General features: G+C 69.7%; 103 protein-coding genes and 4 tRNA genes (1 of these 107 cut by a window edge). 70 read left to right on the top strand and 37 right to left on the bottom strand.

The features are described from left to right. The 3 genes from GY24_RS00540 to GY24_RS00530 all read left to right on the top strand — a co-directional run. Positions 1 to 364, top strand: the end of a protein-coding gene (locus tag GY24_RS00540) for a glutamate synthase subunit beta (RefSeq protein ID WP_104473865.1). The gene continues 1094 nt to the left of window position 1, outside the view; only the last 364 of its 1458 coding nucleotides appear in the window; its start codon lies off the left edge, out of view; the stop codon is at positions 362 to 364. Between the two features lie 87 nt (positions 365 to 451). Further along, positions 452 to 1897 carry a pyruvate kinase gene (pyk, locus tag GY24_RS00535; protein ID WP_104473864.1) on the top strand — a complete coding sequence of 482 codons (1446 nt, stop codon included), beginning with the start codon at positions 452 to 454 and terminating at the stop codon, positions 1895 to 1897. Between the two features lie 112 nt (positions 1898 to 2009). Beyond that, positions 2010 to 3587, top strand: a complete 1578-nt coding sequence (locus GY24_RS00530; protein ID WP_104473904.1) for an AMP-binding protein — start codon at positions 2010 to 2012, stop codon at positions 3585 to 3587. 44 nt (positions 3588 to 3631) lie between these two features. Here the strand turns inward: GY24_RS00530 and GY24_RS00525 are convergent. Beyond that, positions 3632 to 3712 (bottom strand) — tRNA-Leu (locus GY24_RS00525). A gap of 38 nt (positions 3713 to 3750) precedes the next feature. Between GY24_RS00525 and GY24_RS00520 the strand changes: the two genes are divergently transcribed. Further along, positions 3751 to 4356: an ANTAR domain-containing response regulator gene (locus GY24_RS00520; protein ID WP_067227073.1), complete on the top strand. Its 606-nt coding sequence runs from the start codon at positions 3751 to 3753 to the stop codon at positions 4354 to 4356. Between the two features lie 94 nt (positions 4357 to 4450). On the opposite strand, the gene GY24_RS00515 is transcribed toward GY24_RS00520, so the two are convergent. After that, positions 4451 to 4879 (bottom strand): hotdog fold thioesterase, encoded by a 429-nt coding sequence (locus GY24_RS00515; RefSeq protein ID WP_104473863.1) that lies wholly within the window; start codon positions 4877 to 4879, stop codon positions 4451 to 4453. Between the two features lie 68 nt (positions 4880 to 4947). Here GY24_RS00515 and polA point away from each other — a divergent pair, with 68 nt between their 5' ends. Further along, positions 4948 to 7626: a DNA polymerase I gene (polA, locus tag GY24_RS00510; protein ID WP_104473862.1), complete on the top strand. Its 2679-nt coding sequence runs from the start codon at positions 4948 to 4950 to the stop codon at positions 7624 to 7626. A 53-nt stretch (positions 7627 to 7679) separates the two neighbouring features. On the opposite strand, the gene GY24_RS00505 is transcribed toward polA, so the two are convergent. Further along, positions 7680 to 8930, bottom strand: a complete 1251-nt coding sequence (locus GY24_RS00505; RefSeq protein WP_104473861.1) for an amidohydrolase — start codon at positions 8928 to 8930, stop codon at positions 7680 to 7682. A gap of 113 nt (positions 8931 to 9043) precedes the next feature. On the opposite strand from GY24_RS00505, the gene GY24_RS00500 reads away from it, so the two are divergent. The 6 genes from GY24_RS00500 (at position 9044) to GY24_RS00475 (ending at position 15842) form a co-directional block, all read left to right on the top strand. Beyond that, the gene (locus tag GY24_RS00500; protein WP_104473860.1) at positions 9044 to 10720 is read left to right on the top strand and encodes a DUF885 domain-containing protein; all 1677 of its coding nucleotides are present in this window, start codon (positions 9044 to 9046) and stop codon (positions 10718 to 10720) included. Between the two features lie 5 nt (positions 10721 to 10725). Beyond that, a complete protein-coding gene (locus GY24_RS00495) occupies positions 10726 to 11358 on the top strand; it encodes a DUF4166 domain-containing protein (protein ID WP_233279117.1) in 633 nt (210 codons plus the stop codon). Continuing rightward, positions 11355 to 12320 (top strand): epimerase, encoded by a 966-nt coding sequence (locus tag GY24_RS00490; protein WP_104473859.1) that lies wholly within the window; start codon positions 11355 to 11357, stop codon positions 12318 to 12320. Before GY24_RS00495 ends, GY24_RS00490 begins: the two co-directional genes overlap by 4 nt. Then, positions 12317 to 13405 carry a DUF2207 domain-containing protein gene (locus GY24_RS00485; protein ID WP_104473858.1) on the top strand — a complete coding sequence of 363 codons (1089 nt, stop codon included), beginning with the start codon at positions 12317 to 12319 and terminating at the stop codon, positions 13403 to 13405. The genes GY24_RS00490 and GY24_RS00485 overlap by 4 nt, the downstream gene beginning before the upstream one ends. Positions 13406 to 13532: 127 nt before the next feature. Continuing rightward, the gene (gene rpsA / locus GY24_RS00480) at positions 13533 to 14987 is read left to right on the top strand and encodes a 30S ribosomal protein S1 (RefSeq protein ID WP_104473857.1); all 1455 of its coding nucleotides are present in this window, start codon (positions 13533 to 13535) and stop codon (positions 14985 to 14987) included. 102 nt (positions 14988 to 15089) lie between these two features. After that, entirely contained in the window at positions 15090 to 15842 is a 753-nt protein-coding gene (locus GY24_RS00475; RefSeq protein WP_104473856.1) for a class I SAM-dependent methyltransferase, read from the top strand. Here the strand turns inward: GY24_RS00475 and GY24_RS00470 are convergent. After that, on the bottom strand, positions 15796 to 16404 hold the full coding sequence (locus GY24_RS00470) for a DUF4126 domain-containing protein (RefSeq protein ID WP_104473855.1): 609 nt from the start codon (positions 16402 to 16404) through the stop codon (positions 15796 to 15798). The genes GY24_RS00475 and GY24_RS00470 overlap by 47 nt on opposite strands. A 31-nt stretch (positions 16405 to 16435) precedes the next feature. On the opposite strand from GY24_RS00470, the gene coaE reads away from it, so the two are divergent. The 13 genes from coaE to GY24_RS00405 all read left to right on the top strand — a co-directional run bounded on the left by coaE (position 16436) and on the right by GY24_RS00405 (position 31598). Next, positions 16436 to 17059 (top strand): dephospho-CoA kinase, encoded by a 624-nt coding sequence (gene coaE / locus GY24_RS00465; protein WP_104473854.1) that lies wholly within the window; start codon positions 16436 to 16438, stop codon positions 17057 to 17059. A gap of 9 nt (positions 17060 to 17068) precedes the next feature. Then, entirely contained in the window at positions 17069 to 19135 is a 2067-nt protein-coding gene (gene uvrB / locus GY24_RS00460; protein ID WP_083363854.1) for an excinuclease ABC subunit UvrB, read from the top strand. Beyond that, positions 19128 to 19412, top strand: coding sequence for a hypothetical protein (locus GY24_RS00455; protein ID WP_133161073.1), 285 nt, complete (start codon positions 19128 to 19130; stop codon positions 19410 to 19412). Before uvrB ends, GY24_RS00455 begins: the two co-directional genes overlap by 8 nt. A 758-nt stretch (positions 19413 to 20170) precedes the next feature. Next, the gene (uvrA, locus tag GY24_RS00450; protein WP_104473852.1) at positions 20171 to 23080 is read left to right on the top strand and encodes an excinuclease ABC subunit UvrA; all 2910 of its coding nucleotides are present in this window, start codon (positions 20171 to 20173) and stop codon (positions 23078 to 23080) included. 14 nt (positions 23081 to 23094) lie between these two features. Next, positions 23095 to 24954 (top strand): excinuclease ABC subunit UvrC, encoded by a 1860-nt coding sequence (uvrC, locus tag GY24_RS00445; protein WP_104473851.1) that lies wholly within the window; start codon positions 23095 to 23097, stop codon positions 24952 to 24954. A gap of 63 nt (positions 24955 to 25017) precedes the next feature. After that, positions 25018 to 25890 (top strand): RNase adapter RapZ, encoded by an 873-nt coding sequence (rapZ, locus tag GY24_RS00440; RefSeq protein ID WP_104473850.1) that lies wholly within the window; start codon positions 25018 to 25020, stop codon positions 25888 to 25890. Positions 25891 to 25948: 58 nt separating this feature from the next. Continuing rightward, entirely contained in the window at positions 25949 to 26929 is a 981-nt protein-coding gene (whiA, locus tag GY24_RS00435; RefSeq protein WP_104473849.1) for a DNA-binding protein WhiA, read from the top strand. 106 nt (positions 26930 to 27035) lie between these two features. Further along, positions 27036 to 27662: a superoxide dismutase gene (locus GY24_RS00430; protein WP_104473848.1), complete on the top strand. Its 627-nt coding sequence runs from the start codon at positions 27036 to 27038 to the stop codon at positions 27660 to 27662. A 96-nt stretch (positions 27663 to 27758) separates the two neighbouring features. Continuing rightward, entirely contained in the window at positions 27759 to 28766 is a 1008-nt protein-coding gene (gap, locus tag GY24_RS00425; RefSeq protein ID WP_083363861.1) for a type I glyceraldehyde-3-phosphate dehydrogenase, read from the top strand. Between the two features lie 10 nt (positions 28767 to 28776). Continuing rightward, on the top strand, positions 28777 to 29988 hold the full coding sequence (locus GY24_RS00420) for a phosphoglycerate kinase (RefSeq protein ID WP_083363862.1): 1212 nt from the start codon (positions 28777 to 28779) through the stop codon (positions 29986 to 29988). After that, entirely contained in the window at positions 29982 to 30770 is a 789-nt protein-coding gene (gene tpiA / locus GY24_RS00415) for a triose-phosphate isomerase (RefSeq protein WP_083363863.1), read from the top strand. Before GY24_RS00420 ends, tpiA begins: the two co-directional genes overlap by 7 nt. 123 nt (positions 30771 to 30893) lie before the next feature. Beyond that, positions 30894 to 31145, top strand: coding sequence for a preprotein translocase subunit SecG (gene secG, locus GY24_RS00410; RefSeq protein WP_083363864.1), 252 nt, complete (start codon positions 30894 to 30896; stop codon positions 31143 to 31145). Positions 31146 to 31232: 87 nt separating this feature from the next. Continuing rightward, a complete protein-coding gene (locus tag GY24_RS00405) occupies positions 31233 to 31598 on the top strand; it encodes an RNA polymerase-binding protein RbpA (protein WP_104473847.1) in 366 nt (121 codons plus the stop codon). A gap of 60 nt (positions 31599 to 31658) precedes the next feature. Here GY24_RS00405 and pgl read toward each other — a convergent pair whose 3' ends face one another. From pgl to tkt, 6 genes are read right to left on the bottom strand one after another with little or no spacing between them, the layout of a single operon-like run. After that, complete coding sequence (gene pgl, locus GY24_RS00400) at positions 31659 to 32429, bottom strand: 6-phosphogluconolactonase (protein ID WP_104473846.1); 771 nt, start codon at positions 32427 to 32429, stop codon at positions 31659 to 31661. Next, entirely contained in the window at positions 32426 to 33391 is a 966-nt protein-coding gene (locus GY24_RS00395) for a glucose-6-phosphate dehydrogenase assembly protein OpcA (protein WP_104473845.1), read from the bottom strand. The genes pgl and GY24_RS00395 overlap by 4 nt, the downstream gene beginning before the upstream one ends. Further along, on the bottom strand, positions 33388 to 34929 hold the full coding sequence (gene zwf / locus GY24_RS00390) for a glucose-6-phosphate dehydrogenase (RefSeq protein WP_104473844.1): 1542 nt from the start codon (positions 34927 to 34929) through the stop codon (positions 33388 to 33390). The genes GY24_RS00395 and zwf overlap by 4 nt, the downstream gene beginning before the upstream one ends. A 51-nt stretch (positions 34930 to 34980) precedes the next feature. Beyond that, entirely contained in the window at positions 34981 to 36600 is a 1620-nt protein-coding gene (locus GY24_RS00385; protein ID WP_233279116.1) for a glucose-6-phosphate isomerase, read from the bottom strand. Further along, the gene (gene tal, locus GY24_RS00380; protein ID WP_104473843.1) at positions 36597 to 37709 is read right to left on the bottom strand and encodes a transaldolase; all 1113 of its coding nucleotides are present in this window, start codon (positions 37707 to 37709) and stop codon (positions 36597 to 36599) included. The genes GY24_RS00385 and tal overlap by 4 nt, the downstream gene beginning before the upstream one ends. 25 nt (positions 37710 to 37734) lie before the next feature. Beyond that, positions 37735 to 39828, bottom strand: coding sequence for a transketolase (tkt, locus tag GY24_RS00375; RefSeq protein ID WP_104473842.1), 2094 nt, complete (start codon positions 39826 to 39828; stop codon positions 37735 to 37737). Between the two features lie 263 nt (positions 39829 to 40091). Between tkt and GY24_RS00370 the strand changes: the two genes are divergently transcribed. Continuing rightward, positions 40092 to 41012: a heme o synthase gene (locus GY24_RS00370; RefSeq protein ID WP_104473841.1), complete on the top strand. Its 921-nt coding sequence runs from the start codon at positions 40092 to 40094 to the stop codon at positions 41010 to 41012. A gap of 272 nt (positions 41013 to 41284) precedes the next feature. Here the strand turns inward: GY24_RS00370 and GY24_RS00365 are convergent, their stop codons facing one another. Further along, positions 41285 to 42220: a COX15/CtaA family protein gene (locus tag GY24_RS00365; protein WP_104473840.1), complete on the bottom strand. Its 936-nt coding sequence runs from the start codon at positions 42218 to 42220 to the stop codon at positions 41285 to 41287. A gap of 284 nt (positions 42221 to 42504) precedes the next feature. Between GY24_RS00365 and sufB the strand changes: the two genes are divergently transcribed. The 6 genes from sufB (at position 42505) to GY24_RS00335 (ending at position 47610) form a co-directional block, all read left to right on the top strand. Next, a complete protein-coding gene (gene sufB / locus GY24_RS00360; RefSeq protein WP_104473839.1) occupies positions 42505 to 43923 on the top strand; it encodes a Fe-S cluster assembly protein SufB in 1419 nt (472 codons plus the stop codon). A gap of 30 nt (positions 43924 to 43953) precedes the next feature. Next, entirely contained in the window at positions 43954 to 45150 is a 1197-nt protein-coding gene (gene sufD / locus GY24_RS00355; protein ID WP_104473901.1) for a Fe-S cluster assembly protein SufD, read from the top strand. Beyond that, complete coding sequence (locus tag GY24_RS00350; RefSeq protein WP_104473838.1) at positions 45150 to 45476, top strand: non-heme iron oxygenase ferredoxin subunit; 327 nt, start codon at positions 45150 to 45152, stop codon at positions 45474 to 45476. Before sufD ends, GY24_RS00350 begins: the two co-directional genes overlap by 1 nt. A 65-nt stretch (positions 45477 to 45541) precedes the next feature. Beyond that, positions 45542 to 46306 carry a Fe-S cluster assembly ATPase SufC gene (gene sufC / locus GY24_RS00345; protein ID WP_104473837.1) on the top strand — a complete coding sequence of 255 codons (765 nt, stop codon included), beginning with the start codon at positions 45542 to 45544 and terminating at the stop codon, positions 46304 to 46306. Positions 46307 to 46310: 4 nt separating this feature from the next. After that, the gene (locus GY24_RS00340) at positions 46311 to 46640 is read left to right on the top strand and encodes a metal-sulfur cluster assembly factor (protein ID WP_067227102.1); all 330 of its coding nucleotides are present in this window, start codon (positions 46311 to 46313) and stop codon (positions 46638 to 46640) included. A gap of 106 nt (positions 46641 to 46746) precedes the next feature. Beyond that, positions 46747 to 47610: a class I SAM-dependent methyltransferase gene (locus GY24_RS00335; protein ID WP_104473836.1), complete on the top strand. Its 864-nt coding sequence runs from the start codon at positions 46747 to 46749 to the stop codon at positions 47608 to 47610. Between the two features lie 476 nt (positions 47611 to 48086). On the opposite strand, the gene GY24_RS00330 is transcribed toward GY24_RS00335, so the two are convergent. The 7 genes from GY24_RS00330 to GY24_RS00300 form a co-directional block, all read right to left on the bottom strand. Then, the gene (locus GY24_RS00330; RefSeq protein WP_104473835.1) at positions 48087 to 48368 is read right to left on the bottom strand and encodes a hypothetical protein; all 282 of its coding nucleotides are present in this window, start codon (positions 48366 to 48368) and stop codon (positions 48087 to 48089) included. After that, positions 48368 to 48829: a GNAT family N-acetyltransferase gene (locus GY24_RS00325; protein ID WP_104473834.1), complete on the bottom strand. Its 462-nt coding sequence runs from the start codon at positions 48827 to 48829 to the stop codon at positions 48368 to 48370. Before GY24_RS00325 ends, GY24_RS00330 begins: the two co-directional genes overlap by 1 nt. Before the next feature lie 9 nt (positions 48830 to 48838). Next, a complete protein-coding gene (valS, locus tag GY24_RS00320; RefSeq protein ID WP_104473833.1) occupies positions 48839 to 51424 on the bottom strand; it encodes a valine--tRNA ligase in 2586 nt (861 codons plus the stop codon). Positions 51425 to 51491: 67 nt separating this feature from the next. Beyond that, a complete protein-coding gene (locus tag GY24_RS00315) occupies positions 51492 to 53054 on the bottom strand; it encodes a dipeptide ABC transporter ATP-binding protein (protein ID WP_104473832.1) in 1563 nt (520 codons plus the stop codon). Next, positions 53051 to 53914, bottom strand: a complete 864-nt coding sequence (locus GY24_RS00310) for an ABC transporter permease (RefSeq protein WP_104473831.1) — start codon at positions 53912 to 53914, stop codon at positions 53051 to 53053. Before GY24_RS00310 ends, GY24_RS00315 begins: the two co-directional genes overlap by 4 nt. Then, entirely contained in the window at positions 53911 to 54855 is a 945-nt protein-coding gene (locus GY24_RS00305) for an ABC transporter permease (RefSeq protein ID WP_104473830.1), read from the bottom strand. The genes GY24_RS00310 and GY24_RS00305 overlap by 4 nt, the downstream gene beginning before the upstream one ends. Next, a complete protein-coding gene (locus GY24_RS00300) occupies positions 54833 to 56506 on the bottom strand; it encodes an ABC transporter substrate-binding protein (protein ID WP_104473829.1) in 1674 nt (557 codons plus the stop codon). Before GY24_RS00300 ends, GY24_RS00305 begins: the two co-directional genes overlap by 23 nt. A 123-nt stretch (positions 56507 to 56629) precedes the next feature. Between GY24_RS00300 and GY24_RS00295 the strand changes: the two genes are divergently transcribed. From GY24_RS00295 to ndk, 6 genes are all read left to right on the top strand, one after another. Then, positions 56630 to 56980 (top strand): GntR family transcriptional regulator, encoded by a 351-nt coding sequence (locus GY24_RS00295; protein ID WP_083363885.1) that lies wholly within the window; start codon positions 56630 to 56632, stop codon positions 56978 to 56980. After that, positions 56977 to 57981: a hypothetical protein gene (locus GY24_RS00290; protein WP_104473828.1), complete on the top strand. Its 1005-nt coding sequence runs from the start codon at positions 56977 to 56979 to the stop codon at positions 57979 to 57981. Before GY24_RS00295 ends, GY24_RS00290 begins: the two co-directional genes overlap by 4 nt. Before the next feature lie 321 nt (positions 57982 to 58302). Next, positions 58303 to 61653, top strand: coding sequence for an isoleucine--tRNA ligase (gene ileS / locus GY24_RS00285; RefSeq protein ID WP_104473827.1), 3351 nt, complete (start codon positions 58303 to 58305; stop codon positions 61651 to 61653). Continuing rightward, complete coding sequence (locus GY24_RS00280) at positions 61650 to 63038, top strand: bifunctional folylpolyglutamate synthase/dihydrofolate synthase (RefSeq protein WP_104473826.1); 1389 nt, start codon at positions 61650 to 61652, stop codon at positions 63036 to 63038. The genes ileS and GY24_RS00280 overlap by 4 nt, the downstream gene beginning before the upstream one ends. Further along, positions 63035 to 63391 (top strand): DUF4233 domain-containing protein, encoded by a 357-nt coding sequence (locus GY24_RS00275; protein ID WP_161498650.1) that lies wholly within the window; start codon positions 63035 to 63037, stop codon positions 63389 to 63391. Before GY24_RS00280 ends, GY24_RS00275 begins: the two co-directional genes overlap by 4 nt. Positions 63392 to 63430: 39 nt before the next feature. Next, positions 63431 to 63853 carry a nucleoside-diphosphate kinase gene (gene ndk / locus GY24_RS00270; RefSeq protein ID WP_083363891.1) on the top strand — a complete coding sequence of 141 codons (423 nt, stop codon included), beginning with the start codon at positions 63431 to 63433 and terminating at the stop codon, positions 63851 to 63853. An 88-nt stretch (positions 63854 to 63941) separates the two neighbouring features. Here the strand turns inward: ndk and GY24_RS00265 are convergent, their stop codons facing one another. Then, positions 63942 to 64544 (bottom strand): vitamin K epoxide reductase family protein, encoded by a 603-nt coding sequence (locus GY24_RS00265; protein ID WP_104473824.1) that lies wholly within the window; start codon positions 64542 to 64544, stop codon positions 63942 to 63944. A 301-nt stretch (positions 64545 to 64845) separates the two neighbouring features. Here GY24_RS00265 and GY24_RS00260 point away from each other — a divergent pair, with 301 nt between their 5' ends. Continuing rightward, the gene (locus GY24_RS00260) at positions 64846 to 67434 is read left to right on the top strand and encodes an Rne/Rng family ribonuclease (RefSeq protein WP_133161072.1); all 2589 of its coding nucleotides are present in this window, start codon (positions 64846 to 64848) and stop codon (positions 67432 to 67434) included. A gap of 34 nt (positions 67435 to 67468) precedes the next feature. On the opposite strand, the gene GY24_RS00255 is transcribed toward GY24_RS00260, so the two are convergent. Continuing rightward, positions 67469 to 67741 carry a DUF4031 domain-containing protein gene (locus GY24_RS00255; protein WP_104473823.1) on the bottom strand — a complete coding sequence of 91 codons (273 nt, stop codon included), beginning with the start codon at positions 67739 to 67741 and terminating at the stop codon, positions 67469 to 67471. A 317-nt stretch (positions 67742 to 68058) separates the two neighbouring features. Here GY24_RS00255 and rplU point away from each other — a divergent pair, with 317 nt between their 5' ends. The 16 genes from rplU (at position 68059) to GY24_RS00170 (ending at position 79950) form a co-directional block, all read left to right on the top strand. Beyond that, positions 68059 to 68367, top strand: a complete 309-nt coding sequence (gene rplU / locus GY24_RS00250) for a 50S ribosomal protein L21 (protein ID WP_047410686.1) — start codon at positions 68059 to 68061, stop codon at positions 68365 to 68367. 20 nt (positions 68368 to 68387) lie between these two features. Beyond that, positions 68388 to 68645, top strand: a complete 258-nt coding sequence (rpmA, locus tag GY24_RS00245) for a 50S ribosomal protein L27 (protein WP_047410683.1) — start codon at positions 68388 to 68390, stop codon at positions 68643 to 68645. 100 nt (positions 68646 to 68745) lie between these two features. Then, positions 68746 to 70323: a GTPase ObgE gene (obgE, locus tag GY24_RS00240; protein WP_104473822.1), complete on the top strand. Its 1578-nt coding sequence runs from the start codon at positions 68746 to 68748 to the stop codon at positions 70321 to 70323. A 3-nt stretch (positions 70324 to 70326) separates the two neighbouring features. After that, positions 70327 to 71133 (top strand): glutamate 5-kinase, encoded by an 807-nt coding sequence (gene proB / locus GY24_RS00235; protein WP_104473821.1) that lies wholly within the window; start codon positions 70327 to 70329, stop codon positions 71131 to 71133. Between the two features lie 9 nt (positions 71134 to 71142). Beyond that, positions 71143 to 72420, top strand: a complete 1278-nt coding sequence (locus GY24_RS00230; protein ID WP_104473820.1) for a glutamate-5-semialdehyde dehydrogenase — start codon at positions 71143 to 71145, stop codon at positions 72418 to 72420. A 58-nt stretch (positions 72421 to 72478) separates the two neighbouring features. Next, on the top strand, positions 72479 to 72688 hold the full coding sequence (locus GY24_RS00225; protein ID WP_104473819.1) for a hypothetical protein: 210 nt from the start codon (positions 72479 to 72481) through the stop codon (positions 72686 to 72688). Between the two features lie 17 nt (positions 72689 to 72705). After that, the gene (gene nadD, locus GY24_RS00220; RefSeq protein WP_104473818.1) at positions 72706 to 73308 is read left to right on the top strand and encodes a nicotinate-nucleotide adenylyltransferase; all 603 of its coding nucleotides are present in this window, start codon (positions 72706 to 72708) and stop codon (positions 73306 to 73308) included. Then, positions 73305 to 74264 (top strand): hypothetical protein, encoded by a 960-nt coding sequence (locus tag GY24_RS17555; protein WP_161498649.1) that lies wholly within the window; start codon positions 73305 to 73307, stop codon positions 74262 to 74264. Before nadD ends, GY24_RS17555 begins: the two co-directional genes overlap by 4 nt. A gap of 53 nt (positions 74265 to 74317) precedes the next feature. After that, positions 74318 to 74695: a ribosome silencing factor gene (rsfS, locus tag GY24_RS00205; protein ID WP_083363901.1), complete on the top strand. Its 378-nt coding sequence runs from the start codon at positions 74318 to 74320 to the stop codon at positions 74693 to 74695. 76 nt (positions 74696 to 74771) lie between these two features. Continuing rightward, a tRNA-Ala gene (locus tag GY24_RS00200) sits at positions 74772 to 74847 on the top strand. Positions 74848 to 74964: 117 nt separating this feature from the next. Continuing rightward, a tRNA-Ala gene (locus GY24_RS00195) sits at positions 74965 to 75040 on the top strand. A 134-nt stretch (positions 75041 to 75174) separates the two neighbouring features. Beyond that, complete coding sequence (locus GY24_RS00190; protein WP_104473816.1) at positions 75175 to 76836, top strand: SulP family inorganic anion transporter; 1662 nt, start codon at positions 75175 to 75177, stop codon at positions 76834 to 76836. Between the two features lie 6 nt (positions 76837 to 76842). Next, on the top strand, positions 76843 to 77889 hold the full coding sequence (locus GY24_RS00185) for an AI-2E family transporter (protein ID WP_104473815.1): 1047 nt from the start codon (positions 76843 to 76845) through the stop codon (positions 77887 to 77889). Between the two features lie 104 nt (positions 77890 to 77993). Then, complete coding sequence (locus GY24_RS00180; RefSeq protein ID WP_104473814.1) at positions 77994 to 79130, top strand: Ca2+-dependent phosphoinositide-specific phospholipase C; 1137 nt, start codon at positions 77994 to 77996, stop codon at positions 79128 to 79130. 59 nt (positions 79131 to 79189) lie between these two features. Continuing rightward, a tRNA-Ala gene (locus GY24_RS00175) sits at positions 79190 to 79265 on the top strand. A 115-nt stretch (positions 79266 to 79380) separates the two neighbouring features. Further along, positions 79381 to 79950: a DUF305 domain-containing protein gene (locus tag GY24_RS00170; RefSeq protein WP_104473813.1), complete on the top strand. Its 570-nt coding sequence runs from the start codon at positions 79381 to 79383 to the stop codon at positions 79948 to 79950. Between the two features lie 7 nt (positions 79951 to 79957). Here the strand turns inward: GY24_RS00170 and GY24_RS00165 are convergent, their stop codons facing one another. Further along, positions 79958 to 81544: an MFS transporter gene (locus GY24_RS00165; protein WP_104473812.1), complete on the bottom strand. Its 1587-nt coding sequence runs from the start codon at positions 81542 to 81544 to the stop codon at positions 79958 to 79960. Between the two features lie 198 nt (positions 81545 to 81742). On the opposite strand from GY24_RS00165, the gene GY24_RS00160 reads away from it, so the two are divergent. Next, a complete protein-coding gene (locus GY24_RS00160; RefSeq protein WP_104473811.1) occupies positions 81743 to 83479 on the top strand; it encodes an ABC transporter ATP-binding protein in 1737 nt (578 codons plus the stop codon). Then, complete coding sequence (locus tag GY24_RS00155) at positions 83479 to 85467, top strand: ABC transporter ATP-binding protein (protein WP_104473810.1); 1989 nt, start codon at positions 83479 to 83481, stop codon at positions 85465 to 85467. Before GY24_RS00160 ends, GY24_RS00155 begins: the two co-directional genes overlap by 1 nt. On the opposite strand, the gene GY24_RS00150 is transcribed toward GY24_RS00155, so the two are convergent. Continuing rightward, positions 85464 to 86228, bottom strand: coding sequence for a hypothetical protein (locus GY24_RS00150; RefSeq protein WP_104473809.1), 765 nt, complete (start codon positions 86226 to 86228; stop codon positions 85464 to 85466). The genes GY24_RS00155 and GY24_RS00150 overlap by 4 nt on opposite strands. Before the next feature lie 129 nt (positions 86229 to 86357). On the opposite strand from GY24_RS00150, the gene GY24_RS00145 reads away from it, so the two are divergent. Next, complete coding sequence (locus tag GY24_RS00145) at positions 86358 to 86855, top strand: hypothetical protein (RefSeq protein WP_083363910.1); 498 nt, start codon at positions 86358 to 86360, stop codon at positions 86853 to 86855. A gap of 138 nt (positions 86856 to 86993) precedes the next feature. Here GY24_RS00145 and GY24_RS00140 read toward each other — a convergent pair whose 3' ends face one another. Continuing rightward, positions 86994 to 87842, bottom strand: coding sequence for an oxygenase MpaB family protein (locus GY24_RS00140; protein WP_233279115.1), 849 nt, complete (start codon positions 87840 to 87842; stop codon positions 86994 to 86996). A gap of 58 nt (positions 87843 to 87900) precedes the next feature. On the opposite strand from GY24_RS00140, the gene GY24_RS00135 reads away from it, so the two are divergent. From GY24_RS00135 to GY24_RS00125, 3 genes are all read left to right on the top strand, one after another. Continuing rightward, a complete protein-coding gene (locus GY24_RS00135; RefSeq protein ID WP_161498648.1) occupies positions 87901 to 89103 on the top strand; it encodes a glycoside hydrolase family 3 N-terminal domain-containing protein in 1203 nt (400 codons plus the stop codon). Positions 89104 to 89174: 71 nt separating this feature from the next. Then, positions 89175 to 89735 carry a YceI family protein gene (locus tag GY24_RS00130; RefSeq protein ID WP_083363912.1) on the top strand — a complete coding sequence of 187 codons (561 nt, stop codon included), beginning with the start codon at positions 89175 to 89177 and terminating at the stop codon, positions 89733 to 89735. Between the two features lie 104 nt (positions 89736 to 89839). Then, positions 89840 to 90796, top strand: coding sequence for an endonuclease/exonuclease/phosphatase family protein (locus tag GY24_RS00125; RefSeq protein WP_104473807.1), 957 nt, complete (start codon positions 89840 to 89842; stop codon positions 90794 to 90796). Here the strand turns inward: GY24_RS00125 and GY24_RS00120 are convergent. The 3 genes from GY24_RS00120 to GY24_RS00110 are packed head-to-tail and all read right to left on the bottom strand — an operon-like array spanning position 90777 to position 93573. After that, positions 90777 to 91373 (bottom strand): TMEM175 family protein, encoded by a 597-nt coding sequence (locus GY24_RS00120; protein WP_104473806.1) that lies wholly within the window; start codon positions 91371 to 91373, stop codon positions 90777 to 90779. The genes GY24_RS00125 and GY24_RS00120 overlap by 20 nt on opposite strands. Continuing rightward, positions 91366 to 92394: an FUSC family protein gene (locus tag GY24_RS00115; protein ID WP_324778037.1), complete on the bottom strand. Its 1029-nt coding sequence runs from the start codon at positions 92392 to 92394 to the stop codon at positions 91366 to 91368. Before GY24_RS00115 ends, GY24_RS00120 begins: the two co-directional genes overlap by 8 nt. A gap of 15 nt (positions 92395 to 92409) precedes the next feature. Further along, positions 92410 to 93573 (bottom strand): winged helix DNA-binding domain-containing protein, encoded by a 1164-nt coding sequence (locus GY24_RS00110; protein WP_161498647.1) that lies wholly within the window; start codon positions 93571 to 93573, stop codon positions 92410 to 92412. A gap of 138 nt (positions 93574 to 93711) precedes the next feature. Between GY24_RS00110 and GY24_RS00105 the strand changes: the two genes are divergently transcribed. Beyond that, entirely contained in the window at positions 93712 to 95310 is a 1599-nt protein-coding gene (locus GY24_RS00105) for an ABC-F family ATP-binding cassette domain-containing protein (protein ID WP_104473803.1), read from the top strand. 10 nt (positions 95311 to 95320) lie between these two features. Here GY24_RS00105 and GY24_RS00100 read toward each other — a convergent pair whose 3' ends face one another. Next, the gene (locus tag GY24_RS00100; RefSeq protein WP_104473802.1) at positions 95321 to 95833 is read right to left on the bottom strand and encodes a GNAT family N-acetyltransferase; all 513 of its coding nucleotides are present in this window, start codon (positions 95831 to 95833) and stop codon (positions 95321 to 95323) included. 49 nt (positions 95834 to 95882) lie between these two features. On the opposite strand from GY24_RS00100, the gene GY24_RS00095 reads away from it, so the two are divergent. Together GY24_RS00095 and GY24_RS00090 are read left to right on the top strand one after the other, a co-directional pair. Further along, positions 95883 to 96536 (top strand): nitroreductase family protein, encoded by a 654-nt coding sequence (locus GY24_RS00095; RefSeq protein ID WP_104473899.1) that lies wholly within the window; start codon positions 95883 to 95885, stop codon positions 96534 to 96536. Positions 96537 to 96668: 132 nt separating this feature from the next. After that, a complete protein-coding gene (locus GY24_RS00090; protein WP_133161071.1) occupies positions 96669 to 97211 on the top strand; it encodes a response regulator transcription factor in 543 nt (180 codons plus the stop codon). Between the two features lies 1 nt (position 97212). On the opposite strand, the gene GY24_RS00085 is transcribed toward GY24_RS00090, so the two are convergent. The 4 genes from GY24_RS00085 to GY24_RS00070 form a co-directional block, all read right to left on the bottom strand. Beyond that, positions 97213 to 99735 (bottom strand): transglycosylase domain-containing protein, encoded by a 2523-nt coding sequence (locus GY24_RS00085; protein ID WP_104473800.1) that lies wholly within the window; start codon positions 99733 to 99735, stop codon positions 97213 to 97215. Between the two features lie 89 nt (positions 99736 to 99824). Beyond that, on the bottom strand, positions 99825 to 100670 hold the full coding sequence (locus tag GY24_RS00080) for an SURF1 family cytochrome oxidase biogenesis protein (protein ID WP_104473799.1): 846 nt from the start codon (positions 100668 to 100670) through the stop codon (positions 99825 to 99827). Next, a complete protein-coding gene (locus GY24_RS00075; protein ID WP_104473798.1) occupies positions 100667 to 100906 on the bottom strand; it encodes a hypothetical protein in 240 nt (79 codons plus the stop codon). Before GY24_RS00075 ends, GY24_RS00080 begins: the two co-directional genes overlap by 4 nt. Further along, the gene (locus tag GY24_RS00070; protein ID WP_083363924.1) at positions 100899 to 101171 is read right to left on the bottom strand and encodes a DUF3099 domain-containing protein; all 273 of its coding nucleotides are present in this window, start codon (positions 101169 to 101171) and stop codon (positions 100899 to 100901) included. Before GY24_RS00070 ends, GY24_RS00075 begins: the two co-directional genes overlap by 8 nt. Positions 101172 to 101323: 152 nt before the next feature. Here GY24_RS00070 and GY24_RS00065 point away from each other — a divergent pair, with 152 nt between their 5' ends. Then, on the top strand, positions 101324 to 102034 hold the full coding sequence (locus GY24_RS00065) for a beta-ketoacyl-ACP reductase (RefSeq protein ID WP_104473797.1): 711 nt from the start codon (positions 101324 to 101326) through the stop codon (positions 102032 to 102034). A 24-nt stretch (positions 102035 to 102058) separates the two neighbouring features. Here GY24_RS00065 and serB read toward each other — a convergent pair whose 3' ends face one another. Both serB and GY24_RS00055 read right to left on the bottom strand, forming a co-directional pair. After that, positions 102059 to 102730, bottom strand: a complete 672-nt coding sequence (serB, locus tag GY24_RS00060; RefSeq protein WP_104473796.1) for a phosphoserine phosphatase SerB — start codon at positions 102728 to 102730, stop codon at positions 102059 to 102061. Next, complete coding sequence (locus GY24_RS00055) at positions 102727 to 103968, bottom strand: glucose-1-phosphate adenylyltransferase (protein ID WP_104473795.1); 1242 nt, start codon at positions 103966 to 103968, stop codon at positions 102727 to 102729. Before GY24_RS00055 ends, serB begins: the two co-directional genes overlap by 4 nt. Positions 103969 to 104049: 81 nt before the next feature. Between GY24_RS00055 and glgA the strand changes: the two genes are divergently transcribed. The 3 genes from glgA to GY24_RS00040 all read left to right on the top strand — a co-directional run bounded on the left by glgA (position 104050) and on the right by GY24_RS00040 (position 106423). Beyond that, positions 104050 to 105231 carry a glycogen synthase gene (gene glgA / locus GY24_RS00050; protein WP_104473794.1) on the top strand — a complete coding sequence of 394 codons (1182 nt, stop codon included), beginning with the start codon at positions 104050 to 104052 and terminating at the stop codon, positions 105229 to 105231. A 30-nt stretch (positions 105232 to 105261) separates the two neighbouring features. Continuing rightward, a complete protein-coding gene (locus tag GY24_RS00045; protein WP_083363929.1) occupies positions 105262 to 106044 on the top strand; it encodes an ABC transporter ATP-binding protein in 783 nt (260 codons plus the stop codon). 127 nt (positions 106045 to 106171) lie between these two features. After that, complete coding sequence (locus GY24_RS00040) at positions 106172 to 106423, top strand: type B 50S ribosomal protein L31 (protein WP_047410596.1); 252 nt, start codon at positions 106172 to 106174, stop codon at positions 106421 to 106423. Positions 106424 to 106499: 76 nt separating this feature from the next. Here the strand turns inward: GY24_RS00040 and GY24_RS00035 are convergent, their stop codons facing one another. Together GY24_RS00035 and treS are read right to left on the bottom strand one after the other, a co-directional pair. Continuing rightward, a complete protein-coding gene (locus GY24_RS00035; protein WP_104473793.1) occupies positions 106500 to 107192 on the bottom strand; it encodes an exonuclease domain-containing protein in 693 nt (230 codons plus the stop codon). Positions 107193 to 107219: 27 nt separating this feature from the next. Next, positions 107220 to 108929, bottom strand: a complete 1710-nt coding sequence (gene treS / locus GY24_RS00030) for a maltose alpha-D-glucosyltransferase (RefSeq protein ID WP_104473792.1) — start codon at positions 108927 to 108929, stop codon at positions 107220 to 107222. Positions 108930 to 108998: 69 nt separating this feature from the next. Here treS and GY24_RS00025 point away from each other — a divergent pair, with 69 nt between their 5' ends. Together GY24_RS00025 and GY24_RS00020 are read left to right on the top strand one after the other, a co-directional pair. Continuing rightward, complete coding sequence (locus GY24_RS00025) at positions 108999 to 109913, top strand: alpha/beta fold hydrolase (RefSeq protein WP_104473791.1); 915 nt, start codon at positions 108999 to 109001, stop codon at positions 109911 to 109913. Next, positions 109910 to 110983 carry a glycosyltransferase family 4 protein gene (locus GY24_RS00020; RefSeq protein WP_104473790.1) on the top strand — a complete coding sequence of 358 codons (1074 nt, stop codon included), beginning with the start codon at positions 109910 to 109912 and terminating at the stop codon, positions 110981 to 110983. The genes GY24_RS00025 and GY24_RS00020 overlap by 4 nt, the downstream gene beginning before the upstream one ends. 116 nt (positions 110984 to 111099) lie before the next feature. Here the strand turns inward: GY24_RS00020 and GY24_RS00015 are convergent, their stop codons facing one another. After that, positions 111100 to 111672, bottom strand: a complete 573-nt coding sequence (locus GY24_RS00015; protein WP_104473789.1) for a histidine phosphatase family protein — start codon at positions 111670 to 111672, stop codon at positions 111100 to 111102. Between the two features lie 21 nt (positions 111673 to 111693). Next, positions 111694 to 112533 carry an NAD-dependent protein deacetylase gene (locus tag GY24_RS00010; RefSeq protein WP_104473898.1) on the bottom strand — a complete coding sequence of 280 codons (840 nt, stop codon included), beginning with the start codon at positions 112531 to 112533 and terminating at the stop codon, positions 111694 to 111696. 86 nt (positions 112534 to 112619) lie between these two features. On the opposite strand from GY24_RS00010, the gene GY24_RS00005 reads away from it, so the two are divergent. Beyond that, positions 112620 to 113083 (top strand): TrmH family RNA methyltransferase (locus GY24_RS00005; protein WP_407662134.1); only part of this gene is annotated, 464 nt, incomplete at its 3' end.

Raw genomic sequence — 113083 nt, 5'->3', positions numbered from 1 at the left:
CGCGGTGCGCGTGGCCGAGACCGAGTTCGTCGACGGCCGCCGGGTGCCGCGCTCCGGCACGGAGCGCGAGATTCCGGCCGACCTGGTGCTGTTGGCGCTCGGATTCACCGGCCCGGAGCAGGAGCACCTGGCGCCCCAGCTGGAGCTCGGCTTCGACGAGCGCGGCAACGCCGAGCGCGGGTCCGACTACCAAACCAGCCACGAAGGCGTCTTCGTGGCCGGTGACGCGGGCCGCGGCCAATCGCTCATTGTCTGGGCAATTGCCGAGGGTCGTGCTGCGGCATCCGCCGTAGACCGGTACCTTGAAGGGGAGACGCTTCTTCCCTCCCCGGTCAAACCCACCGACAGAGGATTCAGCCTCTAAAACTTCTCGCGGCAGGCACGGCCATCGCCGCCGTCGCGGCAAGAACCCATCCTGAGTCCATTCAGGCAAAAAATACGGAGTACATAAATGAGACGCGCGAAAATAGTCGCAACCCTCGGGCCGGCCACGTCCAGCTACGAACAGATCCGGGCCATCATCGATGCCGGTGTAGACGTCTGCCGCATGAACCTGAGCCACGGCACCTACGACGTGCACGAGGGCGTTTACCAGAACGTCCGCAAGGCCGCCAACGACTCCGGTCGCGCTGTGGCCGTGCTGGTCGACCTGCAGGGGCCGAAGATCCGCCTGGGCAAGTTCTCAGACGGCCCGCACGACCTCGCAGAGGGCGACATCTTCAAGATCACCACCGAGGACATCCTCGGCACCAAGGAGATCTGCGGCACCACGTACAAGGGCCTGCCCGGCGACGTGAAGCCGGGGGACTTCCTGCTGATCGACGACGGCAAGGTGCGCGTCGAGGTCGTCTCGACCGACGGCACCGTCGTGACCACCAAGGTCATCGTCGCCGGCACCGTGTCGAACAACAAGGGCATCAACCTGCCCGGCGTCGCCGTCAACGTGCCGGCGCTCTCCGAGAAGGACGAGGACGACCTGCGTTGGGGCCTCGAGCTCGGCGCCGACCTGATCGCCCTCTCCTTCGTGCGCAACGCCGAGGACATCACCCGGGTGCACGAGATCATGGACGAGGTCGGCCGCCGCGTGCCGGTGATCGCCAAGATCGAGAAGCCGCAGGCCGTCGAAGCCCTCGAGGGCATCGTCGACGCCTTCGACTCCATCATGGTCGCCCGCGGCGACCTGGGCGTCGAGCTGCCGCTGGAGGCCGTGCCGATCGTGCAGAAGCGCGCCGTCGAGCTGGCCCGCCGCATGGCCAAGCCGGTCATCGTCGCCACGCAGATGCTCGAATCGATGATCTCCAGCCCGGTCCCGACCCGTGCAGAGACCTCGGATGTCGCCAACGCCGTCCTCGACGGTGCAGACGCAGTCATGCTCTCCGGCGAGACGAGCGTCGGCGAGTACCCGGTCGTCACGGTGCAGACCATGGCCCGCATCGTCGACTCCACCGAGGAGCACGGCCTGGAGCGCATCCTGCCGCTCACGGTCAAGCCGCGCACCCAGGGCGGGGCGATCACCCTCGCCGCGGCCGACGTCGCCGACTTCGTCGACGCGAAGTACCTCGTCGTCTTCACCGAGTCCGGTGACTCCGCGCGCCGCATGTCGCGCATCCGCTCGAGCATCCCGATGATCGCGCTGACGCCGGAGCCCAGCATCCGCCGCCGTCTGGCCCTGACCTGGGGCATCCAGACCTATCTGGTCGACCGGGTCACCCACACCGACCAGATGATCGGTCAGGTCGACGACGTTCTGCTCGGCCAGGGCCTGGCCGAGATCGGTGACAAGGTCGTTGTCATCTCCGGGTCCCCTCCCGGAATCGTCGGCTCGACCAACGACATCCGCGTGCATGTCGTCGGTGACGTCCACAACGAGGCCGCCCCCGCGTACAAGCGCAGCTAGTTCTCGTTGGCACAGGCCCGGTTCATTCGTGAGCCGGGCCTGTGGCGTTCCCGGGCGGCGCGGATGTAGTGTGTGGGCCAGCCCCACCGACAACGACGTCCAGGAGTCGACGATGCCCGCAAGCGTTCTGCCCGAAGTGCACATCCCCGCCGTCAGCATCTACGAGTCGGTGTTCGGCGCCCTGAGCGAGGAGGACCTCGCCGCGGTCGCCATCATCGACGGCGTCACCGGCGCCGAGACCAGCTTCGGCCAGCTGCGCGGGCAGATCGACGCCCTCGCCGGCGCGCTGGCCGCCCGCGGCGTCGAGCTCGGCACCGTCGTCGGCCTGCTCTGCCCGAACGTGCCAGCCTTCGCCACCGTCTTCCACGGCATCCTGCGCGCCGGCGGCATCGTCACCACGATCAACTCGCTCTACACGGCGGGGGAGATCGAGAACCAGCTGCGGGATTCCGGAGCGCGCTGGCTGTTCACCGTGTCGCCGTTCCTGCCCGCAGCCGAGGCCGCCGCCGCGGCGGCCGGCATCCCGCCGGAGCGGCTCGTCGTCCTCGACGGCGCCGACGGGCACCCCTCGCTGCGGGAGCTGCTCGGCGCGGGGGAGCGGCCGCCGGAGCTGCACTTCGACCCCGCCACCCAGATCGCCGTGCTGCCGTACTCCTCCGGCACGACCGGGCACCCCAAGGGGGTCATGCTCACCCACACCAACCTCGTCGCCAACGTCGCCCAGGGCATCGGCGCGATCGGCGTCGAGCGGGGCGAGCGGGTGCTCGCCGTGCTGCCGTTCTTCCACATCTACGGGCTCACCGTGCTGCTGAACTACGCGCTCACCCTGCGCGCCGTGCTGGTCACCATGCCGCGCTTCGAGCTGCCCGAGTTCCTCCGCATCACGAGCGAGCACCGCTGCAACTGGCTGTTCATCGCACCGCCGATCGCCGTGGCCCTCGCCCAGCACCCCCTCGTCGACGACTACGACCTCTCCAGCGTCAACGTGGTCTTCTCCGGGGCGGCCCCGCTGGCGGGGGCCCTCGCCGACGCCGTCGCCGCGCGGCTCGGCTGCACCGTGGCGCAGGGCTACGGCATGACGGAGGCCAGCCCGGCCACGCACGTGATCCCGAACACCCGCCCAGACATCGACCGCTCCAGCGTCGGGCTGGCCCTGCCGAACACGCAGTCGCGCGTCGTCGACCCGGAGACGGGCGCCGACGTGGACGTGCCGGACGCCGGGCCGAGCCTGCCGGGGGAGCTCTGGGTGCGCGGCCCGCAGGTGATGGCCGGCTACCTCGGCAACGAGGCGGCGACGGCAGAGACGCTCGACGCCGACGGCTGGCTGCACACGGGCGACCTCGCCACCGTCGACGCCACCGGCGTCCACTGGATCGTGGACAGGCTGAAGGAGCTGATCAAGTACAAGGGCTACCAGGTGGCGCCCGCGGTGCTGGAGGCGGTGCTGCTGGAGCACCCGGGCATCGCGGATGCCGCGGTGATCGGCGTCGCCGACGAGGACGGCCAGGAGATCCCGCAGGCCTTCGTCGTGCTGCAGCCGGGGGCGAGCCTCGCCGAGGACGAGGTGATCGCGTTCGTCGCCTCCCGCGTCGCCCCGCACGAGAAAGTGAGGCGAGTTCGTTTTGTCTCCGCGATCCCGAAATCCAGTGCGGGGAAGATCCTCCGACGCGAGCTGCGGGAGCACTCCTGATGGGCGCGTATTCCGCAGCCCACCAGGTCTTTCAGGGGGAGTTGTGCCGGTGGTGGGACTCGAACCCACACGTCTCTCGACAAAGCATTTTGAGTGCTCCGCGTCTGCCATTCCGCCACACCGGCGCACAAGACCTCGATCAGAATACCGTAGGCTTGACGCTGTGACTGACACAGACATCACCCCAGCCCCACCGCGCCGCGTCGTCGTCGCAGAAGATGAGTCTCTGATTCGTCTCGACATCGTCGAGATCCTGCGTGACGCCGGCTTCGAGGTCGTCGGTGAGGCCGGTGACGGTGAGACCGCGGTCGCACTCGCCACCGAGCTGCGCCCCGACCTCGTCATCATGGACGTCAAGATGCCCCAGCTGGACGGCATCTCCGCCGCCGAGCGCCTGAGCAAGGGCCACATCGCGCCCGTCGTCCTGCTGACCGCGTTCAGCCAGAAGGAGCTCGTCGAGCGTGCGACCGAGGCCGGCGCACTGGCCTACGTCGTCAAGCCGTTCACCCCGAACGACCTGCTGCCGGCGATCGAGATCGCCCTGGCCCGCTACGCCCAGATCATCGCCCTCGAGGCCGAGGTCTCCGACCTCGTCGAGCGCTTCGAGACCCGCAAGCTCGTCGACCGGGCCAAGGGCCTGCTCAACGAGAAGATGGGCCTCACCGAGCCCGAGGCGTTCCGCTGGATCCAGAAGGCGTCCATGGACCGCCGTCTGACCATGCACGACGTCGCCCAGGCGATCATCGAGCAGCTCAGCGCCAAGAAGTGATCGCGTAGCGATCGGATCGAGGAGGCCGCCAGGCCGGATCGAGATCGCTTCAATTTTCGAGGAGCGGATGCCGACGGCATCCGCTCCTCGGCGTTTAAGCCGCGCTCGGGCGCAGGTCCTTGATCAGGTTCGTGATGCGGATGGTGCAGCAGCGCCGGCCCTGCTCGTCGCTGATCGCGATCTCGTGCGTCGTGAGGGTGCGGCCGAGGTGGATCGGCGTGCAGACGCCCGTCACCCAGCCCTCCGTCGCCGAGCGCGTGTGGGTGGCGTTGATCTCGATGCCGACGGCGAGGCGGCCGGGGCCTGCCCAGAGGTTCGCCGCCATCGAGCCGAGCGACTCGCCGAGCACCACGAACGCGCCGCCGTGCAGCAGCATGGCCGGCTGCGTGTTGCCCTCCACCGGCATGCGGGCGACGGAGCGCTCGACGGTGAACTCGGTGAACTCGATGCCCATCTTCTCGGCGAGGGCGCCGACTCCACGCTGGACGACCCACTCGAGGGCGTCGGTCTCAGTCTCGCTCATGCTCACCTTTGAAGTCTGTTGCCCACGAAGTCCCGCGCCCTGTCGGTGCTGGCTTGTAGGCTGTGTCTGTGTCGGATTCAGAAAAGCCTACCCTTCTCATCATCGACGGCCATTCGCTGGCGTTCCGGGCGTTCTACGCCCTCCCGGTGGACAGTTTTCAGACCAGGGACGGGCAGCACACCAACGCCATCCATGGCTTCATCTCGATGCTGCTCAACCTGCTGAAGAACGAGAAGCCGACGCACATCGCCGTCGCGTTCGACATCTCCCGCTTCTCCTTCCGCACCCGCGAGTACCCCGAGTACAAGGGCACCCGCGGCGAGACGCCGCCGGAGTTCATCGGCCAGATCCCGCTGCTGCAGGAGGCGCTGGCCGCGATGAACATCGTGACCATCACGAAGGAGGACTTCGAGGCCGACGACATCCTCGCCACCCTCTCGGTGCGCGGCACCGAGGCCGGCTACCGCGTCCTCGTCGTCTCCGGCGACCGCGACAGCATCCAGCTGGTCAACGACAACGTCACGCTGCTCTACCCGAACACGCAGGGCGTCTCCCAGCTGAAGCGCTACGACCCGGCCGCCGTCGAGGAGCGCTACGGCATCCGCCCGGAGCAGTACCCGGACGTCGCCGCCCTCGTCGGCGAGACCAGCGACAACCTGATCGGCATCAGCAAGGTGGGCGAGAAGACCGCCGTCAAGTGGCTCGGCCTCTACGGCAGCCTCGACGGCATCCTCGAGCACGCAGACGAGATCAAGGGCGTCGTCGGCAACAACCTGCGCGAGCAGAAGGAGAACGCCATCCGCAACCGGCGGCTGAACCGCCTGGTCACCGACCTGGAGCTGCCGGTCGCCGTTCCCGAGCTGGAGCGCGGCCCGATCGACGAGCAGGCGGTGCGCGACATCTTCGCCCGCCTCGAGTTCCGCAGCCTGCTCGACCGGGTGCTCAAGCAGGAGATCGCCGAGGGTGCTGAGAGCCCGGCCGGCGGCGAGGCCGCCGCGGCCGCCGCCGACATCCCGCAGACCCCCACCGCGCAGACGCTGCTCGACGAGGAGCTGCGCGGCTGGCTCGACCGCGTCACCGCCACCCACCCGGCCGGCCTCGGCCTGAGCGTCGAGGTGCTGGACGGCCAGGCCATCGGCTTCGGCATCGCCAGCGAGACCGAGACGGTCAGCCTGCCCTGGATCCCCGGCCGCAGCGACTACGCGCCGTTCGAGGAGTGGCTGGCCAGCGACGCCCCCAAGATCATGTGCAACGCGAAGGGCCAGCTGAAGGCCATCCGCCGCTCGGGCCTCGCCTTCGCCGGCCTCGCCACCGACGCGCTCGTCGCCGGTTGGCTGTTGCGCCCGGGCGGCCAGGAGAAGACCCTCGTCGACCTCGTGGCCCGCTACCTGGAGGAGACCGTCCCGCAGCCGGACGCCAACCAACTCGTGCCCGACGACAGCGCGCCCTCCGGCGCCCCCGTCGAGGCCTGGTACGCGCTGCGGGTCACCCCGCAGATCGTCGAGCAGCTCGACGCGGGCTCTCGCAGTGTGCTCGACGACATCGAGATGCCGACCCTGTCCGTGCTGGTCGAGATGGAGCTGCGCGGCGTCGCCGTCAGCCATGACGAGCTCGCCGCCCTCTCCTCCGAGCTCGGCGAGACCGCCGCCGGCATCGCCGCGCAGGCCTTCGCCGAGATCGGCCGCGAGGTCAACCTCGGCTCGCCCAAGCAGCTGCAAGAGGTGCTGTTCGACCAGCTCGGCATGCCCAAGACCCGCGCGACCAAGACCGGGTTCTCCACGGATGCCGGCGCGCTGGCCGACCTGCAGCAGAGCAACCCGCACCCCTTCCTCGGCCTGCTGCTCGAGCACCGCGACGCCACCAAGCTCCGCCAGATCGTCGAGACGCTGGACAAGGCGATCGACACGACCGGCCGCATCCACACCAACTACATCCAGGTCGGCACCGCCACGGGCCGCATCGCCTCCACCGACCCCAACCTGCAGAACATCCCGGTGCGCACGGAGGACGGCCGTCGCATCCGCGCCGCCTTCCACGTCGGCGACGGCTACGAGACCCTGCTCACCGCCGACTACTCGCAGATCGAGATGCGCATCATGGCGCACCTCTCGGAGGACGCCGGGCTGATCGAGGCGTTCAACGCCGGCGAAGACCTGCACCGCTTCGTCGGTTCGCGCATCTTCGGCGTCGACCCGGCCGATGTGACCCCGGCCATGCGCAACAAGGTCAAGGCGATGTCCTACGGCCTCGCCTATGGGCTGAGCGCCTTCGGCCTGTCCAAGCAGCTGCGCATCGACACGGCTGAGGCCAAGCAGCTGATGACCGACTACTTCTCCCGCTTCGGCGCCGTGCGCGACTATCTGCGCCATGTCGTCGAGCAGGCCAAGGTCGACGGCTACACCACCACCCTGTTCGGCCGCCGCCGGCCGTTCCCCGACCTGGCGAGCCCCAACCGGGTGCACCGCGAGGCCGCGGAGCGCCAGGCGCTGAACTCGCCCATCCAGGGCTCGGCCGCCGACATCATGAAGCGCGCCATGATCGCCATCGAGAACGACATCGCCGCCCAGGAGCTGCGCAGCCGCATGCTGCTGCAGGTGCACGATGAGTTGATCTTCGAGGTCGCCCCCGGCGAGGCCGAGGTACTCGAGGGCATCGTCCGTGGCGGCATGGGCGGTGCGGCAGAACTGCTCGTGCCGTTGGACGTGCAGCTCGGCCACGGAACGAACTGGGACAGCGCCGCGCACTAACCGGGTGCGCGCCCGGCGCGGCTGGCCAGGCTGAGGCGGCCAGCAGCGCCGGCTCAGGCGGAAGGCAGCCAGGTCCGCGCGGCCGCCACCAGCGCCGTGACGCCGATGCCCAGCGTGGGATCGATCACCGGGGCGTAGTGCGGGGAATGGTTCGACGGCACGGTGAGCAGGGCCGGGTCGGTCATGTCGCCCGTGGTGAACAAGGACGGGTCGCTCCCGCCGAGCAGCCAGTAGGCGAGCGGGGCGCCGCAGCTCGTCGCCAGCACGCCGACGTCCTCGCTGCCCGAGCCCGCCCCGGGATCCATGACGTTGCCCGCTCCCAACCAGTCGCTGAACACGCTGAGGGTCTTGCTGAGCGCCTGCGCGTCATTGACCACGATGGGAAACCGCTCGATCTCGGTGATCGTCGGCTGCTCCGGAGAGCCCGCCGTCGCGGCCTCGCCGGAGACGATGCGGGACACCCCGCTCAGGATGCGCTCGCGCACGCGGGCGTCGTAGCTGCGGATGTTCAACTGCAGCTCGGCCTCGCCGGGGATGACGTTGGCGGCGTCGCCGGCATGAATCGACCCGACGGTGAGCACCGCGGTGGCCGTGCTCGGAATCTCCCGGGAGATGATGGTCTGCAGCCGCAGCACCGTCTCGGCCGCCAGCACCACCGGGTCAACCGATGCCTCGGGCATCGAGCCGTGGGCGCCCTTGCCGATCAGGCGGACGCGCAGCGAATCCGAGGCCGCGTACGAGGGCCCGGCGTGGCCGGCGATCTTGCCGGCCGGCAGCGGCGCCACGTGCTGGCCGAGAACCACATCGGGCACGGGGAACCGCTGGAACAGGCCGTCGTCGACCATCGCCTGCGCGCCGGCGCCCAGTTCCTCGGCCGGCTGGAACACCAGGAGCAGCGTTCCCGCCCAGCTCGCGCGGTCGGCGGAGAGCACCTCCGCCGCGCCCAGCAGGCAGGTGGTGTGCAGGTCGTGACCGCAGGCATGGTCCACCGGGACGGTCTTGCCGTTGGCATCGGTGGCCGTCACGGTGCTCGCATAGGGGAGCCCGGTGTCCTCCTTGACGGGCAGGGCGTCCATGTCGGCCCGCAGCAGCGCGGTCGGCCCGTCACCGTTCCGGAGCACGCCGACCACGCCGGTCCGGCCGACGCCGGTCGTCACCTCGTAGCCCAGCTCTGACAAGCGGTTCGCCACGATGTTCGCGGTGCGGGTCTCCTGGAACCCGAGCTCCGGGTGACTGTGCAGATCCCGGTAGAGATCGGCGAGAGCCGGGTTGACGGTGACTTCTTCGAACACTTTTGGACACATGAGAATCCCTCGACTTGGTTGGTTTCGCGTCACGCTACGTCAACCGCATCCCACTGTCCAGCGCCCGCACACTGCAGCGGAACGCACACGCGGTCCTGTTCTAGGCTGAACGCATGAGCAACGACATTCAGCGCACGCCCACCGGGATCGACCAGATCGCCGAGAGCTGGGTCGACACCCTGGTCGAGCTGGCACCGACCGTCGGCACCTACATCGGCCGCAACGAGGTGAACGGCCGCTTCGGCGACTACTCGCCGGCCGGGCACGAGGCGATGAGCGCCGCCGCGCGCGGCGTCATCGCCGAGCTGGACGCCGCGGCGCCCGTCGACGCCGTCGACGAGGTCACCCAGACCGACCTGCGGGCGACCCTGGAGCTGCAGCTGCGCAGCGCCGACGCGCAGCTGCACCTGCGCGACCTCAACGTGATCGCGTCGCCCGCGCAGGAGATCCGCGAGGTGTTCGACCTGATGCCGACGGCCACGGTCGAGGACTGGGAGCAGATCAGCTCCCGGCTGGCGGCCGTGCCCGACGCCATCGACGGCTACATCCAGACGCTGCGCGCCGGTATCGCCGCGGGTGTCACGCCCGCCGTCCGGCAGGTGCGCGAGGTCGCGGCCCAGACCGACCGGCTCTGGGCCGACAACGGCTTCTTCACCGAGTTCACCGCCGGCGCCTCCCTGGAGTCGGGCGAGCTGCCGGCGTCGCTGGCGCGCAAGCTGGCGGAGGGCGCCGGTGTCTCCGCCGTCGCCTACCGCAAGCTGAGCGAGTTCCTCACCCAGGAGCTGGCGGCATCCGCGACCGAGGCCGACGGCGTCGGCCGCGACATCTACGCGCTGGCGTCCGAGCACTTCCTCGGCTCGAAGATCGACCTCGACGAGACCTACGAATGGGGTGTCGAGGAGCTGGCCCGGATGGCGGCCGAGCAGGAGAGCATCGCCAGGGAGATCAAGCCCGGCGCCAGCGTGCTGGAGGCCATCGACTTCCTCGACAAGGACCCCAGCCGGAAGCTGCACGGCACCGAGGCGCTGCAGCGCTGGATGCAGGAGACCAGCGACCGGGCCGTCGCCGAGCTCGGCCGGGAGCACTTCGACATCCCCGAGCAGATCCGCGAGCTCGAGTGCATGATCGCCCCCACCCAGGAGGGCGGCATCTACTACACGCCGCCCACCGACGACTTCTCCCGCCCCGGCCGCATGTGGTGGTCGGTGCCGGAGGGCGTCACCGAGTTCGAGACCTGGCGCGAGCTCACCACCGTCTACCACGAGGGCGTCCCCGGCCACCACCTGCAGTTGGCGCAGGCCGTCTACAACCGCTCGACCCTGAACACCTGGCGCAGGCAGCTGGCCGGCACCTCCGGCCACGCGGAGGGCTGGGCGCTCTACGCCGAGCGCCTGATGGAGCAGCTCGGCTACCTGGACGACCCGGCGAACCGGCTCGGGATGCTCGACGGGCAGCGGATGCGGGCCGCTCGCGTCGTGCTCGACATCGGCGTGCACCTCGGCAAGCAGCGGCCGGACGGCAACGGGCCGTGGTCGGCCGAGTACGCCTTCGAGTTCCTCAGCCAGAACGTCAACATGAACGAGGGCTTCGTGCGCTTCGAGGTGAACCGCTACCTCGGCTGGCCCGGCCAGGCGCCCTCCTACAAGGTCGGCCAGCGCATCTGGGAGCAGCTGCGCGACGAGGCCGCCGCCCGCGCCGGCGCGACCTTCGACATCAAGGCGTTCCACAAGCGGGCCCTCGACCTCGGCGGTGTCGGCCTCGACACGCTGAAGTCGGCGCTGCTGCGCTGACGCCGGTGGGGCCGGCCGGGGAGAGCTCGCCGTACGAGGCGGTGCTGGGGGAGCGGATGCAGGAGCTGCATCCGCGCCTGCGCGGCTATTTCGCCGCGATCCCGCCCGGCTGGCACGGCTGGGGCGCCGGCGTCTTCGACACGGCCGGCACGCCGCGCCGCTGGCTGCGGCCCGTCCTCCGGGTTCTGCACCGCCAGGGCATCCTCCTGGCCGGCTGGCAGCGCGATGTGCCGTTCACGGTGCGCAACGAGCCCGGTGAGCGCCACACCGTCCGGGCCGTCCGGCGCTTCCACCTGCACAGCGGCGAGTGGGCGATGGTCGACGAGATCGGGCTGGACGGCCGCGGGCGCCTCATCGACCGGCTCGGGCACGCCGGGCTCGTCGAGGCCGAGTTCGCGGCGGACGTCGCCGGCGGCGCCCTCCGGCTGCGCTCCACCCGCGTCACCCTGTGCCTCGGCCGGCTGCGCCTGCGCGTCCCCGGGTTCCTGGCACCCACCGTGCTGCTCATCGAACGCTGGGACGACGCCGAGGAGCGGCAGGTCATCGCCCTGACGATGACGGCGCCCCTCCTCGGTACCCTGTACGAATACGGCGGCTCGTTCCGATACGAGATCCGCCAGGGGGAGGGGCACCCGTGACCAAGCGGATCGTGATCGCCGGGGCGTCCGGGTTCATCGGCCGGTACCTGGGCGAGCGCTACCGCGCGGCCGGGCACAGCGTGCAGACGATCGGACGCCGGGGCGCCGACGCCGACTGGACTGACCCCGCCGCCATCAGCCGGCTGCTCGACGGGGCCGACCTGCTCGTCAACCTCGCCGGCAAGAGCGTGAACTGTCGCTACACGGCGGCCAACCGTGCCGAGATCCTGCGCTCGCGCGTGGAGACGACGAGGCAGCTCGCCGACGCGATCGCCGCCTGCCAGAGCCCGCCGCCGCTCTGGGTCAACTCCTCGACCGCCACCATCTACAGGCACGCCGACGACCGCGCCATGACCGAGAGCACGGGCGAGATCGGCACCGGCTTCTCGGTGGGCATCGCCACCGCCTGGGAGCGCGCGTTCTTCGCGCGGGAGCTGCCGGGCACGCGCCGCGTCGCCCTGCGCATGGCGATCGTGCTCGGCGACGGCAGCGCGCTGCTGCCGCTCGTGAACCTGGCCCGCTTCGGACTCGGCGGCCCGCAGCGCGACGGCCGCTGGTTCGGCACGGCCGGCCGGCGTGCGGCGGGCACCTTCCACGAGTACCGGCCGACGGCCGGCCGGCAGCGCTTCAGCTGGGTGCACATCGAGGACGTCGGCAACATCATCGACTTCGTCGCGGCCCAGCCCGAGGTCTCCGGCGTGCTCAACGTCTCGGCGCCCGGCGCCTCCGACAACACCGAGCTCATGGGAACGCTCCGCCGCCTGGTGCGGATGCCGATCGGGCTGCCCACCACCCGCTGGATGCTGGAGCTCGGGTCGGCCGCGATCCGCACCGAGACGGAGCTCGTGCTGAAGAGTCGCTGGGTGGCACCGGAGCGCCTGACCGGGCTCGGCTACCGCTTCGAGCACCCCGAGCTGGAGCCGGCGCTGCGCGACATCCTGACCGAGAGGGCCACGAGATGAGCGCCCTCGGCCTCGGCGCGCTCGCCCTGCTCGCCGCCCTCGCGGCCACGGCCCTCCTGCTGCGCGCCGGCCAGCGCCGCCGCCCCGGCCGTACCGCGCAGTACGCCCCGCCGCCCGGCCAGGGCATCGTGACGGCCGCCGTTCTCACCCGCACCGAGCGCCGCGCCGCCGCGGCGGAGCTGGTGCACCTCGCCGTGCGGGGGAACGTGCGCTTCCTGGCCCCGGATGCCGCAGGCGGCAGCCTCCGCGTCGAGCTGCTGGACGGGCCACCGCTGGACGCGCAGCAGCGCGCACTGCTGGTGGCCGTGTTCGGCGCCCCGCCCCGACAGAAGCCCGGACAGACGCGCGGACAGAAGCCCGGACAGAAGCGCGGGCGTATCCGCCCGCGCCGGGCGATCGGACGCGACGCGAAGCTCGGCCGCGCCGTCCGCGGCGTGGTCGACACCGAGATCGCGCGGCTGAAGGCCTCAGGCGGCATCCTCCTGGACGCCGGCTGGCCCGCCGTCCTGATCCGCTGCGTCGCCGTCGCCGCACTGGGCTTGTACGCGCTCACCCTGATCTGGGCCCCGAGCCTCCCGGTGGCGCTGCTGGGCGGCGTCGGGGCGCTCGGGCTCGCCGCCGTCGCCGTGCTCACGCCGCCGCCCCGACTGCGGCGCTTCTCCGCAGCCTCCTTCGCGGTGCGCGACCACCTCGCCGGGCTGCGCGACTACATCGCGCTGGCCGAGGCCGACCGGCTGCGCTTCCTGCAGTCGCCCGCCGGCGCCCTGACCCGCCCTGTCGACACACCGGAGGGCCGGCTGGAGGCGCTCGTGCTGAACGAGAGGCTGCTGCCGTTCGCGGTGCTGTTCGGCCTGGAACGCGAGTGGGCGAGACAGCTGCAGACCGAGCGCCGCGAGCTCACGGCATCCGGCGTCCTGAACACCATCGACGGGGTCCAGCCGCTCGGCTTCCTCGGCGATCTCGGCCTGGACCTGCCCCTCGTCGAGCTGCTGGACGGGCTGCGCAGCCTCGACGTGGACCTGTCGCTGCTGGCCGGAATCGAGCTGCCCGACATCGACCTGGGAGCCCTGAGCCTCGACTTGTAACCCCCCTCGAAGACGGGCTAAGCTAGAACGTCACGTTTGTGACGATTTATCCGTATGCCCCTCGCAGATTTCACACAGCTCTACCCTGCGGGTGGCCCGAACTTGTCCGTACTGGAGCATCTACTACATGACAATCGTAACGACCGCCAAGGCACCCAAGCAGGTCGCCATCAATGACATCGGATCTGCTGAAGACTTCCTCGCCGCGGTCGAGAAGACTCTGAAGTTCTTCAACGACGGTGACCTCATCGAGGGCACTGTTGTGAAGATCGACCGCGACGAGGTTCTCCTCGACGTGGGATACAAGACCGAGGGCGTCATTCCCTCGCGTGAGCTGTCCATCAAGCACGACGTTGACCCGAGCGAGGTCGTCAACGTTGGCGACACCGTCGAGGCCCTCGTTCTCCAGAAGGAGGACAAGGAAGGTCGTCTCATCCTGTCCAAGAAGCGCGCACAGTACGAGCGTGCGTGGGGCGACGTTGAGAAGATCAAGGACGCCGATGGCGTTGTCACCGGTTCGGTCATCGAGGTCGTCAAGGGTGGCCTCATCGTTGACATCGGACTCCGTGGCTTCCTCCCGGCATCGCTCATCGAGCTGCGCCGTGTCCGCGACCTCACGCCGTACCTCGGCCAGGAGATCGAGGCCAAGATCCTCGAGCTCGACAAGAACCGCAACAACGTTGTGCTTTCGCGTCGCGCCCTGCTGGAGCAGACGCAGTCCGAGAGCCGCACCACCTTCCTGAACAACCTTCAGAAGGGTCAGGTCCGCAAGGGCGTCGTCTCCTCGATCGTCAACTTCGGTGCGTTCGTGGACCTCGGCGGCGTCGACGGCCTCGTGCACGTCTCGGAGCTCAGCTGGAAGCACATCGAGCACGCCTCTGAGGTTGTTGAGGTTGGCCAGGAAGTCACCGTCGAGATCCTCGAGGTTGACCTCGAGCGCGAGCGCGTGTCGCTGTCGCTCAAGGCAACGCAGGAGGACCCGTGGCAGGTCTTCGCCCGCACCCACGCCATTGGCCAGGTTGCACCGGGCAAGGTCACCAAGCTCGTTCCCTTCGGCGCGTTCGTTCGCGTTGCAGAGGGCATCGAGGGCCTCGTGCACATCTCGGAGCTCTCCGGCAAGCACGTTGAGCTCGCCGAGCAGGTTGTCTCGGTCGGCGACGAGGTCTTCGTCAAGGTCATCGACATCGACCTCGAGCGTCGCCGCATCTCGCTGAGCCTCAAGCAGGCCAACGAGGGTGTCGACCCCGAGGGCACCGAGTTCGACCCGGCCCTCTACGGCATGCTCACCGAGTACGACGAGCAGGGCAACTACAAGTACCCTGAGGGCTTCGACCCGGAGACCAACGAGTGGCGCGAGGGCTTCGACACCCAGCGCGAGGCGTGGGAGCAGCAGTACGCTTCCGCCCAGGCTCGCTGGGAGGCTCACAAGAAGCAGGTTGCAACCGCGAACGAAGAGGCTGCCGTTGCCGGCGAAGCCGCTGCGGCCGGTTCGACCTTCTCCAGCGAGTCCACCGGTGGTGGCACCCTCGCCGACGACGAGTCGCTCGCCGCTCTGCGCGAGAAGCTCTCCGGCGGCAACTAGTCACCAGCTAGGCGTTCTCTAGCGAGACAGTGAACGGGTCGGTCCTTCGGGACCGGCCCGTTTTCGCGTCCCCACTCGCGCCGCGTTGCCTATGCTGGGGGCATGCAGTCCGGCCGCCTCCAACAGCACGCAGACTCCTTCCGGCACGGGGCGGACGGCTACGACGCGCACCGGCCGGGCTACCCGGGGGACTGCGTCGACTGGCTGCGCGGCGGCTCGTCCACGCCCCTCGACGTGCTCGACCTCGGCGCAGGCACCGGCAAGCTGAGCGCGCAGCTCCGCGAGCGCGGCGACCGCGTCACCGCCGTCGACCCGTCCGCCGACATGCTGCGAGTCGCCGCCGAACGGATGCCGGGGCTCAGCACCCACGTCGGAACCGCCGAGCGCATCCCGCTGCCAGACTCCAGCGTCGACCTCGTCACCGTCGCGCAGGCCTGGCATTGGGTGGACGAGCAGCAGGCGACGCGCGAGGTGCTGCGCGTGCTCCGCCCCGGCGGCCGGCTCGGCCTCATCTGGAACAGCCGCGACGACACCGTGCCGTGGGTGGCCGCGCTCTCCGCCGCCATGCACCAGGGCGCGCACGCAGCCGGGTTCACGCCGGCCCTCGGCGCGGGGATGACCGTGCTGGCGCGGCAAGTCACGCGCTGGAACCAGCGGACGACGCGCGCCGGCATCCTCGGCCTCGCCACCACCCGCAGCTACTACCTGGTCGCCTCCCCGGCCGAGCAGAACGCCATGCTCGCCCGCGTCGAGGGCGTGCTCGATGCGCACCCGGAGACCCGTGCGGAGACGATCCTGCTGCCCTACGTCACCGAATGCTGGCTGGCTGCGGCCTGGCCCGACGCGAGCGCCTGAGCCGGCTCAGCCAGCGGAACAGCAGCAGCACGCCGCCGGCCATCGCCAGCAGCGCGAGGAGCGGCGCGAGGATCGCCAGCACCGACAGCACGACGCTGCTCACGTCCTCCGCGGCGCTGAGCACGGGGGCCGCCGCCCCCGCCGTCAGGGCGTTGGCGATCGGCCGCACCGACAGCTTAACCAGGTGCACGCCGAGGGCGATGACGGCGCCCAGGGCGATCGGGACCCACTGATTCGAGCTGAAGAAGGCCGCAGGGTCCGTGATCGCCACCGTGGTCGCCGTCGTGCCCGAGCCGAATGCCAGCCCGCCGGAGGTCGGCCGGATGACGGTCTGCAGCATGTCGTTGACCGAGTCCAGCCCGGGCACCTTGTCGGCGAGGACCTCCACCACCAGGAGCACCGCGAGGATGCCGAGCACCCACTCGTTCTGCAACCAGGCCCAGTTCGCCGGCAGCTCGACCAGCCCGGTGAACCGCGCGCCGAGCCCGATCAGCAGCAACGGGACGTAGGCATTCAATCCGGCGGATGCCGCCAGGGCGGTCCCCGTCAACAACTCCAGCATGCGCAGAGTCTGGCACGGATAAGGTGTGAATATGTATCTCATCGGCTTGACGGGCGGAATCGCCTCGGGCAAATCGACGGTGGCCCGCCGTCTCGTGCAACACGGCGCCGTGCTGGTGGATGCCGACGTGCTCGCGCGCAAGGCCGTGGAGCCGGGCACGCCGGCCCTCGCCGCCATCTGCGAGGCCTTCGGTGATCAGGTGCTGCGCGCCGACGGGAGCCTGGACAGGGAGAAGCTCGGCGCGATCATCTTCCACGACGACGCGGCCCGCGACACGCTCAACGCCATCGTGCACCCGGCCGTGCGCGAGCTCGGCGAGAAGATGAAGGCGGAGGCCGTTGCGGCCGACCCCGACGTCGTCATCGTGCACGACATCCCGCTGCTGGTCGAGGCCGGCCGGGCCGGGGAGGGCTTCGACAAGATCGTCGTCGTCGAGGCGCCGAAGAAGACCCGTGTCGCCCGGTTGGTCGAGGAGCGCGGGCTCGACCCCGCCCACGCCGTCGCCCGGGTCGAGGCGCAGGCCAGCGACGAGGAGCGCCGCGCCGTCGCCGACGTCGTGATCGACGCCGATGGCACCCTCGCCCACACCATGAGCCAGGTCGACGACCTCTGGCTGCAGATTCAAGCAGAGCGCGGTGTCGGCGGGCGTCCGTAGACTTGGGGCATGGAACCCACCCGCTCCGTCCGCCCCTTCGAAGTCGTCAGCGACTACACGCCGAGCGGTGACCAGCCCGGCGCCATCGCCGATCTGACCGCGCGCATCAACGCCGGCGAGACCGACGTGGTGCTCCTCGGCGCCACCGGAACGGGCAAGTCGGCGACGACGGCCTGGCTGGTCGAGGCGGTGCAGCGCCCCACCCTCGTGCTCGCCCACAACAAGACGCTGGCGGCGCAGCTGGCCAACGAGTTCCGCGAGCTGATGCCGCACAACGCCGTCGAGTACTTCGTCTCCTACTACGACTACTACCAGCCGGAGGCGTACGTCCCGCAGACCGACACCTTCATCGAGAAGGACAGCTCGGTCAACGCCGAGGTGGAGAGGCTCCGGCACTCCACCACCAACTCGCTGCTCAGCCGGCGCGACGTCATCGTCGTCTCCACCGTCTCCTGCATCTACGGCCTCGGCACGCCGGACGAGTACATGAACGCCATGGTCGCCCTCCAGGTCGGCCAGAAGATCGGCCGCGATGCCCTGGTGCGCAAGTTCGTCTCGATGCAATACCAGCGCAACGACATCGACTTCTCCCGCGGCAACTTCCGGGTGCGCGGCGACACCATCGAGATCATCCCCGTGTACGAGGAGCTGGCGATCCGCATCGAGATGTTCGGTGACGAGATCGAGGCGCTGTACTCGCTGCACCCGCTCACCGGCGATGTCGTGCGCAAGCTCGACTCCGTCGCCGTGTTCCCGGGGTCGCACTACGTCGCCAGCACCGAGGTGATGCAGAAGGCCATCGTCACGATCCGCGAGGAGCTGGAGTGGCGGCTGGCCCAGCTGGAGCGCGAGGGCAAGCTGCTGGAGGCGCAGCGGCTGCGCATGCGCACCAACTTCGACCTGGAGATGATGGAACAGATCGGCTTCTGCTCCGGCATCGAGAACTACTCCAGGCACATTGACCAGCGGGCGGTGGGGGAGGCCCCGCACTGCCTGCTCGACTACTTCCCCGACGACTTCCTCGTCGTCATCGACGAGTCCCACGTGACCGTGCCGCAGATCGGCGCCATGTACGAGGGCGACTCCTCGCGCAAGCGCACCCTGGTCGAGCACGGATTCCGGCTGCCGAGTGCGCTGGACAACCGGCCGCTCAAGTTCGACGAGTTCAAGAACCGCGTCGGCCAGGCCGTCTACCTCTCCGCCACGCCGGGCAAGTACGAGATGGCCATCGCCGACGGCGTCGTGGAGCAGATCATCCGCCCGACCGGCCTCGTCGACCCCGCCATCGTGCTGAAGCCGAGCAAGGGCCAGATCGACGACCTGCTCGAGGAGATCCGCATCCGCGCGGCCAAGGACGAGCGCGTGCTGGTCACCACCCTCACCAAGAAGATGGCCGAGGAGCTCACCGACTTCTTCACCGAGTCCGGCGTGCGGGTGCGCTACCTGCACTCGGATGTCGACACCCTCCGCCGGGTGGAGCTGCTCACCGAGCTGCGCCAGGGCGTCTACGACGTGCTCGTCGGCATCAACCTGCTGCGTGAGGGCCTCGACCTGCCCGAGGTGTCGCTCGTGGCGATCCTCGACGCCGACAAGGAGGGCTTCCTGCGCTCGGCGACCTCCCTCATCCAGACGATCGGGCGTGCCGCCCGCAACGTCTCCGGCGAGGTGCACATGTATGCCGACCGGGTCACCGACTCGATGGCGAAGGCCATCGAGGAGACCACCAGGCGGCGCGAGAAGCAGGTCGCGTACAACGAGCTGCACGGCATCGACCCGCAGCCGCTGCGCAAGCGCATCGCCGACATCACCGACGTGCTGGCCCGCGAGGAGGCAGACACCGCCGAGCTGCTGGCCGGCCGCGAGGGGCGCAAGAAGTCCCCGGTTCCGAACCTGCGCCGTGAGGGCATCGCCTCCGCCGGCGGCAACGAGCTGGAGTCGCTCATCGCCGACCTCAACGAGCAGATGCTGCAGGCCGCCGGCGAGCTGAAGTTCGAGCTGGCCGCGCGCCTGCGCGATGAGCTGTCCGAGATCAAGCGGGAGCTGCGCCAGATGGAGAAGGCCGGCCACCTTGACTGATCCCGCTCCGCTGCTGGTGCTCGCCGGGGTGCTCCTGGCGGGCTTCCTGCTGTGGCCGCTGCTGGGGCCACGGCTCGCCGCGTCCGAGCGGAAGCGCCGGCGGCGGAGCGCGGGCGGCGGCATGCTGGGCGTCGTCGACGAGGTGTTCCGGCCGCAGACCCACGAGGCGCACCTCGTCTGGGAGGCGCAGCAGGAGCTGCCCGCCCCGGCGCCCCTCCCGGGCGACGGCCCCCTCGGCGCCGGCCCGGTCCGAATCACCCTGCCGCCCTCCCGCTAGCGCCGCCCGTCGGCTCCCGGGCTTCGGGCGCTGCGCTGCTCGTCCCGCGGCGCGGCCCCTCCCGCTGGTCGAGTAGGCGCGCCAGCGCCGTATCGAGACCCCGTCCGCGACCTCGCTGGCTGCCGGCCAGATTCCCGTTGGCTCGAGGGAGCGCCAGCGACGGAGGCCGACGCTGTCGGCGCGCCGAGGGACCCCTGCACGGTACGAGGACGGCACACTGTGCGGAAGCCCCTGCTTGATGCGTCCTCGGGCGGCGTCCGAGGCGCTGACGCCACGGCCCTCGCCCAGCGCCACTTCGTGGCCGTCCGCGCCACATGATGTGGCGCAGAGCAGCACGAAGTGGGCGCACACTGCGGCTGCGGCCGGTGACTGGCGCGCGGCCCGTTGGTTTCCAGGGAGCGCCGGCGACGGAGGCCCACGCTATCGGCGCGCCGAGCGGGGGCTTCTGCACGATACGAGGACGCCACACTGTGCGGAAGCCCCCGCTTGATGCGTCGGCGGGCGGCGTCCGAAGCGCCGCCGCCCCGGCCCTCGCCCAGCGCCACTTCGTGGCCTTCCGCGCCACATCATGTGGCGCAGAGCAGCACGAAGTGGGGCACACTGCTGCATCCGCCGGTCGAAGCCGGGATCTCGACAGGCCCACTCGGCAGGAGTGCCGCTCGACGCGGCGGGGTCGGCGCCCACGCGCTGGCTGTATGTTCGCCACCAGCTTGTAGAACGAGTCTTCGAATGCGCCGTGTGTCTCCTAGACTTGTCTGGTGTCAGTTTCTCGAGTCGAATCCACGTCCAAGCTGAGCGTTCAGGGTGCCCGCGTGCACAACCTGCACAATGTCGACCTGGAGATCCCGCGCGATTCGCTCGTGGTCTTCACCGGGCTCTCCGGCTCCGGCAAGTCCTCACTGGCCTTCGACACGATCTTCGCCGAGGGGCAGCGCCGCTACGTCGAGTCGCTGAGCGCGTATGCGCGCCAGTTCCTCGGCCAAGTCGACCGCCCCGACGTCGACTTCATCGAGGGCCTCAGCCCGGCGGTCTCCATCGACCAGAAGTCGACCAACCGCAACCCGCGCTCCACCGTCGGCACCATCACCGAGATCTACGACTACATGCGCCTGCTCTGGGCCCGTGTCGGCGTGCCGCACTGCGCCGTCTGCGGCGAGAAGATCCAGAGCCAGACCGTGCAGCAGATCGCCGACCAGCTGATGGAGCTGGCCGAGGGAACGCGCTACCAGATCCTCAGCCCCGTCGTCTCGCAGAAGAAGGGCGAGTTCGTCGACCTGTTCAAGGAGCTGGCGGCCGGCGGCTACTCGCGCGCCATCGTCGACGGCGAGCAGATCCAGCTCTCCGACCCGCCCACCCTGAAGAAGCAGATCAAGCACGACATCGCCGTCGTCGTGGACCGCCTCGTCGCCGACCCCGAGCTGCTCAGCCGGCTCACCGACTCGCTCGAGACGGCGCTGCGCCTGACCGACGGCCTCGTCAAGATCAACTTCGTCGACAAGGAGGGCGATGAGGCCTGGCAGACGTTCTCGGAGAAGCTCTCCTGCCCGAACAACCACCCGATCCAGCTAACCGAGATCGAGCCGCGCACCTTCTCGTTCAACGCCCCGTTCGGCGCCTGCCCGGAGTGCTCCGGCCTCGGCACCCGGATGTCGGTCGACGAGGACCTGCTGCTCGGCGATCCGGAGCTCAGCATCGCCGAGGGCGTCATCCTGCCCTGGACCACCCAGGGCAAGGGCCTGTTCAGCTACTACGAGAAGCTGCTCGAGGGCCTCGCCCGCGACCTCGACTTCGACCTGACCACCCCGTGGGCGAAGCTGCCCGCGACCGTGCGCTCCGCCGTCATGAACGGCGACAACTTCGAGGTCAAGGTCAAGTGGAAGAACCGCTACGGCCGCGAGGTCAGCTACACCTCCGGCTTCGAGGGCGTCGTGCCCTACATCGAGCGGCAGTACGCCCAGGCCGAGACCGACAACCAGCGCGCCCGCTGGGCAGAGTACCTGCGCGAGGTCGCCTGCCAGGTCTGCAACGGCAAGCGGCTCAAGCCCGAGGTGCTCGCGGTGCACATCCACGGCGAGAGCATCGCGGATGTCTGTGAGCTCAGCCTCACGGATGCCCGCAGCTTCATGGACAAGCTGGAACTGACCGAGCGCGAGCAGGCCATCGCCGCCCAGGTGCTGCGCGAGATCAAGCTGCGCCTCGACTTCCTCGTCAAGGTCGGCCTCAACTACCTCAACCTGGCGCGCGCCGCCGCGACGCTCTCCGGCGGCGAGGCCCAGCGCATCCGCCTGGCCACCCAGATCGGCTCCGGCCTGACCGGCGTGCTCTACGTGCTCGACGAGCCGAGCATCGGCCTGCACCAGCGCGACAACCGCCGCCTGATCGAGACGCTCGTTGCACTCCGCGACCTCGGCAACACGCTCATCGTCGTCGAGCACGACGAGGACACCATCCGCACGGCCGACTGGATCGTCGACATCGGACCCGGCGCCGGCGTCAACGGCGGCCGCGTCGTGCACTCCGGCTCCTACGACGACCTGCTGACGAACACCCGCTCGCTCACCGGCGACTACCTGGCCGGACGGCGCCAGATCGTCACCCCGCACACCCGGCGCCCGGTCGACCCGGAGCGCCAGATCAAGGTCGTCGGCGCCCAGGCCAACAACCTGCGCAAGGTCAGCGCCGAGTTCCCGCTCGGCACCTTCACCGCCGTCACCGGGGTCAGCGGCTCCGGCAAGTCCTCGCTCGTCAACGACATCCTCTACCGGGTGCTCGCCAACAAGCTCAACGGCGCCCGCAAGCTGCCGGGCAAGCACACCCGGGTGACCGGGCTCGAGCAGCTGGACAAGGTGATCCACGTCGACCAGGCGCCGATCGGCCGCACCCCGCGTTCCAACCCGGCCACCTACACGGGCGTCTTCGACCGCATCCGCACCCTGTTCGCCGAGACGATCGAGGCGAAGACCCGCGGCTACCTGCCCGGCCGGTTCAGCTTCAACGTCAAGGGCGGCCGCTGCGAGACCTGCTCCGGCGACGGCACGATCAAGATCGAGATGAACTTCCTGCCCGACGTGTACGTCGACTGTGAGGTCTGCCACGGCGCGCGCTACAACCGGGACACCCTCACCGTGCACTACAAGGGCAAGAACATCGCCGAGGTGCTGCAGATGCCCATCAGCGAGGCGGCCGAGTTCTTCGAGCCCATCTCGGCGATCCACCGCTACCTGAAGACCCTCGTCGAGGTCGGCCTCGGCTACGTCACCCTCGGCCAGAGCGCCACCACCCTCTCCGGCGGTGAGGCGCAGCGCGTCAAGCTCGCCACCGAGCTGCAGAAGCGCTCCAACGGTCGCAGCGTCTACGTGCTCGACGAGCCGACGACGGGCCTGCACTTCGAGGACGTGCGGAAGCTCCTCATCGTGCTGAACAGCCTCGTCGACAAGGGCAACACCGTCATCGTCATCGAGCACAACCTCGATGTCATCAAGAGCGCCGACTGGGTCATCGACCTCGGCCCGGAGGGCGGCTCCGGCGGCGGCAAGATCGTCGCAACCGGCACGCCAGAGCAGGTCGCCGCCAACAAGAAGAGCCACACCGGCGTCTTCCTGAAAGAGGTGCTCGCAGCGGATGCCGCACCCCAGCGCTCCCAGCACCGCGCCGTGGCCGCAGGCTAGCCCGGGCGGCGGCGATGGCGAACGTTCTGAGCTACCGGCCCAAGACGGGGGAGATCCCCACCGAGCCGGGCGTCTACCGGTTCCGCGACGCCAACCGGCGGGTGCTCTACGTCGGCAAGGCGAAGAACCTGCGGGCCCGGCTGAGTAACTACTTCGCGCCGCTGGAGAGCCTGCACGAGCGCACCCGGCGGATGGTGACCACCGCCACCAGCGTCGAGTGGACCGTCGTCGGCAGTGAGGTCGAGGCGCTGCAGCTCGAGTTCACCTGGATCAAGGAATTCGACCCGCCGTTCAACGTCATGTTCAAGGACGACAAGTCCTACCCCTACCTCGCCGTCACCCTGGCCGATGAGGCGCCGCGCGCCCTCGTCACCCGCACCACCGGCATCAAGGGCGCCCGCTACTTCGGGCCGTACCCGAAGGTCTGGGCCGTCTACGACACCATCGAGCTGATGCTCAAGGCGTTCCCGATCCGCACCTGCAAGGACTCCGACTATAAGCGGGCCATGCTCTCCGGCAAGCCGTGCTTCGCCGGGCAGATCGGCCGCTGCTTCGGCCCCTGCTCCGGCCTCGTCACGATCGAGGAGCACCGCAAGATCGTGATGCGCTTCGTGAGCTTCATGGGCAGCCAGGACCGCAAGCTCATCAACGAGCTCACCCAGGAGATGAAGGCGGCATCCGCCGAGCTCAACTTCGAACTGGCCGCCAAGCGCCGCGACCAGGTGCTCGCGCTCGAGGCGGTGCTGGAGAAGAGCGCCGTCGTGCTGCGCGACTCCGTCGACATCGACCTGTTCGGCATCGTGCACGACGAGCTGGCCGCCGCCGTGCAGCAGTTCGTGGTGCGCAGCGGGCGCATCCGCGGTGTGCGCGGCTGGATGGTCGACAAGGGTCTGGACGCCTCCATGGGCGAGCTCGTCGACTCCATCGTGCAGACCGTCTACAACGAGTCCAACCCGCCGCCCCGGGAGATCGTGGTGCCAGAGCTGCCCGAGGACTCGGAGGCCCTCGAGGAGTGGCTGCGCGGCCTCGCCGGCGCCAAGGTGGGGGTGCGGGCCGCCCAGCGCGGCGAGAAGGCCGCGCTGCTGGCCACCGCCACCCAGAACGCCGCCCACTCGCTGATGCTCTACAAGACCCGGCGCAGCTCCGACTTCACCGCCAGGTCCAAGGCCCTCGAAGACATCCAGGAGGCGCTCGGGATGACGGAGGCGCCGCTGCGGATGGAGTGCTACGACGTCTCGCACCTCGGCGGCACCAACATCGTCGCCAGCATGGTCGTGTTCGAGGACGGCCTGCCGCGCAAGGACCAGTACCGGCGCTTCAACATCCCGGAGTCCACCGACGACACCGACTCCATCTACCGCACGCTGAGCAGGCGCCTGGCCTACCTGCGCGAGGAGCCGGAGCCGGAGGCAGCGGAGGGCGGCGAGAAGCGGCGCAAGTTCAGCTACCCGCCGAACCTGCTCATCGTCGACGGCGGCCAGCCGCAGGTCGAGGCCGCCGCTCGGGCGCTCCGGGAGTCCGGCGTGCAGGGAATCCAGCTCTGCGGCATCGCCAAGCGCCTCGAGGAGATCTGGCTGCCCGATTCCGAGTATCCCGTCATCCTGCCGCGCAACAGCGACGCCCTGTTCCTGTTCCAGCGCATCCGCGACGAGGCGCACCGCTTCGCGATCACCGCCCAGCGGGCCAGCCGCAAACGCGACATCGGCTCCGTTCTGGGCGAGGTGCCCGGTCTCGGGCCGGCCAGGGTGAAGGTGCTGCTCAAGCATTTCGGTTCCGTCGCACAGCTCAAACAGGCCACGGAGGAGCAGATTGCCGAGGTCCGCGGGGTCGGCCCCACCCTCGCACAGGCGATCTATCGGCACTTGCGCGCCTGAACGGCTCCGACGCTCGGTAGGCTGTAAGCCCACCAGTTCTTCTAGCGAAGGTGAGAATCTGCCATGGCGGATGCCCGGCAGCACGAGATGCTGATCGTCACGGGAATGTCCGGAGCCGGTCGTTCGACCGTTGCGAACGCCCTCGAGGACCTCGGTTGGTATGTCGTTGACAACCTGCCGCCGCAGATGCTGCGGCCGTTTGTGGACCTTGCCGGGCGTGCGGGGGCGAGCCTGCCCAAGATCGCGGCCGTCATCGACATCCGCGGCGGCGAGTTCTTCTCCGAGCTGCAGGACACCATCCAAGAGCTCCGCAAGGGCACGGCGCTGCGCGTCGTCTTCCTCGACGCCTCCGACGAGGTGCTGGTGCGCCGCTTCGAGTCCGTGCGCCGGCCGCACCCGCTGCAGGGCGACGGCACGCTGCTCGACGGCATCTCCGCCGAGCGCAACCGCATCGCCACCATCCGGGGCGCCAGCGACCTGATCATCGACACCTCCGGCCTGAACATCCACCAGCTGGCCACCGTCACCCGGGAGCACTTCTCCGAGGTGGATGCCGTCGGCGTCAGCGTCACGCTCCTCAGCTTCGGCTTCAAGTACGGGGTACCGGCCGACGCCGACCATGTCGCCGACGCCCGCTTCCTGCCCAATCCCTTCTGGATCCCAGAGCTCCGCGCTCAGACGGGGCTCGACAGCGATGTCGCCGCCTTCGTTCTGGAGCAGGCCGGTGCCCGGGAATTCCTCGCGCGCTACGCAGCCGCACTCGAGCCCGTGCTCGACGGCTACCAGCGCGAGAACAAACGTCACGTCACGATCGCCGTCGGTTGCACCGGCGGCAAGCACCGCTCCGTCGCCATGGTGAAGGAGCTGTCGACACTGATCGGCGCCCTTCCCCGGGTGGCCGTGAGTGTGCGACATCGAGACCTCGGACGCGAATAGGCGGTCGCACCCGGCCGCCTGTCCACGCCTTTTGGCACTGCAAAGAATGGAAACACGATTGGCTCTCACCGCCGACGTAAAAGATGAACTCTCCGTGGTCGAGGTCCCCAAGACCACGGTCCGAGCCGCCGAGCTCGCCACGATCCTGCGCTTCTCTGGGGGTCTGCACATGATCTCCGGGCGCATCGCCGTCGAGTCCGAACTGGACTCCACCGTGCTCGCGCGCCGTGTGCGCAAAGACCTCGCCGAACTCTACGGTGTGCGCAGCAGCGTCTCCGTGATCCCGGCCTCCGGCCTCCGCCGCACCAACAACTACCTCGTCCGCGTGCTGGAAGGCGGCGAGACGCTCGCCCGCCAGACCGGCCTGCTCGACGCCCGGCGCCGCCCCATCCGCGGCCTGCCGAACCGCCTCACCACGGGTTCGCGCGAGGAGATCGCCGCCGTCTGGCGTGGAGCGTTCCTGGCCGCCGGCACGCTGACCGATCCCGGTCGCTCCGCCGCCCTGGAGATCACCTGCCCGGGCAACGAGGCCGCCATGGCCCTCGTCGGCGCGGCCGGCCGGCTCGGCGTCGCCGCCAAGGCGCGCGAGGTGCGCGGCGTGCACCGCGTGGTCATCCGCGACGGCGACGCCATCAGCGCGATGCTCGTGCAGATGGGCGCCGAGCAGACCGTGCGCAACTGGGAGGAGCTGCGCCAGCGCCGAGAGGTGCGCGCCACCGCCAACCGCCTGGTGAACTTCGACGACGCCAACCTGCGCCGGAGCGCGCAGGCCGCTGTCGCCGCCTGTGCCCGCGTCGAGCGCGCCATGGAGATCCTCGGCTCCGACATCCCGGAGCACCTCAAGTATGCGGGGGAGCTGCGCCTGCGCTTCCGCGACTCCAGCCTGGACGAGCTCGGCCACCACGCCGAGCCGCCGATGACCAAGGACGCCGTCGCCGGCCGCATCCGTCGCCTGCTCGCCATGGCCGACAAGAAGGCCGCAGACCAGGGCATCCCCGGAACCGACGCAAACCTGCCCGCCGACCTGGACGACGCCTAGGGGTTGGCCATGAGGAACATACTCGGTGCCTCGGAGGGTGCCGTGATTAGACTGAAACGGTCGAAACCGGTCGCGACTCTCGCGGTCATGAAAGAGGAGACAATCAATGGCTGAATACACCTTGCCAGCACTTGCCTATGACTACTCGGCGCTCGAGCCGAGCATCAGCGGCGCCATCATGGAGCTGCACCACGGCAAGCACCACCAGGCCTACGTGACCGGGGCGAACACCGCGCTTGCCCAGCTCGCCGAGGCACGCGAGACCGGCAACCTGGCCAACGTGAACAAGCTGCAGAAGGACCTCGCGTTCAACCTCGGCGGCCACGTGAACCACTCCATCTTCTGGACCAACATGTCCCCGAACGGTGGAGACAAGCCGGTCGGCGAACTGGCCGCGGCCATCGACGACTTCTTCGGCTCCTTCGAGAAGTTCCAGGCCCACTTCACCGCCACCGCGCTCGGCGTGCAGGGCTCCGGCTGGTCCGTCCTGGCCTGGGACTCGATCGGCCAGCAGCTGATCATCCAGCAGTTCTTCGACCAGCAGGCCAACTTCGCTGCCGGCACCGTTCCGCTGCTCATGCTCGACGTCTGGGAGCACGCGTACTACCTGGACTACCGCAACGTGCGTGCCGACTACGTCAAGGCGTTTTGGAACATCGTGGATTGGTCGAACGTGCAGTCACGCTTCGACACTGCGCGAGTGAAGACCGAAGGCCTGCTGCTACTCTCATAGCAAGCGGTGTCCCCGGACCCCGTCTGGGGACACCGTCGTCTCATTCTTGTTTCGTCCATCTGCGCGCCTAGCGCCCCCAGTAACAGGAGTACTTTCGTGACCGTCAAGATCGGTATCAACGGATTCGGCCGCATTGGCCGCAACTACTTCCGCGCCGCCCTCGCCAAGGGCAGCGACATCGAGATCGTTGCAGTCAACGACCTCACGGACCCTAAGACGCTTGCCCACCTGCTGAAGTACGACTCGGTCGCCGGGCGCCTCGACGCCACGGTCGAGCTGCAGGGCGACACCATCGTCGTCAACGGCAAGGCCATCAAGGTCCTCGCCGAGCGCGACCCCGCCAACCTGCCCTGGGGCGAGCTGGGCGTCGACATCGTCATCGAGTCGACCGGCTTCTTCACCAAGGCTGAGCTGGCCCGCAAGCACATCGAGGCCGGCGCCAAGAAGGTTCTCGTCTCCGCTCCCGCCACCGGCGAGAACGTCGCGACGATCGTCCTCGGCGTCAACGAGTCCAGCTACGACGCCGCGACGCACGACGTCATCTCGAACGCGTCCTGCACCACCAACTGCCTCGCGCCGCTGGCTCAGGTGTTCCTCGACAACTTCGGCATCGAGCGTGGTCTGATGACCACCGTGCACGCCTACACCGCGGACCAGAACCTGCAGGACGGCCCGCACAGCGACCTCCGTCGTGCCCGTGCCGCAGCGGTCAACATCGTTCCGACCTCGACCGGTGCCGCCAAGGCCCTCGGCCTCGTCATCCCGGAGCTCGTCGGCAAGCTCGACGGCTACGCGCTGCGTGTCCCGATCCCCACCGGCTCCATCACCGACCTGACGGTCACCGCCTCGCGCCCCGTCACCGTCGAGGAAGTCAACGCCGCGTACAAGGCTGCGGCGGAGGGCCCCCTCAAGGGCATCCTCAGCTACACCGAGGACCCCATCGTCTCCAGCGACATCGTGGGCGACCCGCACTCCTCGATCTTCGACGCCGGCCTCACCAAGGTGATCGGCGACCAGGTCAAGGTTGCCTCGTGGTACGACAACGAGTGGGGCTACTCCAACCGCCTCGTCGACCTGACGACGTTCGTCGCCGCGAGCCTCTAGGCGGTAGGGCGTGACGCTTCGCACGATCGATTCCCTGGGCCCACTCGCCGGCAAGCACGTCATCGTGCGCTGCGACCTGAACGTCCCGCTGAAGGACGGTCAGATCACTGATGACGGTCGTGTGCGAGCGTCACTGCCCACCCTCACCGCGCTGCTCTCCCAGGGGGCCAGGGTGAGCGTCGTCTCGCACCTCGGGCGCCCTGACGGCGCGCCGGACGAGCGCTACAGCCTCGCCCCCGTTGCGGCCCGGCTCGGCGAGCTGCTCGGCAAAGACGTCGCCTTCGCCAGCGACACCGTCGGCGCCTCGGCGCAGGCGGCTGTCGCCGGCCTCGGCGACGGCGACATCGCGGTGCTGGAGAACCTCCGCTTCAACCCGGGGGAGACTTCCAAGGTCGCCGAGGAGCGCGCCGCCTTCGCGGCCCAGCTCGCCGCCTTCGGCGACGCCTTCGTCTCCGACGGCTTCGGCGTCGTCCACCGCAAGCAGGCCAGCGTCTACGAGCTCGCCGAACTGCTCCCGAGCGCTGCAGGCCTCCTCATCGTGGCCGAGCTCGAGGTGCTGGACCGCCTCACCGAGACCCCGGAGCGCCCGTACGCGGTCGTGCTCGGCGGCTCGAAGGTGTCCGACAAGCTCGGCGTGATCGGGCACCTGCTGCCCCGCGTCGACACCCTGCTCATCGGCGGCGGCATGCTCTTCACATTCCTCGCGGCCCTCGGCCACAAGGTCGGCTCCAGCCTGCTCGAGGCCGACCAGATCGACACTGTCACGGGCTACCTGGCCGAGGCCGAGCGCCTCGGCGTGCAGATCATCCTGCCGACGGATGTCGTCGTCGCCTCCAAGTTCGGTGCTGACGCCGAGGTGCTCGTGCGCCCGGCTGACGGCATCGAGGACACGCCGTTCGGCGCGTCCGGCCTGGGCCTGGACATCGGACCGGAGACGGCCGCGCGGTTCGCCGACGTCATCCGCTCGTCCAAGACCGTCTTCTGGAACGGCCCGATGGGCGTGTTCGAACTTGCACCATTCGCGGCGGGCACCCGTGCCGTCGCACAAGCACTGACCGAGGTCGACGGCCTCAGCGTTGTCGGCGGTGGCGATTCCGCCGCAGCCGTCCGCGCACTCAATTTCAACGATGACCAGTTTGGTCACATTTCTACCGGCGGCGGCGCCAGCCTCGAGTTCCTCGAGGGCAAGCGCCTCCCCGGGCTGGAGGTACTCGGATGGTAGTGAACAGAACCCCGCTCATCGCGGGCAACTGGAAGATGAACCTGGACCACCTCCAGGCCATCGCGTTTGTGCAGAAGCTGGCCTGGAACCTGAGTGAGGCCAAGCACGACTTCGCCGCCGTCGAGGTGGCGGTGTTCCCGCCGTTCACCGACCTGCGCAGCGTGCAGACCCTGGTCTCCGCCGACAAGCTGCCGCTGGCCTTCGGCGCGCAGGATGTCTCCGAGCACGTCTCCGGTGCATACACCGGTGAGATCTCGGCCGCGTTCCTCGCCCAGCTCGAGTGCCGCTACGTCATCATCGGCCACTCCGAGCGGCGCACGCTGCACGGTGAGACCGACGAGCAGGTCGCCGCGAAGTCGGCTGCGGCGCTCGCCCACAACATCGTGCCGATCATCTGCGTCGGCGAGACCGCAGAGGACCTCGAGAAGCACGGCCCGAGCGCCGTGCCCGTCGCCCAGCTGCGCGCGGCCCTCGCCGGTGTGACCGGTGCGGCCGACATCGTCGTCGCCTACGAGCCCGTCTGGGCGATCGGCTCCGGCCAGGCGGCAACGCCCGAGCAGGCCGAGCAGGTCGCGGCCGCGCTCCGTGGCGTGCTCGCCGAGGTTCTCGGCGAGGATGTCGCCGGCAAGACGCGCATCCTCTACGGCGGGTCCGTGAAGTCCGGCAACATCGCCGGTTTCATGCGCGAGCCGAACGTCGACGGCGCCCTCGTGGGCGGCGCGAGCCTCGACATCGCCGAGTTCGCGGCCATCAGCCGCTTCCAGCAGCACGTCGGTCTCTAACCGGGCGATTTCCCGCAACAGCACCCGCTCTGGCGCGGCATCCTCCCCGAGGATGCCGCGTCAGGCTATAATCGTCTGTGGTCTTGGCGCGGCGTTCCTGCTTCGCATTGTGAAAGGTTTCTTGTGGAAATTCTCCAGGTTGTAATGCAGGTTGTGCTCGGTTTGACGAGCCTGCTGCTGACCATGCTCATTCTGCTGCACAAGGGCCGCGGTGGCGGCCTCTCCGACATGTTCGGCGGCGGCATGACCAGCAACCTCGGGGCCTCCGGCGTCGCGGAGCGCAACCTCAACCGCATCACCGTCATCCTCGGCCTGGTCTGGGTCTCGAGCATCATCGTGCTCGGCCTCATCACCAAGTTCGACACCGGCTTGTAATTCCGTGGTGCCCGAGCGGGCACCACACTCGCGCCCGCCCCGGCGGGCGCTTTCTCACAGCACCATCTTTTAGCAGCGGAGGCAGCCATGGCATCAGGCGGCAGTGCAATTCGAGGGTCGCGCGTTGGCGCCGGCCCCATGGGCGAACAGGACCGCGGCTACCACGCGGACCGTGTGGCCATTTCCTACTGGGACGCGCTCGGCAACGAGACGATCCGGTACTTCTCGGCCACTCTGCCGGACGAGGAGATCCCCGTCACCATCGACTCCCCGCAGTCGGGGCTGCCGGCCGGGCGCGACAAGGAGAACCCTCCGTCTGTCGCCAAGCTCGAGCCGTACAAGACCCACCTCGCCTACGTGAAGGAACGTCGCACGGAGGAGGAGGCAGAGCAGCTCCTCGAGGAGGCTCTCGAGCAGCTCCGCGTGCGCCGCGGCAAGGTCGTCGCGGGCTAGTCTCCACCCAGGCAACAGAAAAGCCCCAGCCATCGGCTGGGGCTTTTCTGCTGCCTGCTGTCAGTAGGACGGGGCGATGAGCGCCTCCGGCACCTCGGCGGCCGCGTCGCGGTCGACGAAGAAGACGGTCCGCTTGCGGCCCTTGATGCCGCCGGCGGGGACCTCGTCGCGGCTGGCCCCGGCCAGCGCCAGGCCGAGCGCCGGCGCCTTGTCGGAGCCGGCGAGCACCATCCACACCCGGTCGGAGTGGTTCAGCACCGGGCGGGTCAGGCTGAGCCGTTCCGCCGGGGGCTTCGGCGAGTTGCGAACGGCGATCACCGTGCGGTCCTCGACCTGGATGCCGGAGCGGTGCGGGAACAGCGAGGCGATGTGCCCGTCGGGCCCGACGCCGAGGAAGGTGATGTCCAGGCGCGGCAGCTCCGCGCCGTCCTCCGCGTGCGCGGCCAGTTCGGCGGCGTAGTGCTCGGCGGCCTCGTCGAGCCCCAGCGGTCCGTCCGACGCCGGGAAGCGGTGGATGTTGCCGGCCGGGATGTCGATGTGGCTGAGCAGTGCGTCGAAGGCCTGCTGGTCGTTGCGCTCGGCGTCGCCGGCCGGGAGCCAGCGCTCGTCGCCCCACCAGAAGTGGATCCGCGACCAGTCCAGGGTGTCCCTGGCGGCCGACTCGTTGACGGCGGCGAGCACGCCGGAGCCCATCGATCCGCCGGTCAGCACGATGTTGGCGCTGCCCAGGTCATCGAGGATGTCGAGCGTCTTGGTGATGAAGCGGGCGGCGACGGAGCCGGCCAGCGCCTGCTTGTCTGGGTGCACCAGCACCCGGCGCTCGTTGGTCATGCGGCCGTTCCCGTCGTGATCGGTGTTGCCGGCCCGAGTGTCGCCAGGGCCCGGGTGATGACCTGGCCGTAGAGCTCGTCGGGGTCGAGCCTGCGCAGCTCGTCGGCCAGGCAGTCGCGGAGGTTGCGGCGGGGCAGCGCGAGCGAGTGCGTCGGCTGCTTCGGCTGAGTGAGCCGGGCCACGCCGCCGCCGGTGCGGCTCAGCTCGATCGCCCCGGTCGGGCGCTCCAGGCGCACGCTGTGGATGCCGTGCGAGGTGGCGCCGGGAGTGAGCACGTACTCGGTGTCCGCCTGCAGGGCGTCGTGCAGCCAGGCGCTCAGCAGCGTCGTCGAGGGGGAGTCGTCGCTGCCCTCGACCCGCACCGAGGTGACGGGGGAGTACGGCGGCTGGTCCAGCACGGCGGCCAGCTGGGCACGCCAGAGCGTCAGCCGGGTCCAGGCGAAGTCGATGTCGCCCGGCCGGTAGCTCTCGGCGAGCTGCTGCAGCGCGGCCTGCGGCTCCGGCTGGGCGGAGGCGTCCGTGATGCGGCGGTGCGCGATGCGGCCGAGCGGGGCGAGCCCGGGCACGGCGGGCGCGATGCCGGGCCACCAGGTGACGACGGGGGCGTCCGGCAGCAGCAGGCCCATGACGAGGCTCTGCTCGTCGGATGCCGCCTCCCCGCTGGCCCGCAGGATGATGACCTCGCTGGCGCCGGCGTCGCCGCCGACGCGGATCTCGGCGTCCAGCCGCGCCTCGGCCGCCTGGCCGTCATCGGCCGGGTTGGTGCAGACGACGAGGACGCGCATCGGGTGCTCGCGGGAGGCGTCGTTGGCGGCCTCGATGGCCTCCTCCTCCGAGCCCGTCGAGGCGGCGATGATGAGGGTCAGCACGCGGCCGAGGGCCACGACGCCGTTCTCCTCGCGCATCTTGACCAGGGCCTTGGAGACCTGGCTGATGGTGGTGTTGGGCAGGTCGATGATCATGGACGCCTCCAGACGCGGCCGTCGCGGGCCAGAAGATCGTCGGCGGAGCTGGGACCCCAGCTGCCGGGGCTGTACTGTTCGGGCTGGCCCTGGGTCTCCCAGAACTCCTCGATCGGGTCGAGGATCTTCCAGGACAGCTCGACCTCCTCGTGCCGGGGGAAGAGCGGCGGGTCGCCGAGCAGCACATCGAGGATGAGCCGTTCGTAGGCCTCGGGGCTCGCCTCGGTGAAGGCGTGGCCGTAGCCGAAGTCCATGGTGACGTCGCGCACCTGCATGCCGGCGCCGGGAACCTTGGAGCCGAAGCGGATCGTGACGCCCTCGTCGGGCTGCACCCGGATCACGAGGGCGTTCTGGCCGAGCTCGGAGGTCTGGCTGTCGGCGAAGAGCTGCTGCGGTGCCCGCTTGAACACCACGGCGATCTCGGTCACGCGGCGGCCGAGGCGCTTGCCCGCGCGCAGGTAGAACGGCACGCCGGCCCAGCGGCGGGTGCCGATGGTCAGCTTCATCGCCGCGTAGGTCTCGGTGAGCGACTCCGGGTCCATGCCGTCTTCCTCGAGGAAGCCGAGAACCTTCTCGCCACCCTGCCAACCGCCCGCGTACTGGCCGCGGGCCGTGCCGGCGCCGAGGTCTTCCGGCAGTCGCACGGCGGCGAGCACCTTCTCCTTCTCGGCGCGCAGCGCGGAGGCGTCGAACGAGATCGGCTCCTCCATCGCGGTCAGGGCGAGCAACTGCAGCAGGTGGTTCTGGATGACGTCGCGGGCCGCGCCGATGCCGTCGTAGTAGCCGGCGCGGCCGCCGACGCCGATGTCCTCGGCCATCGTGATCTGCACGTGGTCGACGTAGTTGGCGTTCCAGATCGGCTCATAGAGCTGGTTGGCGAAGCGCAGGGCGAGGATGTTCTGCACCGTCTCCTTGCCCAGGTAGTGGTCGATGCGGAACACCGAGTCGGCGGGGAACACCGACTCGACGACGGCGTTCAGCTCGCGCGCCGTCTTGAGGTCGCTGCCGAACGGCTTCTCGATCACGACACGGCGCCAGGCGCCGTCCTCGCCGACGGCCAGGCCGGACTTGCTCAGCTGCTCGGTCACCTGCGGGAACGCCTTCGGCGGGATCGAGAGGTAGAACGCATGGTTGCCCATGGTTCCACGCTCCCGATCCAGCTTCTCGATGGTGTCCTTGAGGCGCTCGAACGAGGACTCGTCGTCGAAGGTTCCCGAGACGAACCGGATTCCCTGGGCCAACTGGGCCCACACTTCCTCACGGAACTCGGTGCGCGCATACTGCTTGACAGCGTCGTGCACGATCTCCATGAAGTCCTGGTCGGCCCAGTCCCGGCGGGCGAAGCCCACCAGTCCGAAGCCGGGCGGCAGGAGGCCGCGGTTTGCCAGGTCGTACACGGCCGGCATCAGCTTCTTGCGCGACAGGTCACCCGTCACGCCGAAGATGATGAGCCCGCTCGGACCGGCGATCCGGTTCAAGCGGTAGTCGGACGGTGACCGAAGTGGGTTGGAATCCGCGGTGATGTTCACCGGTGGCATGAAACTCCTCGAAAAAGTGGCAGCTGGGTTCAGGTGGAGCCGGGTTCGACGCTAGGACGCGGCGTCGAACAGGGTGCTGACGTTTGCCGCGGCATCCGTCAGCGTGAGGGTGAGCACGGGGCGGCCGTGCGCGGCCAGCACGCTGGCGTCACCGCTGGCCTGGGCCTGGATGAGCTCGCCGAAGCTGAACGGGCTCTCCGGGATGTCCAGGTCCTCGGCCGGGGTGGCCAGGATCTGCAGGAACGCCCCGACAGCCGGGCCGCCCTTGTGGAACTGACCGGTCGAGTGCAGGAAGCGCGGACCCCAGCCGAAGGTGACCGGTCGACCGGAGCGCTCGGCGAGGATCGCACGGAGCTCGGCCAGCTGCGGCAGCGCCAGGCGGTCGACGTAGGCCTGGATCGAGATGTAGCCGTCCTCCGGCACCTCCTCGACCAGCACGTCGATGGCCGACTGCAGGTCGCTGGCGGCGCCGATGACCTCCGGCGTGCCGCGCACCTCGATGCCCTCGGAGACGAAGGCGGCGGGGGCGGGCTCCGGGCGTGCGTCGAGCAGGCCGCGGGTCGCGATCTTCGCCGACTCCACGTCGGGCTGGTCGAACGGGTTGATACCGAGCAGGCGGCCGGCGACGACCGTGGCGTACTCCCAGACCAGGAACTGCGCGCCCAGGGTGCCGCTGACGCGGACCTCGTCGGCGTCGCCGTCCAGGAACAGGGTGTCGCCGGCCTCGTCGACGAGGCGGACGAGCAGGAAGTCGTCCAATCCGCCGGCGAGCTCTGGTGCGCCCTCCTCGAGAACGACGGGCAGCAGGCCGGTGCCGAGCTTGCCGGTGGACTCCGCGATCAGCTGCTCCACCCAGTCGGGCAGGCCGACGATGTGAGTGCCGTCGGCCAGCAGGCCGAGCTTGTTGCGCAGCGGCTGCGTGCCGGCGATGGCGGCGCCGAGGAGGAGGCCGGGGTTGGTCTCGTTGTCGACGGCCAGCGGCAGCGAGATCGCGTCGGCCTCGTCGAGCAACTCGGCGATGTCCACGCCGGCCAGGCCGGACGGGACCAGGCCGAAGGCGGTGAGGGCCGAGTAGCGGCCGCCCACGTTCGGGTCGGCGTTGAAGACGCGGTAGCCGGCCGCGCGCGCCGAGACGTCCAGCGGCGAGCCGGGGTCGGTGACCACGATGACGCGCTCGGTCGGGTTGATGCCGGCATCCGTGAACGCCTTCTCGAAGACGCGGCGCTGGCTGGCGGTCTCGACCGTCGAGCCGGACTTCGACGACACCACGATGGCGGTCTCGGCGAGCCGGTCGTTCAGCGCGGCGAGCACCTGGCCCGGGTCGGTGGAGTCCAGCACGGTGAGCTCGACGCCCATGGTGCGGGTGATGACCTCGGGCGCCAGCGAGGAGCCGCCCATGCCGGCGAGGGCGATGTGGCGGACGCCGGCCGCGTGCAGCTCCTCGCGCAGGGCGAGGATCTCGGGCACGAGGGGGCGGGAGATGGCGACGGACTCGGTCCAGCCGAGGCGGACCGCGGACTCCGACTCGGCGTCCGCGCCCCACAGGCTCGGGTTCTGGGCGGTGATCGCCGAGGCGACCTCGTCGGCGACGAGGGCGGGGAGGTGGCGGCGGACAGCCTCAGCTGCCGCGCCGCCGACCGCGACGCCGAAGGCCCCGCTGGTGATCGTCACCGTGCTGCCTCGAGGGCGCCCGTGACCGTCTCCAGCAGCTCGCCCCAGGACACGATGAACTTGGACACGCCCTCGGACTCGAGCACGGCGGTGACATCGTCGTAGGAGACGCCCACGGCGGCGAGTGCGTCGAGAACGCCCTGTGCCTCGGCGTAGGAGCCGGTGACGGTGTCGCCGGTGATGACGCCGTGGTCGTAGGTGGCCTCCATCGTCTTCTCCGGCATGGTGTTGACCACGTCGGCCGCGACCAGGTTGGTCACGTAGAGGGTGTCGGGGAGGCTCGGGTCCTTGACGCCGGTCGAGGCCCAGAGCGGGCGCTGCTTGTTGGCGCCGGCGGCGAGCAGCGCCTGGGCGCGGTCGCTGGCGAAGGCCTTCTCGAACACCTGGTAGGCCAGCTGCGCGTTGGCGACGCCGGCCTTGCTCTTCAGCGCCAGCGCCTCCTCGGTGCCGATGGTGTTCAGGCGGGCGTCGATCTCGGTGTCGACGCGCGACACGAAGAAGGAGGCGACCGAGTGGATGGTGGCGAGGTCGTGGCCGTTGGCCTTCGCCTTCTCGAGGCCGGCGATGTAGGCGTCGATGACCTGCTGGTGGCGGGCCAGGCTGAAGATCAGCGTCACGTTGACGCTGATGCCGGCGCCGATGGTCTCGGTGATGGCCTCGAGGCCCTCGATCGTCGCCGGGATCTTGATCATGGCGTTCGGGCGGTCGACCTTGGCCCAGAGCTGCTTGGCCTGGGCGATGGTGCCGGCTGCGTCGTGGGCGAGGCCGGGCTCGACCTCGATGGAGACGCGGCCGTCGACGCCGTTCGTGCGGTCGTAGACCGGGCGGAAGATGTCGCTGGCTGCGGCGACGTCATCCGTGGTGATCTCGAAGACGGCGTCGTGCACGCTCGTGCCGGCGGCGGCCAGCAGGGCGACCTGCTCGGTGTAGGAGGTGCCGTTGGCCAGCGCGTTGGCGAAGATCGTCGGGTTGGTGGTGACGCCGACGACGTTCTTCTCGGAGATGAGCTTCTGCAGGCCGCCGGAGACGATGCGGTCGCGGGAGAGGTCATCCAGCCAGATGCTGACGCCGGCGGCGGACAGCTCGGAGAGGGGAGTGGTTTCAGTCATTGTGTTCAAAACTCCTTTGCGCGGCTCAGGCCGACGCGATCGATTCCTTGGCAGCGGCAACAACGGCGTCCGTGGTGATGCCGAACTCGTTGAAGAGGGTCTGGTAGTCGGCCGAGGCACCGAAGTGCTCGATCGAGACGCTGCGACCCTGGTCGCCGATGTAGCTCTTCCATGTCAACGCGAGACCGGCCTCAACCGATACCCGAGCCGTGACGTTCTTCGGCAGAACCGATGCGCGGTACTCGGCGCTCTGCTCCTCGAACCACTCCAAGCTCGGCGCCGAGACGACGCGGGCGTGCACGCCGTCTGCCTTCAGCTCCTCGCGGGCGGCGAGGGCGAGCTGCACCTCGGAGCCGGTGGCGATGATGATGACGTCGGGGGTGCCGTTGGCGGCATCCGCCAGCACGTAGGCGCCCTTGGCGGTGTTCTTCGCCGAGGCCAGCACGTCGCCGGAGGCCTCGCCCTCGCCGCGCTCGAACACCGGGATGTTCTGGCGGGTCAGTGCGATGCCGGCGGGGCCGCCGCGGCGCTTGAGGATCTCGAGCCAGGCGTAGCTGACCTCGTTGGCGTCGCCGGGGCGGACGACGTCCAGGCCCGGGATGGCGCGCAGCGTGGCGAGCTGCTCGATCGGCTGGTGCGTCGGGCCGTCCTCGCCGAGGGCGACGGAGTCGTGCGTCCAGACGAAGATCGAGGGCACCTTCATGAGCGCGGCGAGGCGGACGGCCGGGCGCATGTAGTCGCTGAAGATGAGGAAGGTGCCACCGAAGGCACGCGTGTTGCCGTGCAGCACGATGCCGTTGATGATCGCGGCCATCGCGTGCTCGCGGATGCCGAAGTGCAGCACGCGGCCGTACGGGTTGCCGCTCCACTCGTGGGTGGAGTGCTCGCTCGGAACGAAGGAGGCGGACCCGTTGATGGTGGTGAGGTTCGACTCGGCGAGGTCGGCGGAGCCGCCCCAGAGCTCGGGGATCACGCCGGCGAGGGCGTTGATGACCTTGCCGGATGCCGCACGGGTCGACACGGAGGTGCCGCCCTCGAAGACGGGCAGTGCCGCCTCGGCTTCCTCGGGCAGCTCGCCGCTCAGCACGCGCTCCAGCAGGGCGTTGCGCTCGGGGTTGGCTGCGGCCCAGGCGTCGAAGCCCTTCTGCCACTCGGCGTGCTGCTCTGCGCCACGCTCGACGGCCTGGCGGGTGTGCGCCAGGACGTCCTCTGCGACGGCGAAGCTCTCGGCCGGGTTGAAGCCGAGCACCTCCTTGACGGCGGCGAGCTCCTCCGCGCCGAGCGCGGAGCCGTGGATCTTGCCGGAGTTCTGCTTCTTCGGGCTCGGCCATCCGATGATGGTCTTCAGCACGATGAGGCTCGGCTTGTCGGTCTCGCCCTGCGCCGCCTCGATGGCGGCATGCAGCTCGGCCATGTCCTCGACGTACTCGCCCGTCTTCTTCCAGTCGACGGTGAGCACCTGCCAGCCGTAGGACTCGTAGCGCGCGGCGACGTCCTCGGTGAAGGCGATCTGGGTGTCGTCCTCGATCGAGATCTGGTTGCTGTCGTAGATCGCGATGAGGTTGCCGAGCTGCTGGTGGCCGGCGAGCGAGGAGGCCTCGCTGGTGACGCCCTCCTGCAGGTCGCCGTCACCGGCGATGACGTAGACGAAGTGGTCGAAGGGGCTCGTGCCCGCTGCGGCATCCGGGTCGAACAGGCCGCGCTCGAAGCGGGCCGCGTAGGCGAAGCCGACGGCGGAGGCCAGGCCCTGGCCGAGCGGCCCGGTGGTGATCTCGACGTGGTCGGTGTGACCGAACTCGGGGTGGCCGGGGGTCTTCGAGCCCCAGGTGCGCAGCGCCTTGAGGTCGTCGAGCTCGAGGCCGTAGCCGCCGAGGTACAGCTGGACGTACTGCGTCAGCGAGCTGTGCCCGACGGAGAGCACGAAGCGGTCGCGCCCCAGCCAGTGCTGGTCGGACGGGTCACGGCGCATGACCTTCTGGAACAGCAGGTACGCGGCGGGTGCAAGGCTCATCGCCGTTCCCGGGTGCCCGTTGCCCACCTTCTCCACTGCGTCGGCCGCGAGGATGCGGGCGGTGTCAACTGCCTTGCTATCAATGGAATCCCATTGCAGATCTGCCACTGGATCTAGACCCTTCTAAGCGTAGGGAGACAGAATCATGTCGTCTGCGCTCCCGATGAGGAATGCCGTACCGCAGTCGTCTTCGGCTGCTCCGGTGCGCACGTCGGAAGCAAGGGCAGCCGACAAGATCGTGCGCGCGCTGGAGACCGGCGGGCTTCTTCAGTATAGGGACAGCGCCCATCCGCACGCATGGATATGACGACATCCAGCGAGTTCGCGAACGTAGCCTAGAATTGCCTGAGTACCCGGGTGTAAGAGGAGCAATGGACGTCGCACTAGAGAATCGCACACTGAGCCAGCGACCGGATTTGCGGCGCAAACTCCGCGCATACTGGGCTTTGACCAAGCCGCGTGTGATCGAACTGCTGCTCGTGGTCACAGCGCCGACCATGATTCTGGCGCACAACGGCATCCCGAGCCTCTGGCTCGTGCTGGCCACCCTGATCGGCGGCGCGATGAGCGCCGGCTCCGCCGGCGCGTTCAACTGCTACATCGACCGCGACATCGACCGCGTGATGAAGCGCACCAAGAACCGTCCGCTGGTGACGGGGGAGCTGAGCGACCGGGAAGCCCTGGTCTTCGCCTACGGCCTCGGTGCCGCATCCATCGTCTGGCTCTGGCTCACGACCAACTGGCTGGCCGCGGCGCTCTCGCTCGGCGCCATCCTGCTCTACGTGGTCTTCTACAGCCTGATCCTCAAGCGCCGCACCGCGCAGAACATCGTCTGGGGCGGACTGGCGGGCTGCATGCCCGTGCTCATCGGCTGGGCCGCCGTCACCGGCGACATCAGCTGGCCCCCGATCATCCTGTTCGCGATCATCTTCCTCTGGACGCCGCCGCACTACTGGCCGCTGTCGATGAAGTACCGCGACGACTACAAGGCCGCCGGTGTGCCGATGCTTGCCGTCGTGCGCGGTCGCGCACAGGTCGGCCTGCAGACCATCCTGTACGCGTGGGCCACCGTCGCCTGCTCGCTGCTGCTGGTCCCCGTCGCCGGAATGGGCGTCGTCTACACGGCGGTCGCCGTCGTGACAGGTGGCTGGTTCATCTACGAGACGCACCGCCTCTACAACCACGCCATCCGGCACAATGAGGTCTCGCCGATGCGGGTCTTCCACGGCTCCATCGCCTACCTCACCCTGCTTTTCGTCGCCGTCGGCGTCGACCCGCTGCTGCCCTTCTAGGCACAGCCCGGACAACCTCGGTGTTGTCCGTCGCGAAAGGCCCTGCCGTATCGGCAGGGCCTTTTCTCGTGCCCGCCGGCGCCCGCACGGCGGACGGTGGGCAGCGGCAGAGCGGCAGAGCGGCAGAGCGGCAGAGCTGCAGAGCCGGGGTGCCGGATGCCCGCATCTCGCAGCCGTTCCGCGGATGCGAAACGCGAAACGCCGCGAGAACGTGTCGTTCTCGCGGCGTTTCGTTGCGCGCATCCGCAGAATGGCTGCGATCCGGGCCTGGGCTAGGCGGAGGTCGCCGCCATCTCGCCGGCGGGGGAGACCGCGCCAGGAGCAACCGGCCTCTTCAGGTGCAGCACGACGACGGTCATCGCCGAGGCGAGCAGGGCGGCCAGCAGCATGTGCGCGGCGACGAGGGCCTCCGGCAGGCCGGTGTTGGCCTGGATCAGGCCGACAGCGATCTGCACGACCTCGACGCCGAGCAGCGCGAGAACCCACCTGTGCACCGTGGTGCCGGTGAACCCGTTCGAGGCGATCGCCAGCGTGACGGTGAGCGCGAAGGTGACGTAGGCGGGCCAGGCGTGCAGGTGCTCGAACAGCTCGGCGTTGAAGCCGGTGCGTGCCGCGTTCAGGTCGCCGGAGTGCGGGCCGGACGCCGTCGTCAGCACGCCCATCGCGATGGTGAGCGCCACGAAGAGGGTGGTGACGTGGGTGAGGATCATGAACCAGCGCGGCACGGCGAGCTCGCGCGGCCCCGGCGTGGCGTACACCCGCACCAGCAGTGCCGCGGCGATCGCGCACATGACGAGGGACACGGTGTAGTGGAAGCCGACGATGAACGGGTTCAGGCCGGTGAGCACGCTGATGCCGCCGACGATGGCCTGTGCCACGACGCCGATCAGCAGGATGAGGGAGAGCGTCCAGAGCTCACGGCGCTCCTTGCGCAGGCGCAGCACCAGGAGCAGCATGACGACGGCGATGATGCCGACGACGCCGGACATCATCCGGTTGCTGAACTCGATGACGCCGTGGATGCCCATCTCGGGCGTCGGCACGAGCGACTCCGGCGTGCAGAGCGGCCAGGTCGGGCAGCCGAGGCCGGAGCCGGTGAGCCGCACGGCCCCGCCGGTCACGATGATCACCAACTCCGAGATGAAGGAGAGCCACGCGAAGAGGCGGATGCCCCCGTTGACCTGGGTGGGGATGGAGAAGCGGTTCACCGTGTATTCGCCTTCGTGTCTTGTCTGTTTTGGCGACGCCAAGCTGCGCGCACGCCGATCCTCAGCTGTGTGGCTGTAGAATGAAATTTGGTTTGAGAACCGTGCTCACGCGCCGTCGCGTTACACGACGCAGTGACGCGCGCCTTGATAAGCGGTTCTTGAATATCTTATGTACGCAAAGCAGCCACCCGCACATTCATCCCCCATGCCAGACGCATTCGCGCCTGGATCGGGAATGAGCCGGACTGATAGCCGGTTAAAGCGGGCAGGAGAAGAGGTAGAGAATGTCGGACGTGCTCATCGACCGCCCCGAGCTCGAGTCACTTGGTGTCTACGAGTTCGGATGGCATGACCCGGATGCCGCAGGTGCATCCGCCCGTCGAGGGATCTCGAAGGAGGTCGTCTCCGACATCTCGGCACTGAAATCTGAACCGGCGTGGATGCTCGAGCGCCGTCTGAAGGGCTACGAGCTCTTCGGCCGCAAGCCGATGCCGACGTGGGGCGCAGACCTCAGCGAGATCGACTTCGACAACATCAAGTACTTCGTGCGCTCGACCGAGAAGCAGGCCCAGACCTGGGAAGACCTGCCGGACGACATCAAGAACACGTACGAGAAGCTCGGCATCCCGGAGGCAGAGCGCCAGCGCCTGGTCTCCGGCGTGGCCGCCCAGTACGAGTCCGAGGTGGTCTACCACCAGATCAACGAAGAGCTCGAGGCCCAGGGCGTCATCTTCATGGACACGGACACCGCTCTCAAGGAGCACCCGGAGTTCTTCGAGGAGTACTTCGGCACCGTCATCCCGACGGGCGACAACAAGTTCGCCGCGCTGAACACGGCCGTCTGGTCCGGCGGCTCCTTCGTCTACGTGCCGCCCGGCGTGCACGTGGAGATCCCGCTGCAGGCCTACTTCCGCATCAACACGGAGAACATGGGCCAGTTCGAGCGCACCCTCATCATCGCCGACGAGGGCAGCTACGTTCACTACATCGAGGGCTGCACCGCCCCGATCTACAAGAGCGACTCGCTGCACTCCGCCGTCGTCGAGATCATCGTCAAGAAGAACGCCCGCGTGCGCTACACGACGATCCAGAACTGGTCGAACAACGTCTACAACCTCGTCACCAAGCGTGCGACGGCCGCAGAGGGCGCGACCATGGAATGGGTCGACGGCAACATCGGCTCCAAGGTCACCATGAAGTACCCGTCCATCTTCCTGATGGGCGAGCACGCCAAGGGCGAGACCCTCTCCGTCGCCTTCGCCGGCCCCGGCCAGCACCAGGACGCCGGCGCCAAGATGGTGCACATGGCGCCGTACACGCAGTCGTCGATCGTCTCCAAGTCGATCGCCCGCGGCGGTGGCCGCGCCGGCTACCGCGGCGAGGTGCGCATCGATGCCAACGCCCACCACTCGGCGAACAGCGTCGTCTGCGACGCGCTGCTGGTCGACACCATCTCGCGCTCCGACACCTACCCGGCGATCGACATCCGCGTCGACGACGTGCAGCTCGGCCACGAGGCCACCGTGTCGAAGGTCAGCGAGGAGCAGCTCTTCTACCTGATGAGCCGTGGCATGACCGAGACCGAAGCCATGGCGATGATCGTGCGCGGCTTCATCGAGCCGATCGCGCGCGAGCTCCCCATGGAATACGCACTTGAACTCAACAAGCTCATTGAAATGGGCATGGAAGGATCCGTCGGCTAAATGTCCGCCGCCTCGACACCCAGTACAACCATGCCCAGTTCCGACGCGCCCGCGGCGAGCCTCGTCTCGCCCGAGCAGCACGGCCTCAAGAAGCACAGCGACGGGGGCTGGGGTCTCGCCCCCGTGCAGACCCGCTCCGCCCGCTTCGCCTCCTTCGAGCACAGCGACTTCCCCGTGATCACGGGCCGCGAGGCCGTCTGGAAGCTCTCCCCGATCGCCAAGTTCGCCGACCTCCTGGACGGCGAGCTGGACGGCTCGGCGTTCCCGTACACCGCGACGGATGCCGCAGGCGTCAGCATCAGCTGGATCGACCGCACCGACCCCCGCATCGGCACCGCCGGCAAGCCGGAGGAGCGCGCCTCGGCGAACGCCTGGACGAGCTTCGAGAAGGCCCTGCTCATCCGCATCACCGGTGAGGACGCCACGGAGGTGACCGTGCTGCGCGACGCGCTCGGCACCGCCGCCCGCGCCGCCCACATCGTGATCGAGGCCGCGCCATTCAGCAACGCGCGCATCGTCCTCGACAACACGGGCGACGCCCGCATCGTCGAGAACGTTGAGATCATCGTGGGCGAGTCCGCGAACCTCAGCATGATCACCGTGCAGCAGTGGAACGACGGGGCCGTGCACCTGGCCAACCACTTCTCCCGGGTCGGCCGCGACGCCAAGCTCAAGCACATCGTCGTCTCGCTCGGCGGTTCGGTCGTCCGGCTCAACCCGACGACCCACCTGGCCGAGTCCGGCGCCGACGTCGAGGCCTACGGCCTCTACTTCGCCGACGCCGGCCAGCACCTCGAGCAGCAGGTCTACGTGCACCACGAGGCGCCGCACACCCGCTCGCGCGTCAACTACAAGGGCGCACTGCAGGGCGAGGGTGCGCGCACCGTCTGGATCGGCGACGTGCTGATCGGCCAGCAGGCCACCGGCACCGACAGCTACGAGCAGAACCGCAACCTGGTCCTCAGCGAGGGCACCCGGGCCGACTCGATCCCGAACCTCGAGATCGAGACGGGCGACATCGCCGGGGCCGGCCACGCCAGTGCCACGGGTCGTTTCGACGACGAGCAGCTGTTCTACCTGCAGTCCCGCGGAATCCCGGAGGAGGAGGCGCGTCGCCTCGTCGTCCGCGGCTTCCTCAGCGAGATCGTGCAGCAGATCGGCTCCGCACCGCTCGAGGAGCGCCTGCAGGCCGTCCTCGAGGCCGAGCTCGTCGGAACGGCACTCTGATGGCGGCAAGCAGGATCTGCGGGCTCGACGAGCTCGAGGAGAACAAGGCCGTCAAGGTCGACATCGACGGTGTCTCCATCGCCCTGGTGAAGGATTCCGCCGGCGAGGTCTTCGCCATCGGCGACACCTGCACGCACGGCGACATCTCCCTCTCCGAGGGCTTCGTCGAGGGCGACACGCTGGAATGCTGGGCCCACGGATCGCAGTTCTCGCTGCGCACCGGCAAGCCGCTGACGCTCCCGGCCTACGAGCCCGTACCCGTCTACCAGGTCAACCTGGTCGACGGCGACATCTACATTGACCCGGCCGTCACCCTGGCCGTCTAGAACATTCCGGAACGGCACTTACCTGCCTGGCGCAAGCGCGCCGAACACGAAAGAGATTGAACACTATGTCTGTTCTTGAGATCAAGGACCTGCACGTCAACGTCGAGACCGACCAGGGTGCCAAGAAGATCCTGCGCGGCGTCGACCTGACCATCAACGAGGGCGAGATCCACGCCGTCATGGGCCCCAACGGCTCCGGCAAGTCCACCCTCGCGTACACGATCGCCGGCCACCCGAAGTACCACGTCGAGGGCGGCTCCATCCTGCTCGACGGCGTCGAGGTCCTCGACATGAGCGTCGACGAGCGCGCACGGGCCGGCCTGTTCCTGGCCATGCAGTACCCGGTCGAGATCCCCGGTGTGACCAACACCAACTTCCTCCGCACCGCCAAGACCGCGATCGAGGGCGAGGCTCCCAGCATCCGCCACTGGATCAAGGACGTCCGCACCGCCATGGACGCCCTGCGCATGGACCCGTCCTTCGCCGAGCGCAACGTGAACGAGGGCTTCTCCGGTGGCGAGAAGAAGCGCAACGAGATCCTCCAGCTCGAGCTGCTCAAGCCGAAGTTCGCCGTCCTCGACGAGACCGACTCCGGCCTCGACGTCGACGCGCTGAAGATCGTCTCGGAGGGTGTCAACCGGGCCAAGGCCAACACCGGCCTGGGCATCGTGCTGATCACCCACTACACCCGGATCCTGCGCTACATCGAGCCCAACTTCGTGCACGTGTTCGTGAACGGCCGCATCGCGGAACAGGGCGGCCGCGAGCTCGCCGACCGCCTTGAGGACGAGGGCTACGATCGCTTTCTCACCGGCGCGAACGTAGGCTAGTCCTATGACCAGCACGCTCGCCCCCGCACTCTACGACCAGGTCGAAGAGGCACTCAAAGACGTCATGGACCCGGAGCTCGGCATCAACATCGTCGACCTCGGGCTCATCTATGACCTCGGCTGGGACGACGAGAACAACGCGCTCGTCATCCACATGACCCTCACCAGCGCCGGCTGCCCGCTCACCGATGTTCTCGAGGAGCAGACCGCCGAGTCGTTGGACGGTGTCGTCGACGCCTTCCGCATCAACTGGGTGTGGATGCCGCCGTGGGGCCCGGAGAAGATCACGGACGACGGACGCGACATGATGCGCGCCCTCGGCTTCTCGATCTAGGCCTGAGCCCGTCTGATTCAGGCTCCGAAGCGGCCCGCACCTCCACGAGGTGCGGGCCGCTTCTCTGTGTCCGCCCACCCTCGGCGGGCGGGGCTAGGCTCGGCACATGAGCATTGGAAGCACGCCAGAGGACCCGTACCTGCCGGAGACCGATCGCAGCGAGACCGCCCCGCCCGAGCGCTACAGCCACGGCCACCACGAGAGCGTGCTGCGCACCCACTCCTGGCGCACCGTGCAGAACTCGGCCGGCTACCTGCTCCCGCACCTGGCCGCCGGGCAGCGGGTGCTGGACGTCGGCTGCGGCCCGGGCACCATCACCGTCGACCTGGCCCCGCGCGTCGCCCCCGGCGAGGTGGTCGGCATCGACTCCGAGGCCGACGTCGTCGAGCAGGCCCAGGCCCTGGCCACCGACAGCGGGTTGCGCAACGTGCGTTTCTCCGTCGGAGATGTCTATGCACTGGACTTCCCGGACGACAGCTTCGACGTCGTGCACGCGCATCAGGTGATGCAGCACCTGGCCCGGCCGGTCGACGCGATGCGCGAGATGCGGCGCGTGCTGAAGCCCGGCGGCATCCTCGCGGTGCGCGACGTCATCTACGGCTCCACCTCGTGGTACCCGGCGCTGCCCGCCCTGGACCTCTGGCTGGCGAGCATGCGCGCCGTGATGCTCGGCAACGGCGCGTTCCCGGATGCCGGCCGCTCGCTCAAGGCGTGGGCCAGGCACGCGGGTTTCCACTCCATTGAGAGCTCGGCGACGATGTGGTGCTTCGCCACGGACGCCGAGCGCGACTGGTGGGGGAGCAGCTGGGCCGAACGCGCCCTCGAGTCGAGCTTCGCGGCGCAGGCCATCGAGACCGGCGTCGCCACCCTCTCCGACCTGCAGGAGATCTCCGAGGGCTGGCGCTACTGGGCGGCCGACGCCGACGGCTGGCTCGGCATGCCCCACGGCGAGATCATCGCGACCAAGTAGCGCGACGCGCAGCGTCGCGAAAGGCGACAGCCCAACCTCAGGAAACCTCGGGAGGGGAACCAGACCCGCTGGTCGACTAGCGAGGAACGAGCGCATCGAGACCTCGTGCGCGGAACGGTTCGGGGGGTGTCAGGGTCTCGATACGGCCCTGGCGGGCCTACTCGACCAGCGGGGGAGGAACCAGACCCGGTGGTCGAGTAGCGAGGAACGAGCGTATCGAGACCTCGTGCGCGGAACGGTTCGGGGGGTGTCAGGGTCTCGATACGGCCCTGGCGGGCCTACTCGACCAGCGGGGGAGGAACCAGACCCGGTGGTCGAGTAGCGAGGAACGAGCGTATCGAGACCTCGTGCCCGGAACGGTTCGGGTGGTGTCAGGGTCTCGATACGGCCCTGGCGGGCCTACTCGACCAGCGGGGAGGTGAGCGCGCCCCATTGGGCGACCGGCGGGCGGGATGCCCGTCCCGCCGGTCGGAACGCTACCAGTCCTCGTCGTCGCTCTCGGCGAACTCGCTGGTGCTGGCCGGCACGCGCTGCGTGATCGTGGCGCTGTCCGCCTCGGCGTCGTAACGGATGACGGTGCCGTCATCCAGCTCGAGCACCGGCTTGTTCTCCAGCCAGGTCAGCGTCCAGCGCCAGGTGGCGCGGTCGACGCCGGCCGGCGCCTCATCGCTCTCGACGGCCTCAACGGCGACCAGGACGACCTCGGGCAGGGTGTCCGGCGCGCTCGCGCCGAAAGCCCACCGCTTGCCGAGCTGCATCAGGCGCCGCCCTCTGCGTTCGGGTCCATGTCGTAGGTGACCCAGTCCGTGCGCTCTGCGACCTTGTCGTAGAGCAGCTGCGCCACCTCGTTGTCGCTGGCGCTGATCCAGCGCACGACGCTCAGCCGGTTCTCCCTGGCGTAGTCCTTGGCGGTCTCCAGCAGCGCGGCGCCGACGCCGTTGCCGCGGGCCGAATCGGCCACGTAGAGGTCGTCGAGGAACAGGCCGCGGCTGGCATCCAGCGGGCGGGCGAACTCACGCAGGTGGGCCAGCCCGATGAGCTCGCCGTCCTCCTCGGCGACGTAGCCGAAGCTCTCGTGGTTCTTGTCGACCAGCCAACTCCACAGGATGAGCGCCTTCTGGTCGGTCAGCTGCTTGTTGTAGAAGCTGTTGTAACCCTCATAGAGGCCGATCCAATTGAAGAAGTCTCCATCGGCGATCGGGCGAATCTGCACGGTCATGCGGCTCTCCTAGCTCTCCTGCGCGGGGGCGAAAACAATATCGGTGACGGCGATCTCAGTGCCTTCGACGAAGCTCAGCTGCTGGATGCGTCCAACCGCCTTGAGGTCTTCTGCAGCCAGACGGAGCAGCTGAAGCTGCTCCGAAGTTGCCATGATAGTCGCCGAGGTCACGGCTGTCTTCTGTGACGCCTTGGCGTCGGTCTTGGCACGTCGGATGCCGATGAGCGCCTGGCCGGCCAGAGCGAGCACCTGCGGCGCCGCATCGGGCAGCGGGACGGACACGGGCCAGCTGGCGGTGTGCACGCTGCCCTCGTTGGACCAGGACCACGCCTCCTCCGTCGCGAACGGCACGAAGGGGGCGAACATGCGCAGCAGAACGGACAGCGCGATGCGCAGCGCGGTCGTGGCCGAGGCCTGTCCGGCGCCGTCGGCGTATGCGCGCTCCTTGACCAGCTCGAGGTAGTCGTCGCAGAACGTCCAGAAGAAGCTCTCGGTGAGCTCCAGCGCGCGGGCGTGGTCGTAGTTCTCGAACGCGGCGGTCGCCTGGTCGATCACGGTGTGCAGCGAGGCGAGCATGCTGAGGTCCAGCGGCTCCGTCACGGTGTCGAGCGTGCCGGCGTCCGCGCCCTGCTCGAAGCTCAGGATGAACTTGGCCGCGTTCAGGATCTTGATGGAGAGGCGGCGGCCGATCTTGATCTGGGTCGGGTTCTGCGGGTCGAAGGCCGCGTCGGTGCCGAGGCGCGAGGAGGCGGCCCAGTAGCGCACCGCGTCGGAGCCGTGCTGCTCGAGGATGTCGGCCGGGGTGACGACGTTGCCCTTGGACTTGGACATCTTCTTGCGGTCGGGGTCGACGATGAAGCCGGAGATGCTGGCGTGCTTCCACGGCGCGACGCCGTGCTCCAGCTCGGCGCGCAGCATGGAGGAGAACAGCCAGGTGCGGATGATGTCCTGGCCCTGCGGGCGCAGCGAGTAGGGGAAGACCAGGTTGAACAGCTCCGGGTCGCGCTCCCAGCCGCCGGCCAGCTGCGGGGTGAGCGAGGAGGTCGCCCAGGTGTCCATGACGTCGAGCTCGCCGATGAAGCCGTTCGGGACGCCGCGCTGGGCCTCCTCGTAGCCGGGGGCGGTGTCGCTGGACGGGTCGACGGGCAGCATCTCGCGGCCGGCGATGATCGGCGCGTCGAAGACGGGGTTGCCGTCGGCGTCCAGCGGGTACCAGACGGGGATCGGGATGCCGAAGAAGCGCTGGCGGGAGATCAGCCAGTCGCCGGTCAGGCCGCCGACCCAGTTCTCGTAGCGCACGCGCATGAAGTCGGGGTGCCACTCCAGCTCGGCGCCGTGCTCGAGCAGACGCGCGCGGAGCGCCTCGTCCTTCGCGCCGTTGCCGATGTACCACTGGCGGGTGGAGACGATCTCGAGGGGCTTGTCGCCCTTCTCGAAGAACTTGACGGGGTGCTGGATGTTCTTCGGCTCGCCGATCATCTCGCCGCTCGCGCGGAGCAGCTCGACCATGGCGGCCTTGGCCGAGAACACGGTCTTGCCGGCGATCTGGGCGTAGGCGGCGAGGCCGGCCTCGCTCGTGATGGCCTCGGGCGCCTCGCCGATGATGCGGCCGTCGAAGCCCATGATGGCGCGGTTCGGCAGCTGCAGCTCGCGCCACCAGACCACGTCGGTGACGTCGCCGAAGGTGCAGATCATGGCGATGCCGGAGCCCTTGTCCGGCTGGGCGAGGTGGTGCGCGAGCACGGGCACCTCGACGCCGAACACCGGAGTGGTCACGGTGCTGCCGAAGAACGGCTTGTAGCGCTCGTCATCCGGGTGCGCGACGAGGGCGACACACGCCGCGAGCAGCTCGGGGCGGGTCGTCTCGATCTCAATCGTGCCGCCATCGGGCTTGTGGAAGCTGACCCGGTGGTAGGCGGCCGGCTGGTCGCGGTCCTCCAGCTCGGCCTGCGCGACGGCGGTGCGGAAGGTGACATCCCAGAGCGTCGGGGCCATGGCCTGGTAGGCCTCGCCGCGCTCGACGTTGCGGATGAAGGCCAGCTGCGAGGTGAACAGGGCCTCGTCGCCGATGGTGCGGTAGCTCTGCGTCCAGTCGACCGAGAGGCCGAGGGTGCGCCAGAGCGCCTCGAACTGCTTCTCGTCCTCGACGGTGAGGCGCTCGCACAGCTCGATGAAGTTGCGGCGGCTGATCGGCTGCTGGTCGGCGGCCTTGGTGCTCTTGCCGTCGCCGCCCTCGAAGGGGGGAACGAAGTCGGCCGTGTACGGCAGGGTCGGGTCGCAGCGGACGCCGTAGTAGTTCTGCACGCGGCGCTCGGTGGGCAGGCCGTTGTCGTCCCAGCCCATCGGGTAGAACACGCTCTTGCCGCGCATGCGCTGGAAGCGGGCGACGACGTCGGTGTGCGTGTAGGAGAAGACGTGGCCGATGTGCAGCGAACCGGATGCCGTCGGCGGCGGCGTGTCGATCGAGTACATGCACTCGCGGGTGGCGCTCGCACGGTCGAAGCGGTAGGTGCCAGCGGTCTCCCAGACCTGGCCCCATTTGGCTTCCAGCCCTTCGAGTGCGGGCTTGTCTGGAACGCGATCGGGGGTAGTCATGAGGCTCCGGTTCGTTGTGGGCGGCACCGTGTCGGTGGTGAGGTGCCTGATAGTCAGCTCAATAAGGCTACCGGACGCGGCCGACCGAAAGGCGCGGCGCATCGGCGAGCAGCTGCGCCGTGTACGCGTGCCCGGGCCGGGCGAACAGCGCTGCGGCCTCGCCCTGCTCCACGACCCGCCCGGCCTGCATGACGGCGACCCGGTCGCTCAGCTGCCTGATCACGCCCAGGTCGTGCGAGATGAACAGCATGCTCAGGCCGCGCTCGCGCTGCAGCCGCCCGAGCAGCTCGAGGATCTGCGCCTGCACGGTGACGTCGAGGGCCGAGACGGGCTCGTCGCAGATCAGGATCTCGGGCTCGGCGGCCAGCGCCCTGGCAATCGAGACGCGTTGGCGCTGCCCGCCGGAGAGGGTGAGCGGATGCCGCGCCGCCAGCTCCGGCGCCAACCCGACCTGGCCGAGCAGCTCCGGCACGCCCGCGCCGCGGGAGGCGTCCCGGAGGATGCGCCCGACGCTCCAGCGCGGGTCGAAGGAGCTCAGGCTGTCCTGGTAGATGGCGCCGATCCGGTGCCGGCGCGCCCGGCGGCCCCGTTCGGGCAGCGGCGCCCAGTCCTCGCCGTCCAGGCGCACCGTGCCGGCATCCGGGGTCTCCAGCCCGAGCAGGATGCGGGCCAGCGTGCTCTTGCCGGAGCCGGACTCGCCGACCAGGCCGAGCGTCTCGCCGCGGCCGAGCTCCAGCGAGACGCCGTCCACGGCCTGCACCCGACCGCCGTCCCTGGCGAAGGAGCGGGAGACGCCCTCGACCGCCAGCACGGCGGGCCGCGCCGGGTGCGCCGGCCGCCCCGGCTGGGCCGCGCGGGGCGCGTGGTCGGGCACGGCGGCGATGAGGCGCTTCGTGTACTCCTCCTGCGGGGCGCCGAGCACCTCGGCGGTGCTGCCCTGCTCGATGACCCTCCCGCCCCGCATGACGAGCACGCGGTCGGCGAGGGCGCTGACGACGGCGAGGTCGTGGCTGATCAGGAGCAGCGCGGTGCCCTGGGCGGTGATCTCGGCCAGCAGCTCGAGGATGCGGGCCTGCACGCTGACGTCGAGCGCGGTGGTCGGCTCGTCGGCGATGACGATGGGCGGGTTCAGGGCGAGGGCGGCGGCGATGAGGGCCCGCTGGCGGAGTCCGCCGCTCAGCTCGCCGGAGCGGCGGCGCATGGCGGCATCCGGGTCCGGCATGGCCACCCGCTCCAGCAGCGCGCGCACCCGAGCCTGCACCGCGCCGGCGCCGCCGCGCTCGTGCAGTCGGATGGCGTCGCCGATCTCGCGCCCGATCGGCCGCAGCGGGTCGAGCGAGACGAGGGCGTCCTGCAGGATGAGCCCGACCTCGGTGCCGCGGATGGCGCGCCACTGGCGCTCCGTGGCCCGCCGGAGGTCCCGCCCGGCCACGACGAGTCGGTCCGCCCGCACCTCGGCGCGCGCGCCGGCCAGGCCGAGCAGGGCCCGCGCGGTGACGCTCTTGCCCGAGCCCGACTCGCCGACGATGGCCACGCACTCGCCGGGGCGCAGCGCCAGGTCGACGCCCTGCACGACGGTCTCGGCGCCGAAGCGCACGCTCAGCCCGGCCACATCGAGAAGCTCATTCACTGTGTTGCACCTTCCCTGGCGCGGACGCGGGTCAGTGCCCGGCCCAGCACGGTGCTGGCCACGGCGGTCAGCACGATCATCAGCCCGGGGAACACCGTCAGCCACCAGGCCGTGGCCAGGTAGGGGCGCCCGGCGGAGAGCATCGCGCCCCACTCCGCGGTCGGCGGCAGGGCGCCGAGCCCGAGGAAGCTCAGCGCGGACGCCCAGACGATGGCCTGGCCGATGCCGAGGGTGGCCAGCACGAGCAGTGGCGCGAGCGCGTTCGGCAGGATGTGCCTGCCGAGGATCCGTCGCGGCCGGTGGCCGAGCACCCTGGCCGCCTCGACGTAGCCGGAACGGCGGACCGCGAGCAGCTGGCCGCGCAGGATCCGCGCGTAGCCGGGCGCCGTCGAGAGGCCGACTGCGAGGGTGGCGGTGACCGGCCCCGGCCCGGCGATGACGATCACGAGCAGGGCGAGCAGCAGCCCGGGGAACGCGAACAGCACCTCGATCGTGCGGTTCACGGTGAAGTCGAACACGCGGCCGCCGAACGCGGCGAGCACGGCGAGGGCCAGGCCGAGCGTCAGCCCGCTGGCGGTCGCCGCCACGCCGATCAGCAGCGAGTTCGCGGTGCCGAAGACGACGCGGCTGTACACGTCGCGCCCGGACTCGTCGGTGCCGAACCAGTGCGCGGGCGACGGCGGGGAGAAGGCGTCGCGCGGGGCGATCTGGTTCGGGTCCTGCGGCGCCACGGCATCCGGGACGAGACAGGCCAGCAGCAGGTACAGCGCGAACGCCACCGCCAGCACTGTTCCGATGCGCACGGTGGCGACGCGCGGCCGGGCGCCAACGGCGACCGTGCGGAGCTCGAGCTCGCTCATGCCGCCACCGCCTGCCTGCGCGGGTCGACGAGGGCGGAGACGAGGTCGCTCAGCAGCGTCATGAGCACGTAGACAACCGCCACGACGAGGACGACGCCGGTGACGACGGGCACATCGCGGGCGGTGACGGCCTGCAGCAGGGTGCGACCGAGCCCGGGTCGGGCGAAGATCGTCTCGACGACCACCGCGCCGGAGAGCAGGGTGCCGAGCGCCCAGCCGGAGAGGGCGACGGCGGGGATCGCGGCGTGCCGGATGGTGTGCCGCAGGCTGACGCCGATGGCACTCTCGCCGCGGGCGCGGGCCGAGAGCGCGAACGGCTGGGCGAGGGCGTCCAACATGCCCTCCCGCATCACGGCGGCCAGGAAGCCGGCCAGCGGCACGGCGAGCGTGAGCACGGGCAGCACCAGGCCGCCGAGATCGCCGGTGGACACCGGCGGGAACCAGCCGAGGGCCGTGCTGAACAGCGCGATCAGCGCCGTCGCCAGCCAGAAGTGCGGCAGGGCGGCGCTGGTGAGCTCGATGCTGCTGGCGAGGGACGCCGCCACGCGGCCCGCCCCCGTCGAGACGAGCGCGAGCGCCAGGGCGAGCAGCCAGGCCACCGCGAGGGCCGCCAGCGCCAGCAACACCGTTCCGGGCAGCTGCGCGCCGAGCAGGTCGGCGACGGGCACCTTGAGGGCGTAGGACTGGCCGAGGTCGCCGGAGAGCAGTCGGCCGAGCATCGCCGCGTACTGCACGGCGAGCGGCTGGTCCAGGCCGTACTGCTGCCGCACCTGCTCCAGCGCCTCCGGCGAGGCCTGCGAGCCCGGCCCGCCGAGCACCGCCAGCGCCGGGTCGCCGGGGATCAGCCGCAGCGCGAAGAAGGTGATCGTCGCGACGGCCCAGAGCACGAAGACGGCGCCGGCGACGCGGGCGGCGACCCTACTCGCTGAGCCAGGCGTCATAGAAGCTCGGGGTGGACACGGTGCCGATGGCGCGCGCGCCGTGCAGGGTGGGGGAGAGCAGGAAGTGGTTCTGCTGGTCGTAGAGCGGCAGCACCGTGAAGCTGCCGAGGATCCGCTTCTGCGCCGCGGTGTAGAGGGTCTGCCGCTCGTCGGCGTCCAGGCTGCTCGCCGCCTGGGCGAGGAGGCTGTCGAGCTCCGGGTCGCTCAGCTGGGCCAGGTTGGCGAAGTAGCCGCTCGGCGCCGGGGTGATGCTGTCCGAGTGGTAGAGGATCCGCAGCACGTCCGGGCCGACCTTCGTGTACGGCGCGCTGACCACGTCGTAGTCGTTGGTGAACAGGGCGCCGTACCAGCTGGAGAGGTCGAGCGGGGTGATGACGACCTCGAAGCCGGCCTCGGCCGCCGTCGCCTGCACCTGCTCGAACAACGACTGCTCGGCCGGGATCGACTGGTTGGTGCTGACGGGGAAGGCGAGGCTCAGGCGCTGGCCGTCCTTGACGCGGATGCCGTTGGCATCCTTCTCGGACCATCCGGCCTCATCGAGCAGCGCGTTGGCCTTCTTCAGGTCGGTGCCGAACAACGACTCGTCGGAGTAGCCGAGCGGCTCGACGCTGGAGAGCGCCGAATAGGAGCGCTCGGCGGTGCCGAAGAAGAGGGAGTCGATGCCGTCGTTGACGTCGACGGCGCGGATGAAGGCCTCGCGCACGAGGGCGTCGTCGAAGGGAGCCTGGCCGGAGTTCAGCTCGAGCCGGTTCGAGGCGCCCGGCCGGGGCGCGTCGATCTCGGTGAAGGTGCCGGCGGATGCGGCGGCGGCCAGCGTGTCCGGCTGGGCGTTGTCGATGACCTGCACCTGGCCGGCCTGCAGCGCCGCGTAGCGGGAGGCGGAGTCCGGCAGGAAGCGCCAGTCGATCGCCTCCAGGTAGGCGGGGCCCTCGTGGGCGGCGTCGGCGGGCGGCGAGCTGTAGTTGTCGTTCCGCACCAGCGCGACGTGGTCCTGCTTGACCCAGCCGTCGACGGCGAACGGGCCGGTGCCGATCGGCGCCTGGCAGTTCTCGTCGAGGCCGCGGGCGATGCCGGCGGCCGACTCGATGGCGAGCCACGGCTGGCTGAGCGACTCGAGCAGCGCGCTGTCCGGGGCGGTCATGGTGAAGCGGGCCACCGTGTCGCTCACCGCCTCGACGCCGGCCACCTTGCCGAGCGCGAGGTAGCCGGTGGAGGAGCCGGTGGCCGGGTCCTGGACGTGCTCGACGGTGGCCTTCACGTCGGCGGCGGTCAGCGGGGTGCCGTCGCTGAAGCGCACGTCGTCGCGCAGCGTGAACTCCCACGTGAGGCCGTCCTCTGCCATCTCCCAGCTGTCGGCGAGCCACGGGATGATCCGGCCGTTGTCGTCGATCGACACGAGCGACTCCAGGTACTGCCCGGCGATGAGGGCCTGCGGGTAGTTGCCGCCGACGTGCGGGTCGAGGCAGTCGGGCTCGGCGTCGCCGCTGGCGTAGACGAGGGTGCCGCCGCTCACGGGCGTTCCGGATGCCGCGGTGCCGGTGGTGCCGGTGGCGTCCCCGGTGGCGGCGCTGCACGCGGCGAGCAGGAGGACGGCGGAGGCTGCCAGCGGCAGCAGTGCGCGCCGGGCGGCGCGGGAGGGCAGGGCGGGCATCGAGATCCTTGCTGGGGAGGGGGAGTGCGCCCGCCGTGGGGCGACCGCGTCACAATCATGGCATCGGGAAACGCACTCGGCACGCCACTTGTTATAGTCCAGCTAGAACAATAGGATCGAGGTGTGCTCATCCGCATCGATCCCACCCTCTCCACGCCGCTGTTCGAACAGCTGGCGGCCGGCATCCGTGCCTCGGTCATCGACGGGCGGCTCACCGTGGGGGAGCGGCTGCTGCCCGCCCGGGAGCTCGCCGGCGCCCTCGACATCAACGTGCACACGGTGCTGCGCGCCTACCAGATCCTGCGCGAGGAGGGCCTGCTCGACATGCGGCCGGGCCGCGGCGCCATCGTCGCCGGGCGGATCGGGCAGCACGCCGCTCTGGCCGGCGCGATCCACGACCTGGTCGACGAGGCCAAGCTGCGCAACGTTTCGGAGAGCGCGCTGCTCTCGCTCATCAGAGAGGCCTACAAGTGAACGACTCCACCCAGCACGCCAACCCGGAGCAGCGAGCGGTGACGCGCTCCCGCCTCCTGCTGGTGGCCGTCGTGTTGCCGCTCGCGGTCGCCGTGGCATCCGCACTCATCATCATCAGCTGGATCCCGACCCTGCCGGCGGTGATCGGGATCCACTGGGGTTCGGAGGGGGTGAACGGCTTCGGCAGCCCGTGGGAACTCGTCGCCACCGTTCTCGGGACGGTCAGCCTCTTCAGCGGCGTGATGGCCTTCTCGTTCGCGGATCTCGCCGAGAGTGGGCGCCCCCGGCCCACCCAGAAGGCGCTGGCCGTGACCGCGCTCTGGCTGTCCGTCCTGCTCGGTGTCGGCATCGCCGGCTCGGTTGCCACGCAACGCGGCTTGAGCGACGCCAGCACGGCACCAGACCCCCTGCCCTGGCTGCTGCTCGGTGCCCTGCTCGGCCTCGTCGCGGCCGCGGCCGCCTGGTTCCTGCTTCCGCGGGCCGACCGCACCCCGCCCTCTGCCATCGACGTCGAACCGCTGGAGGTCGGCCCGTCGGAGCGCGTGTTCTGGACCGGAACCGTGTCCGCGGCCCGCGGCGTGCTGCTCCTCATCCTGGCGGTGTTCGCGCTGGGGATCGGCGGCGCTGTCGCCGCGGCGCTCGGCGGCGAGGAGGTGCTGGTGCTCGTGCTGCTGCCGCTGTTCGTGGTGCTCGCCCTGGCGCTCACCGCCGTCCGCTGGAGGGTCAGCGTCGGGCAGCACGGGGTGAACGTCGTCTCCGTCGCCGGCTGGCCGGCGATCCGGATTCCGCTCAGTGAGGTGGCCGATGTGCGGCTGATCACGGTGAACCCGGTCGGCGACTTCGGCGGCTGGGGCTGGCGCTGGAGCGGCGGGCGGACCGGAATCATCCTGCAGGCCGGCCCGGCGATCGAGGTCACCCGCAGCAACGGGAAGGTGCTCGTCGTGCCCGTCGACGACGCCGAGACAGCCGTCGCGGTGCTGCAGGTCGCCCGCGCGCGCTGAACCCCGCCGGCCCGCTGGGCGAGCGCGGGCCGGTGGAGTTGGGCGGAGCGGCTCGGGTCCGGGCTCCGACCCGCTATTCTTAGAGGCACAGACTGCGAACCGGCCATCACCGGGGAGTCCTCGGAAGAGAACAGGCGGGCGCCACGGCATCCGACTGAGGTAGAACCGAGCGGGGCTGGCCCGTCATCGCCAAGGAACAAGCGGCTTCCCGGCTGCCGAAGGCGGCATCGGGGAGCAAGCGAGGTGGTACCGCGGCAGGCAGAGGCCCGCCGTCCTCGTGGAAGTGGCCAACAGCATCCGTCAGCCGTCCAGGAGACACACGTGTACCCCAAAGACTCGAACACCCCCGATTCCTCCTCCACCGCGGGCTCCGGCGCCGCATTCGGCGTGACGCCGTCGCCGAACTTCCCCGCGATCGAGGAGGAGGTGCTCGCGTTCTGGCAGCAGGACGGCACCTTCCAGGCCTCCATCGACCAGCGCGAGGGCGAGGACGAGTGGGTCTTCTACGACGGCCCGCCCTTCGCCAACGGCCTGCCGCACTACGGCCACCTCCTCACCGGCTACGCCAAGGACGTCTTCCCGCGCTACCAGACCATGCGCGGCAAGCAGGTGCACCGCCGCTTCGGCTGGGACACCCACGGCCTGCCCGCCGAGCTCGAGGCGGAGCGCCAGCTCGGCATCACCGACAAGAGCCAGATCGAGGAGATGGGCATCGCCGCGTTCAACAGCGCGGCCAAGGAGTCGGTGCTGCGCTACACCAAGGAGTGGCAGGAGTACGTCACCCGCCAGGCCCGCTGGGTCGACTTCGACAACGACTACAAGACGCTCGACACCAGCTACATGGAGAGCGTCATCTGGGCGTTCAAGACCCTGCACGACAAGGGCCTCGCCTACGAGGGCTACCGCGTGCTGCCCTACTGCTGGCGCGACCAGACCCCGCTCTCCAACCACGAGCTGCGGATGGACGACGACGTCTACAAGATGCGCCAGGACCAGACGGTCACCGTCACCTTCCCGCTGACCGGCCCGAAGGCCGAGTCGCTCGGCCTGACCGCCGTGCGCGCCCTCGCCTGGACGACGACGCCGTGGACCCTGCCCACCAACCTCGCCCTCGCCGTCGGCCCCGACATCGAGTACGCGGTCGTCCCGGCCGGCCCCAACGGCACCCCGGATGCCACCGTGCTCCGCGAGGAGGCCGAGGGCACCGCCGCCCACACCGAGGTGCTCGGCGGCGAGTACCTGATCGCGATCGACCTGGTCGGCGGCTACGCCAAGGACCTCGGCTACGACAGCGCAGAGGAGGCCACCGCCGCGATCTCGCGCACCGTCCGCGGCCACGAGCTCGAGGGCGTCAGCTACGACCGCCTGTTCGACTACTACGCCGACACGGAGGAGTGGGGCACCGAGAACGCCTGGCGCATCCTCACCGCCGACTACGTCACCACCTCCGACGGCACCGGCATCGTGCACCAGGCCCCCGCCTACGGCGAGGAGGACCAGAAGGTCTGCGAGGCGGCCGGCATCCCCGTCATCCTCTCGCTCGACGACGGCGGCAAGTTCCTGCCCGCGGTGACGGATGTCGCCGGCCAGCTCTGGATGGACGCCAACAAGCCGCTCACGCAGCTGCTGAAGGCCGAGGGCCGCCTGCTCCGCCAGGCCAGCTACGAGCACAGCTACCCGCACTGCTGGCGCTGCCGCAACCCCCTGATCTACAAGGCCGTCTCCAGCTGGTTCGTCCGCGTCACCGAGTTCCGCGACCGCATGGTCGAGCTGAACGAGGACATCAACTGGGTGCCGGACAACGTCAAAGACGGCCAGTTCGGCAAATGGGTGGCGGGTGCCCGCGACTGGTCGATCAGCCGCAACCGCTACTTCGGCTCGCCGATCCCGGTCTGGAAGAGCGACAACCCCGAGTTCCCGCGCGTCGACGTGTACGGCTCGCTGGACGAGCTGAAGCGCGACTTCGGCACGCTGCCGCTGAACGCGGCGGGGGAGCCGGACCTGCACCGCCCCTACATCGACGACCTCACCCGGCCGAACCCGGACGACCCCAGCGGCCAGTCCACGATGCGCCGCATCTCCGACGTGCTCGACGTCTGGTTCGACTCCGGCTCGATGCCGTTCGCCCAGGTGCACTACCCGTTCGAGAACCAGGAGTTCTTCGGGGAGCACCACCCCTCCGACTTCATCGTCGAGTACATCGGGCAGACCCGCGGCTGGTTCTACGTCATGCACGTGCTCTCCACCGCGCTGTTCGACCGCCCCGCGTACAAGAACGTCGTCAGCCACGGCATCGTGCTCGGCTCCGACGGCCAGAAGATGTCCAAGTCGCTCCGCAACTACCCGGACGTCTCCGAGGTCTTCGACCGCGACGGCTCCGACGCCATGCGCTGGTTCCTGATGTCCAGCTCGGTGCTGCGCGGCGGCAACCTCGTCGTGACGGAGGAGGGCATCCGCGAGGGCGTCCGCCAGGTCATGCTGCCGCTCTGGAGCACCTGGTACTTCTTCAGCCTGTACGCCAACGCCAGCACCGCCTCCCTCGGCACGGCCGAGGGCTACGAGGCGACCTTCCGCACCGACTCCGGCGACGTGCTCGACCGCTACCTGCTGGCCAAGACCCGCACGCTGATCGAGGATGTCACCACCGACCTCGACGCGCTGGACAGCACCCTGGCCGCCGCCAAGCTGCGCGACTTCGCCGACGTGCTCACCAACTGGTACGTGCGCCGCTCGCGCGACCGCTTCTGGGCCGGCGTCGGCACCGACGGCAGCAACAGCGAGGCCTTCGACACGCTCGCCACCGTGCTCGAGGCCTTCACCCGGGTCGCCGCCCCGCTGCTGCCGCTCGTCAGCGAGCGCGTCTGGCAGGGCCTGACCGGCGGGCGCAGCGTGCACCTGACCGACTGGCCGGCGGCCGAGGCCTTCCCCGCGGATGACGCCCTCGTCGCCGCCATGGACCAGGTGCGCTCCATCACCGGTGCCGCCCTCTCCCTCCGCAAGCAGGCCGCGCTGCGCGTGCGCCTGCCGCTCGCCAGGCTCACCGTCGTCGCCGCCGACACCGCCGGGCTCGCCCCGTTCGAGTCGATCGTGCGCGACGAGCTCAACGTCAAGTCGGTCGATTTCGTCGAGCTGGCCGAGGACAGCGCCTCCCGCTACGGCATCACCAGCAAGCTCACCGTCAACGCCCGCGCGGCCGGACCGCGCCTCGGCAAGGGCGTGCAGCAGGTCATCCAGGCCGCCCGCAGCGGCGACTGGAGCGAGACCGACGGCGTCGTCACCGCCGGCGGCGTCGAGCTGGCCGCCGGCGAGTACGAGCTCGTGCTCGAGACGGCCTCCGGCGGCGAGGGCCAGGCCCTGGCCCTGCTGCCCGGCGGCGGCTTCGTGCTGCTCGACACGGCGACCACCCCGGAACTCGAGGCAGAGGGCCTCGCCCGCGACGTCATCCGCGCCGTGCAGGACGCCCGCAAGGCGGCCGGCCTCGAGGTCAGCGACCGCATCAGCCTGAGCCTCGTCGTGTCGGAGGACGGCCTCGCGGCCGTGCAGCAGCACGCCGAGCTCATCGCCGCCGAGACCCTCGCCACCCAGGTGAGCGTCGCCGCGGCATCCGGCACAGAAGAACTCGCCCCGCTCGCAGGCGGCGCCCACGTGCACATTGGAGTAGTGAAGGCATGACCGACGACAACAGCGCATACACACCCGACGACGAGTTCGCGGACGCCGCGGCCGCCGTCTACGCAGAGCTGCTCGCCCGCGTCGGCGAGGTGAACCCGCAGCCCCGGCTCGAGCCGACCCGCCGCGCCGTCGAGCTGCTCGGCGACCCGCAGCGCTCGTACCCGATGATCCACGTCACCGGGACCAACGGCAAGACCAGCACGAGCCGCATGATCGAGAGCCTGCTGCGCGCCCACGGGCTGCGCACCGGCCTGCTCACCAGCCCGCACCTGGTCAGCTTCAACGAGCGCATCGTCATCGACGGCGAGCCGATCAGCAACGAGGCGCTCGCCCACAACTGGGCCGACATCGCCCCCTACATCGCCATGGTCGACACCGAGCTGATCGCGGCCGACGAGCTGCCGCTGACCTTCTTCGAGGCGCTGACGGTGCTGGCCTTCGCCAGCTTCGCCGACGCGCCCATCGACGTCGCCGTCGTCGAGGTCGGCATGGGCGGCGAGTGGGACTCCACCAACGTCGCCGACGGCCAGGTCGCCGTGTTCGCCCCGATCGCGCTGGACCACCTGGGCAAGCTGGGCGACACGATCGCCGAGATCGCGCGCACCAAGTCCGGCATCATCAAGCCCGCCGCGGCCGTCGTGTCCGCGACGCAGGCGCCGGAGGCCGAGGCCGAGCTGGCCCGCGCCGCCGAGCTCACCGAGTCGACGCTGGCCGTGCAGGGCGCGGCGCCCGGCTTCGAGCTGCTGAGCAGCACCGTCGCCGTCGGCGGCCAGCTCATCACCGTGCGCGGCCTCGCCGGCACCTACAGCGAGCACTTCCTGCCGCTCTACGGCAGCCACCAGGCGCAGAACGCCGCACTGGCCATCGCGGCCGTCGAGTCCTTCCTCGGCGGCGGCACCCAGGCCATCGCCGAGGACATCCTCACGGAGGCACTCGGGGGAGTCACCTCGCCCGGCCGGCTGCAGCTGGTCGGCATCGAGCCCACCGTCATCGTGGATGCCGCCCACAACCCGCACGGCGCGTCCTCCCTGGTCGCGGCGCTCGGCGCCTACTTCGACTTCGACGAGATCGCCGTCGTGCTCGGCGTGCTCTCCGACAAGGACGCCCGCGGCATCATCCAGGCGCTCACCCCCGTCGCGACCCGCTTCCACGTGACGCAGTCCGGCTCGGAGCGGGCGATCGACGCCTACGAGCTCGGCGAACTCGTCGCCGACGCGGTCGGCGAGGAAGCCGTGTTCGTCTCCAACGACCCCGCCGAGGCGCTGCAGAGCGCCCGCGAGTGGGCCGACGCGGCCCCCCGCCGGGCCGTCGTCGTGACCGGTTCGATCACCCTCGTCGCCGAGGCGATCGTGATCGCCGACGCCGAGAACTGGATGCAGTCGTGACCCCCGCCCCCCGGCAGAGCTCGGTGCAGCGCTCGCTCGCCTCGATCGTGCTCGGCTTCGAGCTGGTCGTGATCTTCCTGGCCACCCTCGTCATCGCCTTCGGACCCGGCGCCGTGCTGCCGCCCTGGGTGATGCTCACGGTCGGCGGCATCGTCTGCCTGCTGGCCATCGCCACCATGGGACTGCTGCGCCACCGCTGGGCGTACGCCCTCGGCTGGGGCGTGCAGGCGGTCGTCGTGCTGAGCGGCTTCTTCAACCCCGCCATGTTCTTCATCGGCGCGCTGTTCGTCGCCATGTGGGCGTACTGCATGATCACCGGCGCGCGCCTGGACCGCCAGAAAACACTTTCTTAAGCCGACAACCCACGGCCAACCTCTAAGGAGAGAACACATATGAGCACCGCAATCGAAGAGACGCTGGTCCTGGTCAAGCCCGACGGCGTCGCCCGCAGCCTGACCGGCGAGATCCTGCGCCGCATCGAGGCCAAGGGCTACTCGCTGGTCGACATCCGCCTGGTGCAGGCCGAGCGCTCCCTGCTCGCCGAGCACTACGCAGAGCACGAGGGGAAGCCCTTCTACGAGCCGCTCGTCGAGTTCATGGAGTCCGGCCCCATCGTCGCCATCCGCGTCGCGGGCAACCGCGTCATCGAGGGCTTCCGCGTGCTGGCCGGCACGACCGACCCCACCACGGCGGCCCCCGGCACCATCCGCGGCGACTTCGGCCGCGACTGGGGCCTGCGCGTGCAGCAGAACCTCGTGCACGGCTCCGACTCGCCCGAGTCCGCCGAGCGCGAGCTGAAGCTCTGGTTCAGCTAGCAGCCACCGCACCAACACGAATGCCGCCCGGCTCGAGCCGGGCGGCATTCGTCGTGTCCGCGTTCGGAGGGCCTGGGCCGGATGCCGCCTAGAAGAGGTGGCTGATCACGTCCAGGCGCAGCTGGGCGATGACGGCGACGACCAGGTAGCTGAGCAGCGTGATCAACGGGATCCAGCCGTATGCGGCATCCGCGAAGCGGCGGACGGCGGCGCCGAGCGGGAGGCGCCCGGTGCGCAGGTTCTCCAGGGTGACCATCCAGAACAGGGGGATGACGACGGCCCAGGTCACCATGCACCACGGGCACAGCGTCGCGAGGGCGAAGATGCTCGTGCCGATCAGCCAGACCACGAAGGCCAGGGCGAGCACGACGCCGGCGTTGTAGCCGAGCCAGAACCAGCGCGGGAAGCGCACGCCGCCGATCAAGGCCACCCCGATCGTGATCACGACGGGCCAGGCCATCAGCCCGATCACCGGGTTGGGGAAGCCGAAGATCGCGCCCTGCGGCGAGTTCAGGTTCGCCCCGCACTGCACCAGGAGGCTGAAATCGCAGCTCGGAACGGAGCCGGGAACCTGCAGCAGGTGGAACTTCTCCAGTGTCAGCGCGAACGCCGCGAGCAGGCCGATCGCACCCAGGATCACGGTCAGCACGCCGTGCGGAATGGACGATCGCGTAGATGCAGTTTCGGGCATAGACGGATTATCCCACGCGTGGCGCGCGTGAAAACGCGAGAGCGTGCGATAATTGACGCAGTCGTTTGAGCCCTGCTCGAACAGGCGACAAGAAGGCTTACCGGGTGCCCAGCACCCACAGATGCATCAGAAGTATTCGCACAGAGGATTCGGTCCGCGCACCGAGAGAAGTAGCAATCAGAGCCACGAGCCGGTTGCACACAACTAGATTTGCGGGGGTTCGCTCAACGGAGCCCCGCTCGAGAGAGTACCCGGAGCGGGTGGCGCGGTTGCCCGCACCGGTCAAGGAGTTATCCCGGTAATGGTGGACAAGACCAACAATGAGACAGGCAGCAACGACGCGGCATCAGATTCGACGAAGAGTCAGGTGAAGAAGCGCCCCCGGATCTTCGGAGCGCGCAAGAAGCGCGCGGACGAGGCACCGGCCGTGGAGAGCGCCGCGGTCGCAGCGCCGATCACCGCCGAGCCGGCGGCCCCGGCCGCCGCCGACGTGCAGGCCGAGGCCAAGGTCCAGGCCGAGGCAGAGACCGTCGCCCCGGAGGCGGAGCAGGCCGAGGCCGCCCCCGCCGAGGAGGCGGCAGCGGAAGCAGCAGCAGAGGCGCCCGCTGCGCCGGTCATCCCGACCCAGCTCAGCACCACCTCGCTGATCTTCCACGCGCCCGTCATCGCGCCGCTTCCGGCCCGCTCTGGCTCCGCGCGCGGCTACGAGCACGACTACGACCGCGACGCCGACGACGCCTCCACGGTGCGCCGCCGCGCCCGCCGCCGTTCCGGCGAGGAGAGCCGCTCCGGCTCCGACGATCCGGCGAACACGGTCGTCAAGGTCCGCACTCCGCGCGAGCCAGAGCTCATCACCGAGCCGCAGCGGATCAAGGGCTCCACCCGCCTGGAGGCCAAGAAGCAGCGCCGCCGCGACGGCCGCGACGCCGGCCGCCGCCGCACCGTCATCACCGAGGCCGAGTTCCTCGCCCGCCGCGAGTCCGTCGACCGCAGCATGGTGGTGCGCGCCAAGAACAACAAGATCCAGATCGGCGTCCTCGAGGACGGCGTGCTGGTCGAGCACTATGTGGCCAAGAACCAGGAGGCGAGCCTGATCGGCAACGTCTACCTCGGCCGCGTGCAGAACGTGCTGCCCAGCATGGAGGCCGCCTTCATCGACATCGGCCGCGGCCGCAACGCCGTGCTGTACTCCGGCGAGGTCGACTGGGACGCCGCCGCGGCAGAGAACCCCGGCGCCAACCAGCCGCGCCGCATCGAGCTGGCGCTGAAGCCCGGCGACAAGGTGCTCGTCCAGGTCACCAAGGACCCGGTCGGCCACAAGGGCGCCCGCCTGACCAGCCAGGTGTCGCTGCCCGGCCGCTACCTCGTGTACGTGCCGAACGGCTCGATGAACGGCATCAGCCGCAAACTCCCGGACACCGAGCGCTCGCGCCTGAAGAAGATCCTCAAGGAGGTCCTCCCCGACAACGTCGGCGTCATCGTGCGCACGGCGGCCGAGGGCGCGACCGAGGAGCAGCTCACCCTCGACGTGCAGCGCCTGATCAGCCAGTGGGCCAGCATCAGCTCGCAGCTGCAGACCGTGCAGGCCCCCGCGCTGCTGCACTCCGAGCCCGACCTGCTCATCAAGATCGTCCGCGACGTCTTCAACGAGGACTTCCAGAAGATGATCATCTCCGGCGATGACGCCCAGGAGGTCATCGAGAGCTACCTGCGCGGCGTCGCCCCCGACCTGCTCGAGCGCGTCGAGCGCTACGAGGGCGAGAAGGACGCGTTCGACGAGTTCCGCATCTCGGAGCAGATCGAGAAGGCCCTGGACCGCAAGGTCTGGCTGCCCTCGGGCGGTTCGCTCGTGATCGACCGCACCGAGGCGATGACCGTCGTCGACGTCAACACCGGCAAGTTCGTCGGCTCCGGCGGCAACCTCGAGGAGACCGTCACCAAGAACAACCTCGAGGCCGCGGAGGAGATCGTCCGCCAGCTGCGCCTGCGCGACATCGGCGGCATCATCGTCGTCGACTTCATCGACATGGTGCTCGAGTCCAACCGCGACCTCGTCTCGCGCCGCCTGATCGAGTGCCTGAGCCGCGACCGCACCAAGCACCAGGTGGCCGAGGTCACCTCGCTCGGCCTCGTGCAGATGACGCGCAAGAAGCTCGGCCTCGGCCTGCTGGAGTCGTTCAGCGAGAACTGCGAGGTCTGCGCCGGCCGCGGAATCATCGTGCACCACGACCCCGTGGTCAAGCACCGCCAGACGCCGCAGCAGGCCCCGCAGCAGGAGCGTCGCCGCTCCAAGGGTGCACAGCAGCCTCAGCAGCAGCCCGCTCCCGCCGCTGAGAAGGTGAACGGCACCCACGGGATCACCGCAGACGCCAAGAACGCCCTCGCCCAGATCGCAGCCAGCACCCTGGCCCACCCGGCCGAGCCCGCGAAGGCCGACGAACCCGCCGCGCAGAACGCCCAGCAGAACGCTCAGCAGGGCGGCCAGCAGAACGGCCAGCAGAACGGTTCGGGCGAGCCGCGCAGCTCGCGCTCCCGCAACCGGAAGAGCCGCAGCGGCCGCAGCCAGCAGCCCGCAGAGCAGGCTGTCGCAGCAGAGCCGGCCGCCGCGGCCGAGGTGCAGGGTGCGCCGAAGGCCGAGGCCCCGGCAGTGACCGTGCCCGAGCCGATCGCGATCCTCGACATCCCCGTCGCCGCCGCCCCGCGCCAGGCGCGCACCGTCACCGGCAAGGCGGCCGAGGAACTCCTCGGCTCCGTGCTCGAGGCGCTGCCTGAGCCCAAGCAGCCCGGCCAGGGCCGCAGCCGCAGCCGCCGCGTGTCCACGGCCGCGCTGTCGACCACGCCGGTCGTGCCGATCGTCACGGGAACGCCGACGGGCGCGTCAGAGCAGTAGCCCGCGCCAGAACGCACACGAGAGCGCCGCAGCCCTAGAGGCCGCGGCGCTCTCGTGCGCTCACCCGCAGGCCGCTCGCGCGCAGCCGGGTGACGAGCTCCCGCCCGCTGACCGGTGTCGCGCCGGCATCCACCAGCGCCTGCCAGCGCTCGGCCGGCACGTCGTAGTGGTCCAGGTCGAAACTGCGCGGGGGCAGGGCCTGGCCCCGCGCAAACGCGTGCAGCTCGTCGAGGCTGGAGTCGCTGACCAGGTGCGCCCACACCGTCCCGTGGGCGGGCCACATGGCGGTATCGATGAGCACTGTCATGGAAATGAGTCTAGGCATCATCGATTTCTTGCGCGTTTTGCGCGCGTCGTGGTTTAACCGGCCCGCCGAATCCGGCTAAACTAGTAGACGCACCGTGAGCCGGCTTGTGTGAAATGAGTCGGTTGTGGATCGTGCCTGGTGAGCCCGTTTGACCGCACGCATCCGATCAGCTAAACTTGATCGTTGGTGTGTGTCGGAATCATCCGCACGTTTGCCAAGGTTTTCTGATTGAGACCGGCTGTCTGGCCGTGTCAATCCAGTGACTTCCGAGTATTAGGAATTGGGGCTAGGTAGCCCCCCAGAGTGAGGTACGTAAAGTGGTTTACGCAGTTGTGCGCGCCGGTGGCCGGCAGGAAAAGGTCGAGGTCGGCACCATCGTGACGATGGACCGGATCAAGGCCGTTAAGGGCGGCACCGTCGAGCTGGCCGCTGTGCTGCTTGTTGACGGAGACAAGATCACCTCGGACGCCAAGTCCCTCGAGAAGGTCACTGTCACCGCCGAGGTTCTTGAGGACCTCCGCGGCCCGAAGATCGTCATCCAGCACTACAAGAACAAGACCGGTTACAAGAAGCGTCAGGGGCACCGTCAGGAGCTCACGCGCGTCAAGGTCACCGGCATCAAGTAACGGCCTGAGGAGAGAAGCTAATGGCACACAAAAAGGGAGCTAGCTCCACTCGTAACGGTCGCGACTCCAACGCACAGCGCCTCGGCGTGAAGCGCTTCGGCGGCCAGGTTGTCAGCGCGGGCGAGATCATCGTCCGTCAGCGCGGCACCCACTTCCACCCCGGCGTCAACGTGGGTCGCGGTGGCGACGACACGCTCTTCGCCCTCGAGGCCGGCGCCGTCCAGTTCGGCAACAAGGGTGGCCGCAAGGTCGTCAACATTCTGGTGGCTGCCGAATAGGCACCCACATGTAACACACGTCAGGGCGAGCTTCGGCTCGCCCTGACGTATTTTCGCCCGCGTCGGATGACGCGGCAACGCAACACCAAGGAGACCAGCCATGGCCACATTCGTCGACCACGTCACGCTGCACCTGCGTGCCGGTCACGGCGGCAACGGCTGCGTGTCCGTTCGCCGTGAGAAGTTCAAGCCGCTCGCCGGCCCCGACGGCGGAAACGGCGGCCACGGTGGCGACATCGTCCTCGTCGCCGACCCGCAGGTCACCACCCTGCTCAACTACCACCGCGGCCCGCACCGCAGCTCCGACAACGGCGGCCCCGGCATGGGCGACCACCGCGCCGGCGCCAACGGCGAGGAGCTCGAGCTGCCCGTGCCCGTCGGCACCGTCGTCAAGGACGCGGAGGGCAACGAGCTCATCGACATGAGCGAGCCCGGCATGCGCTACGTCGTCGCCCCCGGCGGCCTCGGCGGCCTCGGCAACGCCTCGCTGGCGACCACCAAGCGCAAGGCCCCCGGCTTCGCGCTGCTCGGCACGCCCGGCATCGAGTGCGACGTCTACCTCGAGCTCAAGACCGTCGCCGACGTCGCCCTCGTCGGATACCCGTCGGCCGGCAAGTCCAGCCTGATCGCGGCGCTCTCCGCCGCCCGGCCGAAGATCGCCGACTACCCCTTCACCACCCTGCACCCCAACCTCGGCGTCGTCGAGGCCGGCGGCAACCGGTACACCATCGCCGACGTCCCCGGGCTCATCGAGGGCGCCAGCGAGGGCAAGGGCCTCGGCCTGGAGTTCCTGCGCCACGTCGAGCGCTGCACCGCACTGCTGCACGTCATCGACTGCGCAACGCTCGACCCGGGCCGCGACCCGCTCAGCGACCTCGACGTCATCCTCGGCGAGCTCGCCGCCTACCCGGTTCCGGACGGCCAGAAGCCGCTGCTGGAGCGCCCGCAGCTCATCGCCCTGAACAAGATCGACGTCCCGGAGGCCCGCGAGCTCGCCGAGTTCGTGCGCCCGGACCTCGAGGCACGCGGATACCGCGTCTTCGAGATCTCCTCCGCCACCCACGAGGGCCTCCGCCAGCTGAGCTACGCCCTGGCCGAGCTCGTCGAGCAGGGCAGGGTCGAGGCCGCGGCCAAGCCCGCCAAGGAGCGCATCATCATCCGGCCCAAGGCCGTCGACGAGGGCGGCTTCGTCGTGCGCGTCGAGGGCGGCAGCTTCGGAAACGTCTACCGCGTCATCGGCGCCAAGCCGGAGCGCTGGGTCGCCCAGACCGACTTCGCCAACGACGAGGCCGTCGGCTTCCTGGCCGACCGCCTGGCCAAGCTGGGCGTCGAGAACGCCCTGTTCAAGGCGGGCGCCATCGCCGGCTCCACCGTCGTCATCGGCCTCGGCAGCTCCATCGTCTTCGACTGGGAGCCCACCCTCACCTCCACCGCCGAGCTCATCACCGCCCCGCGCGGCACCGACGCGCGTCTGGACGGCGGCGGCCGCGCCACCCGCAACGAGCGCCGCGAGGACTACTTCGCGCGCATGGACGCCAAGGCCGCGGCCCGCGCCGAGTTGCTCAGCGAGCGCGAGGCGGGCCTCTGGCAGGAGGACGGCGGCGTCGACATGACCCGTGCGGAGCGAGACAGCCAGTCGGATGACAGCCAGACGGAATCTGGCGAGAAGAGCGAGTAATAGATGAGTGTGCGTGATCGGGCCGGCATCGCCACGGCGAAGCGAATCGTCGTCAAGGTGGGCTCCTCGTCCATCAGCGGAGACAATGCCGGTCAGATTGCGCCACTCGTCGACGCCCTCGCGGCGGCGCACGGGCGCGGGTGCGAGATCGTGCTGGTGTCCTCCGGCGCCATCGCCACCGGGCTGCCCTACCTGCGGCTCAACGAACGGCCGACCGACCTGGCGACGCAGCAGGCCGCGGCATCCGTCGGGCAGAACCTGCTGATCTTCCGCTACCAGGACAGCCTCGACCGCTACGGCATCGTCGCCGGCCAGGTGCTGCTGACCGCCGGTGACCTCGAGAACGCCACCCCGCGCAGCAACGCGCAGCGCGCCATGGAGCGCCTGCTCGACCTGCGGATCCTGCCGATCGTCAACGAGAACGACACCGTCGCCACCCACGAGATCCGCTTCGGCGACAACGACAGACTCGCCTCGCTCGTGGCGAGCCTCATCAACGCCGACCTGCTGATCCTGCTCAGCGACGTCGACGCCCTGTACACCCGCCCGCCGCACGAGCCCGGCGCGGAGCGCATCGCGCACGTTCCCTTCGGCGACGCGCTGGCCGGCGTCGAGCTCACCTCCAGCGGCCGCGCCGGGGTCGGAACCGGGGGAGCCGTCACCAAGGCCTCCGCCGCCCGGCACGCGGCAGAGTCAGGCACCGCGGTGCTGGTCACCGCCACCGGCCTCGTCGACGAGGCCTTCCGGGGTGCAGACATCGGCACCTGGTTCGCCGCCAAATCGCGTCACACGGCCACGTCCCTGTCCTAAGCTGGGCTCATGTCTGAGCCGCTCCGCACCGAACCCGATCTGGCACCCTTCTTCGCGAAGCTGGATGCCGCCCGCGCCGCATCCCTCGAGCTCGGTGCCGCGACAACGCAGCAGAAGAACGAGGCCCTCGTCGAGGTGGCCGCGACGCTGCGCGCCCACGTGAGCGAGATCATCGCGGCGAACCAGCGCGACATCGACGCCGGCCGTGCCACCGGGCTGAGCGACGCCCTGCTGGACCGGCTCGCGCTCACCGCGCCGCGCATCGAGTCGTTGGCCACCGCCGTGCTCGAGATCGTCGGCCTGCCCGACCCCGTCGGCGACGTCGTGCGCGGCAGCACCCTGCCGAACGGCGTGCGGATCGCCCAGCTGCGCGTGCCGTTCGGCGTCGTCGGCGCCATCTACGAGGCCCGCCCGAACGTCACCGTCGACATCGCCGCGCTCGCGCTGAAGAGCGGCAACGCCGCCGTGCTCCGCGGCGGCAGCGCCGCCCAGCACTCCAACCAGATGCTCGTCGCCCTGATCCAGCAGGTGATCGCCGTGCATGGCATCCCCGCGGCGGCCGTGCAGTCGATCGACGAGTTCGGCCGTGCCGGCGCGCGCGCACTCATGCAGGCCCGCGGCCAGGTCGACGTGCTCATCCCGCGCGGCAGCGCCGACCTGATCAACACCGTCGTCACCGAGTCCACGGTGCCCGTCATCGAGACCGGTGCGGGCGTCGTGCACATCGTGCTCGACGAGACCGCGCCCGTGCAGTGGTCGGTGGACATCGTGCACAACGCGAAGACCCAGCGGCCGAGCGTCTGCAACACCGTCGAGACGGTGCTCGTGCTGGCCGGCGCCGCCCACCGCGTGCTTCCGGCCGTCGGCGCCAAGCTCGCCGAGTCCGGGGTCACCATCCACGCCGACGAGCGCGCGCTCGCCCTGCTCCCCGACGCCGTGCCGGCAACCGAGGAGGACTGGTCGACCGAGTACCTGAGCCTCGACCTCGCGGTCCGCGTGGTCGACACCCTCGATGAGGCGATCGAGCACATTCGCCGGTACTCCACCAAGCACACCGAGTCGATCATCACGAACGACCTCGGCAACGCCGAGTACTTCCTCAACCGGGTCGACTCCGCCACCGTGATGGTGAACACCTCCACCCGGTTCAGCGATGGGGGAGAGTTCGGCTTCGGCGCCGAGGTGGGGATCTCGACCCAGAAACTGCACGCCCGCGGCCCGATGGGCCTGCAGGAACTCACCAGCACAAAGTGGATTGTGCGTGGCAACGGACAGTCGCGCGCCTGAGGCCCGCTAGACTCGTTTCGGCGGATGCACCTCCCGCCACCCCTGAATGGAGAATGTGATGTCGTTCCTGACTGCCGTGTCCGCACAAACCGTGCACGCCGTTGACCTGCCGATCCCCCCGATCATGTACGGCGTGATCGCGCTCGTGGTCTTCGCCGCCTTCGGCTTCGTCACCTGGAGCTTCCGCGACGTCGCCAACCGCCACAAGGCCAAGGGTGACGCATACGCGGCCGCCCACGGTGGAGCGCACGGCACCTCCAGCCACTGAGCGTTGTAGAACTGAGCGTGACGACTGTCTCGAAGAGCCGCCCCCGCATTGGCGTGATGGGCGGCACTTTCGACCCCATCCACCACGGCCACCTCGTGGCCGCCAGCGAGGTGGCGCAGTCGTTCGACCTGGACGAGGTCGTGTTCGTGCCGACCGGCCTCCCGTGGCAGAAGGCGGCCGTCAGCCCGGGGGAGCACCGCTACCTCATGACGGTCATCGCGACGGCATCCAATCCGCGCTTCACCGTGAGCCGGGTCGACATCGACCGCATCGGGCCCACCTACACGATCGACACGCTCCGTGACATCCACGCTGAACGCCCGGATGCCGAGCTGTTCTTCATCACCGGCGCCGACGCCATCGCGCAGATCCTCACCTGGAAGGACGTCTCCGAGCTCTGGGAGCTCGCCCACTTCGTAGCTGTGAGTCGCCCCGGGCATGACCTGAGCATTTCAGGATTGCCGGAGCGCGACGTAAGCTTGTTGGAGGTTCCGGCTCTGGCGATCTCGTCGACCGACTGTCGAGCCCGCGTGGAGCGAGGCGATCCCGTCTGGTATTTGGTACCGGACGGCGTCGTTCAGTACATCTCCAAACATCACCTGTATCGGAGTGTGGCATGAGTGCGTTGCCCGATGGCCAACCGCTGACGCGTCGTCAAGCGCGCGCCAGCGAACGAGCGCGCCTGCCCGAATCCGACGGTCAGGACGGCTCGAGCGAGGCGAAGGCCGCGGAGGCCGCAGAGCGCGCCGCGGAGCCAGCCGAGCAGGCCGCAGCAGCCGAACAGGCCGCTCGTGCCGCCGCGGAGGCGGAAGCCGTGGCCGACGAGGCCGCCTGGGCCCCGCCCGCGCCCGTCGACGCCGCTGCGGCTGCAGCCGAGGCTACAGCCGAGGCCGAGGAAGCCGCGGAGCACGAGAGCGAGCTGCTCGAGGGCATCCCGGAGCGCACGCTGACCCGCCGCGAGCTGCGCGCCCTGCTCGCCGCCCAGGCGGCGGCCCGCGCCGCGGCCGAGGAGGCCGCCGGCACATCCGGCGCTGCGCCGGCATCCGACATCGACGAGGACGCGCCAACGCCCGCCCCCGTCGCCCCCCAGCCCCCGGTCGGCCACTGGTCGCTCGACATCGACGTCGAAGACGACGCGGACGATCACGGCTTCGACCAGGTGCTCTCCCGCGGAGTCGGCGCCGGCGGAGTGCCGACCACCACGAACGCGCTGATCCTCCCGCTGATCCCGCAACAGGGCGGAGACGTGCAGGCGCCGCTCGCGGGCGGCGAGATGCTCGTCACCGGATCCATCGACCTGCCCAGCCTCGGCGACACCGGAGCCCATCCGCACCGGATCGACTCGCCAGAGGTCGACCGCCTGCTCGACCAGGTCGACGACGCGTCGCCCGCGACGAGCGCCCAGCCCGTCCGCGCCAGCAAGGCCGTCAGCACGCACACCTCCACCCGCGACACCCTCACCCCGCCCAAGCAGGGCGGCCTCAACATGCCGACCGTTCTCGCCATCACGGCGGCGGTGCTCGCCCTCGGCGTCATCGGGCTCTTCATCGGCGGGTACATCTTCAAGATCTTCTAGTGCCGCGCCCACCGGACGGCACCCATGCTTCTCAGATACAGGACACACTCCAGATGACTGCAACTTCCCACGCCATTGACCTGCTCCAGGTCGCTGCCCGCGCCGCCGACTCCAAGGGCGGAACCGACCTCGTCGCGCTCGACGTCACGCAGCCGCTGCCGCTGACGGACATCTTCTTCCTCGTCACCGGCAACTCCGAGCGCAACGTCGTCGCGATCGCCGGCGAGATCGAAGACGAGCTGATCCGCGCCGGCGCCAAGCCGCTGCGCCGCGAGGGCCGGGCAGAGGGCCGCTGGGCGCTGCTGGACTTCGGCGACCTGGTCGTGCACGTCTTCCACGAGGAGGAGCGCGGCTACTACCAGCTGGAGCGTCTCTGGAAGGACTGCCCCGTCGTGGCGATCGAGCTCCCGGAGCGCGACACGCGCGAGTGATGGGCTCGTTTTGGTTCTCGCGATAATCGCGTAGTAATCTAATCAAGTTGCTTCCGAGGAATCGGGAACAACGAGAGGGTCTGTGGCGCAGCTGGTAGCGCACCTGCATGGCATGCAGGGGGTCGGGAGTTCGAGTCTCCCCAGATCCACCATCACTCCCCGGGAACCAGCGGTTCCCGGGGAGTTTCTCGTTCCCGGCCGCATTCGCGGGCCTCCCGATCACGTAGTAGGCTGGTCGGGTTGCCTCGGAGAGGTCGGGAACAACACGAGGGTCTGTGGCGCAGCTGGTAGCGCACCTGCATGGCATGCAGGGGGTCGGGAGTTCGAGTCTCCCCAGATCCACCATCACTCCCCGGGAACCTTCGGTTCCCGGGGAGTTTCTCGTTCCCGACTGGCCACCGCTCTAGCCCCGTTCGCGGCTGATCTGCTAGACAGTGCATGCGCACTGTCTAGCCAACCAGCCGGGGACGGGAGGGACCATGCCAGGCCTCCTCTCCCAACGCCCGCTCGTCGGGCTCAGCCGCGGCAACTGGGTGCGCGAGGTCACGGCAGGGGTCACGCTGCTGGCGATCGCCATCCCGCTCAACATCGGCTACGCCCAGATCGCCGGGCTGCCGCCGACGGCCGGGTTGTACGCGCTCGTCGTGCCGACCATCATCTACGCGCTGGCGGTGTCCTCCCGGCAGCTGGTGGTCTCACCGGATGCCGCGGCCGCCGCGCTCGTCGCCTCGTCGCTCGGCGGCCTGGCGGCGGCGGGCAGCGCCGACTACAGCACCCTCGCCCTCGCGCAGGCCATCCTCTGCGGCGTGCTGTTCCTCGCGATGGCGTACTTCAAGCTCGGATTCCTCGCGAACTTCCTCTCCAAGCCGATCCTCGTCGGCTTCGTCGGGGGCCTCGCCCTCGACATCCTGGTCAGCCAGATCGCGAAGATGCTCGGCGTGAAGATCGACTCCGGCGGCGAGTTCACCGAGAAGGTCGTCGACCTCGTGAGCGGGCTCGGGACGACGAACCTCTGGTCGCTGGCGATCGCGGCCGTCGCCGTCCTCATCCTGAGCATCGGCAAACGGCTGGCCAGGGCCGTGCCGTGGGCCCTCATCGTGCTCATCCTCGCGACGGTGCTCGTCGTCGCCGCCAACCTCGTCGACACCGGCGTCGACGTCCTCGGCGAGGTGCCGGCCGGCCCGCCCGCGCTCACCTGGCCGGTCATCTCCTGGTCCAGCTGGCTGCTGCTCGTGCCCTCCGCGCTCGCCCTCACCCTCGTCACCACGGCCGAGGGGCTGCTCGTCTCCCGCTCCTACGCCGAGCGCAACGGCTACCGGACCAGCCCCAACCGCGACCTCTTCGCCTTCGGCCTCGGCAACATCGCCGCCGGCGCGAGCGGGAGCTTCGCGATGGGCTCCTCCACCTCCCGCACGGCGGCGATGGACCAGGTTGGCTCGCGCACCCAGCTGCCGTCCCTCATCCTCGCCGCCGGCACCCTGCTGCTCCTGCTCTTCGGCACCGCGTTGCTGGCCGACATCCCCTCGCCGGCCATCGGGGCGATCGTCGGGGTCGCGATCCTGCCGTTGCTCGGCATCCGCGAGTTCGCCGCCATCTGGCGGGCTGACCGTTTCGAGTTCGCGATCGCCGCGGTCTGCTTCCTGGTCACGCTGCTCGTCGGGTCGATCCCGGGGATCGTCGTCGCCTTCGTGCTGGCCCTCATCAACCTCGCCAAACGCGCCGCCAACCCGGCGATCGACGTGCTCGAACGGGGGGACACGCCGGGGGAGTCGCTCCTGGCCGAGGCGCCGGAGGGCAGCGTCACCGCACCCGGCATCATCGTCATCCGCCTGGCCGCGCCCCTGTTCTTCGCGAACGGCGCGGTGTTCAGCCAGGCCGTGCAGCGGGCCGTGCGCGCCGCCCCCGACGTGCGGCACCTCGTCGTCGACATGGAGGCCGTGACCGACATCGACGTCACCGGCGCGGAGTCCTTCGCCGCGCTGAAGGGTTGGCTCGACGCGCAGCACGTCGAGCTCGGCTTCAGCCGGGTGCGCTCCGATGCCCGGGCGCGGCTGGTCGAGCTCGGGATCCTCGGCGAGGAGCGCGTGTTCCCGACGAACCGCGCGGCGCTCGAGGCCCTGGCGCCAGACGGGACCCGGTGAGCCACCATGGCGGATGACGTCGCCCGCCCCCTGGCGCCCGGCACGCGCACGCTGCTCACGCTCGGGGCCGCGGTGGTCGTGCTGGCGGGTGTGTCCGTCGCCCGCGACATCCTCTCACCGCTCGCCATCGCGGTCGTGCTCGTCATCATCGTGCACCCGATCCGGCACCCGCTGGAGCGCCGCGGCTGGCCCACCTGGCTGGCGACCACGGCGGTGATCGTCGTCGCCTACCTGATCCTCGCCGTGATGAGCGCGCTCATCGTACTCGCCGCCGTGCAGCTCAGCGCGATCCTGTCCGAACAGGACGAGGCCATCAGCGCCCTCGCCGCCCAGCTCAGCGAGCTCGCCGCGCGGCTCGGGCTCGACGAGCAGGCGGTGGCTTCTGCGGCATCCGTGTTCGACCCTGCCACCCTGCTGGCCCTCGCCGGGACGATCGTCAGCACCGTGTTCGACTGGGCGACGGCCTTCTTCTTCGTGCTCGGCTACGTGCTCTTCATGGCCGCGGACGGTTCCCGCTACGCCCGGGCCGGGCAGGTGTTCGGCCGGGAGCGCGCCGACAGCATCGGACGGGTGACCCGGTTCAACGCCGGCACCCGCCGCTTCTTCGTCGTCGGCGCCATCTTCGGCCTGATCGTCGCCGTGCTCGACGGGCTGCTGCTCTGGTGGCTCGGGCTGCCGGGCCCGCTGGTCTGGGCGATCCTCGCCTTCGTGACGAACTTCGTGCCCAACATCGGCTTCGTGCTCGGGCTCATCCCGCCGGCGATCTTGGCGCTCGTCGTCGGCGGCCCCGGCCTGTTCCTCGTCGTCGTCATCGCCTACATCGTCATCAACGTCACGCTGCAGGTGCTCGTGCAGCCGCGGTTCGTGGCCGACACCGTCAGCCTCAGCTACTCGCTGACCTTCTTCTCCGTCGTGTTCTGGACGTTCGTCATCGGCCCCGTCGGCGCCATCCTCGCCGTGCCTCTGACGCTGCTCGTGCGGGCATTGCTGCTGGAGGGCGACGAGCGCTCGACCTGGCTGCGCTGGCTCTCCGGCGATCCCGAGGCAGCCTGAGCCCTCGCCGACGGCTCGGCGTGGCTGTGCGCGGCACTCGCGGCCACCCCATACGGTGGAATGGTCCCGACCGTTGCAGTGTCGGGCCGAGGAGGAGCAGCACAGTGACACAATCCACGGACGGGACAGCGGCGCGCCCGCGCGCTCTGCGAAACACCCTCCTCGTTCTGGGCTCCGCCGTCGGCGTGCTCGTGCTCGCGGCCGCCGCGATGCTGGTGTCCTTCCTCCTGCTGGGGCGGCAGAGCAGCGCAGACCAGATCGCGCGGTTCGAGGCCCACCAGGCGGATGTCGCGGCACTGGCGCAGTCGGAGCGGGACGCCTGGGTCGACACGGCGGGCGACCCCACCGTGACCGACGCACTGCCGTTCAACCAGCTGCAGACCATCGCGACCCACAACAGCTATGTGCAGGAGCCCACCTGGCTGCAGCTGCAGGTCATCGACCTCTTCGACCCGGGCCAGGCCGTCGCCCTGCAGTACGGCCATGCGCCGCTCTGGGACCAGCTCGAGGCCGGCATCCGCAGCTTCGAGATCGATGTGCGGTGGAACGGTGAGAGCTTCGAGGCGAGCCACGTGCCGCTGGTGGCGAACCGCTCCACAATGCCCGACTTCGCGCTCGGGCTGCGCGAGATCGCGCTGTGGTCGGAGGCGCACCCGGCTCACCTGCCGATCAGCATCATGATCGAGCCGAAGGCCGACTACCTGTTCCTCGATCCGGCGTTGAAGCTCTTCGACACGGCCGCCTGTGCGGCGCTCGACGCCACCGTCACCGACGCGCTCGGCGATCGGCTGTTCACCCCCGGAGACCTGCAGGGGGACGGGCCCAGCCTGCGCGCGGCGGTCGCGGCGAGCGGCTGGCCGAGCGTCGCGGAGATGCGCGGATCCGTGCTCTTCTTCTACGCCGAGAACAAGCGCGCACGCGAGCTGTGCTTCGACAGCGACGCCAACAACCCGGAGCGAGCCATCTTCGCCTCCTCGCACAGCGCGGCCGATGACGCTGTGTTCGCGGTGCGAGACGACCCCTGGGATCCCGCCGTTGCCGCCGACCTCACGGACGGGATCCTGGTCAGGCTGAGGGCGGACGCCGATCTCAAGCCGAGCGAGGAGGGCCGCAACCTCGCCTTCGCGACGGGGGCCCACATCGTCTCCACCGACTTCCCGCCCGGCGCGCCGGAGGAGGGAACGGGCTACTCCGCCGTGTTCCCCGGCGGGTATCTCGCCCGCGCGGCGGGCGGTCACTGACGGGTGCAAAGTCGTAGTAGTGTATTCACGTTGCTTCCGAGAGATCGGGAACGGCGTGAGGGTCTGTGGCGCAGCTGGTAGCGCACCTGCATGGCATGCAGGGGGTCGGGAGTTCGAGTCTCCCCAGATCCACCATCACCCCCGGGAACCTTCGGTTCCCGGGGGTTTTCTCGTCCCCGCGGGGCCTGGACAGCAAACGCCCAGGAAGCTCCCACCTAGGCTGGGGGAGACCAAAAGGGGGACGCTGCGCATGGCGACACGCTTCATCAGGACATCGATCGTCGGCGGGGCGCTGGTGGCGCTTCTCGCACTCACCGGCTGCACGGCAGAGGCCCAGCCCGAGAGCCCGAACGCGGCGCCGGCATCCGTCAATGACACCGACCTGCACTTCCTCGCCATGATGACGCCGCATCACGAGCAGGCCGTGCAGATGAGCGACATCGTTCTCGCGGCCGGGGGAGTCAGCGAGCAGACCCGCGACATCGCCGAGCGCATCCGCAGTGGGCAGCAGGAGGAGATCGACATCATGCTCGGCTGGGTGGGCGAGTGGCAGCAGGAGCCGCTGCTCGCGCAGCACTCCAGCCACATCGCCAACGGCATGGTCACCCCCGAGGCGATGTCCGCCCTCGCCGCGCTGGACGGGCCGGAGGTCGAGCAGACCTTCCTCGAGGAGATGGTCTTCCACCACGAGGGCGCCATCGCGATGACGCAGGACCAGATCGACAACGGCGGCTACGCCGAGCTGCGGGCGCTCGCCCAACAGATGATCGACGTGCAGAGCGCCGAGGTCGTGGAGATGAACGCGCTGCTCGCCCGCTGAGTCATGCTCAACCGAGCAGTGACGCCTCCGCGGACCCGCCCGGCTTCGGATCGGGCAGTCGTCGCATCCGAAAGCCGTTGAGCAGCCCGAGCACCCCGGCGAGCAGCGGAATCAGGAGTGCGAGCTGCAGCGCGAGGGGGCGCGCTTCCGTGTTGATGCGGACGATCTCCGCCTGGATCTCCTCCGGCTGACCGACGAGGAGCTCCTCCAGCGCGGTGTTGGACATGATCTCGGCGTCCTCCTCGAGCACCTGCGCGACCTGGGCCTTCTCGTCGGCGGGGAGCACCGTGCTGCCCATCGCCATGCTGGTGAAGATGAGCGAGAGCGCCGCGAGCATGATTGCGCCGGCGAAGGCGAGGCCGAACGACAATCCGAACGAGCCGGCCGCCGAGTTCACGCCGGCCGCCTCACTCACGCGCTCATCCGAGATGGGCGACAGTGTGTAGTTGTTCAGCTGCGAGACCAACAGCCCGAGCCCGGAGCCCGCGACCAGAAGTGGGCCGAGCAGCCACCAGCCCGAGTCGGCGCGGGGGACAAGGGGGAGGAGCGCGACGATGCCGATGCTCAGCAGGGCGAAGCCCCACAGGATCCGGTTCGCCGGGCGGCGTGCGCCCACCCGCCGACCGACGAGCAGCGCGACGGCGAACATGCTGAGCGAGAGGGGCGCGATGGAGAGGCCGGCCTGCAGGGCGTTGTAGCCGAGAACCATCTGCAGGTAGATGGGCAACACGATCATGGTCCCGCCGAGTGCGATCTGCTGCAGCATCTGCCCGGTCACGCCCAGCCGGAACAGTTTGGAGGCGAACAGCCCGGGGTCGATCAGGGTGGCCTTGCCCTGCCGCTTGCGTCGGACGAGCCAGAATCCGAGCCCGCCCAGCCCGACGACCCCGACGGCGAGGAGAGCGGCGACGGGGCCGCCGCCCTCCTGCCAGACGAGGATGCCGATCACGATGCCGCCCATGCCGAGCACGGAGAGGACTGCGCCGACCGCATCGACCTTGCGGGATCCGGTGAACGGCACATCACGCACGAGCTTGATCCCGCTGAGGACGACGGCGATGATCAACGCCTCCAGCGCGAACGCGACCCGCCAGGAGAGGAACGTGGTGATGAAACCGCCGATCAGCGGCCCCACGGCCGCCGCGATGGCGGCGGAACCGCCGACCGTCGCGTAGACCCGGGCCTGGGCGGCGCCCTCGAAGTTGCCGTGGATGAGGGACTGCATCGCGGGGAGGAGGAGCGAGGCCCCCAGACCGCCGACGAGCGCCCAGAAGACGATGATGGGCAGCAGGGACTGCGTCAACGTCATCGCGATGGCGCCCGCCGCGTAGCAGAGCAGGCCAATCACGTAGGCGCGCTTGCGCCCGATCAAATCCCCGACCTTGCTGCCGATCAGGATGAACGCGGCCGAGACGAGCGCTTCGAGGGCGATGGCCGACTGGATGCCGCTCACCGTCGAATCGATGTCGCGGACGACCGCGGAGATCGAGACGTTCATGATCGAGGTGTCGACGACGAGCACGAACATGGCCATGGCCAGCAGCAGGGCGAGCCGGCCGTTGAACGGAACTGCCGCGGCGTCGGATGAGCTCATGGGCGTGCACCTCTCCTGACCGGGCTCAGTTCGCGATGCGACGGAATCTGAGCTGCCCTCATCAATGGGCAGAGTCTGGCAGCCGTCCGGCCCGCTGGCAATGGCCGGGCGGGCGATGGCGGTGTGTCGGAGGTGCGCTGTAGGGTGAAAACCGCCCAACCAGCAGCACCCCAACCACCAGCACATCGAGGTTCGTCCGTGGCATTGCTCTCTCTCGCGCTGCAACACGCGAAACCCTACAAGGCGTGGATTCTCGCCGTCGTCGTCCTGCAACTGACCTCGACGATGGCGGCCCTCTACCTGCCGAGCCTCAACGCCCAGATCATCGACACCGGCATCGCGACCGGTGACACCGACTTCATCTGGTCGACCGGCATGACCATGCTCCTGGTCTGCCTCGTGCAGGTCGTCACCGCGATCGGCGGCATCTACTTCGGGGCGCGCACCGCGATGGCGATCGGCCGTGACCTCCGCCGCGACGTGTACCGCAAGGTCGACTCCCTCGGCGCGCTCGAACTGGCCCGTTTCGGCAGCGGAACGCTGATCACCCGCGGCACGAACGACGTGCAGCAGGTGCAGATGCTCGTGCTGATGACCCTCAACTTCATGGTGGCGACGCCGATCATGTGCATCGGCGGCATCGTCATGGCGCTGCGCGAGGACGTCGCCCTGTCCTGGCTGCTCTGGGTGTCCGTCCCCGTGCTCTTCGTCATCGTCGGCACGCTCGTCTACCTGCTGATGCCGCTGTTCCGGCAGATGCAGGACCGCATCGACGGCATCAACAGCGTGTTGCGCGAGCAGATCATCGGCATCCGCGTGGTGCGTGCCTTCGTGCGGGAGCCGTTCGAGTCCGAGCGCTACCGCGTCGCCAACGAGCAGCTCACCCGGGTCTCCGTCAAGGTGGGCAACCTGTTCGTGCTGATGTTCCCGATCATCATGATGATCCTGCACCTGGCCACCGCCGCCGTGCTCTGGTTCGGCGGGCAGCGGGTCGACACCGGGCAGATGCAGGTGGGCTCGCTGACCGCGTTCCTGCAGTACCTGCTGCAGATCCTCATGGCCGTCATGATGGGCGTCTTCATGATGATGATGATTCCGCGTGCCGTCGTCTGTGCCGAGCGCATCCGTGAGGTGCTGGGCACAGAGTCCAGCCAGAAGCAACCGAGCGGTCCGGAGCTGCCCACGCCGCGCGCCGGCGCCGTCGAGTTCCGCAACGTGAGCTTCGGCTACCCGGGGGCCGAGCGCCCCGTGCTGGACGACGTCAGCTTCACCGCCGCCCCCGGGACGACCACCGCCATCGTCGGATCGACCGGCGCCGGCAAGACCTCGCTGATCAACCTCATCCCGCGGCTGTACGACCCGCAGCGGGGTGAAGTGCTCATCGATGGGGTCCCGGTCGACGACTTGACCCGGGCGCAGCTCTCCAGCGTCGTCGGCCTGGTCTCCCAGAAGCCCTACCTGTTCTCGGGCTCCATCGGCTCCAACCTGCGCTTCGGCCGGGTCGATGCCACCGACGAGGAGTTGTGGGAGGCGCTGCGGGTGGCGCAGGGCGATGACTTCGTCCGCGCCAAGGAGCTGGGACTGGAGTCGGCCGTCTCCCAGGGCGGCACCAACGTCTCCGGCGGCCAGCGGCAGCGGCTCTGCATCGCCAGGGCGCTGGTTGCCCAGCCCCGCGTGTACCTCTTCGACGACTCCTTCTCCGCCCTCGACGTCGCGACCGACGCGCGCCTGCGCGCCGGGCTCGCCGACGCCACCGGCGACGCCACGGTGATCATCGTCGCCCAGCGGGTGTCGACGATCACCGATGCCGACCAGATCCTGGTCGTGGACGACGGCCGCATCGTCGGCCGCGGCACCCATGAACAACTGTTGGAGAGCAGCGAGACCTATCGCGAGATCGTGCTCTCTCAGCTCAGCGTCGAGGAGGTGGCCTGATGGCCGAGGAAGAACTCCCCACAGACGAGCTCGAGGCCGAGTACGCGCCCACTGAGGCCGACGGTGACATGTTCGGCGGCGCCCCGGCGAAGAAGGCCCAGCACTTCTGGCCCTCCGCCAAGCGCCTGCTGGGGCTGTTGCGGCCCGAGCGCCTCAAGATGAGCTTCGTCGTGCTGCTCGTGATCATCTCGGTGGTCTTCACGGTCATCGCGCCGAAGGTGCTCGGCGAGGCGATGGACGTCATCTTCAACGGCGTCCTCGGCAAGCAGCTGCCGGCCGGCGTCCCGTTGGAGCAGGTCATCACCGATCTCCGCGCGGAGGGCAACACCCAGTTTGCCGACATGCTGGCCGGCACCTCCGTTGTGCCCGGCGAGGGCATCGACTTCGTCCGCCTGTCCCAGCTGATCTTCATCGTGCTCGGGCTCTACCTCGTCGCCTCCTTCCTGATGTGGGCGCAGGGCTTCATCCTGAACGGCCTCGTCATGCGCATCGTCTACACGCTGCGCCAGGACATCGAGGACAAGCTGAACAAGCTGCCGCTTCGCTACTTCGACACCCGGCAGCGCGGCGACCTCATGTCGCGCGTCACCAACGATGTTGACAACGTGCAGGCGGCGCTGCAGCAGGCCTTCTCGCAACTCGTGCAGTCGCTGCTCACCGTCATCGGCATCGCCGCGATGATGTTCATCGTCTCCTGGCAGCTCGCTCTCATCGCCCTGATCGCACTGCCGCTCTCCGCCGTCATCGCCGGTGTCATCGGCGTGCGCTCCCAGAAGCTGTTCGCCGCACAGTGGAAGAACACGGGCTCGCTCAACGGCCACATCGAGGAGACCTTCTCCGGCCAGGAGATCGTGCGCGCCTTCGGCCGCGACAAGGAGATGCTCGAGGAGTTCGACACCCGCAACGACAAGCTGTTCGCGGCGTCCTTCGGCGCCCAGTTCGTCTCCGGCATGATCATGCCGGCGATGACCTTCGTCTCCTACCTGTCGTACGTGATGATCGCCGTCGTGGGCGGGCTGCGCGTGGCATCCGGACAGATGACGCTCGGCGACGCGACGGCGTTCATCCAGTACTCGCGCGAGTTCACGCAGCCGATCAGCGAGATGGCCAGCCTGGCGAACATGCTGCAGTCCGGCGTCGCCTCTGCCGAGCGCACCTTCGAACTGCTCGACGCCGAGGAGCAGGAGCCGGACGAGGTGAGCGCCACCCTGCCGGAGCCGACCGACGGCCACGTCGAGTTCCAGGGCGTCTCCTTCAGCTACAGTCCGGAGGTGCCGCTGATCGAGAACCTCTCCTTCTCGGCCGAGCCCGGCCACACCGTGGCCATCGTCGGCCCCACCGGGGCGGGCAAGACCACCCTGGTGAACCTGGTGATGCGCTTCTACGAGCTCACCTCCGGTCGCATCCTGCTCGACGGCGTCGACGTGCACACCCTGAGCCGCGACGAGCTGCGCGCCCAGATCGGCATGGTGCTGCAGGACGCCTGGCTGTTCGGCGGCACCATCCGCGAGAACATCCGCTACGGCCGGCTCGACGCGAGCGACGAGGAGGTCGTCGCGGCAGCCCAGGCCACCATGGTCGACCGTTTCGTGCGCCAGCTGCCGCAGGGCTACGACACGGTGCTGGATGCCGACGGCGGCAGCGTCTCGGCCGGCGAGCGGCAGCTCATCACCATCGCCCGGGCGTTCATCGCGAACCCGTCGCTGCTGATCCTGGACGAGGCGACGTCCTCTGTCGACACGCGCACCGAGCTGCTCGTGCAGCAGGCCATGGCGGCGCTCCGCACCGACCGGACCTCCTTCGTGATCGCCCACCGGCTCTCCACGATCCGCGACGCCGACACCATCCTCGTGATGGAGGCCGGCCGCATCGTCGAGCAGGGCAACCACGAGGAGCTGCTCGCGCGGCGCGGCGCGTACTTCGAGCTGTACCGTGCCCAGTTCCAGGGCGGCGCGGTGCAAAGCGACGACGCGCTCGAGGTGAGCTAGGCCGGCTGGGCGAGGATGGCGTCGACGGCCGCGTCGCCGCGGATCTCCCGCATCCGCTCGACCGCGCGGTCGACGGCGGCGATGGTGAGCGAGGCGCAGACGATGCTGTTGGCGCCGAGCGACTCCAGGCCGCCCGCACGGATGCGGATCACCTCCCAGCCGACCTCGGCCAGGGCGTCGTCCTTCTCGCGGTCGGACGCCTGCTTGAGACCGCGGTGTGCGCGCCGGCTGCGGCCGGGGTCGTCGTATTCGACGGCGATGCGGAGCGCGGGGATCACGATGTCGGGCCACGCCTCCTGCCGGCCGTAGAACATCCGGGCCAGGCGGATGGTGTTGACGCCCTGCGGCAGCCGGATGCGCTCGGCCAGCAGCATCCGCAGGCGCTGCTCCGTCATCGAGGTGCGGGTGCGCAGGCCCGCGTTCATCGACGGGACTCCCGCCTCCCGGGTGGCGGACGCCCCGCTGGCGTTGCGGATGCACTTGGCGCAGCTCGGCCCGCTCAACACGGCGAGCACCGTGGCCCGGTAGCGGTCGTGCCCGCGCGGGCAGACCCAGCTGTACTCGGCGCCGACACGGGTCTCGTTCGCCAGCAGCGCCCGCTCGGGCGGGGCGACCTTGCGCAGCAGCTCGGCCCGGGAGCGGTTGGTCTCCGCGATCAGCATGCAGAGCGGGCACCCCCGCTGCAGGGTGAGCACGCGCGCCGTGCCCGCCTCGGCATCCGGGCTCGCACCGTGCCCGCAGCGGAAGCTCACTGCAACCATTCCCACCATCCTCTCGACTGCAAGCAGGGTAACCCGCTGCTCTGACACCGGCGTGTGCGCTTGACCCCAAACGGGGGTCAACGCACAATGGGCACGTAGAGGAGCGACGTCTCCCGTGAAAGGCAAACAATGAGCGACCCGAACGATCTTCCGCACGACTTCGACGAGCCGGTTGCGGAGCCCGAGTCGGAGTCGAGCGAGGCGCCCGCGGCAGAGGCCGCTGTCGCCGCCTCGCGCCAGCGCATGAGCGCCGACCAGAACATCCGCCTGATGATCGTCGTGATCGTCGGGGTCGTCGCGCTGTTCTTCGCCTTCAGCCTGCTCGCGCTGTTCAGCCCGACGAGCGCCACCGTCGCTGCGCTGGCCGTGATCGCCACACCGATCGCCTCGATCGTGGCCGCGTACTACGGCATCACGTTGAGCATCCAGCAGGTGCGTGCGGCCCAGGCCGAGCGCGCTCTCGCGCTGGACCGCCTCGCCGCCGCCGAGCAGTCCGCCCGGGAGTCCGACGTCTGGGCCGCCCAGCTCGAGTCGGCGCTGCGCGTCGCCAAGGTCAAGCTCGACGCCGCCCGGGTGCCGAGCACCGATGTGGACCGCGCCGCCGGGGTCGACGCCGACTTCTTCTAGTGGGTGGCGTCCCGCCGAAACGGCCGCCCTCCGCGCACACCCTCACCTCGCGGCCCGCGAAATGTCTCGCGGCCCACGGTACGTCGGGGGCCGCGAGACACAACGGGGGCCGCGACGGGCCGCACGTCGCGGCGCCCGTCAACCGGCGCGGGCAGGGCGGGGCGCCGGCTGCTCCCGCATCGCGCGGCGCACCCGGGCGAGGGCGCGGTCGCGGGGGAGGTGGCGCAGCCGCCGCGGCATCCGCCGGTAGGCGACCCGCACGAGCGCGAGAGTGCGGTCGAAGCGGGCCTGCTCCCTGGCTCCCCACGGCAGCTCGTGCAGCTCGCGCACACTGGCCGGCAGCAGGCCGATGCTGAGCAGGCGGATCAGCGGCATCGCCCCGCGCAGCGGCACGGGCAGCGTGCGGGGGTTGAGCAGCGAGGTGACAACCGCGGCGCTCTCCGGCGTCGCCCGCAACCCGGCGAGCGCCTCGTGCCAGTATCGCTCGAACTCCGCGCGGTCAGCCGGCCAGTGCTCGACGGGCATCTGCAGCCGCGCCCCGAGGGCGGCATAGTCGCGGTACACGGCCTCGGCCGATTCGGCGTCGAGCCGACCGAGCAGCCGGTCGTGCACCTGCATGGCTGCGTGATACAGCGTTGCGGCGACCCAGAGCTGCAGCTGCGGGTCGAACGCGTTGTAGCCGGGCGTCGAGGCGCGATCGTGCACCGGTGCATGCGCGCGGTTCACGCCGCGGACCACGAAGGCGACCATCTGCTCGTCGCCGAACGCCACGGTGTACACGTAGTCCAGGGTGCCGAACAGTCGGTCCAGTGGGCGCCCCGTGAAGTCGCTGTGCCGCGCAACGCCGCGCCCGACGGCCGGGTGCGCGAGCTGCAACAGGATGGCCGCGCCGCCGCCGGCCAGCAGCGCCGCCTCGCCCGCGACATCGGCCAGGCGCAGCGGGAGGGGCGCATTCGAGGTGCGGGGTGGGCTGGCGGGATTCGTCACATCCAGCACGCTACCCCTTTCGGCTGAACGCCCAGCGGGCCCGGCTACACTCGCTCCAATGGCCAGAGCACCCCGGAACCGTGTCGCGCTCGCGACCCTCATGATCATCATCCCGCTGCTGCTCGGCGGCACCGCCTGTGCCGGCCTCGAGGTCGGCGGCGCCCAGCCGGCGCAGACGCCCGGCAGCACCCCGCCGCCGACGGCCCCGCCCACCACCCGGCCCGATGCCGCGGAGCTCGCCCTCTCCGCCCTGTCGCTCGAGCAGAAGATCTCCTCCCTGCTCATGCTGCACACGCCGGGAACCGACGGCGCCGCCCTCCGCGCCTTCGTCGACCGCTACCGCCTGGGCGGGCTCATCCTGATGGGCGACAACATGCCCGGCGGCACGGACGCCACCGACCTGGCCGCCCTCGGCGCTCTCACCGCCGCCGTGCGTGGCACCGAGGCCTTCCCGCCGCTCATCGGCATCGACCAGGAGGGCGGCGACGTGGTCCGCATCGGCCCGGACCCCGCCGCCGGGGCCGACGTGCTGCGCGGCCTGCCGCCGGCGGCGACCGCCGACGCCTTCCACGCCCGCTCGGAGCTGCTCGCCGGCGCCGGCATCGACGTGAACTTCGGTGTTGTCGCCGACATCAGCGCCGACCCCGGCTCCTTCATCTACACGCGCTCCCTCGGGGCGGATGCCGCGGCGAGCAGCGCCCGGGTCGCCTCCGCCGTCGCCGGCGAGGGCAGCCGCGTGCTCAGCACGCTCAAGCACTTCCCGGGTCACGGGGCAGCCCCCGGCGACTCCCACCACGCCGTGCCGAGCAGCCCGATGGGCCTCGCCGAGTGGCGCGCCACCGAGGCGCCCCCCTTCCAGGCCGGCATCGACGCCGGGGCCGAGCTCGTCATGTTCGGGCACCTGGCCTACGACGCGGTCGACCCGGCGCCGGCCAGCCTCTCGCCGGAGTGGCACCGGCTGCTCCGCGAGGAGCTCAGCTTCGAGGGCCTGACCATCACCGATGACATGCGCATGCTGCTCGACTCCGGCGACCCGCGCTACGCCGACCCGATCGCGAACACCGTCGCGGCGTTCGCCGCCGGCAACGACATCGTGCTGCTCACCCTGCCGGCCGACCCGGCCACTGTCGGGGTGGACGTGGACGCCATGATCGCCGGGGTCGCCGCCGCGGTCCGTTCCGGGCAGCTGGACGCCGCCCAGATCGACGCCTCCGCGCTGGCCGTTCTGCGCCTCAAAGAAATTCCGAGAACTTTGGAATAAGGATCCTGTCGCATACGTTTGCATAGATCATGGCCAACGATCCGGCCACAGACTCTCTAGAAAGTAGCTCCATGACTGCAACGCTCGAAACCACCATCCCCGGCTACCGCGCAGGTACCTGGACCATCGACCCCACGCACAGCGAGGTCGGGTTCAGCATCCGTCACCTCATGATCAGCAAGGTCAAGGGCAAGTTCGAGCGCTTCACCGCCACCTTCGTCACCGCCGAGAACCCGCTCGAGTCCAGCGTCACGGCATCCGCCGAGGTCGCCTCCGTCAACACCAACGAGCCGAACCGCGACGGTCACCTGCGCACCGGCGACTTCTTCGAGGCCGAGACCTACCCGACCATCGACTTCGTCTCCACCGGCGTCCGCGTCGTCAAGGGCGAGTTCCTCGTCGACGGCAACCTCACCATGAAGGGCGTCACCAAGCCGGTCACCTTCGAGTTCGAGTTCGGCGGCTTCGGCGGTGACCCCTACGGCAACTACAAGGGCGGCGCCACCGCGAAGACCACCGTCAACCGCGAGGACTTCGGCCTCACCTACAATGCGGCCCTCGAGACCGGCGGCATGCTGCTCGGCGACACCGTCACGATCTCGCTCGAGCTGCAGGCTGCGCTCCAGCAGTAATCGCGTCTCCGCTCCGACGAAGCGCCCCGGCATCCGCCGGGGCGCTTCGTCGTTGTGCCCGGCGCTCAGGAGTCTCACATGAGCCGTCGGTCAGGGTTGAATGCATGACAGACCCCCGCCGCGCACCCCAGCCGGGCAGAGCGAGGTCATCGGCACGACGCGCCACGGCCAGGATCGTCGCCGTCGCCGCGCTCGCGCTGACGGCAGCCCTCGTGCTGCACCCCGCCATCCCCGGGGTGGTCGGCACCGGCGTGGCCACCGTGCTGCCGTGGCTGGGCCTCTTCGTCCCGGTGCTGCTCTGGGCCGCCCTGGCCACGCGCCGGCGGGTCTGGATCGTCACGATGGTGCCGCTCATCGCCTGGCTGCTCGTTGTCGGTCCGCTCTTCGTGCCGCTGCAGACCGGGCCGGCGGCGGACGCCGCAGAGGGCACGCTGACCGTGGCCAGCCAGAACGTCGAGGCGGGCTCCGGCGGCGCCGCGGAGTCGGCGTTGACGCTCGCCGAGCAGGGCGCCGATGTGATCGCCCTGGAGGAGCTGGACAGCGTGGCACGCGCCGAGGCCGCGGAGGCGATCGACGACGCCTACCCGTACTCATACCGCGTCGGAACGGTCGGCCTGTGGAGCCAGTACCCCATCGTCAACGAGCAGCCGCTGGATCTCGGCCTCGGCTGGAACCGGGCCCTGGCCGCTGACCTCGACACGCCGAGCGGCCTGGTGAGCGTCTATGTCGTGCACGCCGCCTCGCTCCGCCCCGGAGCGCAGAGCGACCGCGACGACATGCTCGCCAACCTGGCCGAAGTCGTCGCCCAGGACGAGAACGAGCGCGTGCTCGTCGTCGGCGACTTCAACGCGACACTCACCGACCCGGCGCTGCGCGCCCTGCAGCGCTCGGTGAGCGAGTCGAACCGCTCCACGGCGTCGCTCGGGTTCACCTGGCCGAGCAACATGCCCCTCGCCCGGATCGACCACATCTTCCACGCCGGGCTGACCCCGCTGGAGAGCTCCGTGCTGCCGGCCGGCAACAGCGACCACCGGGCGGTGCTCACGACCTTCGGGATGTGAGTGGGCTCACCGCGAAGGCGAGGAACGCCCAGGAGCCGATGAACGGCGCGAGCAGCACGACGACCAGGCCGGCGATGACCGCGCCGAGAGCGCGCCGGCCACTGCTGCGCACCGCGGCATCCGACATCTCGTCGAGCAGCCCGCGGGAGCGCGTGGAGACGTAGCCCCAGAGCGCCCAGCCGAGGACGAGCACGAAGAGGAAGTTCAGCGGCAGCACGAGGCGGCCGAGCAGCAGACCGCTGAAGTCGGCGTTCAGCGACGTCGTGAACGGGATGAGAACGACCCCGAGCAGGCGCAGGCTGTTCAGCCAGAGCACCGTGTTGTCGACGCGCACGATGTGCTCGAACTGGCGCGCGTGCACCATCCACAGCATGCAGAGCAGCAGGAAGCTGATCACGAAACTCAGCAGGCTCCCCGAGATCGAGCCGAGCGCGTGCCAGAGCTGGTCGTTGCTGGTGATCGCGCCGAGATTCTCGACCGAGAGATCGAGCACCAGCAGCGTGGCCGCGATCGCGAACACGCCGTCGGAGAACGCCTCGAGACGGCGTGGGGAGAGCGTGCGGTCCTCGTCAGTCACCGACGATCTCCTCCCGGACCCGGCGCAGGTCCTCCATCAGCGACCCGATCAGGATCCAATGCTCCGGATGCGGGGTGGCGATCACCAGGGGAGCGGTGAGCGCCGGCGGCTCCGGCCGCACCTCGGCCTCGCCGGGCGCGGCGGCATCCGGCTCGGTCAGCAGCCGCAGGTCGTGCGCCGCCCGCTTCAGCTCGGCCGCGATGGCGTGCACGGTCGGCTCCTCCGACAGGCTGTCGTCGTAATGGTCGCGCAGCGCCCGCGTCATGCCGATCACCCGGTTCACCAGGGGGGAGAGGCGCGCTAGCAGGGTGGCCTCCGCCTCCACGGCGCCGCCGAGGCGCGAACGGCGCGGGTTGAACGCGAGGCTCTCCCTGCCCTCCTTCACCGCCTCGTTGGCCTTCGCCTGCATCGGCCGGAGCAGCCGGGCGTTCAGCAGCAGCTCCTCCAGCTGGGCGGGGCGCATCGGCGCCTCGAGGGCGTCCGCGAGCCGGTCGATCGTGGCGGCCAGCTCGGTGCCGAGCGCCGACACGCTCTCCTGGGCGGGGGCGAGCAGCACCGGCGGGGCGATGCTGATCGTCACGATGAAGCCGATGACGGCGCCGATCAGCGTCTCAATGCTGCGCTCGACCGCATAGCCGGGCGTGGTGGTGCCGAGCGCCAGCACCAGCATCGCGGTGATCGGGATCTGGTTCGCGGATGCCGGCGTGAGCCGCAGCGCCCAGCCGATGAAGATGGCGACGACGATGGTGATCAGGATGATCCACTCGGCGCTGCCGAACAGCTGGGCGATCACCGTCGCGACGATCACGCCGGCGATCACGCCGACGGTGCGCTCGATGGCCCGCCCGAGCGTCTGGTTCACGCTCGGCTGAACCACCAACAGCGCCGCGATGGCGGCGAAGATCGGCAGCTCGGTCGGCAGCAGCAGCTGGGCGACGATCCACGCCAGAACGGAGGCGAAGGCCACCTTCGTCACCTGCAGGAGCGGCACCCGGCTGGAGGACTGGATGCGAGAGGTCATGCGCACCCCCTCAGGCTACTGCGCCGCCGTGTCGCCGACGCGGAGCTCGCCGACGTCGAATTCGCCGAGACCCAGCTCCCGGAAGCGGGCGTAGCGCTCCCCGGCCCGGCGGAGCCCCGCGGCCTGGGCCGCGCTCAGCGCCTCGAACGGGGCGATGTCGATGCCGAGGCGTTGCCCGGCCGCGGCCGTGCCGAGCATGCGCCGCCGCCAGGTGCCGACCACCCGTCCGCCGGCGACCGCGATCGGCTGGAACACGCCGTTGCGCCCCGGCACGATGCGCTCGTGGTGCTCGGGCGCGGCCGAGGCCTCGCGGTCGCGGTAGCCGAGGAAGTACTCGTCGAAGGCGGGCAGCAGCCAGGCGGATGCCGCGAAGCGGCGCCGCTGCGCGGCATCCGGCACGACGCCGTCCAGCTCGGCCGCCACCCAGTAGCTGGTGTCGCCGATCCGCCGCTCCGCGAGCTGCGGGCGCGCGACCTGGAGCCCGCGCTTCGCCTCGGCGACGGTCAGCTTGCTCCACCACACGAAGTCGGCCAGGGTCGCCGGGCCGTGACCGCGGATGTAGCGCAGCAGGAACTCGCCGAGCGCCTCCTCGTGCTCGAGGCGCCGGGGGTGCGGCACCCACTCGTCCAGCAGCACCAGCTCCTGGGCGTTGCCGGCGGTCGGGCCCCAGCAGAGCGTCCCGGTCTGGGCGAGGTGCCAGATCAGGTGGTAGCCGCGGTTGGCGGCCGTGTCGATGCCGTTTCGCTCCAGCAGCGCCTGGAACGCCTCGCGGCCGAGGCTGCGGCCGCCCGAGAGCGCCGCGACGGCGATCTGCCGCGCCTGCTCGTACACCGGCGCCGTCAGGCCCTGCCGCTCGTGGGTCAGCCGGGCCTGCTGCAGCAGGCGCGCGGTGGTCAGCCGCTGCATCCAGCCGAGGTCCTCGCCGGGAACGAAGTGCAGTGTTCCGCGCATCGGCCACGAGCGCACGATCTCGCCCGCGTCGATCGCGGCGCGCACCCCGGCGAGCGTGGCGCCCGGGCTGCGGGCGCCGACCGCCCAGGTGGCGGCGGCCAGATCCTGCGCCTGGAGTGCCAGCAGCGCGCCGACGACCGGGCCGGGCGCCGCGGCATCCGCGGGGAACAAACCCTGTGCCCTGGCGCGCAGCAGGGCGATCTCGCGGTGTGCGGAATCCCTCGCCATGGCCCCAGTATTCTGCATCGGGCACTTGTGCAGGGTGAGCTTCGGTAGAATGGTGCGTTGCGCCTCATTTCGGATGACCGTGCGCAGCCACCCCCACACCTCCGGACACCACCTGTCCCCAATCGAAACGGATGCGCCGTGCTGAACGTTCAAGACCTCGAGATTCGCGTCGGAGCGCGCGTGCTCATGGAGAACGTGAACTTTCGCGTATCCGCCGGTGACAAGATCGGCCTCGTCGGCCGCAACGGAGCGGGCAAGACCACGCTGACCAAGACGCTCGCGGGCGAGACGCTGCCCACCGGCGGCACCATCGAGCGCACCGGCGAGATCGGCTACCTGCCGCAGGACCCGCGCTCGGGCGACCCGGAGATGCTGGCGCGCACGCGCATCCTCGACGCCCGCGGCCTGGGCACCATCGTGCTCGAGATGCAGCAGGCGACGATCGACATGGGCAGCAGCGACGAGGCCGTCGCCGCCGCCGGCATGAAGAAGTACGGCAACCTGACCGACCGCTTCCAGGCGCTCGGCGGCTATGCGGCCGAGGCGGAGGCCGCCTCCATCGCGAGCAACCTCAACCTGCCTGACCGCATCCTCGAGCAGCCGCTGAAGACCCTCTCCGGTGGTCAGCGCCGCCGCATCGAGCTGGCCCGCATCCTGTTCTCGGATGCCGGCACCATGATCCTCGATGAGCCGACGAACCACCTCGACGCCGACTCTGTCGTCTGGCTGCGCGACTTCCTGAAGAACTACAAGGGCGGCTTCATCGTGATCACTCACGACATCGAGCTCGTCGGCGAGACCGTCAACCGGGTGTTCTACCTGGACGCGAACCGCATGGTCATCGACACGTACAACATGAACTGGAAGAACTACCAGCGCCAGCGTGCCGCCGACGAGGAGCGCCGCAAGAAGGAGCGCTCCAACGCCGAGAAGAAGGCCGGCGTGCTGCAGATGCAGGCCGCCCGCTTCGGCGCCAAGGCGTCCAAGGCTGCTGCCGCCCACCAGATGGTGGCCCGCGCCGAGAAGCTGCTCGCCGGCCTCGACGAGGTGCGCGTCGCCGACCGGGTCGCGAAGCTCCGCTTCCCGACCCCGGCCGCCTGCGGCAAGACGCCGCTCATGGCCGAGAACCTCAGCAAGAGCTACGGCTCGCTGGAGATCTTCACGGCCGTCGACCTGGCCATCGACCGCGGCTCCAAGGTCGTCATCATCGGTCTGAACGGTGCCGGAAAGACGACGCTGCTGCGCATCCTCGGTGGCGCGGACCAGCCGGACACCGGCTCCCTCGTTCCCGGCCACGGCCTGCGCATCGGCTACTTCGCGCAGGAGCACGAGACGATCGACGTCAACCGCACCGTGCTCGAGAACATGGTCTCCTCCTCGCCGAACATCACCGAGACGGAGGCCCGCAAGGTGCTCGGCTCGTTCCTGTTCACCGGCGACGACGGCCACAAGAAGGCCGGCGTGCTCTCCGGTGGAGAGAAGACGCGCCTGGCCCTGGCCATGATCGTCGTCTCCGGCGCCAACGTGCTTCTCCTCGATGAGCCCACGAACAACCTCGACCCGGCCAGCCGCCTCGAGATCCTCGACGCGCTCGCGCACTTCGAGGGCGCCGTCGTCCTGGTCAGCCACGACCCGGGCGCCGTCGAGGCGCTCAACCCGGAGCGCGTGCTGATCCTGCCCGACGGCGTCGAGGACCACTGGAACAAGGAGTACGCGGACCTGATCGCGCTGGCCTAGCCGCCCCGGCTCAGCCCACCGGGTACTTGAACCCCCGGTGGGAGCCGACGAAGCCCAGCCGCTCGTAGAAGCGGTGGGCGTCGACGCGGGCCTCGTCCGAGGTGAGCTGGACGAGGCTGGAGCCGAGCGCCGGCGCCGCGTCATCCGTGACCCAGCGCATCATGGCCCCGCCGATCCCGGCCGAGCGCAGCGCGCTGCCGACCCGCACGGCCTCGACCAGCAGCCGGGTGGAGCCGCGGCGCGCCATGCCGGGGATGCGCGTGAGCTGCATCGTCGCGACAACGCTGCCCGCGGCATCCGCCACGACCAGGAGCTCGTTCGCGGGGTCGGCGACGATCTCGTCGAGCGCGGCGCGGTAGGCGTCGCGGTCGCCGTCGGCTGCGACGTCGCCGCGCGCGCTGCTGATCGGGTCGTCGGAGAGCAGGGCCATCAGCGCATCGAGGTCGGCCGCGTCCGCCCGGCGGAGCGTGTGCGGCCCGGTGCGGGTCTCGAGGGCGGTCGGCAGCAGGAGGTCGTTCAGCATGCCCCCATCCTCGCACCGCATGCCCGCCGCGATCGGCGATCATGGAGTCATGGACTTCCAAGACATCGTCACCGGCCGCCGCATGGTGCGCTCGTACACGGCCGACCCGGTCGATGCGGCCGCCATCGACCGGATGCTGCAGAACGCCGTGCGGGCCCCGAACGCCGGCTTCACGCAGGGCTGGGCCTTCCTGGTGCTCGACACCCCCGCGGACCTGGACCGGTTCTGGGGCTCGACATCGCCCGGGGGCCGGGCAGCCGGCAGCAGCCGCTGGCTCACCGGGATGCGCAGCGCGCCCGTCGTGATCGTGCCGCTCTCGTCGAAGGAACAGTACGTGCGTCGCTACGCCGAGCCAGACAAGGGCTGGTCGGATGCCGAGGAGCCGCGCTGGGGCGTGCCCTACTGGCACGTCGACGCCGGCATGGCCTCGTTGCTCGTGCTGCAGACCGCCGTCGACGAGGGGCTCGGCGGCTGCTTCTTCGGCATCCCGCGCGAGCAGGTGCCGGCGTTCCGCGCAGAGTTCGGCATCCCGGGGGAGTACGCGCCGGTCGGGGCCATCACCATCGGCCACCCCGATCCGCACAAAGCGCCGGGCGGCTCGCCCACCCGGCGGGCACGCAAACACGTCGACGATGTCGTGCACCGGGGAGGCTGGCGCAGACGGGGGACTGGCCTTCACCCGGACGGGAAGATATATTCCTGAACACGGTTGGCGCTTCGCTGAGGTGCAGCCGGGCGTTCAAGGGGGAGTGCGGCAGTGGGGATTCCGGGGGGAAGCAGGGCAGAGGTGTGCGCGCTGGTCGTCTCGCCGCGGGCGCTGCTCAGGCTGGGCGTGGTGTCTGTGCTCTCGGCCGGCACACTGGTGCAGCGGGTGTCGCAAGCCGAGGACCTCAGGGAGGCCCGCCGGCTCAGCGCGGGCGACCGGCCCACGCTGGTCCTGATCGACCTGGACGGTGACGTGCCGGCGGATGAGCTGCACGCGATTCTGCTGGAGGCCGGCCCGGGGCTCGCCGTGCTCGGCTTCAACGCCGTCGGGCGTTCCGACGCTGCCCGCATGGTCATGCGGTTGCGGCGGGGCGCCGTGCTCGACCACGATGCCGACCCTGCCGCTCTGCTCGGCGCGGTGTCAATGCTGCTGGCGCCCTCAGTCGCAGAGATTCGGCCCGTGCGCCCGCTCCTCACGTCGAGGCAGAGTGAGACGCTCTCGCTGGCCGCGAGAGGGATGTCGAATGCGCAGATCGCGGCCACCCTGCACATCTCCGTCGGCACGGTGAAACGCCACCTGTCCGACGCATTCCTCGCTCTGGGCGCGCGCTCGCGCATCGAGGCGATCAACCGTGCACGCAGCCTGGGCCAGCTCCGGGCGGCCACCGCCTGAGCTAGCCGCTCTTGCCCACCGTGATCTCGACGGCGGCACCCGGCCTGATCGGCGTGCCGGAGGCGGGATTGCTCTCCGTCACCTTCCCATCCAGGGCCTTGTCGCTGACCGCAACCACCCGGACCTGCACGGCGAACCCGGCCAGCGCCGCACGGGCGGCCTGCTCGCTCAGGCCGATGACGCCCGGCAGCAGCACCAGGGCGCCGTTGCTGGTGTGCACGGACACCACGGAACCCTTGGGTGCCGTGCCCGTCGGGTTCGTCGACGACACCTGGCCGGCCGGCAGCTCGGAGTCCTGCGGTCCGGCATCGTCGAATCCGAATCCGGCGCCCTCGAGGATGCCGCGGGCCTCCTCGAGCGTCTTGCCGCGCACATCGGGAATGTCCGCCTGGATGACGCGGAAGGCCGAGGCGTCCGGTTCGGCGAACGCGGCACCACCCCACCGGGCATCCGCGTAGGCCATGATGCGCGGCCAAATCCGGTGGCGTGCCGTCGCCGCGGAGCCACTTTCGAAGGAGAGATCCCGCAGGTTCGCGTCGTAGATGACGTTGCCCACCCACACGGCCGTGGCCGCGGTGGTGCTCGACCCGATCATCCAGGTGTCCTTCGCCTCGTCGGTGGTGCCCGTCTTGCCGATGTGCGGGACGCCGGACCCCGTGTTGGAGGCGACGGCCGTCCCGCCATCGAAGAAGGTCTGCCGCATGGCGTATGCCATCGCCGCGGCAACGGAGGGTTCCACGGACTGCCGGCAGGTGGACTTCGGCGGCTCGAGTTCCGCGCCGGATCGGTCCAGGATGCGATCGATCACGATGGGTGAGCAGGTGAGGCCGCCGTTGGCGATTCCGGCGAATGCCGTGGCCATGGAGATGGGCGCGATCTCCTGGGTGCCGAGCACGTCGGAGGGGTTCATCTGGAGTGGGTCGCCGTTGGCACGGTGGATGTCGAAGGCCTCGATGGTCTGTTGGAGCTTGCACAGGTCCAGTTGCGACGCCATCGCCATGTAGCTCGTGTTCACCGACCACTTCGTCGCGTTCACCGCATCGCTGGCGATGCGCCCGTCATCGTTGCGCGGGTTGAACGCCTCGGTGAAATTGCCCGTGCAGCTGTTGATCCACCGGGAGAAGCTCCGTTTGCGGCCATCGAAGTTCTCCCGCAGCGAGTGGCCGGCATTCAGCCACTCTGCCAGGGTGAACACCTTGTACGTCGACCCTGGCTGGAAGCCGCTGGAGCCGCCGTAATCGATGTCGGTGTTGTAGTTGACGGACGTCCAGCCGGGGCCGTTGGCCTCGAGCACCTCCGGATCGTTGCTGAAGCTCTTGTTCTGCACCATGGACAGCACTCGACCGGTGTTCGGCTGCACGGTGACCGCCGTCGCGCCCACCTCGAAGCGGGGATCGACGCTGGGTACATTCTCGTTCAGCGCGGCCTCCGCGGTCACCTGCAGCGGTAGGTCCAGCGTGGTGTAGATTTCCAGTCCGCCACGGCGGAGCTTCTCGATGCGCTCGTCCGGGGTGGCTCCGAAGGCGTCGTCGTTGCGGATCGTCCAGTACACGTAGTCGCAGAAGAAGCCGGATCCGCCGGCCGCCTGGCATCCGGTGTTCGGCGAGGTGACGACGGGGGAGACGGCCGTTGCGACAGCGGTGTCGAACTGCGCGGTCGTGATCTTGCCGTGCTCGAGCATCTTGCCGAGAATGTGGTCCCGGCGCAGTGTGTTCGCGGCGTAGCCGTTGGCCTCGCCGTTCTTCTCGCTCTCCGGCCGGTCGAGCCGGAACTTCTCCGGGTTGTTCACGATGGCGATCAGGCTGGCGGCCTGCTCGAGCGTCAGGTCCTTTGCACTGACGCCGCCGAAGAAGTACTTGCTCGCCGCCTCGATGCCGTAGACGGTGCCGCCGAAGTGGGCGATGTTGAGATACCCGCGCAGGATCTCGGCCTTCGAGTACCGCTTCTCGAGGGCGATCGCCATCCGCATCTCTTTCAGCTTGCGATACGGGGTCGTCTCGATCGCCGCCGCAACGGCCGCCTCCTGCTCCTCGGGGGTGGATGCTGCCATCACGGCGTTCTGCACGAGCACGTTCTTGACGTACTGCTGGGTGAGGGAGGATCCACCCTGCATGTTGTCGTCGTCCATCAGCGTGAGGGCGACCGCGCGCACGGTGCCCTGCAGGTCGACGCCGCCGTGTTCCCAGAACCGGGGGTCCTCGACGGCCACGGCCGCGTCCTTGACGAACTGGGAGATGCCCTCCCAGCCGGCTTCCTCGCGGTTCTGCTCGTAGAAGGTCGCCAGCTTGTGATACGAGCCGTCGGCGTTCGTCGCGTAGATGTTGGAGCCCTCGGCCAGCTCGCCGATGCTCAGGGAGTCCGGGATGGCCTCGAAGACGTCGATCGTGGAGTTCGCGGCCAGGCCGGCGATGGCGACCGCCGGCGTCATGGCTGCGGCGATGAGCACCGCGGCGATCGCGCTCACCGCGACGAAGCCGATCAGCCCACCCGTTGCCCCCAAGAACGTCCGGTCGTCATCTGCCATGGGGAGAGGCTATGGGCGCGGCCGACGCCAAACGGCCAGACAGGCGCGAAATGTGACTTTCGGCACAGTTCGTCCGGGTGTTCTCCCAGCTAGCGGGTTTTGTCGAGGATGCCGTCCTCGACGTCTGAATCGCTGGGCGACTTGAGCTGTTGCTTGCGCTTGCGCTCGGCGGCGCGCTTGCGCTCCTCCGGGTCGTCGATGTTCACGGTGCGGAACTCCTGCCGGGCCGCCCACGCGAGGCCGATGAAGGCCATCACGGCGAACACGTACCACTGGAAGGCGTAGGACAGGTGCGGGCCCTCATCGCGCGGCGGCTTGACGACGGCGAGCGGGCGCTCCCCGGTTGGCGCCGGGGTCTCCGAGATCATCAGCCCGTACGCGCCCGTGTAGTTGGTGATGCCGAGGCGCTCCGAGATCTCGGTCAGCTGGACGGTGGAGATCTGGTTGCCGCTGGAGCTGCGGCCGGCCAGCGACGGTTCGCCGGCCTTCAACCTGGCCACGACGGTGACGTGGCCGTCCGGCGCGGCCGGCACGACGTCCGGTGCATCCTGCGCGGAGCCGGTCGGCAGCCAGCCGCGGTCCACGATGAAGACGGTGCCATCCGCCAGCTGCAGCGGGGTGAGCACCTCGAAGCCGGGCATACCCGCCCGCGGCCGGGTGCGCACGAGCAGCTCGTCCTCGTGGAGGTAGCGGCCCTCCATGACGACGGGCAGCCACTTCTGGGACTGGTCGAAGGCGTCGAGGGTCGGCAGGGCCTCAGCCAGCGGTACGGGCTCCGCCTCCCAGTTCGTGTCGACGCGCTCGATCTCGGCCCGCGCCTCCGCGCGCCGGGCCAGCTGCCAGTTGCCGAGGAACACGCAGACGATCGCGAACACGATGGTGAGGGCCAGGTAGCCGGCCCAGCGTTTGCTGAGCAGGAAGCTCCAGCCGCTCACGAGACCGCCTCGCCGGGCTGGAGTGAGTCGACGGGCCGGACGGTGAGTGGGAACTCACGGGCGGCGAGGAAGTCGCGCAGGTAGTCCACGTGCTCGGCGCAGGCGAGCCAGGTCTTGAAGCGGTCGCCGGTGTGGATGCGGGGGTTCCGCCAGTCGATGCGCCAGCTGGCGTCTGCGGTGCAGCCGGCCCGGGAACAGGCCTCGCGCGGCAGGGCGCCGCCCAACAGGTCAATCATGCTTGTGGTTCCAGGCCCTCTCGATCGCCCCGGGGCGCATCATGGTCGACGACCTCCGCTTCGACGGCACATTCGCGAGCACCACGGCGAAGTAGGGCAGCGTGACCGCACCAATCGCCGGGATCAGCAGCCACCAGCCGCGCAGGAACAGCATCGAGAGGATGCAGAGCACGCGAATCGACATCGCAACGGTGTATTTGATCATGCGGTTGCGACGTTCCACCTCCGGTGAGAGGGGGAGTGACGTGATGGATGGCTGCTTCATATCCGTGGGGAGTCGGTGCTGCGGGGTCGCGTCATCCGTCTGGATGGCGGTACATCCAGCCTACGCGCCCGGGAGCCAACAGAGGACGCTCTAAACTGGGTCAGATTTGCCTGTTCGCCCTGCGCTTTCGCACTGCCCGATTGGACCACGCCATGACCACGCCTCGCACCATACTCGTCACCGGAGGAAACCGAGGCATCGGCTTTGCCATCGCCGAGGAGTTCCTGGCCCAGGGCCACCGCGTCGCCGTCACCGCGCGCTCCGGGCAGGGCCCGGTCGGTTCGCTCACCGTGCAGGCCGACGTGACGGATGCCGCATCCATCGACGCGGCCTTCACCGCCATCGAGGCCGAGTTCGGCCCGGTCGAGGTTCTCGTCGCCAACGCCGGCATCACCCGCGACGGTCTGCTCATGCGGATGAGCGAGGACGACTTCACCGACGTCATCGACACCAACCTGACCGGCGCGTTCCGCGTCGTCAAGCGCGCGTCCAAGGGCATGCTGAAGGCCCGCTACGGCCGCATCGTGCTGATCTCCAGCGTCGTCGGCCTGTACGGCGGCCCCGGCCAGGTCAACTACTCGGCGTCCAAGGCCGCCCTCGTCGGCATGGCCCGCTCGATCACCCGCGAGCTCGGTGCCCGCGGCATCACCGCCAACGTCGTCGCCCCCGGCTTCATCGAGACCGACATGACCGCGGCGCTGCCCGAGGCGCAGCAGGCCGAGTACAAGAAGAACATCCCGGCCGGGCGCTTCGCCACGCCGAACGAGGTCGCCAAGGTCGTGGCCTGGGTCGGCAGCGACGAGGCCGCCTACATCTCCGGCGCGGTCATCCCGGTCGACGGTGGCCTCGGCATGGGGCACTAGAGCGCAGAAAGCCCGCCCGCCCGGCTAGCCGCGCAGGCCCAGCAGCGGCAGCACCTGCGAGAGGTCGGCGGCGTCGATCGCGACGTCGGCCTCCGCGCGCACGCGCGGCTTGGCGTTGAACGCGACGGCGAGGCCGGCCACCGCCATCATGGCGAGGTCGTTGGCGCCGTCGCCGACGGCGATGGTGCGGCTGAGCGGGATGCCGGCATCCGCCGCCCACGCGCGCAGCGCCTGCGCCTTCGCCTCGGCGTCGACGATCGGCCCGGAGACCTGACCGCTGAGTCGGCCCTCCGCGACCTCCAGGCGGTTCGCCTGCCAGAAGTCCAGCCCGAAAGACGCTCCGATCGGGTCGAGCAGTTCGTGGAAACCGCCGGAGACGACGCCGAACAGCCCGCCGGCCGCATGCACGCCGGCGATGAGCTCGTGCACGCCCGGCGTCGGGCGGATCAGCGCGCCGACCTCGGCGAAGACCGTCTCCGGCAGCCCGGCCAGGGTCGCCACCCTGGCGCGCAGGCTCTCGGCGAAGTCGAGTTCGCCGCGCATGGCCTGCTCGGTCACCTCGGCGACGAGGGCGCGCGAGCCGGCGGCATCCGCCAGCAATTCGATGACCTCGTCCTGGATCAGGGTGGAGTCGGCATCGAGGACGACGAGGAAACGGGGGCGCGACGAAACATCGGACATGCGGGGGGAGGTCATGCGGTGACTGTAACACCCTTGCCGACGACGGTGATTCCCGACTCGGTGACGCTGAAGCCCCTGGCCCGGTCGTGGTCGAGGTCGACACCGACCACGGCGCCCCGCTCGACCACCACGTTCTTGTCGAGCACGGAGCGGTGCACCCGTGCCCCGGCCTCGACCCGCACCCGCTCGAACAGGATCGAGTCGATCACCTGCGCGCCCGAGTTCACGTGCACCCACGGCCCGAGCACGCTGCGCTCGACGTGCGCGCCCGAGATCAGCGAGCCGAGCGAGACGATCGAGTCGATCATGGTGCCGAGGAAGCCGTGCGCGTCGCGGACGAACTTCGCCGGCGGCGAGTTGCGCTGCTGGGTGAAGATCGGCCACGCCTCGTTGTAGAGGTTGAACACCGGCAGCGCAGAGATCAGGTCCTGGTGGGCGTCGAAGAAGGAGTCGATGGTCCCGACGTCGCGCCAGTAGTAGCGGTCGCGGTCGGTCGAGCCCGGCACGTCGTTGCGGCGCAGGTCGTAGACGCCGGCCTCGCCGCGCGCCACGAAGTCGGGGATGATGTCGCCGCCCATGTCGTGCCCGGAGTCGGTGCGCTCCCCGTCCCGCAGCACCGCGTCGATCAGGGCATCCGCGTTGAACACGTAATTTCCCATCGAGGCGAGCACCTCGTGCGGCGCGTCGGCCAGACCGACCGGGTTGCGCGGCTTCTCGAGGAACGCCGCGATCTTCTCCGGCGACTCGGCCGAGACCTCGATGACGCCGAACTGGTCGGCCAGCTCGATCGGCTGGCGGATGGCGGCCACGGTCGCCTTCGCCCCGGACGCGATGTGCGCCTCGATCATCTGGCTGAAGTCCATGCGGTAGACGTGGTCGGCACCGACGACCACCACGATGTCCGGCTTCTCGTCGCGGAGCAGGTTGAGGCTTTGCAAGATGGCGTCGGCCGAACCGCTGAACCAGCGCTTGCCGAGGCGCTGCTGGGCCGGGACCGAGGCGACGTAGGTGTCGAGCAGCCCGGAGACGTGCCACGTCTGCGAGACGTGCCGGTCGAGGCTGTGGGACTTGTACTGGGTCAACACCACGATCTGGCCGACGCGCGAGTTGATGAGGTTCGACAGGGCGAAGTCCACCAGCCGGTAGTGGCCGCCGAAGGGAACGGCCGGCTTCGCGCGGTCCTCCGTCAGGGGCATCAGTCGCTTGCCCTCGCCGCCGGCGAGGACGATTCCGAAGATCTTGGGGGACTTCATGCTCTCACCCTAGGGCAGCGCATTCCGGGTGCCTAGAGTCATTCCGCACTGTGACGGGATGCGCTGCGCTAGCGTTGCCCCATGCGAGTCGATCTGCTCACCAAGGAGTACCCGCCGGAGGTCTACGGAGGCGCCGGCGTGCACGTCGCCGAGCTCGTCCGGGCCCTGCGAACCGACACGGATGTCGTCGTGCGCTGCTTCGGCGCCGAGCGCGACGCGCCGGGAACGTTCGCCTACCGCACCCCGGAGACGCTCGAGGGGGCGAACCCCGCACTCGGCACGCTCGGCGTCGACCTGGCCATGGCACAGGATGCCGCTGGCGCCAGCCTCGTGCACTCGCACACCTGGTACGCCAACGGGGCCGGGCACATCGCCAAACTGCTGCACGGGATCCCGCACGTGGCCACCGCGCACAGCCTGGAGCCGTTGCGGCCATGGAAGGCCGAGCAGCTCGGCGGCGGCTACCGGGTCTCCAGCTGGGTCGAGAAGACGGCCTTCGAGGCCGCCGACGCGGTCATCGCCGTGAGCGGCGGCATGGCCCGCGACATCCTGCGCTCCTACCCGCGCCTCGACGAGCAGCGGGTGCACGTCGTCTACAACGGCATCGACCTGGAACGCTGGAAGCCGCTGGAGGACCACGACACGGTGCGCGCCCTCGGCGTCGACCCCGACCGCCCCTCGATCGTCTTCGTCGGCCGGATCACCCGGCAGAAGGGCCTGCCCTACCTGCTGCGCGCCGCCCGGCTGCTGCCGCCGGACGTGCAGCTGGTGCTCTGCGCCGGCGCGCCCGACACGGCCGAGATCATGGCCGAGGTCAGCGCCGGCGTCGCCGAACTGCAGCGGGAGCGCAGCGGCGTCGTCTGGATCGACCGGCTGCTCAGCCAGCACGAGCTCTCCGCGGTGCTCACCGCCGGCACCACGTTCGTCTGCCCCTCCGTCTACGAGCCGCTCGGCATCGTCAACTTGGAGGCCATGGCCTGCGGGCTGCCCGTCGTCGGCACCGCAACCGGCGGCATCCCCGAGGTCGTCGAGGACGGCGTCACCGGGCGCCTGGTTCCGATCGAGCAGGCGGATGACGGCACCGGCACGCCGCTGGACCCTGAGCGGTTCGTGGCCGATTTGGCCGCCACGCTCACTGAGGTCGTGGGCGACCCGGAACGCGCCGCCGCGATGGGGGCAGCGGGCCGCATCCGCGCCGAGAAGGAATTCGATTGGGCCCGGATCGCCGCGCGCACCCGCGAGATCTACGCGGCGCTGCTCTGAGCACCCCCGGCGGCTCGGTAACATAGGAGCATGGCCAGCGTTCTTCAGCTCACAGACGTCTCCGTCGTTCGCGACGGCAACACCATCCTCGACTCCGTGAACTGGACGGTGAACTCCGACGAACGCTGGGTGGTGCTCGGCCCGAACGGCGCAGGCAAGACCACAATGCTGCGCATCGCCGCCGCGATGATGCACCCGACCAGCGGCACGGCCATCGTCCTCGAGGAGCAGCTGGGCAAGGTGGACCTCACCGAGCTGCGCCCCATGATCGGCTTCGCCTCCACCGCGATGGCCCGCACCATCCCGAAGAACGAGCGGGTGCTGGACGTCGTGCTGACGGCTGCATACTCCGTCACCGGCCGCTGGAACGAGGAGTACGACGACCTCGACGTGCGCCGCGCGCAGCGCGTGCTGGCTGAATGGCAGCTCGACCACCTCGCCGACCGCCTCTTCGGCACCCTCAGCGACGGCGAGCAGAAGCGCGTGCAGATCGCCCGCTCGGTGATGACCGACCCCGAACTGCTGCTGCTCGACGAGCCAGCCGCCAGCCTCGACCTCGGCACCCGCGAGGAGCTGCTGCAGATGCTCGGCGGATACGCCCAGTCGCCGCTCGCCCCGGCCATCGTCATGGTCACCCACCACGCCGAGGAGATCCCCCTCGGTTTCACCCACGCACTCGTCCTGGCCGCCGGCCGGGTCGTCGCCGCCGGCCCTCTGGCCGAGGCACTCACCTCCGAAGTGTTGACCGAGGCCTTCGGCCTGGAGATCGAGCTGAGCGAGCAGGGCGGGCGCTACAGCGCTCGTGCGGTCTAACGGCCCGAATTCTGCTAAGCTTGATAGCTGGCCCCCGGGCCGCAGCTTTCTCGCCTGATCGGCATGTGATCGGCAAGAGCGATCACTAGTCTCAACACACAAATTACTTTCTACGCAAGGAAACTCGATGAAGTCTGAAATTCACCCCACGTACGCGCCGATCGTCTTCCGCGACCTCGCGTCGGGTGCAACCTTCCTGACCCGTTCGACGGTCGGCAGCGCCAAGACCATCGAGTGGGAAGACGGAAACACCTACCCGGTCATCGACGTCGAGATCTCCTCGGAGTCGCACCCGTTCTACACCGGCAAGCAGCGCATCATGGACTCGGCCGGCCGCGTCGAGAAGTTCAACCAGCGCTTCAAGGGCTTCGGCGCGTAAGCAGCCGCTGCTCGAACAGAGCTCAGCACGAAGGGCGACCGGCTTTTGCCGGTCGCCCTTCGTCGTTCCTGCGGGCCTAGCGCTCCGGCCAGGAACCGTCGGCCGTGAACTCGGGGTCGCGGTTGGCGCGCATGTACTTCTGGAAGCTGGCGGCCTGATCGGCCGCCCAGCCCACCTGCTTGTCGTGCATCTCCGTCGCGGATTCCGGCAGGCCGGCGCCGTGCTCGCGGGCGATGGCCTGGGCCACGCGACCGGCGGCGATGGCATCCGCCCCCGCATCGTGCGCGTCCTCCAGCGGCACCCCGTAGAACGCCGCGGCGGCCTCGAGGGTGCGCTTGCCCTTGCGGTAGCGGTCAACGGCCTTGTCGATCACGAGCGGGTCGATGATCGGGCCGGGGGAGCCGAGCGCCGCCAGCCCGTGCCGCAGCGCCTCCCGGTTGAGGATCGTGAAGTCGTACGGCGCGTTGTAGGCGACGACGGGCAGGCCGCGCTCGAACAGCGCGCGCAGGCGCGCCACGATCTGGCCGACGCCCTCGCCGGCCGGCATCCCATCGGCCTGCGCGCGCGCGGTGCTGATGCCGTGCACGGCACTGGCGCCGGCCGGGATCTCGACGCCGGGGTTCAGGAGCCAGTCGCTCCGCTCCAACACGGCGCCGTCGGCGTCGATCACGCTGACGTTCGCGGTGACGATACGGCTCGTCTCCACATCGATTCCGGTGGTCTCCAGGTCGAAGACGGCGAGTGTGCTGGACCAGTTGACTGCGTTCATGCCCTCACTCTATGGCCAAGCACCGACTTAGCCGGCGTGCAGCCAGTAGAAGCTCTGCGTGCCCATCGTCAGGGTGAGCGAGCCGTTCTCGTCGAAGCTCGGGAACACCCCTCCGCCGAACAGGTCGTACAGCCGGCTGCCCGCCATTCCGGGCGCCGTGATCGTCGCCGCGACCGGGTTGTGCGCGAAGCTGAACACGCAGAGCACCGTCTCCGGCTGGTCGTTGTAGTGGATTCCGCCGTGCGCGTCGTTGCCCTGGTAGCGGCGCACGAAGGCCAGCACGGAGTCGTTGTCGGTCTGCAACACCTCGATGTCGCCCAGCCCGAACACGAGGTGCGCCTTGCGCACGTGGATCACGTTGCGCACCCAGTGCAGCAGCGAGCGCGACTGCGCCAGCTGTGACTCCACATTGACGTGCCCGTAGTTGAACACCAGCGACTGCACGACCGGCAGGTAGAGCTTGCCGGGGTCGGCGGCCGAGAAGCCGGCGTTCCGGTCCGGCGTCCACTGCATCGGGGTGCGCGAGCTGTCCCGGTCGGGCAGCCAGATGTTGTCGCCCATGCCGATCTCGTCGCCGTAGTAGAGGAACGGGCTGCCGGGCAGGGAGAACAGCAGGGCGTGGGTGAGCTCGAGCTCGGCCCTGGCGTTGTCGAGCAGGGGCGCCAGCCGGCGCCGGATGCCGACGTTCGCCCGCATCCGCGGGTCGTAGGCGTACCAGCCGTACATGGCCTGCCGGTACTCCTCCGAGACCATCTCGAGGGTGAGCTCGTCGTGGTTGCGCAGGAACACGCCCCAGCCGGCGCCCGGTGGGATGTCGGTGGTCTCCGAGAGCACGGCGACGAGCTCGTCTGCACGCTGCGAGCGCAGCGCGTAGAAGATGCGCGGCATCACCGGGAAGTCGAAGGCCATGTGGCACTCCGGCTCCTCCTCGCTGCCGAAGAAGGCGGCGACCTCGCGCGGCCACTGGTTCGCCTCGGCGATCATCACCCGGCCGGGGTAGCTCTTGTCGACCATGGCGCGCAGCGCCTTGATGAACTCGTGGGTCGGCGGCTCGCCCTCGCCGTTGCCCTCGTCCGACTCGTACAGGTACGGGATGGCGTCCAGCCGGAATCCGTCGACCCCCAGATCGAGCCAGAACCGCACCACGTCGAACACGGCCTCGTGCACGGCCGGGTTCTCGAAGTTGAGGTCGGGCTGGTGCGAGAAGAAGCGGTGGAAGAAGAACTGGCGCCGCACCGGGTCGAAGGCCCAGTTGGAGTCCTCCGTGTCGGTGAAGATGATGCGGATGTCCGGCCACTTCTCGTCGGTGTCGCTCCACACGTAGAAGTCGCCGTAGGGGCCCTCCGGGTCCTGCCGGGACTGCTGGAACCACTCGTGCTGGTCGGAGGTGTGGTTCAGCGGCAGGTCGATGACGACGCGCATGTTGCGCTCGTGCGCCTTGGTGACGAGTTCCCGGAATTCGTCGAGCGTGCCGAACTCGGGCAGGATCGACCGGTAGTCGGCGACGTCGTAGCCGCCGTCGCGCAGCGGGGAGGTAAAGATCGGCGGAACCCAGAGGGCGTCCACGCCGAGCCACTGCAGGTAGTCCAGCTTGGAGATCAGGCCGCCCAGGTCGCCGGTGCCGTCGCCGTTGCTGTCGACAAAGGAGCGCACCATCACCTCATAGAACACCGCTCGTCGATACCACTGCGGGTCGAGGCTGAGGCCGGGCAATTGGATCGGCGCAGTAAAGCTCATGCCTGAGTCTAAGCAGCATGCCGCCGCCGGTGCCAGTCTTGCGGAGCACCCTCGCCTAAACTGGGAGCGATGAGCATCGAGTCCCCCTACGCGCAGCTGCTGGCCCGCATCCCCGTGAGTGAACGCACTCTCACCGTCCTGGGCAGCGAGACCCACTACTGGGAGTACGGGACGGCGGCGCCCGGCGTTCCGACCGTCGTGGTGGTGCACGGATTCCGGGGCGACCACCACGGGCTGGAACCCGTCGTCGCCCAGCTGCCCGGCGCGCACATCCTGATGCCCGACCTGCCCGGCTTCGGCGCGTCGACGCCGCTGGACGCGGCATCCGGCGCCCGCCACGACGTGCCCGGCTACGCCGCCTGGCTGGCTGCCTTCACCGCCGCGCTCGCGCTGCCCGGCCCCGTCGTGATCCTGGGGCACTCCTTCGGCTCAATCGTGAGCTCGGCGGCGCTGGCCGACGGCCTGAGCGCCGACGCCGTCATCCTCGTCAATCCGATCGGCGCCCCGGCGCTGTCCGGGCCGCGCGGCATCATGACCCGGCTCGCGGTCTTCTACTACTGGGCAGCCGCCAAGCTGCCCGAGCGCATCGGCTTCGCCCTGCTGCGCTCCCGGCTGATCGTGCGCGTCATGAGCGTCACCATGTCCAAGACCCGCGACCCGCAGCTGAAGCGCTGGATCCACGAGGAGCACGACCGCTACTTCTCGGCCTTCGAGAACCGCGACGTCGTCCTCGAGGCGTTCCGCGCGTCCGTCAGCCACGACGTCAGCGAGTACGCCGCCCGGATCCCGCAGCCGACGCTGCTGATCGCCGCCGACCGCGACGACATCACGCCGCTCGCCGCCCAGCACCGGCTGCAGACCCTGTTCCCGGATGCCCGGTTGCACGTCATCCACGATGTCGGCCACCTGATCCACTACGAGACGCCCGTCGAGGCGGCCGAGCAGATCCGCACGGTGCTGTCCTCGCTGGGGGCCCCGGCATGAACATCGTCTTCGACTGCCGCTACACCCGCATCGACCGGCACGACGGCATCAGCCGGTACACGGCGAGCCTCGTCGAGGAGCTCGGCAAGCTGCACCCGGTGACGATGCTGATCAGCGACCACCGCCAGCTCGACATGTTGCCCGCGCTGCCCTGGCAGCTGGTCGGCTCGCCGACCAGCGTGCTGGAGCCGCTCGTCGCGCTCACCGTGAACAAGCTGCGACCGGACGTGGTGTTCACGCCGATGCAGACCATGGGCTCCTGGGGTCGCAAGTACAAGCTGCTGCTCACCGTGCACGACCTCATCTACTACCGCAACCGCACGCCCCCGCGCGATCTGGCCGCGCCGATCCGGCTGCTCTGGCGGCTCTACCACCTGGCCTGGTGGCCGCAGCGGATGCTGCTGAACCGGGCAGACGGCGTCGTCACCGTGTCGGAGACCACGAAGAGCCTGATCGCCGAGCACGCCCTGACCCGCCGCGAGGTGACCGTCGTGCCGAACGCTGCCGGCGTTGCCGCGGACGCCGTTGATGCCGCGCCGCGTACGCGGCCCGACGGGCTGCGGCTGGTCTACATGGGCTCGTTCATGCCGTACAAGAACGTCGAGACGCTGGTGCGCGCCGCCGCGCTGCTGCCGGGCTCGGAGCTGCACCTGATGAGCCGGTTGAGCGACGCCGAGCAGCGCCGTCTCCGCGCGCTCGCCCCGCAGGCCGCGATCGTCTTCCACAACGGGGCCAGCGACGCCGCGTACCTCGAGGCGCTCCGCGGGGCCACCGCGCTCGTGACGGCGTCCCTCGACGAGGGCTTCGGCATCCCGTTGGTCGAGGCGATGTCGGAAGGCACGCCGATCATCGTCAGCGACATCCCGATCTTCCGTGAGATCGGCGGTGACGCGGCCCTCTACTTCGCCCCGACCTCGCCCGACGGGCTGGTCGCCGCCGTCTCCGCGCTGCGCGGGCCGGGGGAGTGGGAGCGCCGATCGGCCCTCGGCCGGGAGCAGGCGGGCCGCTTCACCTGGACGGGCTCGGCCCAGCGCCTGCTCGGCCTGCTGGAGAAGACCGCGCGCGCGTAGCGGGAGGCGGCTGGGCACACTCCGCCGCCCAAAGCCCAGACCAGCATCGACTACGCGAAAAGTGCGCCAAGACTCAGTCTGTGGCGCACTTTTCGCGTAGTCGATGGGCTGGCGGGCTAGCCGACGCTGCGCAGCTGCAGCCCGCCGAGACCCCAGCGGAACTCCTGCACGGAGCCGTTCTGGATCATCCGGCCCGGGGCGACGATCTCGCCGCCGGAGGTGTGGTGCATGAGCGAGCTGATCACCCCGCCGTGGCTGACCACGAGCACGCGGCCGCCGGGGAAGCGCCCGGCGAGCTCCTCCAGGCTCGGCAGGGTGCGGTCGAGCACCTCGTCGCGCGTCTCCAGGCCGGGCACCGCAGAGCCGTCGGGGAAGCGTTCGGTGCGCTCGGCGAAGCTCAGCCCCTCGATCTCCCCGTGCGCGCGCTCGGCGAGCGCCGGCACCAGCTCGGGGCTGGAGAGGCCGAGCTCGGCGGCGATGATCAACGCCGTCTCGTGCGCGCGGCTGAGCGGGCTGCTGACGATGGCATCCCACGCGCCGTGCTCCAGCTGCGCGGCGCGCAGGGCGGCGCCGGTCGCGGCGGCCTGGGCGCGCCCGGTGTCGTTCAGCGGGATGTCGGTGCGCCCCTGGATGCGCTTCTGCGCGTTCCACTCGGTCTGACCGTGCCGAACAATACCAAACGTCGTCATAGTTCCCTCTCGCAACAAGGCTTAGGGGAGCAGCCGTTCCGCCAATGCGGCCAGCGTCTCTGAAGCCCCCGCATCCAGCTTATGCGCTGCCCGGGCGTCGCCCTTCGTGCTGCCGCGGTTGACCACGACGATGGGCAGGCGCCGCCGCCTGGCCTGCTCCAACAGGCGGATGCCGGAGTTGACCGTCAGCGAGGAGCCCACGACCAGGAGCATCTCGGAGCGCGCAACCAGCGCGGCCGCCTGGGCGAATCGCGCGGCCGGCACGAGCTCGCCGAAGAACACGACATCCGGCTTGAGCCGCCCACCGCAGACGGTGCACACCGGCAGCACGAAGCGGTCGACCTCCTCGACGTCGGCGTCACCGTCGGGCGCGAGCCGGACGGCATCCGACTGGCCCAGCCACGGGTTGGCCGCCTCCAGTTGATCGGCGATGGCCTGTCGGGCGAAGACCTGCCCGCAGTCCAGGCAGCTGACGGTGTCCATCGAGCCGTGCAGTTCCACCACCCGGCCGGAGCCGGCCTGGCGGTGCAGCCCGTCGACGTTCTGGGTGACGACGCCGGTGACCAGCCCGGCGCCCTCCAGCCGCGCCAGCGTGCGGTGGCCGGCGTTGGGCCGGGCGCTGCTGAACAGCCGCCAGCCGAGGTGGCTGCCGGCCCAGTAGCGCTTGCGCTTGCCCTCGTCGCCGAGGAAGTCCTGCACCGTCATGGGCGTGCGCGTCGGCGCGCCCTCGCCGCGGTAGTCGGGGATGCCGGAGTCGGTGCTGATGCCGGCGCCGCTGAGCACGGCCGTGCGTTTGCCCCGCATCAGCTCCGCCACGGCGTCAATCTGCTGCGCGGCGTCGATCTGGTTCACGCTGGCCATCTGCTGCACGGATTGCTCCTTCACTCGGGTTCCATCATCAACCCACAGGGTTTCCAGTTTGTTTCCGAGGCTGTCAGGCTAGGGGGATGCAGATCATCCCCATCACCGAATTGACCGCCCCTGGCGTGTCCGATTACGCCAAGCTCACCGACGTCGCCCTCCGCCGCGTCAGCGAGCCGGAGGGTGGTCTCTACATCGCCGAGTCGAGCAAGGTGATCGCACGGGCGCTGCGGGCCGGCCACGTGCCGCGTTCCGTGCTGCTGCAGAAGCAGTGGTTGGCCGATGTCGAGCCGCTCCTGGCCGACTACCCGGATGTTCCCGTCTACGTCGGCGAGCCCGCCGTGCTGGAGCAGCTGACCGGCTACAACATGCACCGGGGTGCCCTGGCCGCGATGCACCGCCCGGCGCTGGCCCCGGTCGAGGAGCTCATCCGCGACGCGCGGCGCATCGTCATCCTCGAGGACATCGTCGACCACACCAACATCGGCGCCATCTTCCGCGCGGTGGCCGGCCTCGGGGCGGATGCCGTGCTCATCACGCCGCGGTGCGC

Source organism: Microterricola pindariensis (assembly GCF_002936985.1).
Taxonomy (GTDB): Bacteria; Actinomycetota; Actinomycetes; order Actinomycetales; family Microbacteriaceae; genus Microterricola; species Microterricola pindariensis.
This window is presented reverse-complemented; position numbering and strand designations above follow the sequence as displayed.

What these genes read in the sequence shown, in the direction of transcription:
- pyk (WP_104473864.1), top strand. Translation starts at nt 452, where the DNA reads ATGAGACGCGCGAAAATAGTCGCAACCCTCGGGCCGGCCACGTCCAGC.
- GY24_RS00530 (WP_104473904.1), top strand. Translation starts at nt 2,010, where the DNA reads ATGCCCGCAAGCGTTCTGCCCGAAGTGCACATCCCCGCCGTCAGCATC.
- GY24_RS00515 (WP_104473863.1), bottom strand. Translation starts at nt 4,879, where the DNA reads ATGAGCGAGACTGAGACCGACGCCCTCGAGTGGGTCGTCCAGCGTGGA.
- GY24_RS00505 (WP_104473861.1), bottom strand. Translation starts at nt 8,930, where the DNA reads ATGTGTCCAAAAGTGTTCGAAGAAGTCACCGTCAACCCGGCTCTCGCC.
- GY24_RS00500 (WP_104473860.1), top strand. Translation starts at nt 9,044, where the DNA reads ATGAGCAACGACATTCAGCGCACGCCCACCGGGATCGACCAGATCGCC.
- GY24_RS00485 (WP_104473858.1), top strand. Translation starts at nt 12,317, where the DNA reads ATGAGCGCCCTCGGCCTCGGCGCGCTCGCCCTGCTCGCCGCCCTCGCG.
- rpsA (WP_104473857.1), top strand. Translation starts at nt 13,533, where the DNA reads ATGACAATCGTAACGACCGCCAAGGCACCCAAGCAGGTCGCCATCAAT.
- GY24_RS00475 (WP_104473856.1), top strand. Translation starts at nt 15,090, where the DNA reads ATGCAGTCCGGCCGCCTCCAACAGCACGCAGACTCCTTCCGGCACGGG.
- GY24_RS00470 (WP_104473855.1), bottom strand. Translation starts at nt 16,404, where the DNA reads ATGCTGGAGTTGTTGACGGGGACCGCCCTGGCGGCATCCGCCGGATTG.
- coaE (WP_104473854.1), top strand. Translation starts at nt 16,436, where the DNA reads ATGTATCTCATCGGCTTGACGGGCGGAATCGCCTCGGGCAAATCGACG.
- uvrB (WP_083363854.1), top strand. Translation starts at nt 17,069, where the DNA reads ATGGAACCCACCCGCTCCGTCCGCCCCTTCGAAGTCGTCAGCGACTAC.
- uvrC (WP_104473851.1), top strand. Translation starts at nt 23,095, where the DNA reads ATGGCGAACGTTCTGAGCTACCGGCCCAAGACGGGGGAGATCCCCACC.
- rapZ (WP_104473850.1), top strand. Translation starts at nt 25,018, where the DNA reads ATGGCGGATGCCCGGCAGCACGAGATGCTGATCGTCACGGGAATGTCC.
- GY24_RS00430 (WP_104473848.1), top strand. Translation starts at nt 27,036, where the DNA reads ATGGCTGAATACACCTTGCCAGCACTTGCCTATGACTACTCGGCGCTC.
- tpiA (WP_083363863.1), top strand. Translation starts at nt 29,982, where the DNA reads ATGGTAGTGAACAGAACCCCGCTCATCGCGGGCAACTGGAAGATGAAC.
- GY24_RS00405 (WP_104473847.1), top strand. Translation starts at nt 31,233, where the DNA reads ATGGCATCAGGCGGCAGTGCAATTCGAGGGTCGCGCGTTGGCGCCGGC.
- pgl (WP_104473846.1), bottom strand. Translation starts at nt 32,429, where the DNA reads ATGACCAACGAGCGCCGGGTGCTGGTGCACCCAGACAAGCAGGCGCTG.
- GY24_RS00395 (WP_104473845.1), bottom strand. Translation starts at nt 33,391, where the DNA reads ATGATCATCGACCTGCCCAACACCACCATCAGCCAGGTCTCCAAGGCC.
- zwf (WP_104473844.1), bottom strand. Translation starts at nt 34,929, where the DNA reads ATGCCACCGGTGAACATCACCGCGGATTCCAACCCACTTCGGTCACCG.
- tal (WP_104473843.1), bottom strand. Translation starts at nt 37,709, where the DNA reads ATGACTGAAACCACTCCCCTCTCCGAGCTGTCCGCCGCCGGCGTCAGC.
- GY24_RS00370 (WP_104473841.1), top strand. Translation starts at nt 40,092, where the DNA reads ATGGACGTCGCACTAGAGAATCGCACACTGAGCCAGCGACCGGATTTG.
- sufB (WP_104473839.1), top strand. Translation starts at nt 42,505, where the DNA reads ATGTCGGACGTGCTCATCGACCGCCCCGAGCTCGAGTCACTTGGTGTC.
- sufD (WP_104473901.1), top strand. Translation starts at nt 43,954, where the DNA reads ATGCCCAGTTCCGACGCGCCCGCGGCGAGCCTCGTCTCGCCCGAGCAG.
- GY24_RS00350 (WP_104473838.1), top strand. Translation starts at nt 45,150, where the DNA reads ATGGCGGCAAGCAGGATCTGCGGGCTCGACGAGCTCGAGGAGAACAAG.
- sufC (WP_104473837.1), top strand. Translation starts at nt 45,542, where the DNA reads ATGTCTGTTCTTGAGATCAAGGACCTGCACGTCAACGTCGAGACCGAC.
- GY24_RS00340 (WP_067227102.1), top strand. Translation starts at nt 46,311, where the DNA reads ATGACCAGCACGCTCGCCCCCGCACTCTACGACCAGGTCGAAGAGGCA.
- GY24_RS00335 (WP_104473836.1), top strand. Translation starts at nt 46,747, where the DNA reads ATGAGCATTGGAAGCACGCCAGAGGACCCGTACCTGCCGGAGACCGAT.
- GY24_RS00330 (WP_104473835.1), bottom strand. Translation starts at nt 48,368, where the DNA reads ATGCAGCTCGGCAAGCGGTGGGCTTTCGGCGCGAGCGCGCCGGACACC.
- GY24_RS00325 (WP_104473834.1), bottom strand. Translation starts at nt 48,829, where the DNA reads ATGACCGTGCAGATTCGCCCGATCGCCGATGGAGACTTCTTCAATTGG.
- valS (WP_104473833.1), bottom strand. Translation starts at nt 51,424, where the DNA reads ATGACTACCCCCGATCGCGTTCCAGACAAGCCCGCACTCGAAGGGCTG.
- GY24_RS00310 (WP_104473831.1), bottom strand. Translation starts at nt 53,914, where the DNA reads ATGAGCGAGCTCGAGCTCCGCACGGTCGCCGTTGGCGCCCGGCCGCGC.
- GY24_RS00305 (WP_104473830.1), bottom strand. Translation starts at nt 54,855, where the DNA reads ATGACGCCTGGCTCAGCGAGTAGGGTCGCCGCCCGCGTCGCCGGCGCC.
- GY24_RS00300 (WP_104473829.1), bottom strand. Translation starts at nt 56,506, where the DNA reads ATGCCCGCCCTGCCCTCCCGCGCCGCCCGGCGCGCACTGCTGCCGCTG.
- GY24_RS00280 (WP_104473826.1), top strand. Translation starts at nt 61,650, where the DNA reads ATGACCGACGACAACAGCGCATACACACCCGACGACGAGTTCGCGGAC.
- ndk (WP_083363891.1), top strand. Translation starts at nt 63,431, where the DNA reads ATGAGCACCGCAATCGAAGAGACGCTGGTCCTGGTCAAGCCCGACGGC.
- GY24_RS00265 (WP_104473824.1), bottom strand. Translation starts at nt 64,544, where the DNA reads ATGCCCGAAACTGCATCTACGCGATCGTCCATTCCGCACGGCGTGCTG.
- GY24_RS00260 (WP_133161072.1), top strand. Translation starts at nt 64,846, where the DNA reads ATGGTGGACAAGACCAACAATGAGACAGGCAGCAACGACGCGGCATCA.
- GY24_RS00255 (WP_104473823.1), bottom strand. Translation starts at nt 67,741, where the DNA reads ATGACAGTGCTCATCGATACCGCCATGTGGCCCGCCCACGGGACGGTG.
- rpmA (WP_047410683.1), top strand. Translation starts at nt 68,388, where the DNA reads ATGGCACACAAAAAGGGAGCTAGCTCCACTCGTAACGGTCGCGACTCC.
- obgE (WP_104473822.1), top strand. Translation starts at nt 68,746, where the DNA reads ATGGCCACATTCGTCGACCACGTCACGCTGCACCTGCGTGCCGGTCAC.
- proB (WP_104473821.1), top strand. Translation starts at nt 70,327, where the DNA reads ATGAGTGTGCGTGATCGGGCCGGCATCGCCACGGCGAAGCGAATCGTC.
- GY24_RS00230 (WP_104473820.1), top strand. Translation starts at nt 71,143, where the DNA reads ATGTCTGAGCCGCTCCGCACCGAACCCGATCTGGCACCCTTCTTCGCG.
- GY24_RS00225 (WP_104473819.1), top strand. Translation starts at nt 72,479, where the DNA reads ATGTCGTTCCTGACTGCCGTGTCCGCACAAACCGTGCACGCCGTTGAC.
- GY24_RS17555 (WP_161498649.1), top strand. Translation starts at nt 73,305, where the DNA reads ATGAGTGCGTTGCCCGATGGCCAACCGCTGACGCGTCGTCAAGCGCGC.
- rsfS (WP_083363901.1), top strand. Translation starts at nt 74,318, where the DNA reads ATGACTGCAACTTCCCACGCCATTGACCTGCTCCAGGTCGCTGCCCGC.
- GY24_RS00190 (WP_104473816.1), top strand. Translation starts at nt 75,175, where the DNA reads ATGCCAGGCCTCCTCTCCCAACGCCCGCTCGTCGGGCTCAGCCGCGGC.
- GY24_RS00185 (WP_104473815.1), top strand. Translation starts at nt 76,843, where the DNA reads ATGGCGGATGACGTCGCCCGCCCCCTGGCGCCCGGCACGCGCACGCTG.
- GY24_RS00170 (WP_104473813.1), top strand. Translation starts at nt 79,381, where the DNA reads ATGGCGACACGCTTCATCAGGACATCGATCGTCGGCGGGGCGCTGGTG.
- GY24_RS00165 (WP_104473812.1), bottom strand. Translation starts at nt 81,544, where the DNA reads ATGAGCTCATCCGACGCCGCGGCAGTTCCGTTCAACGGCCGGCTCGCC.
- GY24_RS00155 (WP_104473810.1), top strand. Translation starts at nt 83,479, where the DNA reads ATGGCCGAGGAAGAACTCCCCACAGACGAGCTCGAGGCCGAGTACGCG.
- GY24_RS00150 (WP_104473809.1), bottom strand. Translation starts at nt 86,228, where the DNA reads ATGGTTGCAGTGAGCTTCCGCTGCGGGCACGGTGCGAGCCCGGATGCC.
- GY24_RS00145 (WP_083363910.1), top strand. Translation starts at nt 86,358, where the DNA reads ATGAGCGACCCGAACGATCTTCCGCACGACTTCGACGAGCCGGTTGCG.
- GY24_RS00135 (WP_161498648.1), top strand. Translation starts at nt 87,901, where the DNA reads ATGGCCAGAGCACCCCGGAACCGTGTCGCGCTCGCGACCCTCATGATC.
- GY24_RS00130 (WP_083363912.1), top strand. Translation starts at nt 89,175, where the DNA reads ATGACTGCAACGCTCGAAACCACCATCCCCGGCTACCGCGCAGGTACC.
- GY24_RS00125 (WP_104473807.1), top strand. Translation starts at nt 89,840, where the DNA reads ATGACAGACCCCCGCCGCGCACCCCAGCCGGGCAGAGCGAGGTCATCG.
- GY24_RS00115 (WP_324778037.1), bottom strand. Translation starts at nt 92,394, where the DNA reads ATGACCTCTCGCATCCAGTCCTCCAGCCGGGTGCCGCTCCTGCAGGTG.
- GY24_RS00110 (WP_161498647.1), bottom strand. Translation starts at nt 93,573, where the DNA reads ATGGCGAGGGATTCCGCACACCGCGAGATCGCCCTGCTGCGCGCCAGG.
- GY24_RS00100 (WP_104473802.1), bottom strand. Translation starts at nt 95,833, where the DNA reads ATGCTGAACGACCTCCTGCTGCCGACCGCCCTCGAGACCCGCACCGGG.
- GY24_RS00095 (WP_104473899.1), top strand. Translation starts at nt 95,883, where the DNA reads ATGGACTTCCAAGACATCGTCACCGGCCGCCGCATGGTGCGCTCGTAC.
- GY24_RS00085 (WP_104473800.1), bottom strand. Translation starts at nt 99,735, where the DNA reads ATGGCAGATGACGACCGGACGTTCTTGGGGGCAACGGGTGGGCTGATC.
- GY24_RS00075 (WP_104473798.1), bottom strand. Translation starts at nt 100,906, where the DNA reads ATGATTGACCTGTTGGGCGGCGCCCTGCCGCGCGAGGCCTGTTCCCGG.
- GY24_RS00070 (WP_083363924.1), bottom strand. Translation starts at nt 101,171, where the DNA reads ATGAAGCAGCCATCCATCACGTCACTCCCCCTCTCACCGGAGGTGGAA.
- GY24_RS00065 (WP_104473797.1), top strand. Translation starts at nt 101,324, where the DNA reads ATGACCACGCCTCGCACCATACTCGTCACCGGAGGAAACCGAGGCATC.
- serB (WP_104473796.1), bottom strand. Translation starts at nt 102,730, where the DNA reads ATGACCTCCCCCCGCATGTCCGATGTTTCGTCGCGCCCCCGTTTCCTC.
- GY24_RS00055 (WP_104473795.1), bottom strand. Translation starts at nt 103,968, where the DNA reads ATGAAGTCCCCCAAGATCTTCGGAATCGTCCTCGCCGGCGGCGAGGGC.
- glgA (WP_104473794.1), top strand. Translation starts at nt 104,050, where the DNA reads ATGCGAGTCGATCTGCTCACCAAGGAGTACCCGCCGGAGGTCTACGGA.
- GY24_RS00045 (WP_083363929.1), top strand. Translation starts at nt 105,262, where the DNA reads ATGGCCAGCGTTCTTCAGCTCACAGACGTCTCCGTCGTTCGCGACGGC.
- GY24_RS00040 (WP_047410596.1), top strand. Translation starts at nt 106,172, where the DNA reads ATGAAGTCTGAAATTCACCCCACGTACGCGCCGATCGTCTTCCGCGAC.
- GY24_RS00035 (WP_104473793.1), bottom strand. Translation starts at nt 107,192, where the DNA reads ATGAACGCAGTCAACTGGTCCAGCACACTCGCCGTCTTCGACCTGGAG.
- treS (WP_104473792.1), bottom strand. Translation starts at nt 108,929, where the DNA reads ATGAGCTTTACTGCGCCGATCCAATTGCCCGGCCTCAGCCTCGACCCG.
- GY24_RS00025 (WP_104473791.1), top strand. Translation starts at nt 108,999, where the DNA reads ATGAGCATCGAGTCCCCCTACGCGCAGCTGCTGGCCCGCATCCCCGTG.
- GY24_RS00020 (WP_104473790.1), top strand. Translation starts at nt 109,910, where the DNA reads ATGAACATCGTCTTCGACTGCCGCTACACCCGCATCGACCGGCACGAC.
- GY24_RS00015 (WP_104473789.1), bottom strand. Translation starts at nt 111,672, where the DNA reads ATGACGACGTTTGGTATTGTTCGGCACGGTCAGACCGAGTGGAACGCG.
- GY24_RS00010 (WP_104473898.1), bottom strand. Translation starts at nt 112,533, where the DNA reads ATGGCCAGCGTGAACCAGATCGACGCCGCGCAGCAGATTGACGCCGTG.